108 protein-coding genes (2 of these 108 running past the window's edge) are annotated in these 113,293 nt (G+C 67.9%); 69 read left to right on the plus strand and 39 right to left on the minus strand.

The features are described from left to right. Positions 1-186, plus strand: the 3' end of a protein-coding gene (locus tag VH571_RS10930) for a VanZ family protein (RefSeq protein ID WP_423264594.1). The gene continues 270 nt to the left of window position 1, outside the view; the window shows 186 of its 456 coding nt (coding positions 271-456); its start codon lies off the left edge, out of view; it ends in the stop codon at positions 184-186. Positions 187-325: 139 nt separating this feature from the next. Next, positions 326-673 (plus strand): hypothetical protein, encoded by a 348-nt coding sequence (locus VH571_RS10935; RefSeq protein WP_423264595.1) that lies wholly within the window; start codon positions 326-328, stop codon positions 671-673. A 21-nt stretch (positions 674-694) separates the two neighbouring features. Here the strand turns inward: VH571_RS10935 and VH571_RS10940 are convergent, their stop codons facing one another. After that, positions 695-2,143, minus strand: a complete 1,449-nt coding sequence (locus VH571_RS10940) for an LCP family protein (protein WP_423264596.1) — start codon at positions 2,141-2,143, stop codon at positions 695-697. Between the two features lie 173 nt (positions 2,144-2,316). Between VH571_RS10940 and VH571_RS10945 the strand changes: the two genes are divergently transcribed. Then, positions 2,317-3,735: an MFS transporter gene (locus VH571_RS10945; protein WP_423264597.1), complete on the plus strand. Its 1,419-nt coding sequence runs from the start codon at positions 2,317-2,319 to the stop codon at positions 3,733-3,735. Positions 3,736-3,892: 157 nt separating this feature from the next. Here the strand turns inward: VH571_RS10945 and VH571_RS10950 are convergent, their stop codons facing one another. Next, positions 3,893-4,747, minus strand: a complete 855-nt coding sequence (locus VH571_RS10950; RefSeq protein WP_423264598.1) for an SDR family oxidoreductase — start codon at positions 4,745-4,747, stop codon at positions 3,893-3,895. A gap of 94 nt (positions 4,748-4,841) precedes the next feature. On the opposite strand from VH571_RS10950, the gene VH571_RS10955 reads away from it, so the two are divergent. Beyond that, positions 4,842-5,216, plus strand: a complete 375-nt coding sequence (locus VH571_RS10955; protein ID WP_423264599.1) for a winged helix-turn-helix transcriptional regulator — start codon at positions 4,842-4,844, stop codon at positions 5,214-5,216. A 12-nt stretch (positions 5,217-5,228) separates the two neighbouring features. On the opposite strand, the gene VH571_RS10960 is transcribed toward VH571_RS10955, so the two are convergent. Together VH571_RS10960 and VH571_RS10965 are read right to left on the minus strand one after the other, a co-directional pair. Then, positions 5,229-5,684, minus strand: a complete 456-nt coding sequence (locus VH571_RS10960; protein ID WP_123942566.1) for a MaoC/PaaZ C-terminal domain-containing protein — start codon at positions 5,682-5,684, stop codon at positions 5,229-5,231. 9 nt (positions 5,685-5,693) lie between these two features. Beyond that, positions 5,694-6,278, minus strand: coding sequence for a phosphatase PAP2 family protein (locus VH571_RS10965; protein WP_423264600.1), 585 nt, complete (start codon positions 6,276-6,278; stop codon positions 5,694-5,696). A 63-nt stretch (positions 6,279-6,341) separates the two neighbouring features. On the opposite strand from VH571_RS10965, the gene VH571_RS10970 reads away from it, so the two are divergent. After that, a complete protein-coding gene (locus VH571_RS10970) occupies positions 6,342-7,484 on the plus strand; it encodes a TIGR03364 family FAD-dependent oxidoreductase (protein ID WP_423264601.1) in 1,143 nt (380 codons plus the stop codon). A gap of 229 nt (positions 7,485-7,713) precedes the next feature. On the opposite strand, the gene VH571_RS10975 is transcribed toward VH571_RS10970, so the two are convergent. Continuing rightward, positions 7,714-9,264 (minus strand): MFS transporter, encoded by a 1,551-nt coding sequence (locus VH571_RS10975; protein ID WP_423264602.1) that lies wholly within the window; start codon positions 9,262-9,264, stop codon positions 7,714-7,716. A 97-nt stretch (positions 9,265-9,361) separates the two neighbouring features. Here VH571_RS10975 and VH571_RS10980 point away from each other — a divergent pair, with 97 nt between their 5' ends. After that, positions 9,362-10,036: a TetR/AcrR family transcriptional regulator gene (locus VH571_RS10980; RefSeq protein ID WP_123942562.1), complete on the plus strand. Its 675-nt coding sequence runs from the start codon at positions 9,362-9,364 to the stop codon at positions 10,034-10,036. A gap of 38 nt (positions 10,037-10,074) precedes the next feature. Here VH571_RS10980 and VH571_RS10985 read toward each other — a convergent pair whose 3' ends face one another. Then, the gene (locus VH571_RS10985; RefSeq protein WP_423264603.1) at positions 10,075-10,395 is read right to left on the minus strand and encodes a hypothetical protein; all 321 of its coding nucleotides are present in this window, start codon (positions 10,393-10,395) and stop codon (positions 10,075-10,077) included. Between the two features lie 161 nt (positions 10,396-10,556). Here VH571_RS10985 and VH571_RS10990 point away from each other — a divergent pair, with 161 nt between their 5' ends. Beyond that, entirely contained in the window at positions 10,557-10,694 is a 138-nt protein-coding gene (locus VH571_RS10990) for a hypothetical protein (RefSeq protein ID WP_157510156.1), read from the plus strand. A 162-nt stretch (positions 10,695-10,856) separates the two neighbouring features. Here the strand turns inward: VH571_RS10990 and VH571_RS10995 are convergent, their stop codons facing one another. The 7 genes from VH571_RS10995 to VH571_RS11025 all read right to left on the minus strand — a co-directional run bounded on the left by VH571_RS10995 (position 10,857) and on the right by VH571_RS11025 (position 18,994). Further along, on the minus strand, positions 10,857-12,251 hold the full coding sequence (locus VH571_RS10995; protein WP_423264604.1) for an MFS transporter: 1,395 nt from the start codon (positions 12,249-12,251) through the stop codon (positions 10,857-10,859). A gap of 140 nt (positions 12,252-12,391) precedes the next feature. Continuing rightward, on the minus strand, positions 12,392-14,875 hold the full coding sequence (locus VH571_RS11000) for an ATP-dependent DNA ligase (RefSeq protein ID WP_423264605.1): 2,484 nt from the start codon (positions 14,873-14,875) through the stop codon (positions 12,392-12,394). Positions 14,876-14,888: 13 nt separating this feature from the next. Continuing rightward, positions 14,889-15,776 (minus strand): SDR family oxidoreductase, encoded by an 888-nt coding sequence (locus tag VH571_RS11005; protein WP_423264606.1) that lies wholly within the window; start codon positions 15,774-15,776, stop codon positions 14,889-14,891. A gap of 156 nt (positions 15,777-15,932) precedes the next feature. Continuing rightward, positions 15,933-16,376 carry a hypothetical protein gene (locus VH571_RS11010; RefSeq protein WP_423264607.1) on the minus strand — a complete coding sequence of 148 codons (444 nt, stop codon included), beginning with the start codon at positions 16,374-16,376 and terminating at the stop codon, positions 15,933-15,935. 472 nt (positions 16,377-16,848) lie between these two features. Further along, on the minus strand, positions 16,849-17,814 hold the full coding sequence (locus tag VH571_RS11015; protein WP_423264608.1) for a sporulation-delaying protein SdpB family protein: 966 nt from the start codon (positions 17,812-17,814) through the stop codon (positions 16,849-16,851). Continuing rightward, a complete protein-coding gene (locus VH571_RS11020) occupies positions 17,808-18,404 on the minus strand; it encodes an SdpA family antimicrobial peptide system protein (RefSeq protein WP_423264609.1) in 597 nt (198 codons plus the stop codon). The genes VH571_RS11015 and VH571_RS11020 overlap by 7 nt, the downstream gene beginning before the upstream one ends. Beyond that, positions 18,368-18,994 (minus strand): hypothetical protein, encoded by a 627-nt coding sequence (locus tag VH571_RS11025; RefSeq protein ID WP_423264610.1) that lies wholly within the window; start codon positions 18,992-18,994, stop codon positions 18,368-18,370. The genes VH571_RS11020 and VH571_RS11025 overlap by 37 nt, the downstream gene beginning before the upstream one ends. 145 nt (positions 18,995-19,139) lie before the next feature. Between VH571_RS11025 and VH571_RS11030 the strand changes: the two genes are divergently transcribed. Together VH571_RS11030 and VH571_RS11035 are read left to right on the plus strand one after the other, a co-directional pair. Continuing rightward, entirely contained in the window at positions 19,140-20,072 is a 933-nt protein-coding gene (locus tag VH571_RS11030; protein ID WP_423264611.1) for a Ku protein, read from the plus strand. 35 nt (positions 20,073-20,107) lie between these two features. Beyond that, on the plus strand, positions 20,108-21,355 hold the full coding sequence (locus VH571_RS11035) for an amidohydrolase (RefSeq protein WP_423264612.1): 1,248 nt from the start codon (positions 20,108-20,110) through the stop codon (positions 21,353-21,355). Positions 21,356-21,506: 151 nt separating this feature from the next. Here VH571_RS11035 and VH571_RS11040 read toward each other — a convergent pair whose 3' ends face one another. Next, complete coding sequence (locus VH571_RS11040) at positions 21,507-23,363, minus strand: glycoside hydrolase family 15 protein (protein ID WP_423264613.1); 1,857 nt, start codon at positions 23,361-23,363, stop codon at positions 21,507-21,509. 88 nt (positions 23,364-23,451) lie between these two features. On the opposite strand from VH571_RS11040, the gene VH571_RS11045 reads away from it, so the two are divergent. Further along, positions 23,452-24,306, plus strand: coding sequence for an SMP-30/gluconolactonase/LRE family protein (locus VH571_RS11045; RefSeq protein ID WP_423264614.1), 855 nt, complete (start codon positions 23,452-23,454; stop codon positions 24,304-24,306). Positions 24,307-24,317: 11 nt separating this feature from the next. On the opposite strand, the gene VH571_RS11050 is transcribed toward VH571_RS11045, so the two are convergent. Together VH571_RS11050 and VH571_RS11055 are read right to left on the minus strand one after the other, a co-directional pair. Next, on the minus strand, positions 24,318-25,505 hold the full coding sequence (locus VH571_RS11050; RefSeq protein ID WP_423264615.1) for an NAD(P)/FAD-dependent oxidoreductase: 1,188 nt from the start codon (positions 25,503-25,505) through the stop codon (positions 24,318-24,320). A gap of 50 nt (positions 25,506-25,555) precedes the next feature. Next, on the minus strand, positions 25,556-26,095 hold the full coding sequence (locus tag VH571_RS11055; RefSeq protein ID WP_123942540.1) for a Dps family protein: 540 nt from the start codon (positions 26,093-26,095) through the stop codon (positions 25,556-25,558). 119 nt (positions 26,096-26,214) lie between these two features. On the opposite strand from VH571_RS11055, the gene VH571_RS11060 reads away from it, so the two are divergent. Both VH571_RS11060 and VH571_RS11065 read left to right on the plus strand, forming a co-directional pair. Then, on the plus strand, positions 26,215-26,625 hold the full coding sequence (locus VH571_RS11060; RefSeq protein WP_423264616.1) for a hypothetical protein: 411 nt from the start codon (positions 26,215-26,217) through the stop codon (positions 26,623-26,625). A 49-nt stretch (positions 26,626-26,674) separates the two neighbouring features. After that, complete coding sequence (locus VH571_RS11065; RefSeq protein WP_423264617.1) at positions 26,675-27,415, plus strand: esterase/lipase family protein; 741 nt, start codon at positions 26,675-26,677, stop codon at positions 27,413-27,415. 60 nt (positions 27,416-27,475) lie between these two features. Here VH571_RS11065 and VH571_RS11070 read toward each other — a convergent pair whose 3' ends face one another. Continuing rightward, entirely contained in the window at positions 27,476-28,543 is a 1,068-nt protein-coding gene (locus tag VH571_RS11070) for an FUSC family protein (protein ID WP_423264618.1), read from the minus strand. 92 nt (positions 28,544-28,635) lie between these two features. Between VH571_RS11070 and VH571_RS11075 the strand changes: the two genes are divergently transcribed. From VH571_RS11075 to VH571_RS11085, 3 genes are all read left to right on the plus strand, one after another. Then, complete coding sequence (locus VH571_RS11075; protein ID WP_423264619.1) at positions 28,636-29,907, plus strand: phosphotransferase family protein; 1,272 nt, start codon at positions 28,636-28,638, stop codon at positions 29,905-29,907. Between the two features lie 16 nt (positions 29,908-29,923). Further along, entirely contained in the window at positions 29,924-31,405 is a 1,482-nt protein-coding gene (locus VH571_RS11080) for an FAD-dependent oxidoreductase (RefSeq protein ID WP_423264620.1), read from the plus strand. 323 nt (positions 31,406-31,728) lie between these two features. Beyond that, a complete protein-coding gene (locus VH571_RS11085; RefSeq protein ID WP_423264621.1) occupies positions 31,729-33,903 on the plus strand; it encodes a DEAD/DEAH box helicase in 2,175 nt (724 codons plus the stop codon). A 60-nt stretch (positions 33,904-33,963) separates the two neighbouring features. On the opposite strand, the gene VH571_RS11090 is transcribed toward VH571_RS11085, so the two are convergent. Then, positions 33,964-34,902, minus strand: coding sequence for a hypothetical protein (locus VH571_RS11090; protein ID WP_423264622.1), 939 nt, complete (start codon positions 34,900-34,902; stop codon positions 33,964-33,966). Positions 34,903-35,030: 128 nt separating this feature from the next. Between VH571_RS11090 and VH571_RS11095 the strand changes: the two genes are divergently transcribed. Then, a complete protein-coding gene (locus VH571_RS11095; RefSeq protein WP_194605343.1) occupies positions 35,031-35,426 on the plus strand; it encodes a VOC family protein in 396 nt (131 codons plus the stop codon). 2 nt (positions 35,427-35,428) lie between these two features. After that, positions 35,429-36,121 carry a hypothetical protein gene (locus tag VH571_RS11100; protein WP_423264623.1) on the plus strand — a complete coding sequence of 231 codons (693 nt, stop codon included), beginning with the start codon at positions 35,429-35,431 and terminating at the stop codon, positions 36,119-36,121. Between the two features lie 22 nt (positions 36,122-36,143). Here the strand turns inward: VH571_RS11100 and VH571_RS11105 are convergent, their stop codons facing one another. After that, positions 36,144-36,410 carry a mycoredoxin gene (locus VH571_RS11105; RefSeq protein ID WP_055963893.1) on the minus strand — a complete coding sequence of 89 codons (267 nt, stop codon included), beginning with the start codon at positions 36,408-36,410 and terminating at the stop codon, positions 36,144-36,146. A 106-nt stretch (positions 36,411-36,516) separates the two neighbouring features. Between VH571_RS11105 and VH571_RS11110 the strand changes: the two genes are divergently transcribed. Continuing rightward, the gene (locus VH571_RS11110) at positions 36,517-38,274 is read left to right on the plus strand and encodes a pyruvate dehydrogenase (protein WP_423264624.1); all 1,758 of its coding nucleotides are present in this window, start codon (positions 36,517-36,519) and stop codon (positions 38,272-38,274) included. A gap of 145 nt (positions 38,275-38,419) precedes the next feature. Here the strand turns inward: VH571_RS11110 and VH571_RS11115 are convergent, their stop codons facing one another. Next, positions 38,420-39,775 carry a maltokinase N-terminal cap-like domain-containing protein gene (locus VH571_RS11115; protein WP_423264625.1) on the minus strand — a complete coding sequence of 452 codons (1,356 nt, stop codon included), beginning with the start codon at positions 39,773-39,775 and terminating at the stop codon, positions 38,420-38,422. 60 nt (positions 39,776-39,835) lie between these two features. On the opposite strand from VH571_RS11115, the gene VH571_RS11120 reads away from it, so the two are divergent. Continuing rightward, complete coding sequence (locus VH571_RS11120; RefSeq protein WP_423264626.1) at positions 39,836-41,392, plus strand: CHAD domain-containing protein; 1,557 nt, start codon at positions 39,836-39,838, stop codon at positions 41,390-41,392. Between the two features lie 85 nt (positions 41,393-41,477). On the opposite strand, the gene VH571_RS11125 is transcribed toward VH571_RS11120, so the two are convergent. The 3 genes from VH571_RS11125 to VH571_RS11135 are packed head-to-tail and all read right to left on the minus strand — an operon-like array spanning position 41,478 to position 44,545. Continuing rightward, a complete protein-coding gene (locus tag VH571_RS11125; RefSeq protein WP_423264627.1) occupies positions 41,478-42,008 on the minus strand; it encodes a DUF1697 domain-containing protein in 531 nt (176 codons plus the stop codon). Then, complete coding sequence (locus tag VH571_RS11130) at positions 42,008-44,191, minus strand: S9 family peptidase (RefSeq protein ID WP_423264628.1); 2,184 nt, start codon at positions 44,189-44,191, stop codon at positions 42,008-42,010. The genes VH571_RS11125 and VH571_RS11130 overlap by 1 nt, the downstream gene beginning before the upstream one ends. Positions 44,192-44,200: 9 nt before the next feature. Beyond that, positions 44,201-44,545, minus strand: coding sequence for a hypothetical protein (locus VH571_RS11135; RefSeq protein WP_423264629.1), 345 nt, complete (start codon positions 44,543-44,545; stop codon positions 44,201-44,203). A gap of 56 nt (positions 44,546-44,601) precedes the next feature. Here VH571_RS11135 and VH571_RS11140 point away from each other — a divergent pair, with 56 nt between their 5' ends. Both VH571_RS11140 and VH571_RS11145 read left to right on the plus strand, forming a co-directional pair. Next, positions 44,602-45,117, plus strand: a complete 516-nt coding sequence (locus VH571_RS11140; RefSeq protein WP_423264630.1) for an 8-oxo-dGTP diphosphatase — start codon at positions 44,602-44,604, stop codon at positions 45,115-45,117. A gap of 123 nt (positions 45,118-45,240) precedes the next feature. Further along, entirely contained in the window at positions 45,241-45,546 is a 306-nt protein-coding gene (locus VH571_RS11145; RefSeq protein WP_423264631.1) for a hypothetical protein, read from the plus strand. A 421-nt stretch (positions 45,547-45,967) separates the two neighbouring features. On the opposite strand, the gene VH571_RS11150 is transcribed toward VH571_RS11145, so the two are convergent. From VH571_RS11150 to VH571_RS11160, 3 genes are all read right to left on the minus strand, one after another. Further along, complete coding sequence (locus VH571_RS11150; protein ID WP_055962622.1) at positions 45,968-46,219, minus strand: hypothetical protein; 252 nt, start codon at positions 46,217-46,219, stop codon at positions 45,968-45,970. 4 nt (positions 46,220-46,223) lie between these two features. Beyond that, positions 46,224-47,588, minus strand: a complete 1,365-nt coding sequence (locus tag VH571_RS11155) for an ABC transporter permease (protein ID WP_423264632.1) — start codon at positions 47,586-47,588, stop codon at positions 46,224-46,226. A 150-nt stretch (positions 47,589-47,738) separates the two neighbouring features. Further along, positions 47,739-49,547 carry a cation:proton antiporter gene (locus VH571_RS11160; protein WP_423264633.1) on the minus strand — a complete coding sequence of 603 codons (1,809 nt, stop codon included), beginning with the start codon at positions 49,545-49,547 and terminating at the stop codon, positions 47,739-47,741. 108 nt (positions 49,548-49,655) lie between these two features. On the opposite strand from VH571_RS11160, the gene VH571_RS11165 reads away from it, so the two are divergent. The 3 genes from VH571_RS11165 (at position 49,656) to VH571_RS11175 (ending at position 52,718) form a co-directional block, all read left to right on the plus strand. Next, complete coding sequence (locus tag VH571_RS11165) at positions 49,656-51,176, plus strand: carboxylesterase/lipase family protein (RefSeq protein WP_423264675.1); 1,521 nt, start codon at positions 49,656-49,658, stop codon at positions 51,174-51,176. 82 nt (positions 51,177-51,258) lie between these two features. Next, entirely contained in the window at positions 51,259-52,509 is a 1,251-nt protein-coding gene (locus tag VH571_RS11170) for an inorganic phosphate transporter (RefSeq protein WP_084816190.1), read from the plus strand. Continuing rightward, positions 52,506-52,718 carry a hypothetical protein gene (locus VH571_RS11175; RefSeq protein ID WP_055962610.1) on the plus strand — a complete coding sequence of 71 codons (213 nt, stop codon included), beginning with the start codon at positions 52,506-52,508 and terminating at the stop codon, positions 52,716-52,718. Before VH571_RS11170 ends, VH571_RS11175 begins: the two co-directional genes overlap by 4 nt. A gap of 10 nt (positions 52,719-52,728) precedes the next feature. Here the strand turns inward: VH571_RS11175 and VH571_RS11180 are convergent, their stop codons facing one another. Then, on the minus strand, positions 52,729-53,502 hold the full coding sequence (locus VH571_RS11180; protein ID WP_423264634.1) for a hypothetical protein: 774 nt from the start codon (positions 53,500-53,502) through the stop codon (positions 52,729-52,731). A 9-nt stretch (positions 53,503-53,511) separates the two neighbouring features. On the opposite strand from VH571_RS11180, the gene VH571_RS11185 reads away from it, so the two are divergent. Next, complete coding sequence (locus VH571_RS11185; RefSeq protein WP_423264635.1) at positions 53,512-54,432, plus strand: diacylglycerol/lipid kinase family protein; 921 nt, start codon at positions 53,512-53,514, stop codon at positions 54,430-54,432. A 16-nt stretch (positions 54,433-54,448) separates the two neighbouring features. Here VH571_RS11185 and VH571_RS11190 read toward each other — a convergent pair whose 3' ends face one another. Further along, complete coding sequence (locus VH571_RS11190; RefSeq protein WP_423264636.1) at positions 54,449-55,384, minus strand: phospholipase; 936 nt, start codon at positions 55,382-55,384, stop codon at positions 54,449-54,451. A 448-nt stretch (positions 55,385-55,832) separates the two neighbouring features. On the opposite strand from VH571_RS11190, the gene VH571_RS11195 reads away from it, so the two are divergent. Then, positions 55,833-57,353, plus strand: coding sequence for an aspartate ammonia-lyase (locus VH571_RS11195; protein WP_423264637.1), 1,521 nt, complete (start codon positions 55,833-55,835; stop codon positions 57,351-57,353). Positions 57,354-57,653: 300 nt separating this feature from the next. On the opposite strand, the gene VH571_RS11200 is transcribed toward VH571_RS11195, so the two are convergent. Next, positions 57,654-58,988 (minus strand): YihY/virulence factor BrkB family protein, encoded by a 1,335-nt coding sequence (locus VH571_RS11200; protein WP_423264638.1) that lies wholly within the window; start codon positions 58,986-58,988, stop codon positions 57,654-57,656. Between the two features lie 57 nt (positions 58,989-59,045). Between VH571_RS11200 and VH571_RS11205 the strand changes: the two genes are divergently transcribed. Further along, on the plus strand, positions 59,046-60,332 hold the full coding sequence (locus tag VH571_RS11205; RefSeq protein ID WP_423264640.1) for a PrsW family intramembrane metalloprotease: 1,287 nt from the start codon (positions 59,046-59,048) through the stop codon (positions 60,330-60,332). Between the two features lie 329 nt (positions 60,333-60,661). Here the strand turns inward: VH571_RS11205 and VH571_RS11210 are convergent, their stop codons facing one another. Then, on the minus strand, positions 60,662-61,999 hold the full coding sequence (locus VH571_RS11210; protein WP_423264641.1) for an MFS transporter: 1,338 nt from the start codon (positions 61,997-61,999) through the stop codon (positions 60,662-60,664). A 234-nt stretch (positions 62,000-62,233) separates the two neighbouring features. On the opposite strand from VH571_RS11210, the gene VH571_RS11215 reads away from it, so the two are divergent. The 3 genes from VH571_RS11215 to VH571_RS11225 all read left to right on the plus strand — a co-directional run bounded on the left by VH571_RS11215 (position 62,234) and on the right by VH571_RS11225 (position 65,941). Next, positions 62,234-62,608, plus strand: a complete 375-nt coding sequence (locus VH571_RS11215; RefSeq protein WP_055962579.1) for an FKBP-type peptidyl-prolyl cis-trans isomerase — start codon at positions 62,234-62,236, stop codon at positions 62,606-62,608. Beyond that, the gene (locus VH571_RS11220; RefSeq protein ID WP_055962577.1) at positions 62,608-63,450 is read left to right on the plus strand and encodes an aldo/keto reductase; all 843 of its coding nucleotides are present in this window, start codon (positions 62,608-62,610) and stop codon (positions 63,448-63,450) included. The genes VH571_RS11215 and VH571_RS11220 overlap by 1 nt, the downstream gene beginning before the upstream one ends. Positions 63,451-63,607: 157 nt before the next feature. After that, positions 63,608-65,941: a UvrD-helicase domain-containing protein gene (locus VH571_RS11225; protein ID WP_423264676.1), complete on the plus strand. Its 2,334-nt coding sequence runs from the start codon at positions 63,608-63,610 to the stop codon at positions 65,939-65,941. Positions 65,942-65,958: 17 nt separating this feature from the next. Here VH571_RS11225 and VH571_RS11230 read toward each other — a convergent pair whose 3' ends face one another. Then, positions 65,959-66,957 (minus strand): glycoside hydrolase family 6 protein, encoded by a 999-nt coding sequence (locus tag VH571_RS11230; RefSeq protein ID WP_423264642.1) that lies wholly within the window; start codon positions 66,955-66,957, stop codon positions 65,959-65,961. 208 nt (positions 66,958-67,165) lie between these two features. Here VH571_RS11230 and VH571_RS11235 point away from each other — a divergent pair, with 208 nt between their 5' ends. Further along, entirely contained in the window at positions 67,166-67,705 is a 540-nt protein-coding gene (locus VH571_RS11235; protein ID WP_055962568.1) for an adenine phosphoribosyltransferase, read from the plus strand. A gap of 26 nt (positions 67,706-67,731) precedes the next feature. Here the strand turns inward: VH571_RS11235 and VH571_RS11240 are convergent, their stop codons facing one another. Next, positions 67,732-68,454: a M50 family metallopeptidase gene (locus VH571_RS11240; RefSeq protein ID WP_055962565.1), complete on the minus strand. Its 723-nt coding sequence runs from the start codon at positions 68,452-68,454 to the stop codon at positions 67,732-67,734. Positions 68,455-68,622: 168 nt separating this feature from the next. On the opposite strand from VH571_RS11240, the gene VH571_RS11245 reads away from it, so the two are divergent. Both VH571_RS11245 and rpsO read left to right on the plus strand, forming a co-directional pair. Then, positions 68,623-69,102 carry a VanZ family protein gene (locus tag VH571_RS11245; RefSeq protein WP_123942479.1) on the plus strand — a complete coding sequence of 160 codons (480 nt, stop codon included), beginning with the start codon at positions 68,623-68,625 and terminating at the stop codon, positions 69,100-69,102. 86 nt (positions 69,103-69,188) lie between these two features. Further along, complete coding sequence (gene rpsO, locus VH571_RS11250) at positions 69,189-69,458, plus strand: 30S ribosomal protein S15 (protein ID WP_055962559.1); 270 nt, start codon at positions 69,189-69,191, stop codon at positions 69,456-69,458. Positions 69,459-69,613: 155 nt separating this feature from the next. Here rpsO and VH571_RS11255 read toward each other — a convergent pair whose 3' ends face one another. Next, positions 69,614-70,915 carry a coiled-coil domain-containing protein gene (locus VH571_RS11255; RefSeq protein WP_423264643.1) on the minus strand — a complete coding sequence of 434 codons (1,302 nt, stop codon included), beginning with the start codon at positions 70,913-70,915 and terminating at the stop codon, positions 69,614-69,616. A gap of 338 nt (positions 70,916-71,253) precedes the next feature. On the opposite strand from VH571_RS11255, the gene VH571_RS11260 reads away from it, so the two are divergent. Together VH571_RS11260 and VH571_RS11265 are read left to right on the plus strand one after the other, a co-directional pair. After that, positions 71,254-73,527, plus strand: a complete 2,274-nt coding sequence (locus tag VH571_RS11260) for a polyribonucleotide nucleotidyltransferase (RefSeq protein ID WP_055962554.1) — start codon at positions 71,254-71,256, stop codon at positions 73,525-73,527. A gap of 542 nt (positions 73,528-74,069) precedes the next feature. Then, complete coding sequence (locus VH571_RS11265) at positions 74,070-75,143, plus strand: aldo/keto reductase (RefSeq protein ID WP_423264644.1); 1,074 nt, start codon at positions 74,070-74,072, stop codon at positions 75,141-75,143. Between the two features lie 124 nt (positions 75,144-75,267). On the opposite strand, the gene VH571_RS11270 is transcribed toward VH571_RS11265, so the two are convergent. Further along, positions 75,268-75,900 carry a TetR/AcrR family transcriptional regulator gene (locus VH571_RS11270; RefSeq protein WP_423264646.1) on the minus strand — a complete coding sequence of 211 codons (633 nt, stop codon included), beginning with the start codon at positions 75,898-75,900 and terminating at the stop codon, positions 75,268-75,270. Positions 75,901-76,158: 258 nt separating this feature from the next. Between VH571_RS11270 and VH571_RS11275 the strand changes: the two genes are divergently transcribed. Further along, positions 76,159-77,529 (plus strand): M16 family metallopeptidase, encoded by a 1,371-nt coding sequence (locus tag VH571_RS11275; protein WP_194605424.1) that lies wholly within the window; start codon positions 76,159-76,161, stop codon positions 77,527-77,529. Between the two features lie 11 nt (positions 77,530-77,540). After that, positions 77,541-78,143 carry a histidine phosphatase family protein gene (locus VH571_RS11280; protein ID WP_055963877.1) on the plus strand — a complete coding sequence of 201 codons (603 nt, stop codon included), beginning with the start codon at positions 77,541-77,543 and terminating at the stop codon, positions 78,141-78,143. A gap of 204 nt (positions 78,144-78,347) precedes the next feature. On the opposite strand, the gene VH571_RS11285 is transcribed toward VH571_RS11280, so the two are convergent. Next, entirely contained in the window at positions 78,348-78,827 is a 480-nt protein-coding gene (locus tag VH571_RS11285; RefSeq protein WP_423264647.1) for a GNAT family N-acetyltransferase, read from the minus strand. 36 nt (positions 78,828-78,863) lie between these two features. On the opposite strand from VH571_RS11285, the gene dapB reads away from it, so the two are divergent. Together dapB and VH571_RS11295 are read left to right on the plus strand one after the other, a co-directional pair. Continuing rightward, a complete protein-coding gene (gene dapB, locus VH571_RS11290; RefSeq protein ID WP_423264648.1) occupies positions 78,864-79,607 on the plus strand; it encodes a 4-hydroxy-tetrahydrodipicolinate reductase in 744 nt (247 codons plus the stop codon). 37 nt (positions 79,608-79,644) lie between these two features. Next, positions 79,645-80,091 (plus strand): hypothetical protein, encoded by a 447-nt coding sequence (locus VH571_RS11295; RefSeq protein WP_423264649.1) that lies wholly within the window; start codon positions 79,645-79,647, stop codon positions 80,089-80,091. A gap of 54 nt (positions 80,092-80,145) precedes the next feature. Here the strand turns inward: VH571_RS11295 and VH571_RS11300 are convergent, their stop codons facing one another. Then, complete coding sequence (locus VH571_RS11300; protein WP_055962546.1) at positions 80,146-81,054, minus strand: TIGR01777 family oxidoreductase; 909 nt, start codon at positions 81,052-81,054, stop codon at positions 80,146-80,148. Between the two features lie 80 nt (positions 81,055-81,134). Here VH571_RS11300 and thyX point away from each other — a divergent pair, with 80 nt between their 5' ends. From thyX to dapF, 13 genes are all read left to right on the plus strand, one after another. Beyond that, positions 81,135-81,887 (plus strand): FAD-dependent thymidylate synthase, encoded by a 753-nt coding sequence (gene thyX / locus VH571_RS11305; protein ID WP_055962544.1) that lies wholly within the window; start codon positions 81,135-81,137, stop codon positions 81,885-81,887. A gap of 25 nt (positions 81,888-81,912) precedes the next feature. Continuing rightward, entirely contained in the window at positions 81,913-82,890 is a 978-nt protein-coding gene (gene dapA, locus VH571_RS11310; RefSeq protein WP_055962541.1) for a 4-hydroxy-tetrahydrodipicolinate synthase, read from the plus strand. Between the two features lie 73 nt (positions 82,891-82,963). Next, entirely contained in the window at positions 82,964-84,640 is a 1,677-nt protein-coding gene (locus VH571_RS11315; RefSeq protein WP_055962538.1) for a ribonuclease J, read from the plus strand. 192 nt (positions 84,641-84,832) lie between these two features. Beyond that, complete coding sequence (locus VH571_RS11320) at positions 84,833-87,751, plus strand: DNA translocase FtsK 4TM domain-containing protein (protein WP_423264650.1); 2,919 nt, start codon at positions 84,833-84,835, stop codon at positions 87,749-87,751. A gap of 4 nt (positions 87,752-87,755) precedes the next feature. After that, complete coding sequence (gene pgsA, locus VH571_RS11325; protein ID WP_423264651.1) at positions 87,756-88,397, plus strand: CDP-diacylglycerol--glycerol-3-phosphate 3-phosphatidyltransferase; 642 nt, start codon at positions 87,756-87,758, stop codon at positions 88,395-88,397. Continuing rightward, positions 88,394-88,885: a CinA family protein gene (locus VH571_RS11330; RefSeq protein ID WP_423264652.1), complete on the plus strand. Its 492-nt coding sequence runs from the start codon at positions 88,394-88,396 to the stop codon at positions 88,883-88,885. The genes pgsA and VH571_RS11330 overlap by 4 nt, the downstream gene beginning before the upstream one ends. A 147-nt stretch (positions 88,886-89,032) precedes the next feature. Next, on the plus strand, positions 89,033-89,341 hold the full coding sequence (locus VH571_RS11335) for a helix-turn-helix domain-containing protein (RefSeq protein WP_055962525.1): 309 nt from the start codon (positions 89,033-89,035) through the stop codon (positions 89,339-89,341). A gap of 157 nt (positions 89,342-89,498) precedes the next feature. Beyond that, on the plus strand, positions 89,499-89,723 hold the full coding sequence (locus VH571_RS11340) for a DUF3046 domain-containing protein (protein ID WP_055962522.1): 225 nt from the start codon (positions 89,499-89,501) through the stop codon (positions 89,721-89,723). 380 nt (positions 89,724-90,103) lie between these two features. Continuing rightward, positions 90,104-91,213, plus strand: coding sequence for a recombinase RecA (gene recA, locus VH571_RS11345; protein ID WP_055963868.1), 1,110 nt, complete (start codon positions 90,104-90,106; stop codon positions 91,211-91,213). Then, positions 91,210-92,088 carry a regulatory protein RecX gene (locus VH571_RS11350; protein ID WP_423264653.1) on the plus strand — a complete coding sequence of 293 codons (879 nt, stop codon included), beginning with the start codon at positions 91,210-91,212 and terminating at the stop codon, positions 92,086-92,088. The genes recA and VH571_RS11350 overlap by 4 nt, the downstream gene beginning before the upstream one ends. Before the next feature lie 72 nt (positions 92,089-92,160). Further along, positions 92,161-93,726 carry a tRNA (N6-isopentenyl adenosine(37)-C2)-methylthiotransferase MiaB gene (gene miaB / locus VH571_RS11355; RefSeq protein ID WP_423264654.1) on the plus strand — a complete coding sequence of 522 codons (1,566 nt, stop codon included), beginning with the start codon at positions 92,161-92,163 and terminating at the stop codon, positions 93,724-93,726. Between the two features lie 11 nt (positions 93,727-93,737). Continuing rightward, positions 93,738-94,670 (plus strand): tRNA (adenosine(37)-N6)-dimethylallyltransferase MiaA, encoded by a 933-nt coding sequence (miaA, locus tag VH571_RS11360; protein ID WP_423264655.1) that lies wholly within the window; start codon positions 93,738-93,740, stop codon positions 94,668-94,670. Next, positions 94,667-95,542, plus strand: a complete 876-nt coding sequence (gene dapF / locus VH571_RS11365) for a diaminopimelate epimerase (protein WP_055962512.1) — start codon at positions 94,667-94,669, stop codon at positions 95,540-95,542. Before miaA ends, dapF begins: the two co-directional genes overlap by 4 nt. A gap of 84 nt (positions 95,543-95,626) precedes the next feature. Here dapF and VH571_RS11370 read toward each other — a convergent pair whose 3' ends face one another. Next, entirely contained in the window at positions 95,627-96,235 is a 609-nt protein-coding gene (locus tag VH571_RS11370) for a class I SAM-dependent methyltransferase (RefSeq protein WP_423264656.1), read from the minus strand. A 41-nt stretch (positions 96,236-96,276) separates the two neighbouring features. On the opposite strand from VH571_RS11370, the gene hflX reads away from it, so the two are divergent. Continuing rightward, on the plus strand, positions 96,277-97,812 hold the full coding sequence (gene hflX / locus VH571_RS11375; protein WP_194605457.1) for a GTPase HflX: 1,536 nt from the start codon (positions 96,277-96,279) through the stop codon (positions 97,810-97,812). 79 nt (positions 97,813-97,891) lie between these two features. Here hflX and lexA read toward each other — a convergent pair whose 3' ends face one another. Further along, entirely contained in the window at positions 97,892-98,599 is a 708-nt protein-coding gene (gene lexA / locus VH571_RS11380) for a transcriptional repressor LexA (protein ID WP_423264657.1), read from the minus strand. 226 nt (positions 98,600-98,825) lie between these two features. Between lexA and VH571_RS11385 the strand changes: the two genes are divergently transcribed. The 6 genes from VH571_RS11385 (at position 98,826) to VH571_RS11410 (ending at position 103,385) form a co-directional block, all read left to right on the plus strand. Further along, a complete protein-coding gene (locus VH571_RS11385) occupies positions 98,826-99,224 on the plus strand; it encodes a LysM peptidoglycan-binding domain-containing protein (RefSeq protein ID WP_423264658.1) in 399 nt (132 codons plus the stop codon). Positions 99,225-99,415: 191 nt separating this feature from the next. Then, complete coding sequence (locus VH571_RS11390; RefSeq protein WP_423264659.1) at positions 99,416-100,519, plus strand: histidinol-phosphate transaminase; 1,104 nt, start codon at positions 99,416-99,418, stop codon at positions 100,517-100,519. After that, positions 100,516-101,139, plus strand: coding sequence for an imidazoleglycerol-phosphate dehydratase HisB (gene hisB, locus VH571_RS11395; protein ID WP_194605469.1), 624 nt, complete (start codon positions 100,516-100,518; stop codon positions 101,137-101,139). The genes VH571_RS11390 and hisB overlap by 4 nt, the downstream gene beginning before the upstream one ends. Beyond that, positions 101,136-101,780 (plus strand): imidazole glycerol phosphate synthase subunit HisH, encoded by a 645-nt coding sequence (hisH, locus tag VH571_RS11400; protein WP_423264660.1) that lies wholly within the window; start codon positions 101,136-101,138, stop codon positions 101,778-101,780. The genes hisB and hisH overlap by 4 nt, the downstream gene beginning before the upstream one ends. 64 nt (positions 101,781-101,844) lie before the next feature. Further along, positions 101,845-102,591, plus strand: a complete 747-nt coding sequence (priA, locus tag VH571_RS11405) for a bifunctional 1-(5-phosphoribosyl)-5-((5-phosphoribosylamino)methylideneamino)imidazole-4-carboxamide isomerase/phosphoribosylanthranilate isomerase PriA (protein ID WP_423264661.1) — start codon at positions 101,845-101,847, stop codon at positions 102,589-102,591. Continuing rightward, a complete protein-coding gene (locus VH571_RS11410; RefSeq protein ID WP_423264662.1) occupies positions 102,591-103,385 on the plus strand; it encodes an SseB family protein in 795 nt (264 codons plus the stop codon). Before priA ends, VH571_RS11410 begins: the two co-directional genes overlap by 1 nt. Before the next feature lie 51 nt (positions 103,386-103,436). On the opposite strand, the gene VH571_RS11415 is transcribed toward VH571_RS11410, so the two are convergent. Then, the gene (locus VH571_RS11415) at positions 103,437-103,796 is read right to left on the minus strand and encodes a DUF1844 domain-containing protein (RefSeq protein ID WP_423264678.1); all 360 of its coding nucleotides are present in this window, start codon (positions 103,794-103,796) and stop codon (positions 103,437-103,439) included. A 271-nt stretch (positions 103,797-104,067) separates the two neighbouring features. Between VH571_RS11415 and infC the strand changes: the two genes are divergently transcribed. The 10 genes from infC to VH571_RS11465 all read left to right on the plus strand — a co-directional run. Continuing rightward, positions 104,068-104,700 (plus strand): translation initiation factor IF-3, encoded by a 633-nt coding sequence (infC, locus tag VH571_RS11420; protein ID WP_084816184.1) that lies wholly within the window; start codon positions 104,068-104,070, stop codon positions 104,698-104,700. 50 nt (positions 104,701-104,750) lie between these two features. Then, complete coding sequence (rpmI, locus tag VH571_RS11425; protein ID WP_055962484.1) at positions 104,751-104,945, plus strand: 50S ribosomal protein L35; 195 nt, start codon at positions 104,751-104,753, stop codon at positions 104,943-104,945. Positions 104,946-104,986: 41 nt separating this feature from the next. Beyond that, positions 104,987-105,376, plus strand: a complete 390-nt coding sequence (rplT, locus tag VH571_RS11430; RefSeq protein WP_055962480.1) for a 50S ribosomal protein L20 — start codon at positions 104,987-104,989, stop codon at positions 105,374-105,376. A gap of 76 nt (positions 105,377-105,452) precedes the next feature. Next, on the plus strand, positions 105,453-106,256 hold the full coding sequence (locus VH571_RS11435; protein ID WP_423264679.1) for a TrmH family RNA methyltransferase: 804 nt from the start codon (positions 105,453-105,455) through the stop codon (positions 106,254-106,256). Next, complete coding sequence (gene pheS / locus VH571_RS11440) at positions 106,256-107,329, plus strand: phenylalanine--tRNA ligase subunit alpha (RefSeq protein WP_423264663.1); 1,074 nt, start codon at positions 106,256-106,258, stop codon at positions 107,327-107,329. The genes VH571_RS11435 and pheS overlap by 1 nt, the downstream gene beginning before the upstream one ends. Further along, complete coding sequence (pheT, locus tag VH571_RS11445; RefSeq protein ID WP_423264664.1) at positions 107,329-109,887, plus strand: phenylalanine--tRNA ligase subunit beta; 2,559 nt, start codon at positions 107,329-107,331, stop codon at positions 109,885-109,887. Before pheS ends, pheT begins: the two co-directional genes overlap by 1 nt. 55 nt (positions 109,888-109,942) lie before the next feature. Next, positions 109,943-110,989 (plus strand): N-acetyl-gamma-glutamyl-phosphate reductase, encoded by a 1,047-nt coding sequence (gene argC / locus VH571_RS11450; protein ID WP_423264665.1) that lies wholly within the window; start codon positions 109,943-109,945, stop codon positions 110,987-110,989. Further along, on the plus strand, positions 110,986-112,143 hold the full coding sequence (gene argJ, locus VH571_RS11455) for a bifunctional glutamate N-acetyltransferase/amino-acid acetyltransferase ArgJ (protein ID WP_423264666.1): 1,158 nt from the start codon (positions 110,986-110,988) through the stop codon (positions 112,141-112,143). The genes argC and argJ overlap by 4 nt, the downstream gene beginning before the upstream one ends. 10 nt (positions 112,144-112,153) lie before the next feature. Continuing rightward, on the plus strand, positions 112,154-113,104 hold the full coding sequence (argB, locus tag VH571_RS11460) for an acetylglutamate kinase (RefSeq protein ID WP_423264667.1): 951 nt from the start codon (positions 112,154-112,156) through the stop codon (positions 113,102-113,104). Next, on the plus strand, positions 113,101-113,293 hold the 5' end (the start) of the coding sequence (locus VH571_RS11465; RefSeq protein WP_423264668.1) for an acetylornithine transaminase. 1,016 nt of this gene lie beyond the right edge of the window; the window shows 193 of its 1,209 coding nt (coding positions 1-193); its start codon is at positions 113,101-113,103; its stop codon lies off the right edge, out of view. Before argB ends, VH571_RS11465 begins: the two co-directional genes overlap by 4 nt.

Below are 113,293 nucleotides of genomic sequence, written 5' to 3' on the forward strand. Positions count from 1 at the left end.
GGCTTGGCGCTGTCTCTCGTGGTGGAGGGGAGTCAGGCCCTCTTTCTGCCCGATCGTGTGGCGTCTGCCGGTGATCTCGCCGCGAACACGGCCGGGGCCCTCATCGGGGCCGCTGTCGTCGCGGTGGTGCGGCGAGTTCGGTCCCGGCGCCGAGAGTGCCCGAACGGCCCTCCAGCCGACCTGTAGGCGAGCATCTGGCCACTCTGGGCCGGGAGAGAGCCACTGCGCACCAGCGCGAACGGGCGCAGGTGTCATGCCGCCCCAGATGTGTCAAGGGGACTCCTCGAAGAGGGCGCTCCCCAGCGTCACCGGGTACGACCGAGGGATGGAACGAATCCACTACGTCGACGGCTCGGTTGTGACCGGAACCGCCATTGCCCAATCGCTCCTCCGGTTCGGCGAGGCATTGGCTCGCAGGCAGTCGTCTGCGACCGTCCGGATTCCCACACGCCAGGCCGACGGGGCAGTCGGATCGGCGACCTTCCTGCTGGGGCCGGCTAGCCAGATGGTCACCGAATCCGAATCGAGCCCCTACGACGAGTTGATCGATGAGGCCCTCGTGGCCTCATTCGAGCGCGAGGCGAGTCTGATCGGGGTGCCGCGGGTGCAGATCGACGACCAACCCACGGCCGCCGCCGAGCTGAGCGTCAGCCTCGACGTCGACGAGAGCTGAGCCGACGCCGAGGCTGCTGCCTCAGTTGATGCAGGGGATCGAACTGTCGGCTGCGCTGGTGGTCTGGTCGCTGGATCCTTCGGTCTTCGATGTTCCCGACGAACCCGAACCGGAAGACGAGGATCCGGCCGACCCCGTTGAACCCGGCGTCGCGGTCGATTTCGCCGCTGCCCCGTCGGTGCCCAGCACGACCGTGACGTTCGCGACACCCGTGACGGCCTCGAGGGTCGCTCCGGGCACGTACTTCGCGACCAGCTTGGCCTCAGCCGCCATCGACGCCGGGTACTGGATCGTCGTGGCCTCCCGAGTCGACACCGACGAGACCGCCGTCGTCGAGAAGCCCGCGGTCGACAGGGCCGACGAACTCGACAACGCGGCGCCGTCGACACCGCTGCCGTTCAGCACGCTGACCGTGACCTCGCCGGGCTTCACGGCCGTGGCCGCAGAGGTGGTGCTGCTGGTCGACTCTTTCGTCTTGTCGAGCGACGCGATGAACGAGGGCATCTTGGCGGTATCGACCTGCACGATCGAGACGGCCGTGCCGCCGACGGTGATGGTCGGGGTTCCCGAGGTGGGAATGCTCGTCGATTCGAGATCGCCGCCCGCGAGCCCCTTGAGCTGCGTCGCGAGGGTCAGCCAGTTGAGGTCGGGGTCGGTCTGAATGGCCGAGCTCGCCGCGGTGAGCGCGGAGTTGAGCTTGCCGGGGTTGAGGATCGTGCCGGCGGAGAGGAAGTTCTTCGCCTCGCGGCTGAGGAAGTAGCGCTGCCGCGCCTGTCGATCGAAGTCGCCGTTGGGGAGTCCGTGGCGCTGGCGGACGAACGCCAGGGCCTGCTTGGCATCGAGGGTCGACACGCCCGCGGGGGCCTTGAAGGTCGAATAATTGTCGTCGACTGCGTCGTTGAGGCAGACCTTGATCGGCCCGAGCGATTTCGCGACGTCGTAGAAGCCGAGCATCGAGATGCGGACGAAGTGGTCGATGTGCAGTCCGCTGACGTTCTCGATCGTCTTCACCAGGAGTTGCGCACCCCCGGCGTCGCCGCCCTTCTGGCTGCCGTAGACGAAGGCGGCGTTGAGTTTCCCTTCGCCGTAGCCGGGGATGTCGACCCACGAGTCGCGGGGGAATGAGATGAGCGAGGCCTTCGCCCCGCCGTCCGGGATGTGGAGCACGAGCATCGTGTCGGTATTCGTGCCGCCGCCGTCAGCGGTGGTGCCCAGTTCGGCGAGCTCGGCCGCGGAAGCATTGGCGGGCCGGTGATCATCGCCGACGAGCAGGATGTTCTCGCCCGACGACGAGGCGACCGAGGTCGTCGAGGGGATCGCGTCGATGTGCGTCACGCCTCCGACAAAGTGGTTGTAGTTGTAGACCGCGTAGCCGACGGTCGCCACGAGCAGGGCGACGACGACCACGGCGACCCATCGGACGACGTGTCGCGGGCGGACGCGGAGTCGCGTGCGAGGTGAATCGGACATTCCGGAACCCAATCATCGGTTGCAGTGACGGAACCGAAGACTAACCGAGAGCATCGGGGCGTTCCGTGGAAAAGGGGTCTCTGACGCACAAAGTCAGCCCTGCGAAGGGGTTCGGGCGGTACCAGCGGGGGAGGAGCGGGGCGCCGTTCGCGTCACGGGCCATACTGGAGCGGATGACGTCGTCGAAGAGCCGGAGCACGAGCTCGAACGCGCTTGCCCTGCTCGTGGCCGGGTGCTTCTTCATGGAGAACCTCGACTCGACCATCGTCACCACGGCGGTGCCGAGCATCGCACGCGACCTGCACGTCGACGCGACCAGCGTCGGCGTGACCATCACCGCCTATGTGCTCACCGTCGCCGTGCTGATCCCGGTGACGGGCTGGCTCGCGGATCGCTTCGGAAGCCGAAGGATCCTGCTGACCGCGATCGCCCTTTTCACGCTCGCCTCCATCGCCTGTGCCGCCAGTACGTCTCTGCCGCTGCTCGTCGTCGCGCGGGTCGTTCAAGGTATCGGCGGGGCGATGATGGTGCCTGTCGGTCGCATGACCGTCTTACGCGTGACCGAGAAGAAAGACGTGATCCGCGCGGTGGCCTGGCTCACGTGGCCGGCCCTCGTGGCGCCGATCCTCGCCCCGTTCGTCGGAGGACTCCTGACCACGTACGCGTCGTGGCACTGGATCTTCGTCGTGAACGTGCCGCTCGGGATCCTCGGGTTCGTCGTCGCGCTGCGGGTGGTCCCCGGGCGTTCGGCGATCCCCGCGGGCGAGTTCGAGCCGACACCGCCCGATTGGCTCGGCCTCGCGCTGACGAGCGTCGGCATCGGTTGCCTGGTCTGGGGGACGACGCTCGTCGCCAGCACGCCGGTCGATGTGGCTCAGGCCCTGGTGTTCCTAGTCGCCGGCGCTATCGGGGTGACGCTTGCCCTGCGGCACCTGCGACGCACCCCGCAGCCGTTCGTCGACCTGCGTCTGCTGCGGATCCACACCTACGCTGTCGCGCTCGGGGGAGGATCCGCCTACCGGTTCGTCATCAGCGCGATTCCGTTCGTGCTGCCGCTGCTCTACCAGGGTGCGTTCGGCTGGACGCCGCTGCAGGCGGGGAGTGCGATCCTCTTCCTCTTCGCCGGGAACCTCGGCGTGAAGCCCGCCACCACCTGGATGATCCGCACGTTCGGGTTCCGGCGGCTGCTGCTCGTCGCGCATCTCATGGGGGTCGTCTGCCTGCTCGCCATGGCGGCCTTCCGCCCCGCGACACCGTTCGGCCTCATGATCGTGGTGCTCGTGCTTTCGGGGGCGGCCAGGTCGGTCGGCTTCACGGCGTACAACACGCTCACCTACGCCGACGTCGAGAAGCGGCAGATGACCGGGGCCACCGTGCTCGACTCGACGATCCAGCAGATCGCCATCGGCGCCGGAATCGCCCTGGGCGCCGTGGCGATCTCGGCCGGTCGGTTGATCGGCGCTCCGACGAACGCGTCGCCCGTGTTCGCCTACGACTTCGCGCTGGCAGTGATCGCCGTCGTGATGCTCGCCGCACTGATTCCGGCGTGGCGACTGCCGGTGTCGGCCGGTGCGTCGCTGATGGCGCGCTGACGGCGCGCACGCGCAAGCGGCTCAGACCTGCACGGGTGGCCTAGAAATCCGCCCTAGGGCAGGTGTCTGTGCCGGTTTTGCGGGTCTGAGCCGACTGTGCGGGGCTGCGCCGACTGTGCGGGGCTAAGCCGAATACGCGGGTCTGATGCGGTGCCGCCTACTGCGCGGCGGCGAGGCCCTCGGCGAGCGGCGTCGTGGGGCGGCCGATGAGCCGGGCGAGGTCGCCGCTCGTCTCGGCGAGCAGGCCGTCGCGGATGTTGCCGTCGAGCGCGACCACGAATCCGACCGTGCCCTCGTCGAGCCCGAACCCCGTGAGCTGCTCGGCGTGCTCCTCGGGGGTGAGCGCACGATACGAGACGGGCGATCCGATGATGCCGGCGATGGCCTCGGCGAGCTCGGAGAAGTTCCAGGCGTAGTCGCCCGAGAGTTCGAAGGTCTCGCCCGCGGTCGTGTCGTCGAGGAGTGCGACGGCGGCCGCCTCGGCATAGTCTTTGCGGCTCGCACTGGCGACCCGTCCCTCGCCGACGCTCGCCGTGACCTCGCCGGACTGGCGGGCCTTGCCCACCTCGCCGGTGTAGTTCTCGGTGTACCAGCCGTTGCGGAGGATCGTGAAGGGCACTCCCGAGGCACGCAGGTGCTCTTCGGTGGCCTTGTGCTCCGGAGCGAGAATGAGCGTGGTGTCGTCGGCGTGCGGGGCGCTCGTGTAGACGATTCGTGCCACGCCCGCGGCCTTCGCGGCGTCGATCACGGCAGTGTGCTGCGGAACGCGCTGCCCGACGGCGTCGCTCGACACCAGCACGACGACGTCGCCGGCACCGAGAGCGGCCGCGATCGTCTCGGGCTTCGAGTAGTCGAGCGTCGCGGTCGTGACGCCACGGTCGGCGAGGCTGGCGATCTTGGTCGTGTCGCGGGCCGTCGCGACGATGCTCGACGGCTCGGCGCCGCGCGCGAGGAGGGCGTCGACGATGAGGGCTCCGAGCTGGCCGGAGGCGGCGGTGACGATGTACGACATGAGTGGTTCCTTTCGAGAGGTGTGACTGCCTCAACCCTTTCTATCGCGCGATTCTTCCCCACGCGCAGTACGCACCTTTTGGTAAGTTAGTGGAATGGACGTCAGTTTCGCGGTGAACCGGGAGCGACCGGGCTTCGCCGGTGGCAAATACCCTGCCGATTGCTCGAGCCGCATCGTGCTCAATCACATCACCAGTCGCTGGGGCGTGCTCGTGCTGCTGGCGCTCGAGCGGGGCACCCTGCGCTGGGGTGAACTGCGGCGCGAGGTCGAGGGGATCAGCGAGAAGATGCTCGCGTCGACGCTGAAGACGTTCGAGGCCGACGGGATCCTGCACCGCGAAGCGCAGCCGACTGTGCCGCCACGGGTCGATTACACCCTCACGGAGCGCGGGCGCGAGGTCGCGATGCGACTCATGCCGCTGATGGACTGGATCGCCGACAACGCCGACGACATCGTCGGAGAGCGCTGACGACTCTCGCGGTCAGGAGATCGCGGCCGCCCGGGTCAGCACCATGATGTCCATTCGGCCGGTCTGGACGACCTCGCCGTGCTGATTCGCGAGCGTCACGGTGCGCTCGACGATGCCGGTCGTGCCGGACGACGTCAGGCGGGTCGACAGCACCTCGACCGTGCAGGTCACCGTGTCGCCGATGAACAGCGGGGCCACGAACCTCCACCCGTCGATGCCGAGCAGGGCGACGGCGGAACCGTCGAAGACGCCGGTGCGCGAGATGAGCCCGAGGCACAGCGAGGTGCCCAGCACGCCGTGCACGATCCGCTGACCGAACCGAGTCGACTTCGCGAACTCGGCATCGGTGTGCACCTGGTTGTTGTCGTTCGTCCAGCTGGCGAACGACATGACGTCGGCTTCGGTGATGGTGCGACCGGGGGTGACGAACGTCTGCCCGGCCGACAGGTCTTCGAGATAGTGCGGCACGCGGTCAGTCTACGAGCGGGCCCGCCCGGAGCGGACGAGGATCCGACCCACCGCCGCCACACCGACCCCGATCAGTGCCCCGCCGACCACGTCCGACAGCCAGTGCGCTCCGACGTGCAGACGCGAGTAGCCCACGGCCGCGGCGATCGGGACGACAGCGACAGCCAGAGCCGGACTCTCGATCGCGACGCCCGATGCGAAGGCGGCGGCGCTCGCCGTGTGGCCCGAAGGGAACGACGCCGACTGCGGGAACACCTTCAGCTGACGCGCGACGGGAACGTCGGCGGCGACCGGACGGTGCCCGCCGAAGATCGGCTTCGCGACGAGGTTCGCCACCGCGCTCGACCCGGCGAGCGACAGGAGCCCGCGCACCGCCGCTCGGCGGCCGGTCCGCCCGGTCAGGGCGAGCCCGGCAGCGACGGAATACCAGAGCAGCCCGTTGTTGGCGCTGGTCGACAGGCCGAGCAGGGCGCGATCCGCTCGGGCTCTCGGCGTGGAGCCGTTGATGCGGCGACCGACCTGCTGGTCGAAAGCGAGGATCGACCGGGGAAGGATGCTGGGGGTGTCAGAGGAGGAAGGCGGGCGAAGGGGCACCGCAACACCTAACCACGGTTCGTTGTTCACCCGCCGTCAACCGCTCCGACGTAGCGTCGCGCCATGGCAAAGGAACTTGACCAGATCGTCGACGTCGCGATCGTCGGCGCCGGAATCGTCGGCCTCGGGCACGCTCTCGCAGCTGTCGACCGCGGCCTCTCCGTGCTGGTCATCGACCGGACGAGTCGGCAGAACGGATCGACGATCCGCAACTTCGGCCACGCCTGCATCACCGTGCAGGCGGGGGCCGCGCAGGTGCACGCCGATCGGAGTCGCGAACTCTGGTTGCGGCTCCGCGACGAGGCCGGACTCTGGATGCGCGACACCGGCGGTTACGTCGTGGCCCGCGCGGAGGACGAGCTGGCCGCACTCCGCGAATTCGCCGCGCGGAGGCCGGGGAGTGCGCGGATCCTCGATGCCTCTTCGACGGCCGCCGCCACCGGTGCCGACCCCGCCGTCATCGTCGGAGGGGCACACCTCCTCGACGACCTCCAGGTCAACCCCCGCGAGGCCGCGGCCCAGATCACCGCCTACCTCGAGTCACGCGGGGTGCAGTTCCAGTTCTCGACCGCGGTGCGCACGATTCGCTCGGGGCGCCTGCACACCACCCGTGGCCGCGTCGGCGCCGACCAGATCATCGTCGCCGTGAACTACGACGTCGATCAGCTGTTTCCTGAGCTCGGAGCCGCGTACGAGGTCGAACGCTGCGGACTCGACATGATGCGCGTGCGGATCCCCGAGCTGCGCGCGCCGCTCTCGGGCCCCGTGCTCACCGGATGGTCGATGCTGCGCTACTCCGGCTTCGCGACATCGCCGTCGCTCGCCGCTGTCCGATCGCGTCTCTTCGCATCGGCACCGGCGCTCGCGGCCCGCGACGTCAACCAGATGTACACGCAGTTCGCCGACGGAACGGTCGTCGTCGGCGACACCCACTACCGCGACGACACCGTGACGCCGTTTCAGGAGGAGGCGGCGTTCGACGCGCTGCTCGACGAGACGGCCGGATTCTTCGGCGTCGCGCGGGCCGGCATCGAGGTCGTCGAGCGGTGGCAGGGCGTCTATGCGTCGGCGCCGGCGGAGTTCTTGGTCGACGAGCCTCTCGACGGGGTGCGCGTCGTGTCGGTCACCACCGGGATCGGCATGACGACGGGCCTCGGGCTCGCTGACCGGGTGATGTCGGAGATCTACGAGCCCGTCGGGGCGTAGCGCGGGGTGCGCCCAGTGCGCCGCAGGGTGCGCCCCGGGCGCCGAGATCGCACTTGGGGTCGGGTGGGGGCGATCTCGGCGCGACGTGGCCTGATCTACGGCTGGCGCGGGGCGCTGAGCGTAGATCGGGCCATCTCGCGCGGGCGGGTGCGGGCGGGGTGACGGGCGGCCGGTCGCGACGACGCCCCCGCACGCGAGCGTGCGAGGGCGTCGGGGTGGAGCTCAGTGGCTAGTGAGCCACCACGGGCTCGGGTGTGGTCGACGTCGGGGCGGATCCTTCGGATTTGTCGGCTTTGTCTGCCGCCGCTGCCGCAGCCTCGGCGCGAGCTCGCGTGTCGGCGCGAGTGCGGAACAGGCTCACGGCAAGAACTGCGCCGATCGCGAAGAAGCCGGCACCCCAGAAGTAGGCCGTCGAGTAGCTGTGCACCGCCGCTTCGGCCGCCGTCTGAGCCGTCGCCGGCAGGTGCGAGGCCACGTAGCTCGTCGCGGCGCTCGCGGCCAGCGTGTTGAGCAGCGCGGTACCGATCGAACCACCGACCTGCTGGCTCGTGTTGACCATGGCGGAGGCGACTCCGGCATGGCCGCGGTCGATGCCGAGCGTCGCCGTTTGAATCGACGCCGGCATGATCGAGCCCATACCGAACCCGAGCACCATCAGGGCCGGAAGAACGTCGCGGGCATAGGTGCTGTCGAGACCGAGGCGCGTCAGGTAGAGCATGCCGAGGGCGCCCAGCACCATGCCGAAGGGCACCATGATCTTCGGGCCGAACCGCGGCACGAAGATGTTGGTCGAGAGCTGCGCCGCGAGGATCAGCATGCCGATCATCGGGAGGAACGAGACGCCGGTCTGAATCGGCGTGTAGTTCAGAGACGTCTGCAGGTAGTAGGTGACGAAGAGGAAGATGCCGAACATGCCGGCACCCGCGATCATCACCGACAGGTAGGCGGCACCGCGGTTGCGGTCGAGGATCACGCTGAGGGGCAGGAGCGCGTGGGTCGCGCGACGCTGCCAGAGCACGAACGCGACGAGCAGGATCCCGGCACCCGCCAGGAAGCCCCAGGTCAGGGCCGACGACCAGCCCTCGGTCTCGGCGTTCGAGAAGCCGTAGACGAGGGAGAAGAGAGCGGCCGAGACGAGGATCGTGCCGGGCACGTCGAGCTTCGGGCGGGGGCCCTGGCGCGGAACGGTCGTGACGAAGAGCACGGCGCCGATGACGGCGATGATCGCGATGACGACGTTGATGTAGAGGTTCCAGCGCCAGTTGAAGTTCTCGGTGAGAACGCCACCGAGGAGAAGGCCGATCGCGCCCCCGGCACCGGCGATGGCGCCGAAGACACCGAACGCCCGAGCGCGCTCCTTCGGAATCGTGAAGGTCGTGGTGAGCACCGCCAGGGCCGTGGGGGCGAGGAGTGCGCCGAAGGCCCCCTGAAGCGCGCGGGCGAAGACGAGCATGCCGAAGCTGCCCGCGGCACCGCCCAGGGCGGAGGCCAGCGCGAAGCCGATGAGGCCGATGATGAACGTGCGCTTACGGCCGATGAGGTCGGAGAGGCGGCCGCCGAGCAGCAGCAGGCTGCCGAAGGCGAGTGAGTAGGAGGTGACGATCCATTGCCGATCGCCGTTGGAGAAGCCGAGGTCGGTCTGAGCGCTCGGGAGAGCGATGTTCACGACGGTCGAGTCGAGCACGACCATGAGTTGCGCCAAAGCGACGGTGGTGAGGGTCCACCATCGACGCGAAGCCACGGCGGGAGTACCGGTCGCAGCGGAAGAAATCGAAGACATGTCGAGGACTCTATACGGTTCTGACCAGTTTCGGAACTATAGAGTTTCGCAATCGAAAGTCGTACACTGGGGCGACCAAAGAAAGGGGTCTGCCGCGATGACGCACGTCGATCCCGCACCGGTCAAACTCGGCCGCAAGCGCGACCATTCCCGTGATCCCGAGATCCTCCAGGCCGCGATCGACGTCTTGGCCGAGACGGGCTACGACCGCATGACCATCGAGATGGTCGCGACGAGGGCGAAGGCCGGTAAGGCCACGCTGTACCGACGATGGTCGTCGAAGAGCGAGCTCGTCATCGACGCCATCGCGTGCATGAAGCGCGGCACGACCCCTGACGTCCTGCCCGACACCGGCACCCTCCGGGGTGATCTCGTGGCGATGATCAAGCCGCACTCCATCGAAGACAACGAGAAGAAGCTCAAGGTCATGGCGGGCATCGTCGCTCTGCTGGCCCACAGTCCCGAGATGTCGGCGGCGGTCAACAGCGCCATCGTCGAGCCGCGGGTCGAGATCAACCGACGTCTGCTGCAGCGCGCGGTCGACCGGGGCGAGATCTCGGGCGACTGCAACATCGACGAGCTGGCCCTTATCTCGCCCTCGATGGTCGCCTATCGCACGCTGATCTTGAAGCAGCCGGTCGATCGCGACTTCCTCGTCGGCCTGATCGACGGCGTCGTGCTGCCCGCCGTCGGGTTGCGCCTCCCCGAGAGCGAGCCGGAGGCCGTTGTTCGGGTCGCGCTCGCGACCAGCCAGACACAGCAGCACGACTAAGCGGGCTACTGAGGGCGCGCACCCGCGGTAGTGCAGGCTTAGGCGGCGGCGCCCGGCGTGGGCCGCCCACGATCGCGGCGTTTCCGAGCGCGGCGCACGACGACCGTCACACCGGTGATGACCACGAGCACGACGAGCAGGGCCACGAGCGCGAGTGCGACCAACGAGACATCCGACGCCTGGTTCATCAGCTCGAAGGGGTCGGCCAGGGGCTGCGTGCTGTATCGCGCAGGTTGGCCCGGCACCCCGAAAGCAGCGTCGACGCGCGCTCGGAGAACCAGTGCGAGGCTGACCGAGACAGCGGCGGCGAGAGCTACGAGCACGAGGGTGGCGGGCCAGATGAGGCGGCGGCGGGGCATGGTTCCGATGCTAGCGGGGGGAGACGACCCACCCGCTCTCTGTCCCGTCTGGAGCGCATTCGAGGGGGAGCGGACCGGTCTGCCCCCGTTCGAGCGCTCCCCGAAAGCGGGCTCGTGCGCCCTCGTTGCGGTGGCCTACCTTCATTTCAGGAGGTCACACCATGGACGACGCACAGCTCCACGACGAGGGAGTGTCACAGCTCGCGCTCGGCGCTCAGGGCGATTACGGCGACTACGGCCGCGTCTCGGTGAGTGACGACTGGCTCGAAGAGCGCATTCGTCTGTACGGCTCCGACTGACTCCCGGCGAGAGGCAAAGTCTCGCTCGGAGACGTCGTGCGGCGGGCCACCCCTACTGGCTCGTCGCACGGCCACATCCTCTCCAACCCGAACCGCTCAGGATCCGGCCACCCCGCTCGCCCCCCCCGAATTGGAAGGAAAAACCTCGTTCGGCAGGCACGATCATGGCGATCCGGGCGCAGTCGCGGCGGGTTTCTCCTTCAAATTCGGAAGCGCACGAAGCCCGATCGCCGATACGGCCGACCCGAGCACCAGCAGCACGGCGACGACGACGAGCACACGGTGGAATCCCGCGACGTCGAGCATGCCGCCGGTGATCACGCCGACGAATGCGATGGCCACCAGCCCGGCCACCCGCGAGATCGCGTTGTTGACGGCCGACGCGATGCCGGCCTCGGCGGGTCGGATCTCGCCGAGCACGGTCGAGGTGAGCGGCGTCACCGTGACGGTCATGCCAAGTCCGAACAGCACGACCCCGGGCAGGATCTGCCACCACACGTCGAGCGGTTCGCGCACGGTGAGCATCCAGAAAAATCCCGCTGCGCTGATCAGCGGCCCGAAGGTCATGAAGGGCCGGGGACCGATCCGGCCGGCCAGGGCCCCGATACGACTCGACAGGGCGAGTGAGATGAGCGTCGTCGGCAGGGTGACGAGCCCGGAGAGGGTCGCCGGCAGATGGCCGATCTCTTGGACGACGAGCGGGATCATGAGTGTTCCTAGGCTGACCGACGCGTAGATGCCGACGGTCGCGAGGTTGCCGACCGCGAACGCCCGCACGCGGAACAGGCGCAGCGGCATCATCGGATGCGCCGCGCGACGCTCCCAGAGCACGAAGACCACCAGGCAGGCGAGGCCGCCGACGAGCGCCGCGATCACGAGGGGCTCGTCGAACCCGATCCGCTGGCCCTCGATCAGAGCGAACACCGGCCCGGCCAGTCCCAGCACTCCGAGGATGGCTCCCGGCACGTCGATGTGGGCGTCGCCGTCGACGCCGCGATGGGCATCACGGGGAAGACGGGTGACGAGTACGAGAGTCACGGCCGCCGGAATCACCACGATGCCGAACACCCAGCGCCAGCCGAGCGTGTCGACCAGGCCGCCGCCGACGAGCGGGCCGATCAAGAAGGCCACCCCCGTCCAGGCCGTCCAGGTGCCGATCGCCTTGGCCATGGCCGCGCCGGTGAAGGTCGCCGTGATGAGCGCCAGACTCGAGGGCACCAGTAGCGCCCCGGCTATGCCCTGCAGGGCGCGCGCGGCGATGAGCAGTTCGGCGTTCGGTGCGAATGCCGCCAGCAGCGACGTCGCCCCGAAGCCGATCAGTCCCGCCGTCAGAATGCGCAGTCGGCCGAACGTGTCGGAGAGCGAGCCGGCAAGAAGCATCAAGGATCCGAGCGTCAAGAGATACGCATCGACCACCCACTGCTGCAGAGTGACGCCGCCGCCGAGCTCTCGCGCGAGGGCGGGCAGGGCGACGGTGACGATGGAGCCGTCGAGGAAGGCGACGAACGACGCCAGGATCGCGACGACCAGCACCGTGCGCGAGCGATCAACCGTCATGGGCTCACCCTACGACTCGAGATCGCCCGTGCCGCCTGCAAATTCGAAGGAGAAACGCGAGCCAGGCGACGAAGACATGCCGCTCCGGGGCCCCCGCACCGCAATTTCTCCTTCAAATTCGGCAGGGGGAGGAGGCGCGCTCATCGGGGAGGCGCCTCGAGAACGACGTCGCCCGGATCCTTGTCGGGCCGCCAGCCGCGCCAGCTCGGCTGCCGAAGCCGGCCGGTCGACGTCCACTCGGCGAATTCGACCTCACCGACCCGCGACGGAGTGATCCAGTGCGCGTCGCGGGCGTCCGCCGCGGGGACGCCCACGAGAGGCGAGGTCTTCCGGGCAGCCCGCTCGAACACCGGCAGGAGTTCGTCAAGGTCACGGTCGCGAAAACCCGTTCCGACCCGACCGACGTAGCGGAGCCCGTCATCGCCGGGAATGCCGAGCAGCAGCGATCCGACGCCGTTCGCGCGCCGCCCCGCACCCGGGCGCCAGCCAGCGACCACGACCTCCTGGGTGAGATGGTGCTTGAGCTTGATCCAGGCACGACTGCGACGACCGGCCGAGTAGGTGCCGTCGCGGCGTTTCGCGACGACTCCCTCGAGCCGCAGCTTCTTCGAGAACTCCATCGCCTCGTCGAGGTCGCCCTCGAAGGCCGGCGGCACGTCGATGGCGCGCGTCACCTCCACGAGTTCTTCGAGAGCCGACCGGCGGGTGTCGTAGTCATCGCTCTTCAGAGAGCGATCGCCCAAACGGAGCAGATCGAAGAGAAGGATCCGAACCGGCGCCGTCGACCGCACCCGTTCGATGTCACGGGCCCGCGTCAGCTTCATCCGCGTCTGAAGCAACCCGAAATCGGGCCGCCCCTTGTCGTCGACCGCGACGATCTCCCCGTCGAGAACGGCGTCGGTGACCGGTGCGCCGTCAGCGTCGCGCAACTGCTCGGCCAGGTCCGCGAACTCCGGATACGAGGGCGTCAGGTCGTGACCGTTCCGGCTCGTGAGCGTCACCCGTCCGTCGTCGACGGTGACGATCGCGCGGATGCCGTCCCACTTGAGCTCGTAGGCCCACTCGTCGGAGGTGCCGATGTCGCCCGGAGTGCCCACGGACGCGAGCATGGGTTCGATCGGGCCAGAGGTGGAGCGGGTGCGCGGCGCGGCTCGGCGAGGGGGTGAGCGCGGCGGGGCCGGATCCTTCGGTTCATCCATCATTCGGTGGATCAACCAATTGGCGTCGGCCTTGCCGCCGCCGTGGCCGGTGTGGATGAGGGCGACCTTCCGAGAGCCGCGCTGCTCGCCGTGGAGCACGACGATCACCTCCTTGCCGTCGCGCCACTTCTCGAGCTCGTAGGTGCCCGAATCCCAGATCGTGACCTCGCCCGCCCCGTACTCGCCCTTCGCGATGGTGCCCTCGAAGGTGCCGTATTCGAGCGGGTGGTCTTCGGTCTGCACGGCCAAGTGGTTCTGTTTCGGATCGGTCGGCTCGCCCTTCGGCAGCGCCCAACTGACGAGGACGCCGTCGTGCTCGAGCCGGAAGTCCCAGTGCAGTCGGGAGGCGTGGTGCTCCTGGATCACGAAGCTGGTGCCGTCGGTGCTCTCGGGCGCGCTCGCCGGGACCGGCTCGCTCGTCTTGGACGCGTCGCGCATGGAGCGGTATTTGGCCAGGCGATCCTGCCGATCCCCGGAATCCTGAGGCGCGACGGCGTGCTCGCTGTTGGTGAAATCGTCGGTCAGCTCGCCCGGGGGTACCGGTGTGCCCGACGACATCTCGGCGAGCGGGTCGCCCCGTCTCTTCAGTGCCTTGAGCACGTCGCCGTACTCAAGCTGCCGGAGGCTCTTCGAGGCGAGCTCGCGCCAGGTCCGCGGCATGGCGACCGTGGGGCGGTCTCGCCCGCGCAACGAGTAGGGTGCGACGGTCGTCTTGTTGCCGTTGTTCTGCGACCAGTCGAGCAGCACCTTGCCGCGGCGATCCTGCTTGCCCATCGTGCTCAGCACCAGGTCGGGATGATCGGCCTCCATCGCGCGCGCGAGCTCATGGGCGACATCGCTGACCTGCGCCGCGGTCTGCTTGCCGTCGAGAGTGGCGTAGAGGTGGATGCCCTTGCTGCCACTGGTGACGGGCATCAGGTCGAGGCCCATGCCGTCGACGATTTTCTTCAGCTCTTGGGCGACGACCACGCACTCGGCAAGGCCGACGCCCTCACCAGGATCCAGATCGATCACCAAGCGGTCGGGGTTGCGTTGCGCTCCCCTCGGCCCGAACTTCCACTGCGGCACATGGATCTCGAGCGCAGCGACCTGGCCGAGCCACGTGAGGGTCGCGATGTCGTCGACCATCGGATAGACGCTGGCGTGATCCTTGTGCTCGATGGCATGCCGCGGGACCCAGCTCGGAGCCGAGTCGGGCAGATTCTTCTCGAAGAACACGGGGCCCTCGACCCCGTCGACCCAGCGTTTGCGGGTGGCCGGGCGCCCTTCCGTGTGCGGCAGGAGAAACTCCGCCACCGCGGCGTAGTAGCCGATCACGTCGGCCTTGGTCGTACCGGTGGCGGGGTAGAGCACCTTGTCGAGGTTCGTGAGCTGGAGCGTGTGCCCGCCGACACTGACTCGATCGCTGCGGCCTTTGCCTGCCATGGTGCCCTCCGGCCTAGTAAGCCGGAGTCGCGCCGGCGATCGTGATGGTCGTGCCCGAGGTGTAGCTCGACTCGGGGCTGATGAGGTGCACGTACGCTGCGCCGAGCTCGGCGGGCTGCCCGGGTCGGCCGTACGGGGCCTGCGACCCGAACTGGCTCACGGTCTCGCCATCCGACGAGGCCGGCTGCAGCGGAGTCCAGACGGGGCCGGGAGCGACCGAGTTGACGCGGATCCCCTTCGGTGCGAGCTGCTGCGCGAGCGCTGCCGTGAAGACACCGATCGCCCCCTTCGAGACGGCGTAGTCGAGCTTGTTGGGGGAGGGCTGCGCGCCCTGGATCGACCCGGTGGTGACGATCGAGGATCCCGGCTCCAGATGCGGGATCGCCGCCTGGCTGAGCCAGAAGAGCGAGTAGACGTTCGTTTTGAACGTCGCCTCGAGGCTCTCGGTCCTCATGTCGAGGATGTCTTCGCTGACCTCCTGGTGGGCCGCGACCATGACGAGGGCGTCGAGCCCGCCGAGGGCCTCGACCGCGCGTCCGACGAGGTGGAAGCAGAACTGCTCGTCCGAGATGTCGCCCGGCATGAGGACGGCCTTGCGTCCCTCCGACTCGAGGAGGTCGCGTACTTCCTCGGCGTCCGACTGCTCGTCGGGAAGGTAGTTGAGCACCAGGTCGGCACCCTCGCGCGACATCGAGATCGCGGCGGCACGGCCGATGCCGGAGTCGGCGCCGGTGACGAGACCGCGGAACCCCTTCAAACGGCCGCTGCCGACATAGCTCGTCTCGCCGTGGTCGGGTTTGGGCTCCATGGCACTGGCGAGGCCAGGGATCGACTGCTCCTGTTTCGGGAACGGCGGCTTCGGGTAGAGGCTGATCGGGTCTTTTTTGTCGAGCTGGCTCATGAGCACCAGTCAACTCGCGTGGGGCCCGCCTGTCCCCTCAGCTGTCGTCTGGCCGCCCCGCCCCGCCCCGCGAAGTGACGCGGATCGGCCACACCGACGCGGCGCGCCACGTCGCTTTGGCCGATCCGCGTCACTTTCCGCGCCTGTTGGCTCGCCTCACGGCTCGACCCTTACCCCGGCGCCCTCGGCCGCGGCAAGCAGATCGTCAGCGTGGCGAGACGATAGGTCGAACGCGCGCCCGCTCCGAAGGTGTAATTCGATGCCGGGGCCCGACCTGAGAATGATCCCGGAGCGACCTGCGACGAGCCGATACCCCCAACCTCCCCAGTGGAGGGGACGGAGGTGTACGGGCAGAGCCAGCTCGACGTCGTCCCAGTCGATCGACTTCCAGCGGATCCTGAAGAGGGTCGAGTGCACGGTGAGCCGCTCGTCCGTCACGGTCACGGTGACCCAGGCGTTCGCCGCCAGGAGGGCAGCGCAGAGCGCGAGCAGCCCAGCCGTCACGAGGTAGCTCCGATCGCCACCGAATACAGCGATGGCTGCGCTGGCGATAAAGGCAGCACCTACTGCGAGGGAAGCGACTGCGAGAACGACGGACATCTCGCGAACTTCCGGCCTTGCTGTTTTCATGCTCTTGCCTTCCTCTCGTTACTTTCAAAAGTGGTACCCCCAAGGGAGAAGTAACTAGCCAGTCCGTACAAGATGCCGGCTGGCGACAAGAGTGTGAGGCCCGGTAGATCTTCGGATTCGAAGGTCAAAGCAGACCAAAACACAGCCACCGTTCCTGAAAGCGCCCCTGACACGAAGGCCACCTTTCGGATGAAATTGCGGTCGTCTGCTCCCTGAGCGAGAACGACCAGGAAAAGGACTGATGCGCCGAGTGCGATGGTGCCGAATTCGATCGCTAGCAGCCACACGGGTTCCCACGAATCTGGACGCCCGTTGCGCCAATGCACAGGAACGTCGCGACCGCCGCCTCGCAGAAGTGCGGCGCAGGTGCCGATGTACAGAACTGGCGCCATGGCGATTGCCACTACACAAATCTTGCGAGGCGCGCGAGCCCTCCTGGTCGTCATTCCGGGCACTCCGCAGCTCGGCTAATCGACACGTGTCTGATCGAACCCATGCGAGCTCGAGGCCGTCGCATGAACGCCCTGGTGTAGCTAGAAAGATCGGTTGGTGGGACCAGCAGGAGTATCAAAGCGCCGACCATGACCGCGCCAAACCCCCAGAGACCCATGCAGACCGCAATTGCTAGGTGCAAGCCCAGGCCTGCGAGCAACAGTGGCCGCCGCGCCGTACCTGGCAGGAGCAGGGAAACGCCAAGAAAGAACTCAACCACCAGGACGCCCCAGGTGGCCAAAGCAACAGCCGGGCCGAGAACGAAAAGAGCGTCAGTAAGGGGTCTCAGCCATCGGGCGGGGCCGAACAGTGGATCCCTCAACCAGTAGTAGATCGCTGTTCCGTCAATCCATTCGGGAACGGCGAGCTTGCTTAGACACGCGTTCAAGTAGATGAAAGCCACCTGAAGTCGAAGGGTGATGAGGGAGAGGCCGAGGACGACGTCTCGAAGGCGAGGTTCACGGTATGAGACGTCGCAGCACTTGGCTAGCCAATGCCACTTGCGACTGTCGGACATCGAGACCGGGATCAGTAGAAGGGCAAGCACGGATGCGATTTGGTCCCCACCTTCGACCGTCGTCAGCGCTGCCTGGTTGCTGAAGAGCACCCACCAAAGAGGAATAGCCGTGAAACGAGGGCGGTAGCCCGCCGCAGTAAGAGTGAGAAAAGCGACCGTAGCCCACCTCACTACCTCGAAAGATACAGGCGGGGCGATGCACCACAATGAGACGGTTGCGATGCCCGTGCACGCGTGGTCCAGGTTGGTGCCGGAAGGCTGGGCAAGAAAATTCATCGGCGTGAACGCGAGGCAGATGAAGCCTCCAAGGGCCACAAAACTTCGAGCGAACGCGATGCAGGCGGAGAAGCGATATGCGCGTGCGAAGTCATCGAGCCAAATTGCCCATCGATTTAGCATTGAACGGTCACCCGCGCTATCGACTGCTGACCGTGTGCCTGCCCGATGGCAGCGAAGGCCCAGGGTGCCGGTGAGGTCTGGGCCAACCAGAGTGGGCCGCAAATTGTGGGCTCCGGTGCTGTGTTGTCTGCGACACGTCGCGGGGTGGTGCGCTTGGCGGCGACACAATCCTTGAGGCTCGCAGCCGGACGGCAAGCCGACCAGTCGTCTGGCTTAATCCGTGACGCGATAGCGCCCAACTCGATTGCCTGACCTCGTGCTGATCTCGAAATTCCGAACATGGCGGCGGCGGATGAATTGGGCCAAACGGTCGCAGGGTCAAGCTCTCCGCTGGACTTCAACCGAAACGACGTCAGGCTGTCCTCGCGCGGGCTTTTAGTGAAAAATGCCCACTGTTCAGGAACGACTGTCTGGATCGGCCTCTGAATACCCTGCAACCAAGGGGTCGTTAGCGCGGTGTCAGGCTGATTCGCGAGCAGAACCAACGCGGTCATGCCGACCCACCCCGTAGCAAGTGATGCGATCCCGAGATGTCTGAGCTTCACCGAACTGGCTAAGCGGCGTAGGAGGTCGTGATTACAGACACCCATCGTTCGTAGGAAAGGCCTCCGCCTGCCGTCGATGAATCTCTCCCGTACATTTTTACCTTCGTGGAGACCGCAGCCGTAATCAGGACGGCCACCGTCCCTACGACAAGGGCAGAGACGGCGAACAGAACGAGTGCGATGGCGGCGTAGCGAGTCGATCCTGGAGCTGCTGCGTCTCGATCGAGACCTAGATCTTCAATCGCTACGTCGAGCTTTTCTGAAGCGAGTCGTAGAACGGAATCAACGCGAGTAGCGCTCCCACTCGTGATCTCTTTGGCAAACCTTGAGTAGAAATCGCCTTCATTCAGGCGATGCATGATCGACGCGGCAATCTTGCGGCTTTCCGTGGTCTGTTCAAGGTCGGGGGTATAAGCCTGCATCGCCAAGGGGAGCTCGCCCTGGCCGAAGATGATCTGCCGGAACAATTCTTGCCCGGACTCTGCGGGGTCGCTCTTGTGTGTAACTGATGTCGTAGCCACGGCCGACTGGGGCACCTGGGTACTTGCGCCCATCACGATTGGAGTGACGCACCCAACGGCGACAGCAACGGCAAGGGCGCGGGCGGCCCGGTGGCGAGTGATGCTAAGCGACATGACTGGACCCCTTTGATCAGCGGAAGTGATGTTCTTGTTTAGCATTAACATTCGAAAAAAGGCAACCCCGGCTCCTCCGTCGCACCCGGCGAGAACAGGGAGCACGACCGATCACGATCGCGAGCACCGGGGCACAATGGCCCGCATGCGAAGCATCTGGAAAGGCGCCATCACCTTCGGCCTCGTCAACGTGCCGGTGAAGGTCTATAGCGCGACCGAAGACCATGACATCTCGCTGCACCAGGTGCACGACAGAGACGGGGGCAGGATCCGATACCAGCGGCGCTGCGAGGTCTGCGGCAAGGTGGTCGACTACGAGCACATCGACAAGGCGTACGACGACGGCGACCAGACAGTGGTGCTGTCGAGCGACGACCTGAAGTCGCTGCCCGAAGAGAAGAGCCGCGAAATCGACGTGCTCGAGTTTGTGCCAAGCGATCAGCTCGATCCGATCATGTTCGATCGGTCGTACTTCCTCGAGCCGGATGGTTCTTCCGCCAAAGCGTACGTGCTGCTTCGGCGCACCCTCGAGGAGACCGACCGCACCGCGATCGTGCATTTCTCGCTCCGGCAGAAGACGCGGCTCGGCGCGCTTCGCGTGCGGGGCAAGACGCTCATGCTGCAGTCGTTGCTCTGGGACGACGAAGTGCGGGAGGCCGATTTCCCGGCGCTATCGAAAGCGATCCGCATCACCGACAAGGAACTCGACATGTCGGCGAGCCTCGTCGACAGCCTGAGCGACGACTTCGAGCCGGCCGACTTCAGCGACGACTACCAGCGCGAACTGCAGCAGCTGATCGACGCCAAGCTCAAGGAGGGGGAGTCGCTCGACACCGATGCGACCTTCGGCGAGACGGAGGACGACGAGAGTGACGACGCGAAGAAGGGCGGAGAGGTCATCGACCTGATGGACGCCCTGCGCGCGAGCGTCGAGAAGAACCGTGCCGCCAAGCAGGGCAAGCCGGCGAGCAAGAAGCCTGCGGCCAAGAAGCCTGCAGCCAAGAAGCCGGCCGCGAAGAAGACACTCGCCGCCAAGAAGCCCGCCGCCAAAAAGCCCGAGGCGAAAAAAGCCGGCTGACCGCGGAGCCTCGCGCGGCGTCGTACGGTGGAGGGATGACCACTTCTCTTCTGCACGTTCCGTCTGTCGTCGCCATCACCGGAGGCCACGTGGTCCCCGTGGCCTCCGCCCCGATCGACGGGGGCACGGTCCTCATCGAGGACGGACTCATCACAGCCGTCGGGCCGGCGGCTGACGTCACGGTGCCCGAGGGCGCCACCGTCATCGATGCGGGCGGCCGGTGGGTCGTTCCCGGCTTCGTCGAGGCGCACGGGCACGTCGGCATTCACGAGGAGGCCAACGGATCCGCCGGAAACGACACGAACGAACTCACCGATCCGAACACTGCGGGTGTCCGGGCCGTCGACGCCATCGACATCGACGACGAGGGCTTCCGGGACGCGTTGTCGGGTGGCATCACGAGCATCCTCGTCAAGCCCGGCAGCGGAAACGTCATCGGTGGTCTCAGTGTCGCGATCAAGACGTGGGGTGGACGAACCATCGACGAGCAGATCATCTCCGACTCGGTGAGCGTCAAGTCCGCCCTGGGGGAGAACCCCAAGCGCGTCTACGGCGGGAAGGACGCCATGCCGTCGACCCGACTCGGTGTTGCCTACGTCCTCCGTCAGGCGTTCGAGGACGCGCGGTTCTACGTGGCCCAGCGCCAGGCCGCCGCCGAGAAGGGCGAGCCCTTCCGGCGCGACCTCCGCCTCGAGACCCTGGGTCGTGTGCTCGACGGCGAACTCGCCTGGGATCAGCACACCCACCGCCACGACGACATCGCGACGGCCATCCGCCTCGCCGAGGAGTTCGGCTACCGACTCATCGTCAACCACGGGACGGAAGGCCACAAGCTCGCCGACGTGCTCGCCGAGAAGAACATCCCCGTGATCTATGGGCCGCTCTTCACCTCGAGGTCGAAGGTGGAGCTCCGGGATCGCGCGATTTCAAACCTCGCCGCCCTTCACCGGGCTGGCGTGACCGTGGCGATCACCACGGATGCACCCGTCGTGCCGATCAACTACCTCGTGCACCAGGCGTCATTGGCGGTGAAGGAGGGTCTGCCGAAGGAGGTCGCTCTAGCCGCACTGACGAGCAACCCGGCCGCGATTCTCGGGCTCGACTCGCGGATCGGGTCGCTCAAGCCGGGTCTGGACGGGGATGTCGTCATCTGGTCGGGTGACCCCCTCGACGTGCAGTCGCGCGCAGAGCGCGTGCTCATCTCGGGGGCGACGGTCTACGAGTGGGACGACGCCGCTCGTGTCGGCCGGACCGTCGAGCGTCTCACTCGCTTCGCTGGCTGACGACCGGTCGCGGGCTAAAGAGAACTGAAGCCTGCAGAGATCTGAAGCCTGCACAGACACGAAGCCTGCAGAAACACGAAGCGGACTAATCGCCCTGCCGCGGCAGGTCGGCTAGTCCGCAAGACGTCTCACGGCCGCAGCCGCCAGGCCGCTACTTCGTCGAGAGCTCGTGAATCGTGATCGCGGCGTTGACGAGCGCGAGGTGGCTGAGACCCTGCGGCAGATTTCCGAGGAAGCTGCCGTCCTCGGCGATCATCTCGGCCAGCATGCCGACGTCGTTGACCTGCTCGACGAGCTCGTCCATGAGCGCGGTCGCCTCGTCGAGACGCCCGACGCAGGCGAGCGCCGACACCACCCAGAAGGCGCAGGCCACGAAGGTGCCCTCTTCGTCGTCCATGCCGGAGTAACGGTAGAGCAACGGACCGACGCCGAGGTCACGGCGCAGGGTGTCGATCGTCGACGACATACGCTCGCCGCGGTCGAAGCCGGTGGGAGCGTGCAGCAGAACCGACGCATCGATTTTCGAGGATCCCGGGTACATCACGTAGGAGCCGAGCTCTTCCGACCAGCCGTGCTCGTCGACCCACTCCTCGATCATCTTCTTGTTCTTCACCCAGTGCGCGAGGTCGTCGGGCTCGGGGTGGAGCTGTCCGATGTCGGCGAGGTGGCAGGCCGCGTCGATCGCCTGCCAACAGCCCATCTTGCTCGAGGTGTAGTGCTGGAGCTCCTCGAGCTCCCACATGCCCGAGTCCTTCTTCTGCCACTGCTGGCAGGCGTCGTCGGCGAAAGCGCAGAGCAGTTTGTCGGTGCCGGCATCGATGATGTTGCCGCCTGAGGCGTACTGGCTCATGATCGCGAGGATGTCGGCGTAGACGCCGAGCTGCAGCTGACCGGAAGCCGGGTTGCCCGAGTAGACCGGGCCGATGCCGTGCCATCCCTCTGAGCCGGTCTCGGTGGGATCCTCGGGAAGGCTTCCGTCGAGCGAGAAGAAGATGTTGATGTCGGGGCCGTGTTCTTTGAGCGACTTCAGGATCCATGACACCGCGGCATGCGGCTCTTCTCGAAGCCCGAAATTGAGCAGCGCCTCGACGGTGTACGCCAGGTCGCGCACCCAGGCGAAGCGGTAGTCCCAGTTCTTGTTGCCGTTGAGGTTCTCAGGGAGCCCCGCGGTCGAGGCTGCGGCGATGGCGCCGGTGGGGCTGTAGATGAGGAGTTTGAGGGCGAGAGTCGAGCGGGTGACCGCCTCCGACCAGGCGCCGTCCCAGGAGAAGTTCTTCGACCACAGCGCCCAGTTGTCGATGGTGCGGTCGATACCCTGATCGACGACGTCGGCGTTCGGGATGTGGATCGGTTCGTCTTTCGTGCCGCACAGGCAGAGGATCGTGCGCGAGCCGGGCGTCGTCGTGAACGCACCGCGGAACTCCAGGGGTCCGTCGGAGACGCCGTCGCCCTCGTCGGTCGGGTCGGTCCGGCCGTGCTCGGAGCCGATCAGGATCAGGTTGATGTCGCCGGCCCGAAGCAGGGGGCCGTGGACGGTGTCGATGCGCTCGATGGGGTTCGTGCCGAAGGTGTTGCCCGGAATGACCGCCCAGGCGAGATCGACCGATCCCTCGACGCCCTCGATACGGCGCACCAGCTCCGACCAGGGCAGGCGCCCGGCGACACCGGTGACGAGCGCGTCGGTGATCTCGACGACTCCGGTCGGCGTACGGAACCGGGTGGTCAGCACGTTGCTGCCGGGGATGTACGAGCGGTCGACCTCGAAATCGTCGGTGACCGGGCGCAACTCGAAGCGACCGCCCTTGCCCGAATCGACGATGCCGGCGATCACCGGGTCGGTGTCCATTTCGGGCATGGGAAGCCAGTCGATTTGACCGTCGTCGGCGATCAGGGCGACGGTGCGTCCGTCGCCGATGACCCCGTAGGAGCGGAGCGGCACGTAGCCGTCTTCACGAATCGACGGCGTTCGCCAGTTGCGGACGGTGGTGGGCTCGAGCGTGTCAGTCACCCCTCTAGCCTGCTCCCTGCGGCTGGGCGAACGGGGCGGCGTCCCCCGTGATCCCCGCAGTTCGGCGCCGGTCTGATAGACCGGAGGCATGCCCGAACCCACACTTCTGCTCGACGCCCGCGCGATCCTCATGGAGAGCCCCGTCTGGGACGCAGCCAGCAACGAGCTGCTCTGGTGCGACATCACGCTCGGCCTGCTGCATCGCACCTCGGAAGACGGCTCGGCCGACCGCCAGAGCGAATTGCCTCCGCCCCTCGCGTCGTTCCAGCCGAGGCGGGGCGGAGGGCTGATCGCGGCCCTGGGGGATCGCGTCGTCGAGACAGACGACGAGGGCCGGATCCTTGGGGATCTCGCATCGATCGGCCACCGCCACCCGGGAATGCGGCTCAACGAGGGCAAGTGCGACCCGTTCGGCAACTTCGTGGTCGGAGCAATGGAGGTCACGACCGAGGATCCCGACGCGGGGCTCTATCGCGTCACGCCGGCGGGCGACGTTACGGTGCTCAAGGGAGGCTTCGGCACGACCAACGGCATCGAGTTCACCGATGACGGGTCGACGATGTGGGTGACCGACACGGCAGTGCAGACGATCTTCCGCGGCTCGTACGGGGCCGACGGCCTGCTGGGCGAGCTGGAGCCGTTCGCGGTCGGACGTGCCTTCGACGGTCTGGTGCGTGACGCCCGCGGCGAGTTCTGGACTGCGGTCTACGGAGCCGGCCTCGTCGTGCACCTGTCGGCCGAGGGCGAGGAACTCGAGACGATCGAGGTTCCGGCGCCGAACGTCACCGGGATCACGATCGGAGGATCCGATCTGTCGACCCTCTACGTCGGCTCGGCTCGCGAGAACGCCACCGAGGAGCAGCTGAGGGAGTTCCCGCTCTCCGGTGGCGTCTTCGCGATCGAGCTCGATCGGCCGGGGCTGCCGCCGCGACTGTTCGGCTGAGTCGAAGGCCGCTAGATGAGACCGACGAGGTTGTCGGCGCCGAGCGCACGCGCTTCGGCCAGCACCTGCCGCGCCTTGTCAGTGGAGCCGGCGATGTTCCAGAGCAGCACTCCCACCGGCACTCCGCCGTCGAGGTAGTAGACGACCGCCGAATCGTCGTCTTTCCAGTCTTCTACCGTCTGGAGCGACGAGTCGAGAGTGCCGACGGCCTCGTAGGCGAGATCGAAGACCTTCGAGTAGTACATCGGGGTGTGCGTGTACTTCTCGTCTGAGCCCGCCATGATGCGTCCGGCAGCAGCGCCCTGTTCTTTGGCGTTGTCGACGTGCTCGACCCGACGACGACCGAGGATCACGTCGGGGTACGAGGCCACGTCGCCCGCGGCGGAAATGAAGGGGTCGTCGGTCGCCAGGCGGAGGTCGATGACGATTCCGTCGTCGACTGCCAGCCCGGACGCCTCCGCCAACGCCACCGAGGGCTCGATGCCGAGGCCGACGACCACTCCATCGACCTCGAGGGTCGAGCCGTCGTCGAGGGTGAGGAGGAAGCCCTCCGCCGCGGTCACGCCCTTGTCAAGACGTCGACCGGCGGCGAGCGTCACTCCGTGGTCGCGGTAGCGGGCCTCGAATGCGGACTGCGCCGACTCGGGAAAGACCGAGCCGCCGAGGTGGTCGTCGGGAAAGACGATGGTGACCCGGGTGTCGTTCTGCACGAGAGCGGCGGCGATTTCGGAGCCGATGTACCCACCGCCGACGACGGCCACGTGCTTGCCCGAACCGGAGAGGGCGCGCAGGTGGCGGTAGTCCTCGGCGGTCCGGAAGTAGATGACCCGCTCGTCGTCGTTCGGCAGGTCGAGGGTCGTCGGCTGCCCGCCGGTGGCAAGCAGCAGTCGGCCGTAGCCGATGCTCTCGCCACCGGTCGTGACGACGCGTCGGTCGATCCGATCGAGCCGGTCCACCCTCGTCGACAAGCGGACCTCGGCAGAGGTCTCGTCGACCGTGCCGAGGTCATTGTCGTCGGGGGTGTAATCCGGGTCGATCCAGAGCTTCTTGGAGAGCGCAGGCCGCGTGTACGGCGCATCGACATCGTCGCTGAGGATCAGGATCGAGCCGTCGCCGTCGACCTCTCTGATGCCTTTGGCGGCGGCGTCGGCGGTCATGCCTCCGCCAATGATGACGTAGTCGTAGGTCTGGTCAGCCATGGGCTGTGCTCCTCAGGTCGCTCCGGTGAATCTGATCTCGTGGCGCAGGGTCAGTTGGCGACGGCTCCGACGCGGTCGAGTCCGGCCTCGTTGGCCTTGTCGTCGCGCTCGCGCGACGCCTTCGAGCGCTGGTCTTTCTCGGGGTGGCGGTTCTCGGCGCCGGTCATCCAGGCGAGCTGCTCGAGGCGCTCGAGAACGGAGTGCAGCACGTCGGCCGTCGTGGGGTCTTCGTCGTCGACGTCGTCGTGCACGGTGCGCATGGTGTCGGTGACGGCATACATGCGATCGACGATGAGGTCGACGACATCGGTGGTCTCGACCGGGCCGGCCGGGAACTCGGCCAGGCTCGTGCTCTTGGTGACGGTGCTCGTGCGACCGTCGGGCACCAGGTAGACGGCGCGCATGCGCTCGGCCACCTCGTCGGAGAAGCCGCGGGCGGCGTCAACGATCTCATCGAGCTGCAGGTGCAGGTCGCGGAAGTTGGAACCCAGCAGGTTCCAGTGAGCCTGCTTGCCCTGGACGTGCAGTTCGATCAGGTCGACCAGAACCTTCTGAAGGTTGTCGTGAAGTTTTTCGGATCCTTGGAACATGGTTCCTCCTCGTGAGTTGAACGGTGTTGTGAACGGTAGTCCCCGTCCTTCGTTGCGGCCTCAGTAGCTGTACCCCTCGGGGTGTATTCTTTGACCACCTGATTGCCTGAGGGGGCACCATGATGGGAAGAACACCCGGGGAGTGCGGTGCGGTCGCCACCGCTGCCGCACAGACGTCGACGGCCTCGCGCGCCAGACCACCGGTGGTCGCGTCATCGGCGTGGGGAGCCGTGCTGCCGCCGACCGTGCGAACACTCGAGCAGAGCCTCGTCTCGGCCTTTCACGCCTTCGACCTGATCGACCTCATGACGATGTCGCACCGCATCCGCGTGGTCGACGAGGTCACGGGAGCCGTGGTCGAGGCCGCCTTCGCCGCAACGCGAGCCGGGCATGCGCGCTGGGCCTGCATGGTCCTTCGCGCGGCCGCCGATAGGCCGCCGACCTGGTCGTCGCTGTGCACGCGCTGGGACCAGATGATCGCCGAGGGCTTGGACGGGGTGAATACGGTCGACTGGGCCGATCGGCCCTGACCCCGGCGGCACGAGCCGACGCGACGCAGGGTCGCCTACGCTGAACGGCGTGGAACGAGACGACCGGAATCGAAGGCGCCGCGGCGGGATCCTGCACTATCTTCGCTTTCTGCCGCGCGACTACGAATTCGTCACCCGAAGCCATCTCCGCTCGCTGCTGACCGACGCGTCCGTGCCGAAGCGTTATCGCGAAGGCCACCTCGCCCCGATTCTGCTGCTGCCCGGCGTCTACGAATCGTGGCGGCTGCTGCGCTGGTTCGCCGACACTCTCAACGACGCCGGACACCCGGTCGTCATCGTGCCCGGGCTCGCGCACAATCGTCGTCCGATCGCCGACACGGCGCTCACGGCGCAGGCGATCCTCGACGCGCACGACCTCCGGGGCGTGGTGATACTGGCCCACAGCAAGGGCGGCATCATCGGCAAGACGATGATGCTTGACACCGATCGGGGTGGTCGCATCGATCGCATGGTCGCCGTGAACAGCCCGTTCTCAGGGTCCCGGATGGCGCGCTTCGTACCCACCTCGGGCTTTCGTCCCTTTCTCCCGTCAGACCCCGCGCTCGCCCGGCTCAGCGGCCTCGTCGACGTCAACGCCCGCATCACCTCCGTCTATGCCGACTTCGACGGGCACGTGCCCGAGGGCAGCCACCTGCCGGGGGCGCGCAACGTCCGCGTGCCGATCGATGGGCACTTCCAGCTGCTCGGGCACGCGGCGGGGCGGGCGGCGGTGCTCGCAGCGCTGGCCACGGCGGGCCCGGCGGACCCTCAGCCGACGAATTCGGCGTAACCCGGGGCCTTTCGACACGGAGTGGCCCAGCTCGTAGGCTGACGGCCCGCCCGCACGCCGCTACTTGTCGCCGACGAGCTCCTCGCGCACCCGCCGCAGGTCTTCGAGCAGAGACCCGATCAGGATCCAGTGCTCGGGGCCGGGTGCCAGAACCCGGAGCGGGGCGGTCAGCGCCGGCGGCTCATTCGCGGGCGCCGTGCCGCCGGATCCTGAGGCCGCGTTCTCTTCTCGGTCGTGCACCAGCAGTCGCACGTCATGGGCCGCCCGCCTCAGCTCATCGGCGATCCCGGCCACCACGTCGTCGTCGACGAGGTCGGGGTCGTAGTTGTCGCGCAGCGACCGGGTCATGGCGACCACCCGGTGCACCAGGTTCGAGAGGGTGCCGAGCAGCGCGCGATCGGCCTCGAGGATCCGCCGCTGCCGCTTCGCCCGCGGGTTGAGAGTGAGGCTCTCCTCGCCCGTGGTGACCCCCGCTGCCGCCCGAGCCTGCAGGTCACGCAGCGCACGGGCGCGGGTCAGTGCCGCATCGAGGTCGACGCGGGAGGTCGGCGTCTCGAGAGCCGAGGCCAGCGAGTCGAGAGCCGCTCCCAGGTCGCGAGCGAGCCGCCCGAGCGCGAGGTGCGCGGGGCCGAGCAGCACCGGCGGCACGATGAGTGCGTTGACTAAGAGCGCAATCACCGCGCCGATCACCGTCTCGATGATGCGATCGAACGCATAGCCCGGAGTGACGACGCCGACCGACAGCACGAGCATCGCCGAGATGGGCACCTGGGTCGACGACGTCGGCGTGAGCCGCACCACCCAGGCCACCAGCAGTGCCAGGATCACCGCGACCAGCACGATCCAGGTCTGGTCGTGACCGAAGAGGGCACCGACCCCGTAGGCGAGCGCGACGCCCATCACGACGCCCGCGCTCCGTTCGAGGCCACGGCCGAACGACTGGTTGATGCTCGGCTGCACGACCAGCAGCGCGGCGATCGCGCCGAAGATCGGCAGCGCCTGGTCGAGGATCACAAAGCAGAGGATCCAGGAGACCACCACGGCGAGAGACGTCTTGACCACCTGCAGCAGCGGCAGTCTCGACGGCTGGCGGAGCCGCGCGACGAGTCTGCTCGGGGTGGGGGCCACGGGGTCAAGGGTACGGCCGGTCGGTATGGCCGCGGCGCGCCGCATCCGCCCGTATCCGTGACGAACTGTCGGGAAACTAGTTGACTGACGGTGTGTGGCCCAATTCCGCCGAAATTCTGCCCGCGGCCTTCCGCGGCAGCGGGGCGCGAGTGCTGTCGTTCCGTCCGCACTCGGTCGAGCCCTCGGGCGACGGTTATCTCTTCGGGTACGAGGTCGACACGCTCGATGCCGACGGCACGTCGTCGACCGTCCTGACCTTTATCGACACCGACCCCGCCTCCGTCGAAGCCGGCGCGCGCGAGGGAGGCAGCGTCGTGAGCGACCCCGCGACCGGCTCGCCGGTGCGTGTGTGGGCCTACCCGTCGGATCCTGCGCTCCCCGCTCTCGCGAGCGTCACCTACCCCGACCGGGTCGTCGATCTCCTGGCCCGGATCGGGGTCCCCATCAGCTCACCGACACTGACCGTCGCCGCCTACCGCCCGGGTAAGCGCGCCGTGATCAAAGTCGAGAGCCCCGAGACGACCCTGTTCATCAAGGTGGTGCGGCCGACACGGGCCGAGCCGATCGCCGCGCAGCACCGGGCTTTCGCGCGAGCGGGGCTGCCGGTGCCGATCGTGATCGCCGCCCAGGCCGACGGACTGCTCGTGCTGCAGAGGGTCGCGGGTGTTCCCGCCGGCACTCGCGTGCTGGGCCTCGCCGCGAGCACCGGCTTCGTGTCGGGGGTCGTGGCGCTCGCCGAAGCCGTCGCGCGGGTGGGTCTGACCCAGCACGCGCAGGCGGATGCCCTCGAGAACGGCTCCTGGCACCGGCGCAGCCTGACCGAGTCGCTCCCCGACCGGGCGCCGATGATCCACGGCATCTACGACGAGATCGAGGCGCGCGTCAGTCGCTGGCCGAAGGGAGAGCTGCGTGTCGTTCACGGCGACCTGCATCTCGAGCAGCTCTTCGTCGACGCGATCGAGGTCGGCGTCGTCACCGGCCTCCTCGACATCGACACGGCGGGGCTCGGGCATCCGGCGCGCGATGCCGGCGCCCTCGTCGCGCATCTCGTCGTCACCGCCCAGTGGCACCGGGGCAACGGCGATCAGGCCGAGGCCCGCGCGTGCGAGAAGATCGCCGACGCCGTCGCCGACGAGTGGGTCGCCCTTCACCCGGAGTGGGCCGATCGGCTCCCGCCGACCATCGCGTCGCAGCTTCTGGCCCACGCCGGCGGCCAGGCGACCCTCGGAACGCCGGTCGGCCGCGGGAAAGCGCTGCAGCTGATCGACGCGGCCGAGGGGGCGCTCTGGCCCCGTCCGGCCGAACACGCCGAACCAGCCGCTCTCGACGGGCCTAGCGTGGGCACGGTGCACCTGCACCCCTGACCCTCTCGGAGGACCAATGACCCCGCCCCGGCTCGACACGGTCCGCTCCATCCCCACCGACGAGTTCGAGCCGCTGGCCACATACGACGACGTGATCGTGGGCGGCGGGTTGACGGGGTTGGTAACGGCCCTGCTGTTCGCCCGTCGTGGGCACACCGTCGCCGTGCTGGAGGCGGGGCACATCGGAGGGCTCGTCGCGGGCAGCTCGGCCGCCATGGTGAGCCTGCTGCAGGGGGCGCAGCTGCAGAAGATCCACCGGCGCACCTATCAGGGCGTCGTCGACGCGTCCGTGCAAGGCAATCGCGAGGCCTTCGACTGGCTCATCGACTACGCCGACGAAGCCGGAGTCGATCTGGAGCGCCGCGACGCCTTTACTTTCGCGACGACGCGACGCGGGCTCGCCCGGGTCGACGGGGAGTACCTCGTCGGTCGCGCGGCCGGCCTCGACCTCGTCAAGACAGTGGATCTCGACGTGCCGTTCGCGACCATCGGGGCGGTCCGGCTTCGCGACCAGGCGCAGGTCGACCCGCTCGAGCTTCTCGCCGCCCTCACCGCCGATGTGCGGGCGCTCGGGGGAGTGGTGGTCGAGAACGTGCGCGTGACGGGAGTCCACGCGGGCGACCCGGCGACGACGCACACGGAGCTCGGCGAGGTCCGCTCCGAGCGAGTGCACCTCACGACGGGGGCGCCGATCCTCGATCGTGGCCTCTACTTCGCCAAGCTCTCGCCGCGCCGGTCGCTCGGGCTCGTCCTCTCCGACGTGCCCGAGAGCGATCTGCCCGAGGCCATGTACACCTCGGTCGACGACCCCGGGCGGTCGGTGCGGAGCCACCGCGGTCAGCTGCTCGTGGCCGGCAACGAGCACGGGGTGGGGCGAGCAGCCTCGGAGGCCGTCCTCGCCCGCGACCTCCACGACTGGGCGGGCATGCACTGGCCCACCGCGCGCATCCGACGCGTGTGGAGCGGGCAGGACTACGCCACCCCACACGGCGTGCCCTTCGTCGGCTACCTGCCGCGAGGCCGTGGCCGCATCTATCTCGCGACCGGCTACGACTCGTGGGGCATGACGAACGCGATCTCGGCGGCACGCATGCTTGTCTCCGATGTCGTCGGAGACAACTCCGACTGGATGAAGACCATCCATCACCGCGTCACCACCCCCGTCGCGATCGGTGCCGGCCTCGGCGAGAATCTTGCGGTCGCCTGGTGGTTGGCCCGCGGCTGGACGAGGGCTCTCACCAATCCTCTGCAGCCGGGCGAGACACCGCCCGAGGGGCGCGGTCGCGTAGGATCCGAGGCGCTCGCGCCCGTCGCTCGCTCCACCGTCGATGGAGAGACGTGCTCGCTCTCGGCAGTGTGCCCGCACCTCGGCGGGGTGGTCGCCTGGAACGACCAGGAGCTCACCTGGGACTGCCCGTTGCACGGGTCGAGGTTCCGCCCGGACGGCACCGTCATCGAGGGGCCGACGACTCGGGGCCTGCGGCGCCGCGACGCCTGACACGCCCGAGGAGGGCCGTGGTGGCAACCGGCGGCGTCGCGGGCGTAAACTGTGCCCTGCACCGAGTCGCGAGGGGCCGCTATCAGCGCCGTCGTTCGTCTGATGCAGTGCAAGCGGGTCGCGACGCAAGCGTCGCGTGGTCACCGCATCCGATCCGGATGCGAGTCCGACGGGGGTCTCCTTCTCCTGTCCTCCGCACACCCGGGGTCGTCACCGAATGCCGGTCCCGAAGCAGTCCCTCGACATCGTCCGCATCGGCGTTTCTGCCGTCTGCCGACACCACACCCCGGCCACTGAACCGCGGGTTGCCATTAGGAGGAGCCTTGGCTCGACCAGGCCAGCGCCAGTCCGGCGGTACACGAACCGCCTCCCGTTCGAACCACCGTCGCGTCCGCGATCTCGACAACGACGGCATCATCCCGGTGCTGGCGAAGGCCGTGCGCGAGGTCGAGGCCGCCGCCCAGCGCGGCCCCGTCAAGCCCTCGGTCCGCACGAAGTTCCAGGTGGTCGCGCTGCTCATGCGCGAGGAGCGCGCCCGCGTCAAAGCCGACAAGACGGTCACCGACGCCGACCGAGCCGAGCAGCTCAAGCGGCTCGACGGCGTCGCGACGATCCTCGCCAAGGCCGCGGCCCGCGACACGTCGCTCATCGCCCTTCTCGCCGAGGAAGCCGTGGTCTCCGACACGGCCAAGTCGCTCAAGCGCGACATGCTCATCGCCGCCGGCGTCGAGCTCAGCCCCGACGACCTGATCATCACCACCGAGGCACCGGTCGCGCGCGTCGCCACCGAGCGCCAGGTCGTGCCGCAGTCGATCGTCTCCCGGCAGCTCGCCAACCCCTTCCTCGCGCCCGACTTCGCGCTCGCCGAGGTCAAAGAGGTGCACCCGCGCCGCCTGGCCAACTGGGAGCTCTTCGGTCCGCTCTTCAAGTCGTTCGAGTACGGCGCCGGCGGGGCCTCCGCGTGCATGGAGCTCCCCGAGCCCTCCACCCTCCGCGCCCCCGGCGGTACCGAGATGATGCGTCACCAGGCGCAGGTCGTGCAGGCCGCGGCCGAGGGCCACCGCACGTTCCTCCTCGCCGACGAGCCCGGCCTCGGCAAGACCGCGCAGTCGCTGCTCGCCGCGCAGGCCGCCGACGCGTACCCCCTGCTCGTCGTGGTGCCCAACGTCGTCAAGACGAACTGGGCCCGCGAGGTCGGGCTGTGGACGCCACATCGCACCGCCACTGTCATCCACGGCGACGGCGACACCATCGACGGTTTCGCCGACATCGTCATCGTCAACTACGAGGTGCTCGACCGCCACGTCGGCTGGCTCGGCGACCTCGGGTTCCGCGGCATGGTCGTCGACGAGGCGCACTTCATCAAAAACAAAGACTCGCAGCGTTCGCGCAACGTGCTCCAGCTCGCCTCGAGGATCCGCGCCCGCACCGCTCATCCTCTCCTGATGGCGCTGACCGGCACGCCCCTCATCAACGACATCGAAGACTTCCGCGCGATCTGGCAGTTCCTCGGCTGGATCGACGACAAAAAGCCCGGGCCCGAACTGATGGAGGCCCTCGAAGAGACCGGCCTCACTCCGGCCGAGCCCGGATTCTTCGCTTCGGCGCGCTCCTCGGTGATCGATCTCGGTATCGTCCGCCGCCGCAAGGTCGACGTCGCGGCCGACATCCCCGCCCGCCGTATCGCCGACCTCCCCGTCGAGCTCGACGACGAGGTGGGCCGCTCCATCCGCGAGGCCGAGCGCGAGCTCGCCAAGAAGCTCGTCACCCGCTACCAGACGGCTCTGGCCACTCGCACCTCCGGAGTGCGCGTCGAGGGCATCGACCACGACCTGGTGCGCCAGGTCGCCAAGTGGGAGCTCGAAGACGGCGACGGTGCCAAGACCGGCGAGAACGTGTTCAGCATGGTCCGCCGCATCGGCCAGGCCAAGGCCGGCCTCGCCGCCGACTACACGGCGCAGCTGGCCCGCAACGTCGGCAAGGTGGTGTTCTTCGCGAAGCACATCGACGTGATGGACACCGCCTCCGAGACGTTCGCCAAGCGCGACATCAAGTTCGCGTCGATCCGCGGCGACCAGACGCCGAGCGTCCGCCAGAAAAACATCGACGCGTTCGTCAACGATCCCTCCGTCTCGATCGTCGTCTGCTCGCTCACCGCGGCGGGCGTCGGCCTGAACCTCCAGGTCGCCTCCAACGTGGTGCTCGCCGAGCTCTCCTGGACCGACGCCGAGCAGACTCAGGCCATCGACCGCGTGCACCGCATCGGCCAGGAGGAGCCCGTCACCGCCTGGCGCGTCATCGCCGCCCAGACGATCGACACCAAGATCGCCGAGCTCATCGACTCGAAGGCCGGCCTCGCGGCCCGAGCCCTCGACGGCGACGACTCCGAGATCGTGGCTTCGTCCGACATCCAGCTCGGCGCCCTCGTCGCGCTGCTGACCGAGGCGCTCTCGGCGTCTCCGTCGGCGCGGAAGGCTGCGCCGCAGCGTCGTCGCTAGCGCTCCGCGCCCTGCTCGGGTCTAGTCGCGTTTCGCAGGTTTAGTCGCGTTATTCCGCGACTAAACCCGCGAAACGCGACTACGAACCTGCGGCACCCCCGCCTCCAGCAACAGACGCGCGAGGGCACCCGGCGTCACTACGGTCCGCCAGTCCCAGCGCACCACACCGTTCACTCCCGGCTGACGAGCAAGCCAGTTTTCTCGGTTCTTCTCGTCGATCACGACCTGCTCCGGTGACCTTCCCGATCTCATGCGCGCATCGCGGTACTTCACCTCGCCGTCGAACTCGCCGACTCGGCGGCACCCTCGCCACCAGAAATCGCCGTAGGCGTCGGGACCGGTCGGGTTAGGGAAGTGCTTCTGCAGGTCGGGCTCTTCGAAGCCTCCTTCGTGGATCACGACGCGGCTGAGCGACTCGCCGGGTCGATCGGCTCGCGCGTCGGCAAATTCGATGGCCCGCTTGGCCCGAACCACCCCTCGAACTGCTGACCGATCGCTGCTGAGATCGAGAAGCTCATTCTGATCGAAGAGTCCGACGTGCAGGCCGTGGTCGAGTGCCACGACCGACTGGCGAAACGACGAGACCAGGGCGAGATCGACTCCTGTGCGTGCGGGTGACGTGACTCGGAACCCCGCGAACTCAAGGGTCTCGTCGTCCGAGAGCCTGCTTGCATGCTTATAGGCCCAGCGATTCGCGGTCGAGGTCGTGGCGGCGGGAACCGTCACCTGGGCACGCGACGGCCACGCACCCAAGCGAGGCAGGCCCCAGAACGCTGCCGCGCTTGCGTGAGAGAGCACGGCGTCGCAGCGCAGGGCTGACAGTGCCGCGAACGAGAGCATGAGGTAGCGTTCGCGATCGTCGAACACGCGCCAGTGCTGGGCCCGGACGTAGCGGCCCGGAACGAGTCGCACGAGTTCGCCTCTGGCGCGCGCAAGCCGCTCGTCGGATTCTGATGAAGACGAGTGCACGAGAAGCTCGGGGCCAGGAGCAAGAGACATCGCACCAGACTGCCGACGGCCGCCGCCGAGCAGGGGGCGAGGGGGACAGCTGTGCAGAACTCGCCCAGCACCCGGGGTGTTAGCTCGGGCCAGACAACGATCGTCGCACGGAAGCGAGCAACCCGAACATGCCCGAATTCAACGGATACGCCCACGTCGCCCTGACGGTGACCGACCTCGAGAAGAGCCTGCCGTTCTTCACCTCGGTGTTCGAGACCGAGCCCGCAGGTGAACTGGTGACCGACGATTTCGTCCGCAAGATCTTCCCGGTCGGCGAAGGCCAGGTGTTCGGAGTGACCGAGTACACCGTGAAGGGCGACGCCGACCGCTTCGACCCCCGACACCCGGGGCTCGACCACGTGAGCTTCGCCGTGCCGAGCCGGGGCCGCGTCGTGGCCCTGAAGAACCGCCTCGCGGATGCCGGAATCGACGGCGACCTCGTCGAAGCCCCCTACGGAACAGTCTTGAACGTCAAGGATCCCGACGGTAACGCCATCGAGTTTTTCGCCCCTTCCGCAGGCTGACGATGGCCCTCGGGCACGATCTCCGCGAGGGGTGGCGGCTTTTCGCCCCGTACGCGCGCGAGGTTGTCACGCCACGGCGACGCCGAACCCTCGTCATGACGGTGGTGGTGCTCGGGGTGGGTGGGGCGGCGCTGTTCCACGCGCTCGTGCCCGGATTCGAGACCGAGGGGGCGCGGATCCTCGTGTCTTTCGCCGTCGGCTTAGCCGCCGCTGCGATCGCGGCGTGGATCGAGCTGTTCCGCTGGCGGCCAGCGATCACCGAGAGTCAGAAGTTCGGGGGCTCACCGAGTTTCACGCCGGAGGCCGATAAAGAGATCCTCGCGGCCTACCGGGCCAGCCGCGAGCCGAACGTCTCGGTCAACGACCGCATAGCTGCCGCGAAGAGAGCAGAGGGCTCTCGCGTCGGTCTCTGTCGAGGGCTTCTGACTCTGTGGCCTGCACCGCTGCTCTTCGTGTCATTTGTCGGCGCCGGGCTGGGGCTCCTCATCGATTCCGGCGGCAGGCTCATCGGTGGCTTCGGGGGCGTCTTTGGAGCGCTCGTGCTGATCGTCAACCTGCCCACGATGCTGGCACTGCTCGGCCGGACGACAGCACCTATTGCAACGAGGCCCGAGGGCGAACCGGAGCCCGAACTCAAGAAGTCGAGCAAGCCGTACCGCACCCTCGGCACCGACCACCCCGACGACTACAGCTAGCTCGTCGCCGGGGCGAGAACGCTTACAGGCGCGACTTGACCTCGGCCAGCGACGGGTTGGTCGCCGACGACCCGTCGGGGAAGATCACGGTCGGCACGGTCTGGTTGCCGTTGTTGACCTGCTCGACGATCTCGGCGGTGCCGGGCGTCTCTTCGATGTTGATGTCGGTGTACGCGATGCCGTCTTTGGTCAGCTGCTGCTTGAGCCGTGCGCAGTAGCCGCACCAGCCGGTCGAGAACATCGTGATGGTGCCCGCCTCGGGCACATAGGTCGCGTCGATGGTGGTCATGTCGAGAAGAATACGCCGGGCATCTGACAACGCGAGGATCGACAGCAAAGGATCCGAGGAGTTGAGTGGACGAGACACCACCGACTTCCGACGAAAGGGCACATCCATGCCGCAGACCATCGCCGACCAGCTCATCGCGCAACTCGTCGAGGCGGGTGTGCGTCGAATCTACGGGATCGTCGGCGACAGCTTGAACCCGGTGGTCGACGCGGTGCGCCGGACGGGTGGGTCGGCAAAGGGTGGGATCGACTGGATCCACGTGCGGCACGAGGAGGCCGCCGCGTTCATGGCGTCGGCGGAGGCCCAGCTCACGGGGCAGCTCGCGGTGTGTGCCGGATCCTGCGGTCCGGGCAATCTGCATCTCATCAACGGGCTGTACGACGCCCACCGCTCGGGCGGACCGGTGCTCGCGATCGCGAGCCACATTCCGGCGAACCAGATCGGCATGTCGTACTTCCAGGAGACGCACCCGGACCGCCTGTTCACCGAGTGCTCGGGCTACTCCGAAATGATCTCGACGGCCGAGCAGGCGCCCCGTGTGGTCGCGAGTGCGATCCGGCACACGCTGGCCGGTAACGGCGTCAGCGTGATCACACTGCCGGGCGATATCGCCGAGTTCGAGGCGGCGGGCCACGTGCCCGCGTACGTCGCGACGAAACCGCCGACGCTCGAGCCCAATCGCGACGACCTGCAGAACCTCGCCGACGCACTCAACGAGGCGAAGACCGTTGCGCTGTTCGTGGGCGCCGGGGCGATCGGCGAGCACGACACCGTGATCCGACTCGCCGACGTGCTCAAGGCGCCGGTCGGGCACTCGATGCGCGGTAAAGACGTCATCCAGTACGACAACCCGTTCGACGTCGGCATGACCGGCCTGCTGGGCTACGGAGCCGCTCACGCCGGAATCCACGATGCCGACGTGATGGTGATGCTCGGCACCGATTTTCCGTACGACCAGTTCTTGCCCGACGGTGACAAGGTCAAGGTCGCCCAGGTCGATGCCGATGCGGCGAACATCGGTCGCCGAGTCGACGTTCACCTGCCCGTTCACGCCGAGGTCGGGCCGACGATCCGCGCGCTGCTGCCGCTTCTCAAGCCGAAGAAGAACCGGAAGTTCTTGGACGGGCTGCTGAAGAAGCACGAACGCCTGATGAACGGCGTCGTCGGCTCGTACACGAAAGACGCGACGAAGATCGTGCCGATCCACCCCGAATACGCCGCGAGCGTCCTCGACGAGATCGCCTCCGACGACGCGATCTTCACCGCCGACACCGGCATGTCGAACGTGTGGAGCGCCCGCTACATCACGCCCAATGGCCGCCGTCGGATCATCGGCTCGTACCTGCACGGCTCCATGGCCAACGCCCTCCCGCAGGCGGTCGGCGCGTCGTTCGCCTACCCGGGCCGGCAGATCGTCTCAATGTCGGGTGACGGCGGGTTATCGATGCTGCTGGGGGAGCTCGTCACCGTCGCCGCCTACAAGGTCCCTGTCAAGATCGTCGTCTTCAACAACTCGACACTCGGGCTCGTCAAGGTCGAGATGCTCGTCGCGGGCTTCCCCGACTTCGGCGTCGACGTGCCATCGACCGACTACGCGGCCGTCGCCCGGGCTCTCGGCATCCACGCTGTCCGGGTCGAGGATCCCCGTGACCTCCACGATGCACTCGAGGCCGCTTTCGAGCACGACGGCCCCGCGCTCGTCGACATCGTCACCGACCCGCGGGCGCTGTCTCTGCCGCCGACGATCACCGGAGCGCAGGTGAAGGGCTTCGCCCTGGCGATGTCGAAGATCGTGATGAACGGTGGGGCGGGCGAAGCCGTGGCGATGGCCCGGTCGAACCTGCGGAACGTGCCCCGGCCGTAGGTCGGGCCGTCCGGCGGGCGGGCGGGCGAGCGCTTGCAAATTTGAAGGAAAAACCGGCGCCGCGCGACGTGTTCATGCGGATCCGGGCCCCAGCAGCCGCCGGATCTCCTTCAAATTTGCAAACGCCGCTACAGGAGCGAGGCCGCTACTGAACGGCTGGCGCGCTCCGAGAGACGAGCCGCCCGACCGCACCGAGCGGGATCCCGATCCAGCCCGGGCGGTTGCGCGATTCGTAGATGGCCTCGTACACGGCTTTGTCGATCTCGAACGCGTCGAGGAGGGTGCGCTGCGCGCGCACGTCGATGCCCGAAGCGGCGACGTAGCCGTCGATGAAGGCCCGGCGTGCCGCGTGCGACCATTCCGATGCGTCGACCGCGGGCTGCTCCTGCGCCAAGGATCCAGCGACGTAGTCGAACGACCGCAGCATCCCGGCCACATCGCGCAGGGTCACATCGGGCCTCGACCGCTCGGGCATCGGCCGGAGCGGCTCGCCCTCGAAGTCGAGCAGCACCCAGCCGCGCGTCGGCGACTGCAGGGCCTGCCCGAGGTGGAGGTCGCCGTGGATGCGCTGGAGCGACGGCCAGTCGCGCGCCCCCACCGCGTCGTACACGGCGTTGATCGCACCCTCGTATTCGGCGATCGCCGGTACCTCGCGCGCCGCGGTCGTGATGCGGCGGCGCATGCTGACGAGTGCCGCGTCGACCTCGTCGGGGCCGGCGTCAACCGTGCCGAGCTCGGAGGCGAGAGTGGCGTGGACCTCGGCGACTGCCTCGCCGAGGGCGCGCGCCGAGTCGGTGAAGTCGACGCCGCTGCGGGCCGCGTCGAGAGCGACGCGCCAGGCGTCCTCGGATCCTGAGAGGAACTCCTGAGCGAAGGCGAGGTGCCCGCTCGCCTCGCCGCCCTCGCGACCCGGGTCGGGCCAGCTCGCCGTGAGGTAGCCGAGTGACTCCGGCACCCGCGACGAGCCGCCGTGCGTCAATGCCGCCTGTGAGGTCACATCGGGGTTGTCACCGTGGTGCAGCACGCGGAAGACCTTCGTGATGACCCGGTCGACCGGACCGTCTTGGACGTCGTAGATGATCGACGTGTTCGACTGCTCGCCCTCGAGCACCTTGGTGCGGACGACGCGACCAGGATCCGTGACGAGATGACCCTCGGCGTGAAGGTCGGAGCCGTCAACCCGGCGCCGCTCGACCAGGGTGCGAAGCAACTCGTGAGTGTAGGCGGGGTCGTGCGGACCGTCGTAGAGATAGAGGCCGTCGCTCGACCCGATAAAGGCGTGGTCGCCTCCCGAGAGCGGGGTCGGCCTTGCGACGACGGGCACCTGATACAGCACCGGAACGTCGGGAGCTTCGTCGATCACGAGGAGCGTCATCACGAGAGCGTCGTCGACCGTCGACTCCATGCTGCCGATGACTCTGATCTTGGGCAGGCGGCCTTTCGTGGCGTACCAGCGCTGGCGCGCCATCCATCCGGCAAGTGAGGGGGCGACAGCGTCCATTTCAGCAGACTACGCCGGGTGCCTCGACGTTTGTCACCCGCATCCGATAGACAGGGGGGCATGAAGCGGCAGTTGGAGATCGAGCGCAAGTACGACGTCGACCGCGAGACCCGGGTGCCGGAGCTTACGGGCGTCGGCCCGGTGGTGACCACGACCACCGAGGAGGCCTTCACGCTGCGGGCGGTCTACTTCGACACGGCGGAGTACCTCCTGCTGGCGAATCGCATCACACTGCGCCGCCGCGAGGGGGGTCACGACGCCGGATGGCACGTGAAGCTGCCCGCCTCACGAGACGCCGAGCCGACAGCCACCCCGGCACGGCACGAACTGCACGCTCCCCTCGGCGCGGCCGCCGACGAGCCGCTGCCCGCGGCGCTCCGGTCTGCGGTCGAGGTGATCCTGCGGGGACGGCCTCTCCACCCGGTGCTGGTGCTCGAGACGCGTCGCACCGTGACGACCCTGCTCGACATCGACGGCGACCCGCTCGGCGAGGTCGCCGACGACGAGGTGACGGCCACGAACCCCGACACGGCCGCAATCCGCTCCTGGCGCGAATGGGAGGTCGAGCTCGCGCCCGGCGTCGGCCGGTCCGACGGCGAAGCGGTGCTCGACTCGGTCGGCGGCGTGCTCGAGAGCGCCGGGGCGAGCGTGTCGGCGTCGAAGTCGAAGCTGGCGCGCGGCCTCGGCGACTCCCTGCCCGGCACGAAGGCGATCGCCCTGCCGGGTGACGACGGCGCTGTTCTGGCCCCGTCGTCGGCCGGTGAGTTTCTTCTCGTCCAGATGGCGGCTCTCGTCGACGACCTCGAGCGACTCGACCCTCCGGCGCGCGATGGCGCCGACGATGCGGTGCATCGCTTCCGGGTGACCGTGCGTCGGCTCCGGGGCCTCCTCCGGGTCTATTCAGGAGTCATCGACCCCGAGACCGCGTCCGCCCTCGACGCGGCCCTCGCCCCCGTCAGTGCGGCAGCCGGGGTCGCCCGCGACATCGAGGTGGCCGAGCAGCAACTGGCCCTCGACCTCGCTGATGCGCCGGAGGGACTGGTGACGCACGACACGCTCGCTCGATTGCGGGCATCCCTCGGCGAACTCGGGGCGGAGGCCGGGCGTGACCTGAGCCGGATCCTGAACGATGTCTCGTACTTCGAGACGCTCGATCGGCTCGACGCGCTGATCGGGCCGGGAGGCATCGAGTCGATCACGGGCGACTCGGCCGACAAGTCGGCGTCGAAGTTCGCCGCCCTCAAGATCGCGAAAGAATCGAAGCGGGCCCGCCGCCGAGCGGTCGCGGTCGCCGATGCCTACGGAGAGAGCGGTGAGTTCGACGCGGAGCTCCTGCACCGGGCACGGAAGGCCGCCCGGCGGTTGCGCTACGCGATCGATGCTCAGCGCGGGGCGACGCTGAAGGGGAGTGTCAGCCCCAAAGCCGCGCATGCCCTGCAGGATGCCCTGGGCGACGCGCTCGACGCGCACGCGGCTTCTGAGCGCTACCGAGCGGCGGCTGATGTCGCCCGGTGGGCGGGCGAAGACACGTTCGGGTACGGCGTGCTGACGGCTCTGGCCCTCGCCCGCCGCGATCGCTCCCTGCGCCGCCTGCCCAAGCTCGCCGAGAAGTTGTAGTTTGCGGGTTGCACCGCCGAAACCTCAGAATTGACGCCTCCAGCGCCAGCAAACCGGTCGATTCTGAGGTCTCGACGAGCGCGGCTCAGGCGCGACCGTCGAGCAGCGCCACGATCTTCTCCACGGTGGCGTCGTTGCGAGCCGTCACGGCCACCCCGAGCGAACGCCACCAGGCGGCTGGCACCTTCGTCGCGAGCACGCCGTCCGGGAGCCACTGGTAGACGGCAGACGCGCTGACGACGAGCTCCTCGGGCGCCAGCTCGCTCGCAGCGGGACGCCCGACCGAGACGTCGATCACCCCGGCCGGAAACGACACCGCGATCCGATTGCCGGGCCGGCCCTCGGCGCGCAACGGGTTCGCCTCGGCGACCGCGCGGAACGCCCTGGCCGACACGACCATCAGCTCGCAGTCGACACCGGTGGCCTCTCGCACACCCCGTCGGAGAAGCGCAGGATCCGGGTCTCCCGCAGCCCGAAAAACCACATTCCCGCTGTTCAGGAGTGTCGCGACCTCCGCATGCCCCGCATCGACGAACACCTGGCGCAGGGCCGCCATCGGCACGCGCTTCGCGGTGCCGACGTTGATGCCCCGGAGGAGGGCGACCCAGTCGGGCATCAGCTCCCCGACGAGGCGGACGCGGCAGACACCGCCGCGTCAGTGGCAGACACGTCGCCCGCCAGTCCCAGCACCTCGAGCAGCCACGCGATCTCGAACGCCCGCTCGCGCCACGACTCGTACCGCCCCGAGACGCCGCCGTGCCCGGCCTGCATCTCGATCTTCATCGACGCGGGCGCTCCTGCGTCGCGCAGTCGCGCGACCCACTTCGCGGGCTCCACATAGAGCACGCGGGTGTCGTTGAGGCTCGTCACCGCCAGGATCTTCGGGTAGCCGGAGGCATCGTCGGCGACGTTCTCGTAGGGCGTGTACGTCGCCATGTAGTCGTAGACCTCGGGGTCGTGGAGCGGGTCGCCCCATTCGTCCCACTCGATCACGGTCAGCGGCAGGTCGGGGTCGAGGATCGACGTCAGGGCGTCGACGAAAGGAACAGCGGCGAGGATCGCGGCGAAGCGGCCCGGCGCCAGGTTCGCCACCGCGCCCATGAGCAGGCCGCCGGCGCTTCCGCCCTCGGCGACGAGCTGGGCCGGTGTGGTCCGCCCCTCGGCGATGAGGTGGTCGGCGACCGCGACGAAGTCGGTGAAGGTGTTGCGCTTGGTCAGCGTCTTGCCGTTCTCGTACCATTCGCGACCCATCTCGCCGCCACCGCGCACGTGCGCGACTGCGAACACGACGCCGCGGTCGAGCAGCGACAGGCGCGCGACGCTGAAGGCGGGGTCGATGCTGTGCTCGTACGAGCCGTAGCCGTAGAGATGCACCGGCGACGGAGTGCCGAGCGTCACCGCATCGCGCTTCCACACCAGCGAGATCGGCACGCGGGTGCCGTCGACGGCTGTCGCCCACTCGCGGCTCTGCTCGTAGTCGTCGGCGTCGTAGTCGCCGAGCACCACCTGCTGCTTCAGGATCCGACGCTCGCCCGTCGCGACCTCGAGGTCGGCGATCGTCGTCGGGGTGACGAACGACGACAGGACGTAGCGCGCGGTCGCCTGGGTGAACTCCGGGTTGCCCGCCCAACCGGCCGTGAAGAGGGCCTCGTCGAATTCGAGCACCTCCAGGGCACCGAATCCGCTGTTATCGCCCGGGAGCGGCACGATGCCGATCTGGGAGAGTCCGTCGGCGCGGAAGTCGATCAGGAGGTGACCGGCGAAGGCGTCGACCGATTCGAGCCGACGATCGGCCCGGTGGGGGAGCACCACGCGGCGGTCGGTCGTCGAGGCGGGGTCGTCGGCCGGAACGTCGACCAGCTCGAAGCCGACTGCGCCCTCGTTGTGCAAGACGAGCAGTCGGTCGCTGCCGTCGACGATGGCGTGGTCGACCTCGTACTCGATTCCCTCGCGGCGCGGCCACACGACGCGGAACTCGCCGGTCGGGTCGGAGGCGTCGAGGATCCACGTCTCGCTCGTGATCTTCGAGCCCGCCTCGATCACCAGGTACTGACGGCTGCGGGTCAGGCCGATGCCGATCCAGTAGCGGTCGTCGGTCTCGTGGAAGATGCTGACGTCGTCGCCGGTGCTGCCGACCTCGTGGCGCCAGATCGTGTCGGGCCGCCACGACTCGTCGACCGTCGGGTAGAAGAGATAGCGGCCCGACGCGTCGAAAGTGGCGCCGGGTGCGGTCTCGCGGATCTCGTCTCGAAGGTCGGTTCCGGTGACGAGGTCGCGGATCCTGAGGGTGTAGCGCTCGTCGCCCTCGAGATCGACACCGAACGCGAGGAGGCGGCCGTCGGGGGAGACGTCGAAGCTGCCGAGCGAGAAGAAGTCGTGGCCCTCGGCCTCGATGTTGCCGTCGAAGATGACCTGCTCACCTTCGGCCGGAACCCCGGCTTCGATCGTGGGCGGGGTCCAGTCGTCGGGCCCGTCGATCGGCAGCCGGCACTGGATGCCGTACTGCTTGCCCTCGGCCGTGCGTGAGTAGTACCAGTACGACCCCTCGCGGGTGGCGACACCGAGGTCGGTCTCTTGCACGCGCCCCTTAATCTCGTCGAAGATCGTCTGTCGGAGCCCCTCCAGGTGTCGCGTCGTCAACTCGGTGAACGCGTTCTCGGCCTCGAGGTGCGCGATGACCTCGGGGCTTTCTTTCTCGCGGAGCCACTCGTAGTCGTCGACGAAGTCGCGGCCGTGGTGACTGCGTGTGACGGGCTTCTTCGGTGCGCGGGGGGCTTCGGGCAGATCAGCAATGGCCATGCGACAAGCCTAGTGACGGGGTGCTGTCTCGAGTCTGTAGGAGAGCGACCAGACGGCACGGCTGAGCGGGGGATGCCACAGGGCGATCTCGCGCAGAAACTCCAATTCGGCGTCGAGCCCGAGCCCGGTCGGGGATCCTGATCCGGCATGCCCGAACGCATCGGCCCGGAGCGAGATCACGACGTGCTCGTCGACGCTCGGCAGGTCGGGGATGACCTCCCACGGGTCTTCTCCCTGTCGGCAGCGGAGCTCGATCAGAGTCGCCAGCTCGTCGTGGGCCTCGGCACGGAGTACCTCGAGGCTGCGCCCCGCCCCGGCGAATCGGGGACGCTCGGGGGTGCTGCCCTCAGCCATCGATGCGGACGTCTCTCTCGACCATCCGTCGATGCTACGCCTGGCACGATGGGTGGATGACTGCCGCCACCCAGGTGCCCGACGACCTCCTCCGCGTCTGCGTCGCCTACCTCTGCCGCGAGGTCGGCGGGCGTCGTCAGGTTCTCCTCGGTCGCAAGAAGCGCGGCCTCGGCAAGGGTCTCTTCGTCGGCCTCGGCGGCAAGTTCGAGGCGGGGGAGACCGAGCTCGACGCGATCGTCCGTGAGATCGAGGAGGAGTCGGGCGTCATCGTCGAGAAGAGCGACCTCGATCGACGCGGAGACCTGCGCTATCTCTTTCCGCACCGACCGACCTGGAGTCAGCGTTCGACGGTCTTCGTCGCGACGCGCTGGACCGGTGATCCGTCCCCCAGTGACGAGCTCGACCCCGAGTGGTTCGACGTGTCCGATCTGCCTCTCGATCAGATGTGGGACGACGCTCGCCGGTGGCTCCCCGAAGTGCTCGATGGGGGACACGTCTCGCGCGAGTTCGTCTTCGGCCCCGACCTGGCAACTGTCTCTACGCACCGCCCGATTCGGTTCGGACCCGCGTAAGTTGAGGGTTGTTCCCCCGAATGGGTGCCACCTTGAAAGGGGGACGCGCCCGATCTGATCAGTCAGTAGATTCGGTGTATTGCCACCCGTCGGGTGACAAATCAGCACAGCTGAGGGAGCATCATGACCGTTTTCGATAGCCGGGTGACACGCCGTGTCCGCCGTCCGGGCGACAACCGCCGTACCCCTCAGAACAACAACGGCGACTCTCGCCCCGTCGGCTGGGTAGCAGCCCTCGTGTGGCCCGCCGTCTGGACTGCCGTCATCGCCGGAGCCCTCCTGGGTGCCGAAGGGCGCCTCATCTTCTGGGCGGGAGTCGCGGGCGTGCTTGCGATGTTCGCCCGTCAGGCCGTCAAGGTCGCCGCGCGCAACGTCCGCGGTGCCAACCTCATCATCGACAGCGCCCCCTACCCCGAGCGCGACGTCTGACTTTTCCGGCATCTTTGTAGGCATCCGGAGGTTTTCGCTCCCCGGCCCATGCTCAATTGAGAGCGATTTGGCGACCGACTCACACCAGTTACTGCCGTGTGGGGTCTGGTAGTCGCGATCGCTCGCATATTGGCGACGAGGATCCGCGGATCCTGGCCGATTTGCTCGACTCGCGAGCGCACTTCTCCGCGATCGGCAGGGCTCGGCCCCGAGGGCGGGTATCTCCTCGATCGTGATCGCCGCCGTCGGCGTCGTGGTCATTTTGCGAGCGATTTGCAGTCCGAGTCACACGAGCTGCTGCCGTGCGGGTCGTTCAGCCGGGATCGCTCTCAAATTGGCGGCCAGCCCCGACCGCCGAGCCCCGAGCCCCGAGCCCCGACCGCCGAGCCCCGACCGCCGAGCCCCGTCCAGACAGTGACAGCTACCCGTTGAGCGGAGTGTCGACGTCGCGCGAGCCGTCGGCCGTGGCGTGCATCACCGGGCGCACGAAAAAGTCGATAATGCCGAAGAGCACGGCGCCCATGAAGGCGAAGATCGCGTAGCTGTCGAAATGGCGCGCTGTGTCTCCGCCGCGGGAGGCGAGCACGATCGACAATACGTAGAGCACGACAGCGCCCACGATGAACAGGACGACGAGCCCCAAGAAGAGGCGGTGGAGCTGAAGGCGAGTCACCGCTTCAGGATACGCCGCCGCCCGACGAGCCCCCGTCGCCGGTGGGTGGAGCGGGCGGTTCGCGCCGAGCGCCGGCGGGCACCTGCACGGGCCGCGTGCGGGGCGCCTCGGCCTCGAGCCCCGTGACAGACCCGAGGAAAGGGTCGGACGTCGATGGGTCGTCGAACCCGTGAGCGGAATCGAAGTCGTCGGGGCCCCGGAAGTCGGCGCGTTCGTCGACCGGAATGGTCGCGATGGTGCCGGTATCGCTGCGCGACAGGCCGTGGCGGGCCAGCACCTCGTCGCGTTCACTGATCAAGAACTCGCGGTTCGCCGCCTGAGCGTCTTGGAACATCGTGGTGCTCCCCGTCAGGATGGCGCGGATGCGCCGTCGCTCCCAGAACTGCTTTCCGGTGATCATCAGGACGACGCCGCCGACGGCGTACGCCGCCATCATCGTGAGCCCGCGGCCGAACCCGGGCCCGACGTCGTAGAGCTCGCGCTTGAGCATCTCGGTGATGCCGGAGCCGACGACCACGTGATTGAGCCAGGCGAACGGCTGCGGCATGAACCACGACGGGTAGGCCGCACCCGACGAGGGCATCGACAAGAAGATGAACACGACCATCGCGGGCAGCGCGATGAACCGGCCCGCGAAGTAGCTGAAGCCGTTGACCGCGAGGCCGATCGCGACGATCCAGCCCCAGCCGATGAGGAAGAGCATGCCGAAGTGCCCGTGGACTGCGCCGATGACGGGCCCCGCGAGCGTGTTGGTGATCGCCGAGATCAGCACACCGCCGCTCAGAATGACGACGACGCGAGTGCGGTGGCGGAGCGGAGCGCCCATGAGACCGATGAACATCGCGACCATGTAGCCGCCGATGCACCACGAGAGCATGAGGTAGAGCGAGACCGTGCCGTATTCGTCCCACCCCGGAAGCGGCGCGAGGTCGGTCGAGGTGACGGTGATGCCCTGGGCTGTGAAGATCGGCTCGAGTGTCGCCGGAATGAGCGCGGCGACCTGGTACTGGTGGGCGGTGGCGCGATAGACGGTGTCGGTCGACCCATCGAACGCGATGGCGACATGACCATGGAGGACGGCCTGCCGGGCGCTGTCGAGTGACGCGTACGTCTGCAGGTCGAGTACGCCGGGAAGCGCCTTCTCGATGGCGGCCCGAAGCCCGGCCGGAGCATCGACGAGGGCGACCGGCACCTCGTGCGGGTGTGGCGCGTGAAAGGCGGCCACGTAGCAGAGGCAGAACATCACGATGAAGAAGAGAGGGAGCCACAGTTGCAGCCCGATCAACTGGAGCGACGGATGCAAGGATCCGTACCACCGTCGAAAGGCCGACGGGCCGCGAAGCGCCAGGCTGGTTGCACGATTAGCCACTGATCCGCCTCTCTGAGTGCCTCCGACCACGATAACCCCGACCGCCGACACCCGCCGCGGCCATCCACAGGCGACCCGGCGTGACGCCGTCGACCTCGTTGACGACGCCTACGACCTCGCGGACGACGCCTACGACCTCGCGGACGACGCCTACGACCTCGTGCGCGACACCGCCGACGTGTCCATGGCGAGCTCTTCGGCGTCGAGTCCGAGCAGCACTCGGCGCATGACCTCCTCGTCGAGGTTGCCGTTGTCTCGCTCGCGCAGCACGACCTCGCGCCGTTTCTGCAGCAGCTCCCGCCGGATACTGGCGAGGGCGCGGGCGTTATTGCGGGCGGGTCGGGCCAGCGTCGGATCGGGCGTGATGTCGGGGATCACGACGTGCGGTGTGGATCGCATGTCGGCCCCGCGCTCGGGCGAAGCGGGCTCGATCGACTCGGCCGCGGGATCCTGCTCGTCCGATTCGGCGTCGCTGTCTTCGCGGAGGCCCTGCCGAAAGGCGGCGTCCTGCCGCTGCAGGCGCTCCTTCAAGATGGTGATGCCCCGGTCGATCGACTCGTCGCCCCACTCTTTGGCCCAGGCGTCGCGTCGGGTGTCAAGGTAGTCGACGGCCTCCTGAGTGCTGTTGGAGACCAGCTTGAGCTCGGCCTGGACGTCGCGTTCGGCCTGCGTGAGGTCTTGAACACCGAGTCGGCGGATCACCCAGGGCAGGGTGAGCCCCTGCAGCAGCAGTGTGCCCACGGTCACGACGAACGCGATGAGGAACATCACGTCACGGGCGGGCACCTCGACACGGCTCTCGGTGATGACGGGGATCGAGACGGCCGCCGCGAGGGTCACCACGCCGCGCATGCCTGTCCACGAGAGCACGAGCAGCTGCTGCCACGACAGCTTCGGATCTCGCCTCCCCCAGATCATGCGCCGGACGCGGGCTCGTCGGAACCGCCGGAAGCGCGCGTGCACGATCAACTTGATGCCGCGCGACCAGTAGTAGGTGACGAAGATGAAGATGGGTCTCGCCACGATCACCACCCCGAGCACGATGAAGGCGACTCCCACGCTCTGGCCCAGACTGCGGCCGCTCTCGGTGACGTCGGTCACGACCGTGCTGAGCTGCAGTCCGATCAGCGCGAAGACGAAGCCCTCGAGTGTGACGTCGGCCGCGGCCCAGATGGGTCGCTCTTGGAGACGCGAGGCGTAGCCCGATTTCGGCGAGTTGTAGCCCACGTAGAGCCCGGCGGCGACGACCGCGAGCACGCCGGAGCCCTGCAACTGCTCTGCCGAGATGTAGGCGAGGAACGGCAGGATCAGGCCGATCACGATCTCGACCACCGGGTCTTTGACGTGCATGCGGAGGTAGTGGGCGACGATGCCGAGCACGAGGCCGACCGCGACGCCGACGCCGATCGCCAGCCCGAAGATGCCGAGGTCTTGCCAGATGGTGAGCGCCGCGCCGCCGACGATGGCGAGGAACACCTTGACCAGGGTGAGCGAGGCGGCGTCGTTGATGAGGCTCTCGCCCGAGATGACGGCCATCATCTTGCGGGGCAGGCCGAGCTTGCGGCCGATCGAGGCGGCTGAGACGGCGTCGGGCGGGGCGACGACGGCCCCCACGAGGATCGCCGCGGGCAGAGTCATGTCGGGGATCAGCACGTAGGCGATCCAGCCGACGACGAGCGCGGTCACGATGACCAGGAAGATGCCGAGACGGCGGATCTGCACGAGACTCTGGCGGAAGTTCTGGAACGACACGTCGAGCGAAGCCGAGTAGAGGAGCGGGGGAAGGATGATCGTCAGGATCACCTCGGAGTCGATCTCGATGTCCGGAAGCCCGGGGATGAACGAGACGAGTAGTGCGACGGCGACCACGAGCAGGGGAGCGGGCAGACCGCGCCAGCGCGCGAACGCCGTGATCGTCAGAGACCCCGCGAGGATGAGAAGGAGTTCGAGAAGTTCCACGTGGGTTCCGTCCATCGTGCAGTGAGCGCAGGAGTTCCATTCTGCCAGGTGGCACCCAGGCTCCGCCTGTGCTCGGGGTTCATCCGGGTTTCGTAGCATGCGGGGGTGATGCGAAGGCGGACGACCTCAGGCGAGGTGCTCGGTGTGGCCGAGCGCGGAATCAGGGCGTGGCGGGGAATCCCGTACGCGGCGGCACCCGTGGGCTCCCTGCGGTACCGGGCCCCGTCGGATCCTCCGCCCTGGCGCGGCGTGCGGAACGCGCGGCACTTCGGGCCGGCGTGCCCGCAGGATCGCGACCGGTTCGTGGGAATCGACGCGACGACCCCGCAAGACGAAGACTGCCTGTCGATCAACGTGATCGCCCCCGAAGGATCCGAGGCGGGCGCCTCCCTGCCCGTCCTGGTGTTCATCCACGGTGGCGCGTATGCCGTGGGATCGTCGCGCGAGTTTCCGCGGCAGGGCGAGCAGCTCGTGCGCGAGGGCGGAATCGTCTACGTCTCGTTCAACTACCGGCTCGGCGGATTCGGCTACGTCGATCTCACGGCCTGGTCGACCGAGGAGCGACCGATCGACTCCAACCTCGGGCTCCGCGACCAGGTGAAGGCCCTCGAGTGGGTCCGCGACAACATCCGCGAGTTCGGGGGAGACCCCGATCGCGTGACGATCTCGGGTGAATCGTCGGGCGGAAACGCGGTGACGACGCTCATGACGGTGCCGAGCGCGAAGGGTCTCTTCGCCGGAGCCATCGCCCAGTCGTCGCCGACCAACGCCATCTACCCCCGCCAAGTGACCGAGAAGTGGGCGGGCGAGCTGCTCGAGCTGCTCAGCCGCGAGGTGCGCGACGACGACCTCGAGTCGACCTCGCACGAAGACGCGGTCGCCCTGCTCGAGAAGGCCGGCGCGCACCACATCGTCCGGGCGACGTCGAAGCTGTTCCTCCGGGCTCCCGACGATCAGCCCGGCTCGATCTTCCTGTCGCCCGTGATCGACGGCGACTTCTTGCCCGAGCGCCCCCTCGACGCTTTCAAGGCCGGGCGTGCGCACCCGGTGCCGTTGATCATCGGCACCAACGACCGAGAGGGCTCGGTCTTCACGGGGCGGCGCGACATCCTGGCGACGACACCGCTCAGGATCCGCGCGATCTTTGCCAACACGACCAAGAAGGCGCGCAAGGCCATCACCAAGCAGTACCCGGGCCTGCCGGCGCGGCGTCCCGCCCTCGACTTCGGGGGCGACTTCTCGTTCTGGTTCCCGTCGGTGAAGGTGGCGGAGAGGCACGCCCGGTTCGCCCGCGTCTACTTCTACCGTTTCGACGCGGCGCCCCGGATCCTGCGTCTCGCGGGGGTTGACGCGTTCCACGGTCTGGAGTTGTGGGCGCTCTTCGGTCGGATGAACTCGGCCTTTGGCGCGGCGATGAGCCTGCTCGGGGGCCGGCGGGCCTTCCTCGCGACGGCGGCCCGGATGCGGCGGCGGTGGCTGGAGTTCGTCGTCACGGGAGGGGTCGCCGACTGGCCGTCGTACGACCCGTTCCGCAGGCGGACGCTGATCATCGACCGCGTCGATCGGGTGGAGTTCGACCCGCGCGGAGAGCGGCGGCGCGTGTGGCAGGACTTCGTGCCGCATATCTGACGGCGACGCCCGTCGGGCGGTTGTTCACACGCCGTCCACCGCGCGTTTGCAATCCGTTCAGCCGACTGGAAGAGTCAGGCCGGTGGATCTCACCCTCATAGTCGTTCTGGTCATTCTTCTGGCCGTCTTCTTCGACTTCACGAACGGCTTTCACGACACCGCCAATGCCATGGCGACACCGATCGCGACCGGGGCGATGCGGCCCAGGGTCGCCGTAACGGTGGCCGCCCTGTTGAACCTGGTGGGTGCCTTCCTCTCGACCGAGGTCGCGAAGACCATCTCGGGCGGCATCATCCGCGAGGGCCCGGGCGGTGTCGAGATCACCCCGACGATGATCTTCGCCGGCCTCATCGGCGCCGTGATCTGGAACATGATCACCTGGCTGCGCGGTCTGCCGTCGTCGTCGTCGCACGCGCTCTTCGGTGGCCTGATCGGCGCGGCACTCGTCGGTGCGGGCACCAACTCGGTCGACTTCGGAGTCGTGCTGTCGAAGGTCGTCCTCCCGGCGCTGCTCGCACCCCTCGTCGCCGGGCTCGTCGGCTTCCTCGCCACCCGCCTCGCGTACCGGATCACCCGTCGCCCGGTTGGCAAGAACCAGCGCGGCGGATTCCGCGTCGGGCAGATCTTCACCTCGTCGCTCGTGGCGCTGGCTCACGGCACCAACGACGCCCAGAAGACGATGGGCGTGATCACCCTCGCTCTGATCGCGGGCGGGTTCCTCGGCTCGGGCGCGAACCCACCGTTCTGGGTGATCCTCGTCTGCGCTCTGGCCATCGCGCTCGGCACCTACACCGGAGGCTGGCGAATCATCCAGACCATGGGCGGCGGTCTCACCGACATCAAGGCGACCCAGGGCTTCTCGGCCGAAGCATCGACCGCGGCCACCGTGCTCGCCTCCAGTCACCTCGGCTTCGCGCTCTCGACGACGCAGGTGTCGTCGGGCTCGATCATCGGTGCCGGCCTCGGCCGTCGCGGCTCGACGATCCAGTGGGGCACCGCGGGCAAGATCGTCATCGCCTGGTTCATCACGCTTCCCGCCGCCGGGCTCGTCGGCGCAGCGTGCGAGCTCATCGCCCGTATCGGCGTCGTCGGGCTCGTCATCGACGCGGTGCTCGGGGCAGGGGTCATCGTCGGCATCTTCGTCGCCTCGCGCCGCAAACCGCACGAGCAGTCCAACGCCCTCGAGGTCGACGTCGCCATGAACTCCGTCTTGACGCGGAGCGAGCGCCGCAGCCTGCTCAAGAAACGCGGTGACGAGCTCCTCGCTGAGCGACGCCGTATGAGCGACGAGTCGTCGCTGTTCGAACTGGGTGCCGAGGAGGAAGTCCGATGATCAACTGGGGAGCATTTCTGCTGGTGGCCCTTGTCTCGCTGGTCTCGGCGGGTGCGCTGGTGACGATCTATGCGTCCGGGCTGCGACTGCTGGCCGTCGACGGGCGGCCTCGTGCCGCGGTCGTCGGTGCCTACGCCTGCTTCACCGTGTGCGCGCTCGGTGTGCTGTTCGGCATCTACCTCATCGTCCCGGCGCTGCACGCGAGCTGACCGCTCCGGGTCAGTCGACCTGCACGGCGATCGCGCCACCGTTCGCGAGCATCTCGAACCGTCGGCCGGGCAGCGTCGAGACCAGCACCACGCGGTCGACCAGGGCCCGCTGCTTCGGCACGCACGAGACGGCGTCGCCGACGTTGTCGTATGTCGCCACGAAGCACACCTGGGCCGAGTCGACGCCGTACCCGACCCAGAGCCGCCAGCGGTCTGCGGTGGCCGACAACGAGGGATCCTCGTCGTAGATCACGCGGCTCGACCCCAGATCGACCTCGCCTCGAATCGCCACGGGCAGAGCGTCGGTCGGCACCTCGGCGCGGTCGAGCGCCCTCGACAGCACCGACGGCAGGGGCGAGGTCGGCGAAGGATCCGACGGGGACGGCTTCGTCTCGACACTCGCCTGATTCGCGTCGGTCACGCCGTGGATCGTCGCGGCGAGGGCGATCGCTGCGGCGAGCGCGACCCCGGCCACGAGCCACGCGCGGCGTTTCGGTCGGGCCGGCTCGGCCTCCTCCGGTGCGTCGGGTGCCGGGGGAGTAGGGTCTGCTGCGCTCGCGGGTGACGGTGAGGCGGCCTCGCGCTGCCGTCGTTGCTCGGCGTCGTACTCGCGCAGGGCCGCGGCGGCCTCGGCGGCGACCTGTGGGTCCGCGCCGGGGGCGAACGCGAGTTCGGTGAGGGCCAGGCGGCGGCGGTCGGGATCCTCGGCGGAGCCTTCCTGCTCGGCGGTCATGGCGTGATCGTACCGCCGGAGGGCCGACCCGAGCCGCCGGGGTTCTGCCATGATCGGTCTATGCCGACGTCGCCGTGCCTTCGCATCCTGGTCGCGATCAATCCGTCGGCCTCGTTCGGCAGACATCGTCCCGTCGGCCCCGCCGTGACCGCGGCACTGGAGAAGGCCGGGCACGACGTCGTCCCGCTCCAGCGCGAATCGCAGGAGGCTCTCGAGACGGCGGTTCGATCCGAGCTCGAGACCACGACGGTCGACGCGCTCGTCGTGGTCGGCGGCGACGGGATGGTCAGCTTCGGTGTGGGGCTCGTCGCCGAGACGGGTGTGCCTCTCGGCCTGGTGCCCTCGGGGACGGGCAACGACATGGCGCGGGCGCTCGGGCTGCCCTTCGACGACCCCGCCCGCGCGATCGAGAGACTGGTCGAGTTGCTTCGCGAGGCGCCGCGCCCCGTCGATCTGCTACGGGTGACGCGCGACGGCGCCGAGCCCACCTGGGTGGCCGGGGGAGTCTCGGCCGGTTTCGACGCCTTCGTCAACGAGCGGGCCAATAGGATCCGACGCCCCCGCGGCCGGGCACGGTACGACCTCGCGCTCGTGCTGGAGCTTCTGCGGTTGCGGCAGGTCGAGTACGACGTCGTCGTCGACGGGGTCGCCTCCCGCGTCGCCGGCACGCTCGTCTCCGTCGGCAACGCCCGCTCGGTCGGGGGCGGCATCACTCTCTTGCCCGACGCCGTGATCGACGACGGTCTCCTCGACGTGCTGATCGTCGAGCGGCTGTCGCGCGTCGGGTTCTTGCGCTTGTTCCCGCGGGTCGCGAAGGGCACGCACGGCGACGACCCCCGGGTGCGGTTGTCACGGGCCCGGCGGGTGTCGATCGCGGCGCGTGACGTCGTGGCGTATGGCGACGGGGAGCGGATCGGCGCCCTGCCGGTGACGATCGAGGTCGTGCCGGCTGCTCTGCGCGTCTTCGCTCCCGCGCCTTAGCCCCTCTCAAGACGATTCAGTACCAGTTATTGGCCTGCGAGTGAGCCCAGGCAGCACAAGGCGTCCCGTACGACGCCGAGATGTAGCCGAGCCCCCAGATCACCTGGGTGGTGGCGTTGGTCGCCCAGTCCGACGACACGCTGGCCATCTTGCTGCCGGGGAGCGCCTGCGGGATCCCGGTGGCACCGGAGGCGTTGTACGCCTGGTAGTTCCACCCCGACTCCTTGGTCCAGAGCGACACGAGGCAGGAGAACTGGTCGGAGCCCCACCCGTACTGGCTCGACATGAGTGCTTGGGCGGTTGCTTTCGCCCCGGCCGGGGTGTTCTCGGCGGCTTGGCGGACGGCGTCGGCCTTGTCCTGTTTCGCCTTCGCTGCGGCCGCCTGCGCCGCCTTTCGAGCGGCGGCGGCCTTGGCGGCCGCCCGCTTCTCGACCTTCTCCGTCGCGGTCGTGACGTCGGCGGCGGCATCCTGCGTGGCGTCGGCCCGGGCGAGCACCGTGTCGGCGTCGAGCTTCTGATAACCGGCGAGCGACGCGAGCGACGTCTTGAGCTCGGACGCGTTGACTTTGCCGCTCGCCTCGGCTGCGGCGTGTTTGCCGGAGGCCAGTGCGATGGTGGCGACGGTGTTCGCGGTGGACCGGCTCACGGCCGACCCCGCGTGCACCGAGACGCGGTCACCCGACGAGTCGGTGACGGTGAAGTCGGACTTCGCGGTCGCCGTCTGACCGGGAGCGACGACGTCCAGGGCCGTGGTGAGGGCGCTCGGCGTGCCCGCGGCGGTCGGCAGGCCGAAGGCGGATCCTGATGCCACTCCCGTGACGAGGCCGGTGCAGAGCACGGCGGCGGTCGCGACGGTTCCGGTGAGGCCGGCGAGACGGATGCGGCGAACTCGGCGGCGCTTGGCCCCGAGGGAGTGTCGGGTTTCGGGCAGGGGTGTGGTGCTGACGGGCAAATCGGTCCAATGGCTCGACCGGCTCTCGCCATCTCGACGAAGGCAGGGCGACGTCGGGCTCTGCGGCGCGGCGGGGGGACGGGCGGCAGGGCCGTGCCCTCTCGGCTCGAGCTGCGGCTCGGTGCACGGGTCGGGCGGATGGCGGTCCGGTGACGGAATGCTCGCCCGGCGTCGAATCGGATCGGCCGCGGGCGAAGCGGCGAGTATGCGGACCATTTCTGGGGTAGTCCGCCGAAACGCCTGGAAGAACCCTCTGTCCACCCATGCATGCGCATAGACCATCGCGTGAGATTCGGCCCCGCCAATTCGAGAGCGATCCTGCCCCGCAGTCACACCAGTTACTGCCGCACGGGGTGTGCTCCGCCGGATCGCTCTCAAATTGGCGGCCGGGCCCGACTAGCCTCAGTTCAACCCTCGACGAAACCGACGCGAAAGCTAGGCTTGGCGCATGACCGACGACGACGTCCGAGTAGCCACCAGCGAGCCCACCATGCGACGTGAGACCGACTCGCTCGGCTCGCGCGACGTGCCGACCGATGCCTACTGGGGCATCCACACGCTGCGTGCGGTCGAGAACTTCCCGGTCGCGAACCGGCCGATCTCGGTGTACCCGGAGCTGGTCGTGGCGCTCGCGGTCGTCAAGCAGGCGGCGGCCCGCGCCAACGTCGAGATCGGCGTGCTCGACCCCGTCAAAGCCCGCGCCATCGAGCAGGCCTGCGACGAGATCCGCGGCGGAGCACTGCACGACGAGTTCCGCGTCGGTGTGATGCAGGGCGGTGCGGGCACCAGCACCAACATGAACAGCAACGAGGTCATCGCGAACCGTGCCCTCGAGATCCTGGGGCACGCGCGCGGCGAGTACGAATTCCTGCACCCGATCGACGACGTCAACCGCAGCCAGTCGACCAACGACACGTACCCGACCGCGATCAAGCTCGCGATGATCCTCGCCCTCGGCCCGTTCGTCGACGAGCTGGGCCGGACGGCCGACGCCTTCGCGGCCAAGGGCACCGAGTTCCGCAACGTGCTCAAGGTCGGCCGCACGCAGCTGCAAGACGCCGTGCCGATGACCCTCGGCCAAGAGTTCACCGGCTTCGCGCACACCCTCGGCGAAGACCAGGAGCGCCTCCGCGACACCCTGCCGCTTCTCGCCGAGATCAACCTCGGCGCGACGGCCATCGGCACCGGCATCACCGCCGACCCGAAGTACGCCGAGGCGGTGCGTCGCCACCTTTCCGAGCTGACGGGCATCGAGATGGTCACGGCCCCCGACCTGATCGAGGCCACCAGCGACGCGGGCGTCTACATGACCGTGTCGGGAGCGCTCAAGCGGAGCGCGATCAAGCTGTCGAAAATCTGCAACGACCTGCGGCTCCTGTCGTCCGGGCCTCAGGCCGGCCTCGGAGAGATCACGCTCCCACCACGTCAGGCCGGATCCTCGATCATGCCCGGCAAGGTCAACCCCGTGATCCCCGAGGTCGTCAACCAGGTGGCCTTCGCGGTCGCCGGCGCCGACGTGACGGTCACGATGGCGGCCGAGGCCGGTCAACTCCAGCTCAACGCGTTCGAGCCCGTCATTGCCAACTCGATCCTGCAGAGCGTCTCGTGGCTCTCTCGGGCCTGCCGCACGCTGCGCGTCAACTGCATCGACGGGATCCAGGCCAACACGTCGCGGCTGGCACAGCAGGTCGAGACCAACATCGGCGTCGTCACGGCCCTCACCCCGTACATCGGCTACGCGGCTGCGGCGTCGATCGCGCACACGGCCCTCGCCACCGAGACGCCGATCGCGACCCTCGTGGTCGCCGCCGGACTGATGACGGCCGAGCAGGTCGAGCACGTCCTGTCGCCCGCGCGCCTGTCGGGTCTCGAGGCGATCACGTCGTCGATCCCGGTCGTCACCGCCGAGCAGATCACGAAGCACCTGGCGTCGCTCGATGCGGCTCACGCCGACGAGACAACGGGCTGATCCTCCCTTTTCTTCACCTCTGGGCCGCGAGACTCCAGTAATGGCCTATGTCGAGCTGCCCGCATGGGCAACTTCTGGAGTCTCGCCGCGCCAGCGCCCAGCGGGCGGGAGAGAAGGATCCTGCATCTCGTCTCCCGGCACGGCGCGGCGGTGGCCGCAGCGCCGGACGACCGAGGCACGGCGCGACCGGGCCGCAGCGCCGGATGGCCGAGGCTTGTCCGAGGTCCGGCGCGGCGGCTCTCGTTGCGCACGAAGGATCCAGTCGAGGCCCGGCGCCGCGGCCACCGCCGCGCCCAAAAGTTACTGCCCCGCGCGGTCGTCCTCGTCGCTGAGCCCCGGCCGCGCACTGCCCGACATCGTCTGGAATCGCGGCCGAATGTGCGGCTGCCCGTGCTCGTCGAGGGTCGGCTCGCCGTAGAGGCGGACGGCCTTGAGGCGCATCGTCCGGCCGTCGACGAGGTCGAGCGACTGGTGCCGTGCGAGGGCGAGGTTGCGTTTGCTGTCGCGCAGAGGCAGCGGGATCAGCCCTTCCGCCTCGACGCCCGATTGCAGGTAGCGAACCCGGATGATCTGCGAGTCGAGTTCGCCGCCGAGCACCAGCACGAAGTTCGAGATGAAGGCGTAGACCAGCACCACGACGGCTCCGCCGAGGAACCCGTACACCCGGTCGTAGTTCGAGAACGTCGTGACGTAGATCGCGAAGCCGACCGTTGCCAGGGCCCAGCCGCCGATCGCGAACAGGGCACCGTACGACACCCAGCGCACGCGGGGGTGCTTCACGTTGGGCGAGAAGTAGTAGAGCAGCGCGATGGTGAGCACCACGATGCCGACCAGCACCGGCCATTTGAGGTAGTTCCAGAGCAGCACGAGCAGCCCCCCGAACCGGAACTGCGCCCCGATGGCTTCGGCGATCGACGGGGTGATGAGCAAGATCGCGGCGATCGCGGCGAACAGCACCATCATCACGGCCGACAGCAGCAGCATCTCGAGCCGGAACTTCGCGAACCGGCGCCCCTCTTGCACGCCGTAGATCATGTTCAGCGCGCGACCGAAGGCCGACGCGTAGCCGGAGAGCGACCAGAGCGTCAAGAAGAGCCCAACCCCGAGCGACACCCCCGGCACCGAGAGGCTCAGCAGCGAGATCAACGGCGGTCGGAGGGCGTCCGCGGCCGACTGGCCAATGCCGAGCCGGGCGATGTTCAGGATGTCATCGACCGCGTCGCCGTCGCTCTGCCCGAGGGCCACCGCCGATACGACGCTGAGCGCACCCGGGAAGATGGCGAGGGTCGAGAAGAAGGCGAGGGCGGCGCCGGCGTCGACCGTCCGGTGCCGGAGGAACCCGTGGTAGGTGCGCCGGAGCGCATACCGCCACGGAATGGGATCCTTCGCCCCGACCACGAGCCACTTCTGCCAGCCGACGACGAAGGGTGCGGCTGTCGCGTGGCCGATGGGCCGGAGGATCGGCCAGGTGAGTCGGGCCACGACGAGCGCCACGGCACGCGCGAGACGGCCGATTGCGCGCAGCACGGCCCAGATCGGCGACCAGATCGCGACGAGGATCCGAGACACCCGGTTCCCGAGACGAAGCGCGCCCTCTCGAGAGGGTTGCGCCGGTCGCAGCGCTCGTCCCGTCATTGCCTCAGGATACCGGGGCCGGGTGTCGGTGTCGGAGGCCGCGGGTACTCTCGACCCATGACCTGGGGGAACAGCCCGCATCCGCCGCCCGCCCTCCGACGGAGGAGCCCCGCGACGAGCTTCGCCGCGCTCGCGGTCGGGTTCGTCGTGATCGCCTGCTTCGCGGCGGCGGTCGTCGTCTACTTCGTGTCCGTGCTGCCCACCGAGGTGCTCACGATCGGCATTCTCTTGGCCGTCGTCCCGCTCGTCATCGTCCTGTTCGGTATCTGGCTGGTCGACCGATGGGAGCCCGAGCCCCGGGTGGCCCTGATCTTCGCCTTCTTCTGGGGTGCCGGCGTCTCGGTCGGGGCCGCCCTCCTCTTCGACTTCGCCGTCCAGACCGTGCAGAGTGCGCTCGGTGCCTCCGGCGAGAGCGAGACAGCCGACATCGTCGGCGCCGTGGTCCAGGCGCCCGTCGTCGAAGAGACGGCGAAGGGCGTCGGGGTACTTCTCGTGCTCTGGATCTTCCGCCGCACCTTCGACGGCCCGATCGACGGCATCGTCTACGCGGCGACCGTCGCCGCGGGGTTCGCGTTCGTCGAGAACATCCAGTACTTCTCGGTGCAGGTCGTCCACCAGGCGTTCGGCGGCGAGAGCGTGGCCGGTGTCTTTCTCGTGCGGGCGCTTATGGCGCCGTTCGGGCACATCATCTACACCGCGTGCGTCGGCTTCGCGCTCGGGGTGGCCTCGCGGCGCACCGGGCCTCTCGGCGCCCTCGGGTATTTCGCGGTGGGGCTCGTGCCGGCGATGTTGCTCCACGCCCTGTGGAACGGCGCACTCGTCGTCGTCGGCGACCGGTTCCTCGCCTATTACGTGCTGGTTCAGGTGCCGATCTTCGTGGCGTGTGTCGTGCTCGTGGTCGTACTCCGCTACCTCGAGCGACGCGTGACGAGGTTGCGTCTCGCCGACTACGCGGGCGCGGGCTGGTTCGACCAGACCGAGGTGGCGATGCTCTCGTCGGGAGCATCACGACGCCGCGCCCAACGATGGGCGAAATACAACGGGCTCGGGCCGGTCATGGCCGGGTTCATCTCCGATGCGACGCGGCTGGCGTCGACGCGCCAGAAGATCGTGTCGATGCGGCACTCGGCGGCGGGAAGGGCGGCCGCTCAAAGCGACGAGCAGGAATTGCTCGCGGCGATTGCCTCGGCCCGGCCGTACCTGCAGGCACCGGGTGTCGCGGCCGCGGGCGGTCCGGGGATGGGCGGGCCAGGAATGGGCCAGTGGGCGAGCCGTCCGTCGGGCATGCCGGCGTGGGCCGAGCCGAACCCGGGTGCCGGGCGCTCGGGCGTCGACCCCGGCTAGGGGCTGCCGGATCCTGCGGGTGCTGGCCCGGCCGCTAGTCAAGCGACGCGTTTCGGCCAATCCGTCGTGGCTCGCCGCGTCACTTCGGCCGATCAGCGTCGCATTGCCCGACCTCGCGCGAATCGGCTGATGTCACACCGCCGCGGCGCGCGACCTCGGCCGATCCCCGTCGCCTCGCCGCACCGGTCCACGCCCGCCTCCGAATTTGAAGGAGAAACTGCAGCGCCGGCACGCGTCCATGCCGATCGGGCGGGGTCGGGGTGACGGATCTCCTTCAAATTTGCAAGCAGCCCGACCGACCTCGGCACACCAGACCACGGCGCACGCCACTACGGCGTCGGGTTCAGCGAGTCGTACCGGCGGAACGACGGCTGCACCCGCGCGAGCAGCCCGATCAGCGCGATGATGAGCGCGCCTCCGAGCAGCGGCGGCCACACCGTTCCGGCCAGCGCCAGCAGCCCGACGAAGAGGTCGCCGAGGCGCGGCCCGCCGGTCACCACGACGATGAAGATGCCCTGCAGGCGTCCTCGCATCGCGTCGGGCGCCGCCGACTGCAAGATGGTCGACCGGAAGATCGACGAGACGTTGTCGGCCGCGCCCGCACCGGCGAGGGCGAGCGCCGCGAACGCGATGGCACCGAGGTTCGCCGACCAGAAGTCGTCGGTGAGCCCGCCGGTTCCGTGCTCGCCGCCGAGTTGTGCGACGAGGAGGACGACCCCGAATGCGAGGATGCACGCCCCGTACGCGGTGATGGCCCAGTTCACCGCGGATCCTTGTCGCCGCACCTGCCCGAGCCGCCCCGAGAAGACGCTGCAGACGAGCGCCCCGACCGCGTACGACGCCGTGAGCACGCCGACAGTGACCGCTCCGCCCCCGATGAGGATGGCGCCCACCACCGGGTAGAGCACTCGCGGTTGCCCGAACGTCATGGCGATGATGTCGACGATGAAGGTCATGCGGATGTTGGGGGAGCGGCGCAAGAACCGGATGCCGAACAGGAGCGATTCGAGCCCTGGTCGCTGGGTCGCCCCCTCGGGTCGGATCGCAGGCAGGGCGAGGATCCCGAGGAACGCCGTCGTGAAGAGCACCACGTCGACCGTGTAGGTGAGCGGGAAACCGACGGAGGCGACGAGGATCCCGGCCAGCGCCGGTCCGAGTGTCAGTTGCACGCCGGTGCCGATGCCGTTCAGCGCCGACGCCGCGGGCAGCAGGCGTGCGGGGAGGAGCCGAGGCACGATGGCGGCCCGCGACGTGCCGATCACCGTGGCCGCGACGGCGTCGACCGTGGTGAGCGCGTAGAGCAGGGCGACGTTGTCGAGACCGAGCCAGGCGTGCAGGGCGATGCATCCTGTCGTGACCCAGGCGACGACGGCGGCGATGATGGCGACGATCCGGCGGTCGAAGGCGTCGGCGAGCATGCCGCCGTAGAGGCCGGCGATGATCATCGGCACGAGAGAGATGACGCCCACCAGCGCGACGGCGAAGGTCGACTTGGTGATGTCGTAGATCTCGAGACCGACGGCGACGAGGGTGAGCTGCGCCCCGATGCCGGAGATGGAGGAGCCGATCCAGAGCCGTGCGAATGCCGGGCTCTCGCGGAGCGGGCTCAGGTCGACGAAGAGGCGCTTGCGGGCGGGGGCCTCGGCCCCGGGGGCGTGATTGGACAAGGCTCTAGTCTGCCCGTTAACGCACCGGTTTGCAGACCGTGCAAGAACCGGCGTAGCCTGCATGCGTTCGCATTGATGACTCGATTCTCGGTGTGAACGGCATCACCGGTTTGTCGATGGGCTGCCCACTCGATTCCTTCGCAGGGAGGACGCGAGCGAGCAGCCCATCGCGCTCCCACGGGGTTCATCACCGGCATGCGACGCCCCACCGGGCTCTCATGCTTGACTGGGGGCATGACTCACGACGCATCTACCAAGCCCGAAATCGACGCTCCCGAGGGCCCGGCTCCCGCGCAGCTCGAGATCACCGACATCACCGTCGGCGACGGAGCCGAGGCCCAGTCCGGCTCGACCGTCAACGTCCACTACGTGGGCGTCGAGTACGACTCCGGCGAAGAGTTCGACTCCTCGTGGGGTCGCGGCGAATCCATCAACTTCCCCCTCGCGGCACTCGTGCGCGGCTGGCAGGAGGGCATCCCCGGCATGAAGGTGGGCGGCCGTCGCAAGCTCGTCCTGCCCCCGCACCTCGCCTACGGCCCCGCCGGCAGCGGCCACCAGCTCAGCGGCAAGACCCTGATCTTCATCATCGACCTCCTGGGCGTGAGCTGATGGCCGAGCCCATCAGCGTCCCCACCACCCCGCTGAACGACGGGACGGCCTTCCCGAAGGTCGGCCTCGGCACGTACAAGCTGAACGGCGCCGAGGGCACCGACGCGGTGAAGTCGGCGCTCGAGACCGGGTACCGGATCCTCGACACCGCTCTCAACTACGAGAACGAAGACGCCGTGGGTCGCGCCGTGCGCGAGACCGACGTGCCGCGCGACGAGATCATCGTCACGTCGAAGCTGCCCGGTCGTCACCACGGTTACGACGAGACGCTCGCGAGCTTTGAGGAGACCCGCACGAACCTCGGGCTCGACCACGTCGACCTGTATCTGATCCACTGGCCGCTGCCGCGCATCGACAAGTACGTCGAGTCGTTCCGGGCCTTCAAGAAGCTGCAGGACGACGGGCTCATCACCTCGATCGGAGTCTCGAACTTCACCGAGGCCCACCTGCGCCGGGTCATCGACGAGGTCGGCGTGGTTCCCGCGGTCAACCAGGTCGAGTTGCACCCGTACTTCCCGCAGGCGGCCCTTCGCGCAGTCCACACTGAGCTCGGCATCGTGACCGAGAGCTGGAGCCCCATCGGCAAGCAGTCCGAACTGCTGACCGAGCAGGTCATCGTCGACATCGCGGCCGCCCACGGCGTCACCCCGACCCAGGTCGTGGTGCGCTGGCACGTGCAGCTCGGCGCCGTGCCGCTGCCGAAGTCGGCCGACACCGGGCGTCAGCGCGAGAACCTCGACGTCTTCGGCTTCGAGCTGAGTGACGACGAGGTGGTGCGCATCTCCGGCCTCGAGCGCGGACGCCTCTGGGACGGCGACCCCGAGACGCACGAGGAGTTCTAGCTCCCACTGCGACTCAGACCCGCACGACCGGTGAGAACACCCCTCCAAGGGGAGCGTTCACACCGGTCGTGCGGGTCTTCGCGGTTAAACGGGGTGTCCGGAGGGCCCGGTCACGGGTGGGTAGAATTAAGGCCGACTTTTCCCGAGGAGTGCACGCCTGTTGCCATCTGAACTCGACCGCGAACGCGACTACGTGTCGACGCTCTACGAACGCCTCGACCTGCTTAAAGCGGAAGCGCGAGAACGACTGGTCGCCACCCGCCGCGACATGGTCGGTGGCAATCATCAGAGCCGAAGCGAGCGCGACGCGTATGCGCGGCTCTACGAAGACACCCTCGCCCAGCTGAGCGAGGTCGACGACCGGCTCGCGTTCGGGCGCCTCGAGCTCGAGCAGCCCGACGAGACGACGAGCCCCTTGCGTAAGGGCGACCGCCCCGACAACACCGTCAGCAGTGGCAGCACTGACGGCCCCGACGGCACTGACGTCACTGACGGCAGCGATGGCGGCGGCAGTACCGGCGCTTACCGCTACATCGGCCGGGTCGGGCTCCGCGACACCGAGCATCACCCGATCCTCCTCGACTGGCGTGTTCCGGGTGCGAGCGCCTTCTACCAGGCGACCGCCGCGACCCCGATGGGCGCCCGCGCTCGCCGGCACCTGACGCTCGAGGGGCGCACGGTCACCCGTATCGAAGACGAGGTCTTCGACCCGACCCTGCTCGATCGCGGCGACGCGCAGCTGCAGGGCGAGGGCGCGCTGATGGCCGCCCTGACGGCGCAGCGCACCGGGCGCATGACCGACATCGTCGCGACGATCCAGGGCGAACAGGATCGCATCATCCGCTCCGGCCTCGACGGAGTCCTCGTGGTCCAGGGTGGGCCGGGCACCGGTAAGACGGCTGTCGCCCTGCACCGGGCCGCGTTCCTGCTCTACTCGCACCGCGAGCGCCTCCGCGGTTCCGGGGTGCTCGTCGTCGGCCCGAGCCGGTCGTTCCTCCGCTACATCGAGCAGGTGCTGCCGTCACTCGGCGAGTCCGGCGTCGTGCTGTCCAGCCTCGGCGGCCTCTATCCCGGCGTCGAGGCGACGGTCGACGATGCACCCGACGTCGCCGCAGCCAAGGGGTCGGCTCGCATGGCCGACCTGCTGAAGCGTGCCGTCCGCTCGCGGCAGATCGTTCCGACCGAGCCCGCCGTGGTCGACATCGACGGTGAGCGGATGACGGTGCAGCCGCAGCTGGTGGCCGAGGCGATGCGTCGTGCTCAGGAGCGCGGCAAGCCGCACAACGAGGGTCGCGTCACGTTCAACAAGCACGCGCTCGCCGCCCTGTCGAAGCAGCTCGTCGCCCAGCTCAAGGCCCGCGGCACGACGATCGACGACTCCGACGAACTCGTGCTCCGCGACGACATCCGCCAGTCGTACGACGTGCGCGTGCTCCTCAACACGGCCTGGTTGCCGCTGACGCCGCAGAAGCTCCTCGACGACCTCTACGCCCGGCCCAACTGGCTCGCCTCGCTGACCCCCCAGTGGACCCCCGAGCAGCGGGCGCTCCTCCGGCGACCCCGCGGCGAGGCGCTGACGATCAGCGACGTTCCGCTGCTCGACGAGGCCGCCGAGCTGCTCGGCGAATTCGACGCGGTGGTCGACGCCGAGAAGCGCGCCCGCAAGCAGCAGCAGAAGCGCGACATCGAGAACGCCGAGCGCGCGATCGAGAACATGCAGGTCGAGGGGATGGTCACGGCGTCCGACATCGCGGGCAACTTCGCCGAGCGGGCCGCCTCCATGACGACCGCCGAGCGGGCGGGCGGCGACCGCACCTGGGCCTTCGGTCACGTCGTGGTCGACGAGGCGCAAGAGCTCTCGCCCATGCAGTGGCGCCTCCTCGCCCGTCGCTGCCCACTGCGGTCGTTCACCGTCGTGGGCGACATCGCCCAGGCGTCGTCGCCGGCATCCGCCGATTCGTGGGAGCGCGCCCTTCAGAGCCTCCTCGGCCGCCGCCGCCGCGAGGGCGCCTGGCGTCTCGAAGAGCTCACCGTCAACTACCGCACCCCGAGCCAGATCGTCGAGTACGCCGAGGGCGTCGCCCGGGCGAGCGGACTGGCGATCACCCCGAGCCGGTCGGTGCGCGCCAGCGAGTGGCCGGTCCGAGAGACGGCTTCGCAGGATCCTGCGGCAGCCACGCTCGAGGCCGTCGTCGTCGACCGCGACATCGACGATTCCGGCACCCTCGCCGTGATCGCCCCGCCCGAGCTCGTCACGACTCTCGTCGAGACGCTCGACGCCCGGTTCCCGGGCCAGGTCGCGCCCGGCACAGCCTCGCTCACCCGGCCCATCAGCGTGCTGAGCCCGGCGACGTCGAAGGGTCTCGAGTTCGATTCGGTCGTCGTGGTCTCGCCGTCTCGGATCCTTGCGCTGTCGTCGCGGGGCAATGCCTCGCTCTACGTGGCGATGACTCGGCCGACGCAGCGGCTGACCGTGGTCGACGTCCCCTAGAGAAGACGGCTCGGGGGCTACTTCGTCGCGGTGCGGTTCTTCACCAGGGCGAGGGCGTAGTCCTCCCACCAGGTGCCGGCGGTCGGCCCGCCGTTGCAGGTGCCGTCACTGGCGCCCGGCGTCTTGACCCACAGCAGGGCATCCACCTTCGTGGAACCGGATCCAACGCGCGGGTTCACGCCGAGGCCCGCGCCCGTGGCATTACACCAGGTGCCCTTCCAGCCGGTTCCGTTTCGCGACACGTCGATGACGAAGTGCGATCCGCCGGTGAGCTTCGACACCTTCGTGCCGTAGGCGCGTTCGTCGGCGGTGGGGTAGTAGTTCGAGACGTTGGTTGCGAAACCCCGGGCCTTGGCGATGCCGGCGGCTCGGAGGCGGGAAGCCATGACGGCTGGGTCGACCCAGTGCGAGTTGCCCGCGTCGAGGTAGGTGGTGACGCCGGCACCGGCGAGCGTCGACACCGCCGCCTTAATCAGCGGCACGCGGGTCTTCTCGACCGAGGGGCAGTTGCTGATCATCGCCAGCGCGTCCGGCTCGACGATCACGGCGGCGCGGTGCCCTTTCAGCGCTGCCGCGACGACCTTGTTCCACGGCCCGTACTGCGCCGCGGTGAGCCCACCCGCCGAATAGTCGCCGCAGTCGCGTTCGGGAATCGCATAGGTCACGAAGGTCGCCGTGCGGTGTTGCGCCTCCGCATTGGAGAGGGACTTCGCGATGACCGACTTGAGCTGGGCCGTGGTGTACCAGTCGCCGAGCCAGACCGCGACGGGCTGCGACGAGATCTGCGCGATGGCTCTCGCATCGGCGGTGCGCTTCGCCTTCTTCAGGTCGGCGACGACGGAAGCCGCCTTCGTGTCGGGCTGCGTCGCGAGACCGCCCGGAAAGAGCGTCTTCGGTTTCGCCTTCTGCACCTGCGCCACGGTCAGCACCTTCGCCGGCGCGGCGTGCACGTCCATCCCCTGCAGTAGGCCGACTCCGACGACGGCCGCGGCGCCCGTCATCGCGACGACGCGCACGATCCATCGAAGACGCTGGCCTGACTTCGCGATGAGACACCCCTGAAATCGGCCCCGCGAGCACCCCGTGCACTCGGCGTCGGCCGTCGTCCAAGTCCATCAGTCGGGCACGCAAACAACGAGCGCCCGTTCGGGGGAGGGAGTCACCCCAGTCCGGGGCACAGGGGCGAGGCGAAGGATCCGCAGTCGGTTCTCTAGGCTGGAGGGTATGTCTGCTTCCAGCGCCTCCGAGCTCATCGACCGCCTCACGGCGGTCATCCCCGACTTTCCCAAGCCCGGAATCCTGTTCCGCGACATCACCCCCGTGTTCGCCGATGCGGAGGCGTTCGGCGTCGTGTGCGCCGCCCTCGCCGAGCCCTTCGAGGGGGGCTTCACCGCGGTCGCCGGCATCGAGGCGAGGGGCTTCGCGCTCGCCGGAGGAATCGCCGCGCAGACCGGCACCGGCGTGCTCACGGTGCGGAAGGCCGGCAAGCTCCCCGGCGAGGTTCTCAGCGAGACGTATGCGCTGGAATACGGCGAGGCGTCGATCGAGTTGCGCCCCGGCCAGTTGCCCGCGGGCTCGAGGGTGCTCGTCGTCGACGACGTGCTGGCGACGGGCGGAACGGCCGAGGCCTCGATGACTTTGCTGGAACGCGCCGGCTACGAGGTCGTCGGCATCGCCGTGCTGCTGGAGCTCGACGGGCTCGATGGTCGCGGGCGCCTCGATTCACGCGTGCCCGTGCACGCGCTCGCCTCCGCCCCGGCCTGACGCCGGGGGGCCGCCCGTTCGGCGGCTCAGACGGTCAGCAGCCCCTGTGGCACGAGCATCCACACGTCGGCAACAGCGGCAACCAGAGCTACCAGGACGAACACGAACACCCAGAACAGCCCGGGCAGGTGGGTGAGCCGGGCGAGCTGATCGGCGTCGGACTGCTGCGTGCGGCTGCGGGTGCGGCTGGCCTGGAGCTCGATGCTGGCGCGAAGTGCGCCGAGTGCGAGCACGACGGCGAGCACGTGCCCGAAGACGAGTTGCCACTCGGGGGTGGCGAACCACGTCACGGCGAACACGATGGCTGCCCCGACGAGGATCACCCAGAGCCCGAACCAGTTGCGGATCTGGATCAGCATTAGAGCCAGCACGAGCAGGAGTGCCCAGAGGAGCCCCGCCGAATACCCACGGCTCAGCATCCAGGAGGCGCCGAGCGCGGCGAGGGCGGGTGCCGTGTAGCCGGCGAGCAGGGTGATCACCATTCCCGGGCCGGTGCGCGGACCCTTCGACACGGTGAGGCCGGAGGTGTCGGAGTGCAGTCGGATGCCGGTCAGGCGGCGCCCCGTGACGACGGCCGCGAGACCGTGCCCGCCCTCGTGCACAACCGTCACGGCGTGCCGGACCGTGTGCCAGGTGCCCGGGAGGACGACGAGGAGTGCCCCGACCACGAGAGCCCCGGCGAGCATCGCGAACTCGAGGGGCGGAGAAGTCTGGGTTGCCCGTGACCAGAGCGAGGCGAGGATGTCCACGCCGCAAGCCTAGAGAGAGCCGCTGACAGTCCCGGTCGCCCGCTGGCGGACCCCCTCTCACCCGGAAGGATGACCGGCCGTCGTCCTCCAGACCCGAATACCGATCCCATCAGCGGATAGACCGGGTGCACACAGGCTCACCCGGTGCCCGTGCCGCACACTGTTCGGATGCGCTTTCGTCCCTGGCTCCTCGTCGTGACCGTCCTGTACCTGATGGCCGTCGCGTGGATGACCCTGCGCCCTTCCGTCTACGGGCACACGACGGGGGAGTACCTCTACCGAGCTCTCGGCTTCTTCGAACGCCACGACGCCACGAATTGGCTCACCTTCTCCGTCGTCGAGTCGATCGCGAACGCCCTCATGTTCGTGCCGCTCGGCTTCTTCCTGGCCCTGTTCTTTCCGAAGCGGCTCTTCTTCGTGGCCGTGGGGCTCTGCGTTCTCCTCTCCGCGGGCATCGAGGCCTTCCAGGGCTCGTTCCTCTCCTCCCGTGTGAGCGACGCCGCCGACATCCAGCACAACGGCATCGGCGGCTTCATCGGCGTGATGATCGCCCTCGTGCTGCGGCTGATGTTCCTGCCGTTCGCGTCGGCGGGCCGCAAGCCCGTTTCGACGCCGGCTCGTCGGGAGCCTGCCGGGCTGGTACGCTAGGCAGGTTGCCGTCCAACGGCCGCGGAGAAAGAGAGCTCGCGCATCCGGCGCCGAGCACCGCGCAACGACTGAAAGGGGATCCAGCTATGGCACTTGCACCCGAAGTGAAGACTGCGATCATCGAAGAATACGCGACCCACCCCGGCGACACGGGATCCCCCGAGGTTCAGGTGGCTGTGATGACTCAGCGCATCAAAGACCTCACCGAGCACCTCAAAGAGCACAAGCACGACCACCACTCGCGTCGCGGCCTGCTTCTGCTCGTGGGCCAGCGTCGTCGCCTCCTGGGCTACCTCAGCGATGTCGACATCACGCGGTACCGCGCTCTCATCGAGCGTCTCGGACTGCGTCGATAACGACCATTCTCGATAACTGAAGCAAAGCCGCTCGCGGCTTACACTCTTCACTCGAACAGCCCGCCCTCTTCGGAAGGCGGGCTGTTCTCGTTGTGGTCGGCAGACCCGGATCCTCGAGTCTTTCCGGTGTGCTGGGCGTCGACTGTCGCGACAGATCAGTACCAGTTGTGGGCGACCTCGTGCGACCAGGCGCCACAGGGGGAGCCGTAGGCTGCGGCGATGTAGCCGAGGCCCCAGTTGATCTGCGTGCGGTAGTTGGTCTGCCAGTCGAGTCCGGCCGTCGCGAGCTTCGTCGCCGGGAGCGCCTGCGGAATGCCGTACGCCTGGCTCGACGGGTTGAGGGCGCTGGTGCGCCAGCCCGACTCCTGGTTCCAGAGCAGCACGAGGCACGACATCTGCGACGAGTCCCAGCCGTGCGAGGGGAGGGCGCCGCGGGCGTAGGCCTGGGCTCCGGCGGGATCGTCGACGACGCCCGACCCGAGCGAGCCTCCGGCGGATCCTGAGCCGCCCGACGAAGCGGAACCACCCGACGACCCGGAACCCGAGGATCCGCCCGACCCGCTCGATCCTGACGAACCCGACGAGACCGGCGCCGCTGCAACCGGCGCCGCAGCCGCCTTCGCTGCCGCAGCCTGCTGGGCGGCCAGCGCGTCGGCGGCCTCGGCTGCCCGCTTCTGCTGCGCGGCGTAGGCGGCTTTGGCGGCCTCGCCCTGGCGGTACTTCTTCTCGAGGGTGGCCGACGTGCTGTTCAGCGCGGCGAGCTGTGAGTAGAGGGTCGACTGCGTGCGGGTGGCGGTCGCCACCTCGTCGTCAGCTGATTGCTGGGCCGACTGCGCGGTCGAGAGGGCCGTCTTCGCGGTGGCGGCGAGACGGTCGCGCTCATCGGCGGCGACCTTTGCCTGGTCACTCAGCGACGAGACCGAACGACTCGCGACGGTGGCCTGGTCGAGCACAGTCTGCCACTGCGTCGTCAACTGCGAGAGGGCGCCAAGCTTGTACAGCGTCTTGTCGGCATTCTCGCCGGTGAGAAGCTGACCCTCCATCGACGAGCCGCCGATACGGAACAGGTGCGCCGCGAGCTGACCGGCCTCCTGGTGGGCTTCGGCCGCTTTGGTCTTCTGCTTCGCCACCTCGGCGTCGAGGGCATCGGCCTGGCTGCTCGCGGCCTGGTACTTCTGCTGAGCCTCGGAGTTCGCGGCGTCGGCTTGCAGCGCCGCCTGGCTCTTCGTGGCAGCGGCCTGCTCGAGGCCGTCGAGGGCCGACGTGATCTTGGCGACCTGCTTCTTCGTGGCGCTGGCATTGCCCTTGGCCGCTTCGACCTGGCTCCACGACGGGTACGCCGACGCCGGCAGAGGAGAGACGAGGATCCCACAGGTCACGGTGACCACGGCCACCGCGCTCACGACGGTCAGCGAACGGTGGCGCAGCGTGCGCGGGCGCACTCGGGCGAATGGCATGGTCCCGACCATAACGCCGATCACACGAGTAACACCAGTCACATGAGCCACATTCGGCGCGTGCCAGGAGGAAAAATATCGCCTGGTGCTACTCTCGACCACATAGGACCAGGCTGGCAGCAGCTGGTCACCGGTGGTGATCTTCGGGCCTCGACGTCGTTTTCGAGTCGGGCCCGAGCGTTTCTACTGTTGACCAGGCATACGCCACCGCAGGCGCCACTCTCGGCGCTCCGGGTTCGTATGCGCACCTCTCGTGCCTCGAAGCCTCCTGCTCCTACTGAGTGACATCGCCTCCCACACGGGGAGACGATTCAAAACAAAGAGGAGAAAACCCCCATATGGAGGGTCCAGAAATCAAGTTCGCCGAAGCCGTCATCGACAACGGCAAGTTCGGCACCCGCACGGTCCGGTTCGAAACCGGCCGTCTCGCGCAGCAGGCTCAGGGAGCCGTCGCCGCGTACCTCGACGAAGACACCATGCTTCTGTCTGCCACCAGCGCCTCGAAGAACCCGAAAGACAACTTCGACTTCTTCCCGCTGACCGTCGACGTCGAAGAGCGCTCGTACGCCGCGGGCAAGATCCCCGGCTCGTTCTTCCGTCGTGAGGGTCGCCCCTCCACCGAGGCGATCCTGGTCTGCCGTCTGATCGACCGGCCGCTGCGTCCGTCGTTCGTCGACGGTCTCCGCAACGAGGTCCAGATCGTGATCACCGTCCTGAGCATCGCTCCCGACGAGTTCTACGACGCTCTGGCCATCAACGCCGCCAGCGCCTCGACCCAGATCTCCGGTCTGCCCTTCTCCGGCCCCGTCGCCGGTGTGCGCCTCGCGCTCATCAAGGGCCAGTGGGTCGCGTTCCCGAAGGCGTCGCAGCTCGAAGACGCCGTCTTCGACCTCACCGTCGCCGGCCGTGTCGTCACCGATGCCGCGGGCAACGAAGACGTCGCGATCATGATGGTCGAAGCCGAGGCCACCGAGCACGCCTGGGGCCTCATCCAGGGCGGCGACGTCAAGCCCGACGAGGCCGTCGTCGCACAGGGTCTCGAGGCGGCGAAGCCGTTCCTCAAGGTCCTCGTCGAGGCTCAGTCGAAGCTCGCCGCGCAGAGCGCGAAAGAGATCGCCGACTATCCCGTCTTCCCGCCGTACACCGACGAGGTCTACTCGGCCGTCGCCGCTGTCGCCGAAGAAGAGCTGAAGGCTGTCTACAAGATCGCCGCCAAGGTCGAGCGCCAGAACGCCGACGACGAGCTCAAGGGCCGTGTCAAGGCGGCTGTCGCCGCCAAGGTCGAGGCCGGCGAACTGCCCGCCACGGCCAACGGCCAGGTCTCGGGTGCGTACAAGTCGGTCACCAAGAAGGTCGTCCGCACGCGCATCCTCACCGAGCAGATCCGCATGGACGGTCGTGGCCTCGCCGACATCCGTCCGCTCGACGCCGAGGTGCAGGTCATTCCTCGCGTCCACGGTTCCGCCATCTTCCAGCGCGGCGAGACCCAGATCCTGGGCGTCACCACGCTGAACATGCTCAAGATGGAGCAGCAGATCGACTCGCTGAGCCCGATCACGAAGAAGCGCTACCTGCACCACTACAACTTCCCGCCCTACTCGACCGGTGAGACCGGCCGTGTCGGTTCGCCGAAGCGTCGCGAGATCGGCCACGGCTTCCTCGCCGAGCGCGCCCTCGTCCCCGTCCTGCCGAGCCGCGAAGAGTTCCCCTACGCGATCCGTCAGGTCTCTGAGGCGCTCTCCTCGAACGGCTCCACCTCGATGGGCTCCGTCTGCGCCTCGACGCTGTCGCTGCTCAACGCCGGTGTGCCGCTCAAGGCTCCGGTTGCCGGTATCGCCATGGGTCTCGTCTCCGACGAGGTCGACGGCCAGACCCGCTACGCGGCTCTCACCGACATCCTCGGCGCCGAAGACGCCCTCGGCGACATGGACTTCAAGGTCGCCGGTACCTCCGAGTTCGTCACCGCGATCCAGCTCGACACGAAGCTCGACGGCATCCCCTCGGCTGTGCTCGACGCCGCTCTCAAGCAGGCGAAGGAGGCCCGGACGGCCATCCTGAACGTGCTGAACAGCGCCATCGACACCCCCGACGAGATGGCTCCGACCGCTCCTCGCGTCATCAGCGTCCAGATCCCGCAAGACAAGATCGGCGAGCTGATCGGCCCGAAGGGCAAGACGATCAACGCCATCCAGGACGAGACCGGCGCCGACATCTCCATCGAAGAAGACGGCACCGTGTACATCGGCGCTGTCGACGGTCCGTCCGCCGAGGCCGCGCGTGCGCAGGTCAACGCGATCGCGAACCCGACCAACCCCGAGATCGGCGAGCAGTTCCTCGGTACGGTCGTCAAGATCGCGACCTTCGGTGCGTTCGTGTCGCTTCTCCCCGGCAAGGACGGCCTGCTGCACATCAGCGAGGTTCGTAAGCTCGCCGGTGGCAAGCGCGTCGAGAACGTCGAAGACGTGCTCGGAGTCGGCCAGAAGATCCTCGTCGAGATCACCAAGATCGATGACCGCGGCAAGCTCTCGCTCGCCCCGGTCGTGGCCGACGAGGCCGACACCGACGGTTCCGGCGCGACCGAGGAGTCGACTGACGCCTCTGTCGAGGTCTGACCCTCGAGCTGACTGATCGACGAACGCCCGCTCCTGCTTCGGCAGGGGCGGGCGTTCTCGTTGTGCCTGATCAGTGTGCCGAGTGCCGCCGAATGCCGGGCGGCCCCCGCCGTAGACGGCATAAGGCGGCACTCGGGACGTGGCACTAGGCGCGTGGCACCCGCCACGCGGCACAGGGTGCCCGAACCGAGAATTGGCGAAGGGCCGGAACCGCGATCCCCACCGCGGCCCGGCCCTTCTGGCATCGATCATGCGTACCGATGCAATAGTGACGACACCGCTCCCCACCACGAAGAACGATGCCCCGGAACCCTCCCAGGAACCGCACGAGAAGAACATTACGGACGGCCCCTGAGGGGAGCACTTGCGCTGACTCTGCGTCTGCTGAACGGTCACGATGAGGTGGCTGTGGAGCGTGCCCCGTGGGATCCTTCGTTTTTCCCGAATTGGGGTGGCGAATTTGGTAACGAGTTGGTGCGGCGCGCTGTTGACTGGACGAGGAGACCGTATTGTCGTCTCAACCCAGGGATCAGGAGACGCAGGTGACGGAGTCGCCCTCGAGCATCGAGACTCCTAGCACCGTGCCATCCGACGTCGTTGCTCCGGCAACCGAGGCGCCGAGCCAGCGCCACGGGCGTCGGGCCGCACTCACGTCGCCCATCTCCACGGTGCCCGTCGACCTCGGCATCATCCAGCCTCGGCGCCGCCTCGGCACGTCTGACCTGCGGGTGTTCCCTATGGCGCTGAGCGGAAACGTCTTCGGCTGGACGGCCGACGACAAATCGAGCCTCGACGTGCTCGACACCTACTTCAAGGTCGGCGGCAACTTCGTCGACACGGCCGACTCGTACGGCGACGGCCGCAGCGAAGAGCTCATCGGCGAGTGGATGCATTCGCGCCGCATGCGCGAAGACGTGGTCCTCGCGACGAAGATCGGCAAGAGCCTCGACAACCCGGGTCTCACGCCGCTCTCCATCGAACGCGCCGTCGAGGCCTCGCTCCGGCGCCTCGGCACGGACCACATCGATCTGCTGTACCTGCACGTCGACGACACCGACGTGGCCTTCGAGCGAACGCTGCTGGGGGTCGACCGGTTGATCCGTGCCGGCAAGGTGCGCTGGTTCGGCGGCTCAGACCACTCCGGTAACCGTCTCTATGAGGCGCGAATCACCGCCGGAATGCTGGGCGTCGCACCGATGGTCGCGCTGCAGAACCGCTACAACCTCGTCGAGCGCTCCGAGTACGAGCGCGACCTCGCGCAGGTCGCCTCGCAGCAGCGCTTGGCCGTCATGCCGCGATTCGCCCTGGCGAGCGGGTTCCTCTCGGGCAAGTACCGCCGCCGCGCCGATGTCAAAGGGCACCGGAGGGGCAGCGAGGTCGCCAAGCTGCTCACCAAGAAGAACCTCAGGATCCTGGCCGAGGTCGATCGGATCGCCTCTCTGCATGCCGCCCCGGCTTCGGCAGTCGCCCTCGCCTGGCTTCTGACGAAGCCCAACGTCGTGGCGCCTGTCGTCAGCGCGACCTCTCCGTCGCAGGTGATCGAGCTCGTCGAGGCTGCCCGGGTGCAGTTGACGCGCCATGACGTGGCCGAGCTCGATCGGGTGAGCGCCCACTAGAAGCAGAGTTCACGGGGCGCCGTGTTCGCGAGAGGCAGTGTTCGCGAGGAGCAGTGCTCGCTGGGTGCCGTGCCCGACAGTCGCCGTGCCCCACTCGCCGCCGTGCGGGCGCGCTGAGCGGGGGTCAGACGCAGTCGGCGAGGAGTCGTTCGGCCACCCGGGACAGCGCGGCGGTGGCGGCGATGGGGTCGCCGGCGTAGCCGCCGACCATCGCGCCATCGCGGGCGAGCAGGAACTCGTCGGCGGCGTCGCCCGAGAGCGGGTGGCCCGCGTCTCGGAAGAGCTCCACGAGGGTGTCGGTGAACCACTCGCGGTGCTGGAGAACGACCTGGCGAACCGGGTGTGACGAATTCGCAAACTCGGCAGCTGCGTTGACGAACGGGCACCCGCGGAATTCGGGCCGTTGGATGTCGGCGGTGATCGACGCGATCACGCCGCGAATCACGCCGGTGGCGTCGGGCTCACGGGCTGCGATGGCCTCGACCTCGGCGACGGCGGACGCGTGCCGTCGACCGATGTAGTCGACCACGAGGTTGTCTTTGGCACCGAAGTGCTTGTAGAACGTCGCTTTCGTCACGCTCGACTCGGAGATGAGGCGATCGACACCCACCGTGCGGATGCCCTCGTCGTAGAAGAGACGGTCGGACGTGGTCAACACGCGCTGTTTGGCGCCGGGACCGGGCTGGTGGGCCCGGGTCTCGGCTGGCTCGACGAGGAGGGAACGCTGGACGGCCGATGGGGGGAATTCGACCGTCACAGCGTGGCTCCTTTGGGACATTCGGCAGGGCCGTCGAAAGGGGGGAAACGACGGTGCCGACATCGAACGTCCGGCTAGCCGCCGATCGAGTCGGCCTCAAGCGGACCCGGTCGGTGAAACCAGAGTATCACACAGGAGGACAAACAGACGAGTCTGTCTGTCCACTAATTGCGTACCCCAGTTCGGGTGTCACCCATCCCGTAGGCTCGACGCGATGAACGAAGCAGTGCTGAATCGACTCGTGCGCGGGGGTGCCCGATGAACGGTGCCGTCCCTCTTCCCCTCGATGTCGCCGACCTCTCCTTCCGCGCTTCCGGAGGTGAACTGGTCCGGCGCAGCGTCCTGTCGACGGGGGCACGTGTACTGACCGAGAGCATGCCGGGTTCCCGCAGCGCCACGGTCGGATTCTGGGTCGCCGTCGGCTCCCGAGACGAAACCGGTCACGAACGCGGTTCGACGCACTTCCTCGAGCATCTCCTGTTCAAGGGCACCCCGTCTCGAAGTGCCTTCGAGATCTCGGTGAGCTTCGAGTCGGTCGGAGGGGAGCACAATGCCGCCACCGCCAAGGAGTACACCTGCTACTACGCCAAGGTGCGTGACGTCGACCTCGACATGGCCGTCGACGTCCTGGCCGACATGGTCACCTCGTCAACGATCGACCCCGACGAATTCGAGGTAGAGCGCGGGGTGATCCTCGACGAGCTCGCAATGGCCGACGATGACGCCGCCGATGTCGGGAGCGAACGCCTCTTCGAATCGGTCTTCGGCGAGCACCCGCTCGGTCGACCCATCGGTGGCTCGCCCGACAGCATCCGCGCAGCACGCCGCGACGACGTCGTCGACCACTACAGAGCCAACTACCGGCCGCAAGACCTCGTCGTGACCGTGGCGGGAGCCGTCGACCACGAGGCCCTCGTCGGTCGGATCGAGGCCGCCCTGAGTCTCGCTGGCTGGCCTGATGCACCGGGGGCACCCGTCGAGCGCCGCAGCACCCTCGTCAGCCCCCTGTCGCAGGGCGTTCCGACCCAGGTCATACCGAGGCCGCTCGAGCAGGCGACCGTGCTGCTCGGCGTGCCCGGGCTGTCACTCACCGACGCCCGACGACCGGTCCTCAGCATTCTGAACGCCGTCCTCGGTGGAGGCATGTCGTCACGTCTCTTCCAGGAGATCCGCGAAAAGCGCGGTCTCGCGTACTCGGTCTACTCATTTGCGGCCAGCTACTCCGATGCGGGCCTCTTCGGGCTGTACGCCGGGTGCGCGCCCAGAAACGCGCGCGAGGTAACCACTCTCCTGCTCGAGGAGTTCGATCGGCTGGCCGCTGACGGCATCACCGACGAGGAGCACTCGCGATCCCTCGGCATGCTGGGCGGTGCCGCCGCCCTCGCTCTCGAAGACAGCGACACGCGAATGAACCGCCTCGGTCGGGCGGAGATCTCCATGGGTGAATTCATCGATCTCGATGAATCGCTCGCCCGCCTGGCGAAAGTGACCCCGAACGACGTCGCCGCTCTCGCCGGTGAACTCCGCTCGGGCGTACTGTCCACCGTGGTCGTCGGCGACATCGAGCCCGAGCTCTTCGGCGCCTCGACCGTTTCCGGCGCGGCAACGACGCCGCCCGAAATCCGATGAAGGAGGCGACAGTGTCGCACTACCTCTACCTCGTCCGACACGGCGAGCAGCAGGACGCCGAATACGGTCTGCCCGACGGGCCGCTCTCGGAACGCGGTAAGCGACAGGCCCGCGCCATCGCCGCACGACTCGGCGGCGTCCCCTTCGACGCGGCCTGGCACTCGCCGCTCGAGAGGGCTGCCGAGACGGCGACCATCATGACCGAGATGATGCCGGCCCTCACCCCCGAGCCCTCGACCCTCCTCTTCGACTGCATTCCATCGGGGCCGACCCCCGATATGCCGCAGGCCTACAAGCCGTTCTTCGGCGGGGTCACCGGAGAAGAGATCGAGGCCGGCGAGGCACAGATGTCCGATGCGGTCGCCGAGTGGCTGACCCCGGCGCGCGAAGACCGTCACGACCTCCTCATCACCCACAACTTCGTGATCGGCTGGTTCGTGCGCGAGGTGTTCGGGGCGCCGTCGTGGCGCTGGATGGGCGTCAACCAGGCCAACTGCGGGCTGACGATCATCCGGGTGCGCTCCGCCAAGCCGCCCGAGCTCGTGACCCACAACGACCTCGGTCACCTTCCGGTCGAGCTGCGGACGGGCCTCCCCGTGGAGCAACCGCTGTAGCTGTATCGTCTGGGCGGCAGACGGCCGCCCACCGGATCTCCGACAGGCTCCGATCGTCCGGTGAGCGGCTGCCTTCCGCGAAAAGCGCTGAAGACTTCTGGGCGGAGGGCGGCCACCCCCCGGATCTCCGACAGGCTCCGATCGTCCGGTGAGCGGCTGCCTTCCGCGAAAAGCGCTGAAGACTTCTGGGCGACAGGCGGCGAACTAGGCCAGAGGCTTGGCGTACCAGTGGGTCGCATTGGGGTTGTCGTTGTACGGCTCGATCGTCGCGTAGCCGGACGCACGGTAGAGGCCGCCCGCGGCCGTCAGGCTGTCGTTCGTGTCGAGCACGGCCTCCGTCGCGCCGAACGCGCGCGCCCGACGCTCGAGCTCGCTAAGCAGAGCCTTGCCGAGCCCCCGACCCCGGCCCGACGGCGCCACGAAGAGGTGCTTGATCTCGTACCGGACCTCGCCGTCCGCACCGTCTCGGATCCTGCGTACCCCGCCGCAGGCGACGCCCCGCTCGTCGTCTGATAGGTCGACGACCACGAAGACCCCCTGCGGGGGAGTGAAGAGCGAAGCGTCCGGGAACGTCGTCTTGTAGCCGACCGGATCGGGAAAGGTGGCTATGCGCTCGGTGAAATAGGCGTCCAGGAGGGCGTGCGCCTCGGGCGCGTCGACGGGAACTTCTCGGTAGTGCACCACGAGCACCGATGCTACCGAGCCCGGTAGGTTGGAGGTATGTCCATACGAGTCGCTGTCGTCGGAGCCACCGGGCGGATGGGCCAGCTGTTCCTCCGCCTCATCGATGAGACCGACGGCTTCGAACTGCATGCCGGGCTGTCGTCGCGCGACTCGCTCGACGAGCTGCTCGGGGCCGACCTCGTCGTCGACGTCACGGTGCCGGCGGTGAGCCCCGGTATCGTCGAGAAGGCCGTGCGCGCCGGGATTCCGGTGCTGGTGGGCACCTCCGGCTGGTCGGAGCCCCGGCTCGCCGATCTCCGTCGCGTGGTGGCCGAGGTCGACGGCCCCGGCGTCCTGGTGATCCCCAACTTCTCGATCGGGTCGGTCCTCGCGACGACCTTCGCGACCATGGCCGCTCGGTTCTTCGACTCCGTCGAGATCATCGAGACCCATCACCCCGGCAAGGTCGACTCGCCCTCGGGCACGGCCATTCGCACGGCCGAGCTCATCGCAGACGCCCGTCGCGACCTCGGCCCCGTGCGCGCCCCGCACGTCGACCAGCGCGCCCGCGGGCAGCAGATCGCCAGCGTGCCCGTGCACAGCCTCCGCCTCCCCGGCATCGAGGCCCGACAGGAGGTCGTCTTCGGCGGCTCGGGCGAGACGCTCTCGCTGACCCACGACACCACCTCGCAGGCCGCGTACGAGAAGGGCATCCTGGTCGCTCTCGCCGCCGCGCCCGCCACCGTGGGCGTCGTCGTGGGGCTCGATCGAGTGCTTCCGCTCGGCTCTCCCGCCGCATGAGCGACTCGGTCGCACTAACCGACGTCAGGATCCGACGGTGAAAGGCCGCATCGCAGCTCTCGTCATGTGCGCCCTGCTGGTGCTCTACCTCGTGCTGGTGGGGCAGCGGGCCGTGCTCTTCATGGCCGCGGGCGAGCCCATCGCGGTAGTGATCGGCGTCGCCCTGCTCGTCTTGCCGATCATCGGGGTCGCGGTGCTGCTGTTCGAGATCCGCTTCGGCATTCTTACCGAGCGCATGGTCAAGCAGCTGGAGGCCGAAGGCGCCCTGCCCGTCGACGACCTGCCACGTCGCCCATCGGGCCGCTACGAGCGCGAATCCGCCGACGCGGCCTTCCCCGCATACGCCGCGGCGGCTCGAGCAGCCCCGGACGACTGGCGCGCGTGGTTCCGGCTGGGGCTCGCATACGACGCCTGCGGCGACCGACGCCGGGCCCGTGGGGCGATCCGGAGGTCGTTCGGGCTCAGGCGCCGCGCGTCGGCCTGATTCGAGGGCGAGCCGGCGGGATCCTTCGGTGTGATCACCCCGCCGGGCCCAGCCCTACTTGATGAGGTCGTCCAGCGCGTCTTCGACGGTCTCGAAGCGGAAATCGAACCCGTCGTCGATGAGTCGCTGCGGGGTGACCTTCTGGCTGGAGAGGAGCATCTCCTGACCGGCGTCGCCGAGCAGGGTGCGGATGGCGAACTCGGGCACCGCGAGCTTGTAGGGGCGCCCGAGATCAGCTGCCGTGCGAGCCGTGATGCGGTCGCTCGTTGCTGCGACCGGGCCGGTCAGGTTGACCGGGCCGGAGACGTCGCTGGTGAGCAGGTGAACGATGGCGGCGGCCTCGTCGTGGAGGCTGATCCAGGGCCAGATCTGCGTGCCGGTGCCGAGACGGGAGCCGAGGAAGGCCTTCGTGAGGGCGAGAAGCGGCTTCATGGCGCCTCCGGGGGCGATGACGATGCCCGTTCGGAGCAGGACGACGCGCGTCGCCTCGGGGGCGGCTTTCGCCTCGTCTTCCCATTCCGCGACCACGTCGGCGAGGAAGCCTTCGCCGCGGGGGGAGTCCTCGGTGAGGATGTCGAGCGGACGGTCGCCGTAGATTCCGACGGCGGAGCCGCTTAAGAAAGTTGCAGGCGGGTGTTCGGCGTGCTGCATGGCGTCTACCAGCGTGCGCGTAGCCGTCACTCTCGACTCGAGGATCTCGTGCTTGTACGCCGAGGTCCATGGGAGCTTCGTTAGCGACGCACCCGACAGGTTGATCACCGCATCGGCGCGATCGAGCAGGTTGTAGTCGATGATGCCGGCGGACGGCGACCAGGTGAATTCGTCCGGTTTCGTCGTGGGTCGCCTCACCAGCTTCAGCACCTCGTGGCCCTGCGCCTTTGCCTGCCGGGTCACCTCCGTGCCGATCGAACCCGATGCTCCCGCGATCAACACGGTGAGACCCGTCTCGTTCTGTCCCGTCATTGCCTGCCCTTCGTCGAGTCCTCACACTAGACGGGGGTGCTGGCGGTGTCCGGGGGTGCTCGGAGGGTAGTCTCGGAGCCGTGCCTGAAGAGACCCCCGCCACCCCCGAAATCGAATTCCGCAGCGACGTGACGGTCGAGCTCGTCCGCTCGAGCGCCCACGACTCCGACGTGCTGTTCGCTGCGCGTGTCTCGACGATGGGCGAGCTCACCCTCGACGGTGCGCAGGCCTCCGCCGACGGCGAGCAGGCGACCAAGGGCGCCGGCCTCATCAACTACCTCATGCGCGACCGACACGGCTCGCCGTTCGAGCACAACTCGATGACTTTCTACGTGCAGGCGCCGATCTTCGTGTTCCGCGAATTCATGCGGCACCGCATGGCGTCCTACAACGAAGAGTCGGGCCGCTACCGCGAGCTCAACCCGGTGTTCTACGTGCCCGGCGAGACCCGTAACCTCGTGCAGGTCGGCAAGCCCGGCGCCTACGACTTCCTGCCCGGCAGCCCGGAGCAGTACGAGCTCGTCTCCGAGGCGACGAAGGCCTCCTCGACGCTCGCCTACGACGCGTACCAGAAGATGCTCGAGGCGGGTGTCGCCCGCGAGGTCGCGCGCATCGTCCTGCCGCTCAACATCTACTCGTCGATGTACGTCACCGTGAACGCCCGCTCGCTCATGAACTTCCTGTCGCTCCGCACCAAGCGCGAGGGCACGCACTTCCCGTCGTTCCCGCAGCGCGAGATCGAGATGTGCGCCGAAAAGATGGAAGACATCTGGGCCGAGCTCATGCCGCTGACCTACGCCGCCTTCGGCAAGAACGGCCGCGTCGCCCCCTAGGGGCAGGTGCCGATACTCTAGGGGGGTGTCGAACATCGCAAACCCCTTCGGGCAGGTCCTCGTCGCACTCGTCACCCCCTTCACCGCAGACGGTGAAGTGGATTGGCCGGGCGTCGAGAAGCACATCGACGACTGCATCACCTCGGGTGCCGACGGCATCGTCGTCACGGGCACAACGGGCGAGACCTCGACTCTCACCGACCCCGAGAAGCTGAAGCTCGTCGAGGTCGGCAAAGACGTCGCCTCGGGTCGCGCCAAGATCATCACCGGGGGCGGCTCGAACGAGACCGCCCACGCGATCCAGCTCTACAAGGCCAGCGAGAAGGCGGGCGCCGACGGCGTCATGATCGTCACGCCGTACTACAACAAGCCGACGCAGGCTGGCGTGCTGACGCACTTCCGCATGATCGCCGACGCGACCGACCTGCCCGTCATCCTCTACGACATCCCCGGCCGCACCGGCATCCCGATCAAGTACGAGACGATCCTCCGCGCGGCGAAGCACCCCAACATCGTGGCGGTGAAAGACGCCAAGGGTGACTTCGCCGAGGTCAGTCGGGTGTTGAACCAGACCGATCTGATGTATTTCTCCGGCGACGACGCGAACGTGCTGCCGCACCTCGCGATCGGAGCGACCGGCCTCATCGGCGTCACCGCCAATATCGCCGCCGCGCCCTACCGCACCATCATCGACGCGGTGAACGCGGGCGACCTGCACACCGCGACCCTCGCGCACCAGCAGCTCGAGCCCCTCGTGCGCGCCGTCATGACCCACGTGCCCGGCACTGTCGCCGCGAAGTACATCCTGCACGGCCTGGGGCGCATCTCGAGCCCTCGCGTGCGCCTGCCCCTCGTCGGCCCCGAAGACACCGAGGCTGCCCTCATCGAAGACGAGCTGTCGCACGTGGGCGAGATTCCCGGCGTCGACCTCTCGCGATTCCGCCCCGACCGCAACGCGGCCGCGGGCGGCGCCCTGCCGAAGATCCACGGCACCACGCGCTAGCGTTCGCCGGCTCCGTCCGGCACCAGACCTACACCGGAGGTTCACGACCTCGACTTCGACACCCAAGGAACATATGCCTACGACAATCCAGACTCCCCGCGCCCTCGAGAAGGGCACTCTGCGAGTGATCCCGATCGGCGGTCTCGGCGAGATCGGCCGCAACATGACCGCCTACGAGCTCGATGGCAAGATCCTCATCGTCGACGCCGGCGTGCTCTTCCCCGAAGAGCACCAGCCCGGGGTCGATCTGATTCTGCCCGACTTCGGTCCCATCAAAGACCGCCTGAAAGACGTGCTCGGCGTCGTGCTCACGCACGGCCACGAAGACCACATCGGCGCCGTTCCGTATCTCCTCCGTCTCCGCAAAGACATTCCGCTGATCGGGTCGACCCTGACGCTTGCGCTGGTGGAGGCGAAGCTCAAAGAGCACCGCATCCAGCCGTACTCGCTGGCCGTCAAAGAGGGGCAGATCGAGAAACTCGGCCCGTTCGAGCTCGAGTTCATCGCGGTCAACCACTCGATCCCCGACGCTCTCGCAGTCGCGATCCGCACCAGCGCCGGCCTCGTGCTGCACACCGGCGACTTCAAGATGGACCAGCTCCCGCTCGACGACCGCATCACCGACCTCCGTGCGTTCGCGCGTCTCGGCGAGGAGGGCGTCGACCTGTTCCTGCCCGACTCCACCAACGCCGACGTGCCCGGATTCACCGCCCCCGAGCGCGACATCGGGCCCGTTCTCGACGACATCATGTCGCGCGCGCCTCGTCGCGTCGTCGTCGCGAGCTTCTCGAGCCACGTGCACCGTGTGCAGCAGGTGCTCGACGCCGCGCACCTGAACGGCCGCCGCGTCGCCTTCATGGGTCGCTCCATGATCCGCAACATGACGATCGCGGCCGACCTCGGCTACCTCAAGGTGCCCGAGAACGTCCTCATCGACTCGAAGAAGGCCAAAGATCTCCCCGACGACCGGATCGTCTACATGTCGACCGGGTCGCAGGGTGAGCCGATGGCCGTCCTCGCCCGCATGGCGAACCTCGAGCACCAGATCGAGATCGGCGAGGGCGACACGGTCATCCTCGCCTCGAGCCTGATCCCCGGCAACGAGAACGCCGTCTACCGAGTGATCGACGGGCTCACGAAGCTGGGCGCGAACGTCGTCCACAAGGGCAACGCCAAGGTGCACGTCTCCGGCCACGCGTCGGCCGGCGAGCTGCTCTACTGCTACAACATCCTGCGTCCGAAGAACGTGCTCCCGGTTCACGGCGAGCACCGCCACCTCTACGCGTCGGCCGCGCTGGCCGAGAAGACGGGTGTGCCGCGCAAGAACATCATCCTGGGCCAGGACGGCATCGTCGTCGACCTCAAAGACGGTGTCGCGACCGTGGCCGGGCAGCTCGACCTCAGCTACGTCTACGTCGACGGCTCCACCGTGGGTGAGATCACCGAGGCCGACCTCAAGGATCGCCGCGTGCTGTCCGAAGAGGGCTTCATCAGCATCTTCCTCGCGATCGACCCGACCACCGGTCGCGTCGTCGTGGGCCCCGAGATCCAGTCGCGCGGGTTCGCCGAAGACGAGCGCGTCTTCGACGACGTCCGTCCAAAGATCCTCGCGGCGCTCACCGAGGCGGCCGAGAACGGCACCCGCGACGCGAATGCCTTCAGCCAGGTCGTCCGTCGCACCGTCGGCCGCTGGGTGAACAGCCAGCACCGTCGTCGTCCGATGATCGTTCCGGTCGTCATCTCAGCTTGATTCCGCGGCGGGTCGCCGCGGCGCCGGACCTCCGACAAGCTCCGGTCGTCCGGCGACGCAGCGACTCGCCACCCCCTCACGTCATTCCTGCAGGCCCTCCGGCCCCCACCAATGTGACTCCTGTGGCTCCTGTGAACTGACACGCGCGCCCCAGATGCACCTTCAACCAGTGGTGCAAGGTAGCTTTGCGGCATGCCTACGAGCACTAAGCCCTCGCCGCGCGCCCGCACCACGGGTCGCGCTGCCCCGCGCGCGGGCGGCTCCGGCGCTTCCAAGTCGCCCGCCAAGACCGCCGCAAATAAGACCGCGGCGACCAGAGCCACGCCGACCAAGAAGCTCCCCGCTTCCAAGTCGCCCGTCGTCATCGACCATGGGCCCGGCATCGGCACTCGGGCCTGGCTCGGCTTGGCCCACGTGGTGGGCGCGGGCTTCCGCGTTCTCGGTCGCGAGTCGCTCGACCCCGACGAGCGCCGCGACGGCGTGCCCTTCTTCCTCGTTCTCCTGGCCATCGCCGGAGCGGTCGTCGAGTGGCTCAACCCGACCGATCCGATCGCGATGGCACTCGACCACTACACGTTCGGCGGCCTGTTCGGACGCGTCGCGTACGCCCTCCCGGTCATCATGGTCGTCTTCGCGGGGTGGCTCTTCCGGCACCCGGCATCCGTGCACGACAACACCCGCATCGGCATCGGCCTGGGGCTCATGGTGGTCTCGATCTCGGGTCTCTGTCACATCTTCGGCGGGCGACCGGAAGCCGCCGGCGGGATGGTCGGTCTGGCGTCGGCCGGCGGGATCCTGGGCTGGGTCGTCGCCTCGTGGATGGTGAGCCTGCTCACCGCGTGGGTCGCCGTTCCTATCGTCTGCATCGTGTTGGCGCTCTCGCTGCTCATCATTACGAAGACCCCGCCGAATCACATCGGCCACAGGCTCCACGAGCTTTACTCCTACCTCTTCGGCGCACCACAGCCCGGCTCGGTCGAGGCGCAACGTAGCGAGGCCGCCGAGTTCGACGACGCGACCGACGATGACGCCGAGCAGATGCCGTGGTGGCGCCGCAACAAGAGCGGCCGCGAAGAAGACCCCGCCTACGATTCCCCGGTCGTCGCCGAGACGGCCCCGACCGACGCGCTGGGTCGTCAGCCTCGCGGTCGCAAGACCAAGGCCGAGCCTGCCGAGGCGTCGTTCACCGAGGTGATCACCGGCTCGCCGTCCGACGACGCGCCCGACACTCGCACCGACCTTCTCAGCGACCTCGGTTTCGCCGAGCAGGCAGTCGCGAAGGCGTCCGCTGCGACGGCGGCAACCGCAGGATCCGACGGACTCACCAGGGCGTTCACCGCACCCTCCGCGCCCGTCCCCACGCCTGCTCCCGTCGTTCCGGCGATGAACCTCGGGCCGTCCGACGCGGCCGCCGACTTCTTCGAGCCCGGAGACGAGGAGGCTCCGCCGAGCCTCGAGATCGTCGACGACCAGGCCACCGACACGCCCTACCGGCTGCCGGCCGTCTCGACGCTCAGCGCCGGCGACCCGGCCAAGACGCGCAGCGAGGCGAACGACATCATCGTCGCGGCGATCACCGAGGTGCTCACCCAGTTCAACGTCGACGCTCGCGTGATCGGCTTCAGCCGCGGACCGACCGTGACTCGCTACGAGATCGAGCTCGGGCCGGGCGTCAAGGTCGAGAAGGTCACCGCCCTCTCGAAGAACCTCAGCTATGCGGTCGCCTCGAACGAGGTGCGGATCCTCTCGCCGATCCCCGGCAAGAGTGCGATCGGCGTCGAGATCCCGAACACCGACCGCGAGATCGTGTCGCTCGGCGACGTGCTCCGTTCGTCGGTCGCTACGAAGAGCAGCCACCCGATGACGATCGGCGTCGGCAAAGACGTCGAGGGCGGGTACGTCGTCGCCAACCTCGCGAAGATGCCCCACCTCCTGGTGGCCGGTTCGACCGGCTCGGGTAAGTCGAGCTTCGTCAACTCGATGATCACCTCGCTGTTGATGCGCGCCAAGCCGAGCGACGTGCGCATGGTGCTGATCGACCCGAAGCGCGTGGAGCTCTCCATCTACGCCGGCGTGCCGCACCTCATCACTCCCATCATCACGAACGCTAAGAAGGCCGCCGAGGCGCTCCAGTGGGTCGTCAAGGAGATGGACATGCGGTACGACGACCTCGCGTCGTTCGGGTTCCGCCACATCGACGACTTCAACAAGGCGGTCGTGAACAACGAGATCGTCTTGCCGCAGGGGAGCGAGCGGAAGCTCAAGCCGTACCCGTACCTCCTGGTCGTCGTCGACGAGCTCGCCGACCTCATGATGGTCGCGCCCCGAGACGTCGAAGACTCGATCGTCCGCATCACGCAGCTCGCTCGCGCGTCGGGAATCCACCTCGTCCTCGCGACGCAGCGTCCGTCGGTCGACGTCGTCACCGGACTCATCAAGGCCAACGTCCCGTCGCGGCTCGCGTTCGCCGTGACGAGCGTCACCGACTCGCGGGTCATCCTCGACCAGCCCGGCGCCGACAAGCTCATCGGTCAGGGTGACGGCCTGTTCCTCCCCATGGGCGCCTCGAAGGCCATGCGTGTGCAGGGCGCCTGGGTGCAGGAGAGCGAGATCAACGAGGTCGTCCAGCACGTCACCCGTCAGGCTCGACCCGACTACCGCTCCGACGTGGCCCAGGTCACCGAGAAGAAAGAGATCGACGGCGACATCGGCGACGACCTCGAACTCCTCCTCGCCGCGGCCGAGCTCGTGGTCTCGACCCAGTTCGGTTCGACGTCGATGCTGCAGCGCAAGCTCCGTGTCGGCTTCGCCAAGGCCGGACGCCTGATGGACCTCATGGAGTCACGCGACATCGTCGGGCCCTCGGAGGGGTCGAAGGCGCGAGACGTGCTCGTCACGGTGGAGCAGCTGCCGGGGGTGCTCGCACGGTTGCGCGGGCAGGATGCGCCGGCCTCGAGCCAGGGTTCCCCGGATCCTTCGGTCTCCCGCCCCGACGACGGCGCCGACATCTATAGCGCCGACCCCGTGGGCGACATGACCCGCGGATATCGCGAGGTGGACGGCGACGACGAGCAGTCGGAAGACGCCTGGGGCCTGACGGGACGAGACTAGAGCCATGAGTCACGATCCCGCCGGCAGCCCCCGCGCCAAGGCCTTCCCGTTCACCGGCCGCATCGTCCGCCGCGGTGACGGCCCGGCTTCGACGGCCAACATCGCCAACATCATCACGGTGGTGCGGATCCTCATGGCGCCGCTGTTCTTCGTGCTGCTCCTCGTCGACGACGGCGAGATGGGGTCGTTGCGCATCTGGGCCGCGGTCATCTTCGTGGTGGCGATCCTGACCGACAGCCTCGACGGGTTCCTGGCCCGACGACAGAATCTGGTCTCGGACTTCGGCAAGATCGTCGATCCGCTCGCCGACAAGGTTCTGACCGGTGGCGCGTTCATCGTCCTCAGCGTGCTGGGCGAACTGCCGTGGTGGGTGACCATCGTGATCCTCATCCGCGAGGTCGGCATCACGGTCTACCGGTTCGTGGCGCTCAGCGACCGGGTCATCCCGGCCTCGCGCGGCGGCAAGCTCAAGACCCTACTGCAGGGCGTCGCTCTCACGCTGGCGCTCTTCCCGTTCACGACCTGGCTGGGCGACTGGTTCACCTGGGTCAACATCGTCGTCATGTCAGCTGCCTTCGTCGCGACGGTGCTCTCCGGCCTCGACTACATGCGGGTCGCCCTCCGCCATTCGCGAGCCCGCGCATGACCCTCGTCGTCGACGTCGTCGCCTCGCTCCGTGCACGGGGCCTCACCATCGCCGTCGCGGAGTCGCTCACCGGCGGACTGCTCGTCGCCGAGCTCGTCTCCGTTCCCGGCGCCTCCGCGGTCGTCGCCGGGGGAGTCGTGGCCTATCAGACCGAGGTCAAGCACTCCCTGCTCGGAGTATCGGCGTCGCTCCTGGCCCAGCACGGTGCCGTCCACCCCGACGTCGCGGTCGCGATGGCGCGAGGCGTCCGCGAGCGTCTGACGCTCGGGCACCGTCAGGCCGACATCGGCATCGCCACCACGGGCGTCGCCGGGCCGGAGGCGCAAGACGGCCAGCCTGTCGGCACTGTCTACGTCGGGATCGTCTGGCAAGACCACTCCGAGGTCGTACCCCTCGCACTGGAGGGTGACCGAACAGCAATCCGATCGGCTACCGTCGACGAATCACTCGCAGCACTTCAGCGACTGCTCGAACGGCCTCGGGAATAGACGGGGTTTCGGTCTCGTTACATCTCGCAGGTACACACGGCGCATTCAAAGCCTGCTGGCTACAGTTACACCAGCGACGACAGTTAGTGTTACTCACCCACAGAAGTACTTCGACTTCGGTGGGTCGTCCTCAGAAGGAGGGTCCCTATGGTTCTCGTACGTCAAGAAATCGGCGACGTCCTTCGTGACTTCCGCTTGCAAAAGGGTCGCACGCTTCGTCAGGTCGCATCGAAGGCCAGCGTCGCGCTCGGGTACCTCAGCGAGGTGGAGCGTGGCCAGAAAGAGGCCAGCTCCGAGATCCTCGCGTCTGTGGCGGATGCTCTCGAGACGCCTATCTCCACCATCATGCGTGAAGTCGGTGACCGCATGGCGGTCATCGAGGGGTTGAACCGCATCCCCGACACGCTCCCCGACGACCTCGTCGCCGAGTTCGACGCCGACCTCGCGGTCCGCTAGTCGCACTCCGCTTCGAGCTTTGGACGCCCCGGCCTTGTGGTCGGGGCGTTCTTTCGTGTGGGGCTTGATCGGTGAGTCACGCTCGCGGGTTCGCCCGCGCGGAGTCGAACTTCAGGATCCGACGGCCCACTTCCCACAGGGCGGGTAGCCTCGACCGGTGCGCAAGAGTGAATTCGCCCGGGCTGTGATCGACGAGTTCGGAGAGGGCTACGGCCGGGTCGTGACCCGCGACGCCGTGCTCCCGGCGCTCGGCAATGTGTCGGCCGACGCGGCCATCGCCCGCGGAGATGAGCCGCGCGACGTCTGGCTAGCGCTCTGCGACGCCGAAGACGTGCCGGTGGAGCGTCGTCACGGCGTGGGTCTGCCGAAGCCGCGGAGCTGATCGGGCCGCCGACGTTCTCCCGTCCGAATTTGAAGGAGATCTGGCGCCGCGCAGCCCCGGATCCGCATGCCCACGGTCGCCCGTGCCGGTTTTTCCTTCGAATTCGGGCCGCGCATGAGCGACACGCCGCCCCTGGGCCACTCGAACATGTGTTCGGTTGGGTGTTAGCCTCGTCTTCACAGGGGCTCGCTGGAGCCCGGTTCTCCACGGAAGACCTGCTGCCGCTCCGAGTGTCGGTGGTTCTCCGTAGCGTTCTTTTCACCAGCGCTTCCCCTGAGCCTTGTCGAAGAACATCCGGCCTTGCACCATCGGCCGGTCGGGGCACGACAGCCTATAGGCGCACCGCCCATCCGCACCGGATGTCATCCAAGGAGAACACCATGCCCTCAGTTGCTGACCGCGAGAAAGCCCTCGAGACCGCACTCGCCCAGATCGACCGCCAGTTCGGTAAGGGCGCCGTCATGAGGCTCGGGAGCGACGAGCGCGCTCCCGTCGCCATCATCCCCACGGGCTCGATCGCCTTGGATGTCGCGCTCGGCATTGGCGGGCTTCCGCGGGGTCGAATCGTCGAGATCTACGGGCCCGAGTCGTCGGGTAAGACGACTCTCACCCTTCACGCGATCGCGAACGCTCAGAAGTCCGGAGGCATCGCCGCCTTCATCGACGCCGAGCACGCCCTCGACCCGGAGTACGCCAAGAAGCTCGGCGTCGACATCGACGCCCTTCTCGTGTCGCAGCCCGACACCGGTGAGCAGGCGCTCGAGATCGCCGACATGCTGGTCCGTTCCGGTTCGATCGACCTCGTCGTCATCGACTCCGTCGCAGCCCTCGTGCCGCGCGCCGAGATCGAGGGCGAGATGGGTGACTCTCACGTCGGCCTCCAAGCTCGACTCATGTCGCAGGCGCTTCGCAAGCTCACCGGTGGTCTCAGCCAGACCGGCACAACGATGATCTTCATCAACCAGCTGCGCGAAAAGATCGGTGTCTTCTTCGGAAGCCCGGAGACGACCGCCGGTGGAAAGGCCCTTAAGTTCTACGCGTCTGTCCGCCTCGACATCCGCCGCATCGAGACTCTCAAAGACGGCACCGATGCCGTGGGTAACCGCACCCGCGTCAAGGTCGTCAAAAACAAGATGGCACCGCCGTTCAAGCAGGCCGAATTCGACATCCTCTACGGTGTCGGCATCTCGCGTGAGGGCAGCCTGATCGACTTCGGCGTCGAGCACGGCATCGTGCGCAAATCGGGCGCGTGGTACACCTACGAGGGCGACCAGCTCGGGCAGGGCAAAGAGAACTCCCGCAACTTCCTGCTGTCCAACAAGTCGATCGCTCTCGAGATCGAGCAGAAGATTCTGGCCAAGCTCGGCGTCGGCGCCGACGGTGCGGCGGCGAAGGCCGCAAACGACGCGGCCGCAGCAGCCGCGGCACCGGCAGCCGCTCCGTCGGTCGCACCCATCCAGCGCAAGCTGGCAGAGCGTAAGGGCGCATGAGCGACAACGACGATCGCCTCGCGCCGGTAACCCCGCTCTTCGGGGCCGGGTGGGCAAAGCCGGGCACCAGGGCACCTGACGAGCCGGAGTGGGCTGACCCCGACGAGTCCGCGTCGTTCGAGGCGCGGGCCACTCGGGGCGACGCCGAGGCAGCCGATGGTGGGATCGCCGACATCGGTGGGCATTCCTCACACGGGCCTGCGTCGCAGCGGGGCCGTGCCGCGGCTGAGCCTGACGGTGCCGTGGTCTCGGCCCTGCCGACCTACGCCGCGTTTGCGGCCCGGTCTGAAGGCCCCGAAGCCGGCCCGGACGTCCAGCCCGACCCCGAAGCAGAGCCCGAAACAGAGCCCGAACCCCAAGAGACGTACGACGCGGCCAAGGCGCGAGCGGAGAACATCAGCCTGCATGCGCTCTCCCGCCGGGGTGTCTCATCGGCCGAAATGACCAAGACCCTTCGGTCGCGTGATCTCCCTGACGAGGTCGTCGCCGAAGAGATCGAGCGTCTCGAGCGAGTCGGGCTGCTCAACGACGATGAGCTCGCCGAAAACCTGGTCCGCAGCAAGCAAGATCGCAAGGGCCTGGGCAAGGGCGCTATCACGGCCGAACTCCGTCAGCGCGGTGTCGCACAGGAGTCGATCGAGGCGGCCATCGCCGAGATCGACGACGACGAGGAGCAGGCACGCGCCGACGATTGGGCGACCAAGCGTGCCGGGCAGCTCCGTGGTCTCGACCAGGCGACGGCCGAGAGGCGACTCAACGGCTACCTGATGCGGCGGGGTTACCGGTCGGAGGTCATCCGACGAGCGGTCGAGAAGGCTCTGCCCCGGGGTGGGTCCCGCGGCGGAGGATCGCGCGGGGGCGTTCGATTCGAGTGAGGGGTCGCGGATCCTCGGCTCCGACATCGTCGGGTACGAGGCGCGGCCCGCAAAGATTTACACTGGAGCACTATGTCGACGGTCCTCGAAACCAGCGCACCCGTTCCTACGGATGCCCGCGCACGCACCTATGAGGTGCGCACCTTCGGGTGCCAGATGAACGTCCACGACTCCGAGCGGCTCAGCGGATCGCTCGAAGCTGCCGGCTACGTACCCGCCGACGGGGCCGAGGCCGACATCGTCGTCATCAACACGTGTGCGGTGCGAGAGAACGCCGACAACAAGCTCTATGGCACGCTCGGGCACCTGGCTCAGACGAAGCGCAACCACGAGGGCATGCAGATCGCTGTCGGGGGATGCCTCGCCCAGAAAGACAAGTCGGTCATCCTCGACCGAGCGCCGTGGGTCGACGTCGTCTTCGGCACGCACAACATGGGCGCTCTGCCGACTCTGCTGGAGCGTGCGCGTCACAACGACGAGGCGCAGCTCGAGATCCTCGAGTCGCTCGACGTCTTCCCTTCGACGCTGCCGACGAAGCGCGACTCGACCTACAGCGGATGGGTCTCGATCTCGGTCGGCTGCAACAACACCTGCACTTTCTGCATCGTGCCCGCGCTCCGGGGCAAGGAGAAAGACCGCCGTCCCGGCGAGATTCTGGCCGAGATCCAGGCCCTCGTCGACGATGGCGCCGTCGAGGTGACGCTCCTCGGGCAGAACGTCAACTCGTATGGCGTCGAGTTCGGAGACCGGGGCGCCTTCGCGAAGCTGCTTCGTGCCGCCGGTCAGATCGACGGTCTCGAGCGCATTCGGTTCACCAGCCCCCACCCCGCCGCCTTTACCGACGATGTCATCGACGCGATGGCCGACACACCCTCGGTCATGCCGCAGCTTCACATGCCCCTGCAGTCGGGGAGCGACCGGATCCTCAAGGCCATGCGCCGCAGCTATCGCAGCGAGAAGTTCCTTGGCATCCTCGATCGTGTCCGCGCGCAGATGCCCGATGCGGCTATCAGCACAGACATCATCGTGGGTTTCCCCGGCGAGACCGAAGACGACTTCCAAGAGACGCTCCGAGTCGTCGAGCAGTCGAGGTTCGCTACCGCCTTCACATTCCAGTACTCCGTCCGCCCGGGCACACCCGCCGCCGACTACGCTGATCAGATTCCCAAGGCGGTCGTCCAGGAGCGCTTCGAGCGTCTCGCCGCTCTGCAAGACCGCATCTCGTACGAAGAAAACCAGAAGCAGGTCGGGCGCGTGGTCGAGCTCCTGGTGGCAACCAACGAGGGGCGCAAAGACGAGGCTACACACCGGCTCTCGGGTCGCGCGCAAGACTCGCGTCTCGTGCACTTCGAATTGCCCGCGGGCATCGAGGCGCCCCGTCCCGGAGACATGGTCACGGTCGAGATCACCGAGGCGAAGCCGTTCTACCTGCTTGCCGATCAGACGGCGACGACCCCGTTCTCCGTTCGGCGTACCCGAGCGGGCGACGCGTGGGATCTCGCCCAGGCGGCCTCCTGCGGAGTGCCCAGCGGCTCGACGGGTGTGACGTCGGCCACGAAGCCGCGGGTGTCGCTCGGCCTGCCCACGCTTCGGGTGTCGACGACGCCGATTTACGATTCGTCCGACTCCGAACGGTAGGCGCGTCGCCAGTGAGCGCGTTGCCGCGCCTCGATTTCGCCGTCGTCGTGGGGGCGACCGGCACCGGTAAATCGACTTTCTCGCTCGACCTCGCCGACGAACTCGCCACTCGCGGGCGCACCGCCGAGGTAGTCAATGCCGACGCGATGCAGCTGTACCGGGGCATGGACGTCGGCACCGCGAAGCTTCCGCTTGCTGAACGCCGGGGTATCCCGCATCACCTGTTCGACGAACTCGACGTCACTGACGAGGCCAGCGTCGAGTGGTACCAGCGACGGGCACGCGAGGTTGCGAGCAGCATCTTCGAGCGGGGGGCCGTCCCGATCCTGGTCGGCGGCTCAGGTCTCTACGTGTCGGGGGCCGTCTTCGACTTCGCCTTTCCCGGCACAGACGAGGTCGTCCGCCACAAATACGAGTCGCAGTTGACGGCAGAGGGCGTCGGCGCTGTCTACCGCCTTCTCCTCGAGCGTGATCCGGATGCGGCACGGGCGATCGGCCCGCATAACGGCCGACGCATCGTCCGGGCCCTTGAGGTGGGCGAGCTCACGGGAAGGCCGTTTGCGGTGGGCCTGCCCGACGACGCCCCGACGTGGCATTCGCCCGCGTTTTTCGGGCTCGAAGAGACGCGTGACATCCTCGTCGAGCGACTCGACGACCGAGTGGACGGCATGTGGCGTGACGGGCTCCTCTCCGAGGTCGAGAGATTGCGAGAGCAGGGGATCGAACGGGGCGTGACCGCGAGCCGAGCCATCGGCTACTCACAGGCCCTGCAGCAGCTTCGCGGCGAGGTCTCCGAGGGCGAGGCGAAAGACTCGACCAAGCTGCTCACACGGAGGTACGCCCGCCGACAGGTGAGCTGGTTCCGGCGGTATCCGAGGGTCGCCTGGTCGAGGGCAGGGAGCGCAGGATCCGTGTCAGCCGCCGCCGATACACTCGTGGGGTGACCACCACCGTCCGCTTCACCAAGGGCCAGGGCACGGGTAACGACTTCGTGCTGTTCTCCGACCCCGATGGCTCGTTCGATCTCACACCGGATCGCATCCGCGCGCTGGCCGATCGCCGATTCGGTGTCGGCGGCGACGGCGTGATCCGAGCGGTGCGCAGCGACAGCCACCCCGAGGGTGCGTCGAGTCTGGCCGAAGACGACGGTGCCGAGTGGTTCATGGATTATCACAACGCCGACGGCAGTGTGGCCGAGATGTGCGGCAATGGCATTCGCGTCTTCACGAAGTACCTCCTCGAGCAGGGCCTGGTCACGCTCGAGCCGGGTGAGACCCTGGCGATCGGCACGAGGGCTGGCGTGCGCGACGTTCAGATCAACCGGTCGGGGTTCCAGGTCGACCTGGGGCGATGGGGGCTGACCGACGAGGCCCAGGTGCGGGCTCGAAATCTGCATGCGGCGAGGCCCGGCCTCGGTCTTACCGTCGGCAACCCCCACGTCGTCGTCGCTCTCGCCTCGGCCGATGAGCTCGCCGACGTCGATCTCACGGTGGTGCCGATCCTCGAGCCGAATCCCGTCGACGGGGCCAACGTCGAGTTCGTCGTCCCCGCCGACCCGCTGGTCGCCGACGGTATCGGGCGCATCAGCATGAGAGTGCACGAGCGCGGTTCCGGTGAGACTCTCTCGTGTGGCACGGGTGCGGCGGCTGCGGCACTGGCCGTTCGCTACTGGGCGGGGCCTTCGGCTCCCGATCAGTGGCGGGTCGACGTTCCCGGTGGCACCGTCGGCGTGCGAATGTTCGCGACGGAAGACGGCGAGCACGTCTCGTTGAGTGGCCCCGCAGAGCTCGTCTTCACTGGAGACCTGGTTCTCTAGCGCCTCGGGGGGTTAGTCTTCTCGCATGAAGACCATCTGACGCAGTCGCTCGCCGGATTCGACGTACCTTTCAACGAAGCGCCACTACTGCCGAACTGCGCGGAGTACGCGATACCCCTTCGACGTAGTTTCTCGTTCGACCTCGACGATCTCGGCCATCGTCTCGTTCATCCATCGCTGGAGCGAGTCGGCGCCGAGGTTCTTCGCCACGACGAGGTACGCCTCCATGTCGATGCCAAGGCGAGGCAGCCACTGGCTGAGAATGCCGTGAAGAGCCTCTTTACCGACTCGGATGGGCGGGTTCGACCAGATTCCGTCGAAGACGAGATCATCGGGAACGTCTTGGGGCAGCACGGCGTTGACGTTCGTGAGGCCGACGCGAGCGGCGTTCTCTCGAAGGAGTTCGAGGACGCGCTCGTTGACGTCGACCGCCCACACGGTTGCCTCGGGCGCCCGAAGGGCGAGAGTGAGCGCGATCGGCCCCCATCCACACCCCACATCCAAGAAAGTGCCGTCGCTCGGTGGCGTCGGCATTGATCCAAGAAGTACCGCGGTACCCGGATCGATCCGCCCCGGGCTGAAGACGCCCGCGGCGGTTGCCAGCGTGAGCTCACGCCCGGCGAGCTCGACCGTGATCTCTCTCGGTCGGAGCTCGCTCGAGGGGGAGCTCGAGAAGTAGTGATCGCTGGTCATCACCCCAGATTACTGAACACGAAAGGTCTAATGTGACTCGAATGACAGAGCACAGCACCACAGAGGAGAAGGGCGCCGAGCGCGACGACGTCGTCGACCGGATCCTGAGCAATGCCTCGTCGCGAGCCGGCCTGTCCGTCTTCTCGCCGGCCCAGGCCATCCAGACCCAGGGTCTCGGCACGAGAGGCGACGGTACCGGAGACGATCACCACGACGGCGATCAGTTCGACCGCGAAGACCGGCAGGCGCTTCGGCGCGTGGCCGGCCTCTCCACCGAGCTGCAAGACGTCACCGAGGTCGAGTACCGACAGCTTCGGCTGGAGAACGTGGTGCTCATCGGCGTGTACTCGCAGGGGTCGCTCGGCGACGCCGAGAATTCGTTGCGCGAGTTGGCGGCGTTGGCTGAGACCGCGGGCGCGGTGGTCCTCGATGGGCTCCTGCAGCGTCGCCCCAACCCCGACCCCAGCACGTACCTCGGGTCGGGCAAGGCGCTCGAGCTGAAGAACACCGTCTTGGCCCTCGGCGCTGACACCGTGATCGCCGACACCGAGCTGGCTCCGAGCCAGCGGCGCGCGCTTGAAGACGTGGTGAAGGTCAAGGTAATCGACCGCACGGCCGTGATCCTCGACATCTTCAGCCAGCACGCCACGAGCCGCGAGGGCAAGGCGCAGGTCGAACTGGCCCAGCTGGAATACCTCCTCCCGCGACTGCGCGGTTGGGGTGACTCGATGTCGCGCCAGGCCGGTGGCCAGGTCGGTGGCGCGGGCGCCGGAATGGGCTCCCGTGGGCCGGGTGAGACGAAGATCGAACTCGACCGTCGCCGCATCCACACCCGCATGGCGATTCTTCGCAAGAAGATCAAAGAGATGAAGCCGGCTCGAGTCGCGAAGCGGGCCAACCGGGTGCGCAACACGGTTCCGAGCGTGGCGATCGCCGGCTACACCAACGCCGGCAAGTCGAGCCTGCTGAACCGTCTGACCCGCGCCGGGGTTCTCGTCGAGAACGCCCTGTTCGCGACGCTAGACGCGACCGTCCGCAAGTCGTCGACCGACGATGGCCGGCCGTTCACCTACTCCGACACCGTCGGATTCGTGCGCAACCTGCCGCATCAGCTCGTCGAGGCCTTCCGGTCGACTCTCGAAGAAGTGCAAGACAGCGACATCATCGTTCACGTCGTCGACGGATCGCACCCCGATCCGGCTGCTCAGCTGGCGACGGTTCGAGAGGTGATCTCGGAGGTCGACGGGCGTGACATTCCCGAGGTGGTCGTCTTCAACAAGAGCGACCTGATCGACGAGAGCCAGCGGCTGGTACTCCAGGGCATGGTGCCCGACGCGATCTTCGTGTCGGCCCGCACGGGCGCGGGTATCGACGAGTTGCGCGCGCGGATCGCCGAGTTGCTGCCCCGGCCCGAGGTCGAGCTCGATCTGCTTGTGCCGTTCGATCGCGGTGATGTCGTGTCTCGAATTCACGAGATCGGACGCGTCGTCGACGTCGAATACGTCGCTGAGGGCACTCGGGTGACAGCCCGGGTCTATCCGCAGGACGCCCCGACACTGCAGGAGTTCGCGCACTAGAGGCGGACACTTCTGCCGAGTGCACCAAAACCGCCCCCGAGCTTCGGCTCGAGGGCGGTTTTCGTACTTCCGAGGGCTACTAGAGCGACCGCAGCACAGCGACGACCTTGCCGAGGATCTGCGCGTGATCGCCGACGATCGGCTCGAAGTTCGAGTTGCGGGGGAGCAGCCAGGTGTGCCCGTCGCGCTGACGGAAGACCTTGACGGTCGCCTCGTCGTCGAGCATCGCGGCCACGATCTCGCCGTTCTCCGCGTTGCCCTGCTGGCGGACGACCACCCAGTCGCCGTCGCAGATCGCAGCGTCGATCATCGAGTCGCCGACGACCTTGAGCATGAACAGCTCGCCCTTGCCGACGAGCGTGCGGGGCAGCGGCATGACATCTTCGACCTGCTGCTCCGCTGTGATCGGAATACCCGCGGCGATTCGGCCGACCAGGGGCACCCGGGCGGTGATGTTGTCGTCGTCGTCATAACGGACGATCGAGGGCTCAGGATCCGACTTGGCCGGGTCTTCGAGAAGAACCTCGAGAGCGCGTGGCCGGTTCGGGTCTCGGCGAATCGCTCCCGCCAGCTCGAGTTGATTGAGCTGGTGCGTCACGCTGGAGAGAGAGGCCAACCCGACCGCATCGCCGATCTCGCGCATACTCGGCGGGTAACCGCGGCTGCCTATCGAGTCGCGGATCGCCGTGAGAATCAGCGTCTGCTTCGCGGTGAGGGCCTTCTTTAGAGACGTCACGTCGGCGCCTTGATCGCCCTGGGTTTCGCGTCGTGCGGTCTCGCGTGCCATCTCGCCCTCTCGAATGTCGGTGGTCGCTGGTCTACTGATCCCACCGATCGAAACTGTATCCGGTCAGATATGGCAGAACAAACACATGTTCGAGTGTGTCGCGTGTTTTTTGTCGAATTTCTGGTACCGAGCTCTTGAAATCGGCTGTAATCGAAGATATGTTCGGAACACGCCTTCGAGTCCGCAGTCTTACGGGCCGATCGCATTCGATAAGAGAGGCAACAGCATGAGCGCTACGATCACCGCACTGGTTCCTTCTACCTCCCGCGCCGCGACGGTTTCGACCTCGGGTCCGGTCCCCACTAACGTGCCGACCCACCTCCGCATCACGCGCCGTGGTCGCCTGGTTCTGACGCTCGCCGTCGCCGTTGCCGCACTCGCCCTTATTGCCGGCTTCCTGCTCACCGGTGGCAGCGCCGTCGCGACGAGTTCCGCGGGTAACGTCCATTTCGACCACGTCACCGTCGCGGCGGGCGAGACCCTGTGGCAGGTGGCAGAGGGCGTCGCCCCCGGCTCCGACCCGCGCGACGTCATCTCCGACATCGTCAAGTTGAACGACCTCTCTTCGACGCAGGTCATGCCGGGCCAGTCGCTCGCCATCCCGGTGCAGTACAGCCAGAGCTGATCAGGTTTCTGACCGTCCCTCGGCGCCGCGCTCACGCGTGGCGCCGTTCGCGTCTCCGGTGGGGTGCAGACAATGGGCCACATCCGGTGCCGCCTGCAGTCGCCGTTTGCAGTTGCGGCCCGGAGTCGCCAACAGCGGAGAGCCTGTGGACAACGCAGTCGCGGCGCGAGACCGCCCCATAAAATGGTGCTGTGGCTATCACTCTCGACGACCTTCCCATTCGCGACGACCTCCGAGGTCAGTCGCCCTACGGCGCACCTCAGAAAAAGGTGCCTGTCGCGCTGAACGTCAACGAAAACACCCATCCGATTCCCGAAGACGTGGCTCGCGACATCGTCGAATCCGTCGCCGCCGCTGTACTCGAGGTCAACCGCTACCCCGACCGAGAGTTCACGCCCCTTCGCGAGGCTTTGGCTCGCTATCTCAGTGCTGCCCTGGAGCCCGATAAGGCGATCGAGCCGGGGCAGATCTGGGCGGCGAACGGCTCCAACGAGGTCATTCAGCAGATCCTGCAGGCGTTCGGCGGGCCGGGCCGAACCGCTCTCGGGTTTCCCCCCACCTACTCGATGCACTCCATCATCACCAGGGGCACGGGTACCGAGTGGGTCGAAGCGCCTCGAGACGAGGGTTTCGAGATCTCGCCCGAGACGGTCGCCCGCGAGATCCGCCGGGTCGATCCCGACATCGTGTTCCTGTGCGCGCCCAACAACCCCACGGGCACGCCGGTCGAGCTGGCGACCATCGAGGCGGCCTACGAGGCTGCCCGGGGCATCGTCCTGGTCGACGAGGCGTACGCCGAATTCATGCCCGCCGATCGACCCTCGGCGGTCACGCTCCTCGAAGGGCGACCCCGTCTGCTCGTCTCCCGCACTATGAGCAAGGCGTTCGCGTTCGCGGGTGCCCGAGTCGGCTACCTCGCCGCCGACCCTGCGGTGATCGACGCGCTCCGACTCGTGCGGCTTCCATACCACCTGTCGTCGTTGACGCAGGCCGCCGCCGTCGCCGCCCTCCGGCACGCCAACGAGATGCTCGCCATGGTCGACGACATCAAGGCGCAGCGTGACCGTATCGTCGAGACGCTCACCGAGCTCGGCTATCACCCGTGGCCGACGTGGTCGAACTTCGTCCTCTTCGGCGGCGTCGACGATCCCGAGGCGGTCTTCGAGCAGCTCCTCGCTCGCGGCATCATCGTGCGCGATCTCGCGATCCCGGGGCACCTGCGCGTGAGCGCCGGCACGGCTGCTGAGACCACGGCGTTCCTCGAGGCCATGAGCGACATTAGGCTCGGAGCATGAGCACAGCGTCCCAGGCGTTCCGCGATCGCACCGCGTCGGTCAGTCGATCCACGAGTGAGTCGAGCATCGACCTGTCTCTCGACCTCGACGGGACGGGCTCGGCGAGCATCGACTCGTCGGTGCCGTTCTTCGATCACCTCCTCACCGCGCTCTCGAAGCACTCGCTCATCGACCTCAGTGTCAAGGCCACCGGCGATACCCACATCGACGTGCACCACACGGTCGAAGACATCGGCATCACCTTCGGCACCGCGCTGAAGCAGGCGCTCGGAGACAAGGCGGGCATCCGTCGCTACGGTGACGCGCTCGTGCCGCTCGACGAGGCGCTGGTGCAGGCGGTCGTCGACGTCTCCGGTCGTCCCTATCTCGTGCACACGGGCGAGCCGGCCGGGTTCGAGATGCACCTGATCGGTGGCCACTTCACGGGGTCGATGGTTCGCCACGTCTTCGAGGCGATCGCGTTCCACGCGGGGCTCACCGTGCACATCACCGTGCTCGGCGGTCGTGATCCGCACCACATCGCCGAGGCAGAATTCAAGGCTTTCGCTCGGGCACTTCGGGCTGCCGTCGAGCCCGATCCTCGCGTCGAGGGTATTCCCTCGACGAAGGGTGCTCTGTGACGGCCGCCGGTGCCCGCCCGAGGGTCGTCGTGCTCGACTACGGCAGCGGCAACGTGCACTCGGCCATCAAAGCGCTCGAGCTCGCCGGCGCCGATGTCGAGCTCACTGCCGAGAGCGACCGCGTGGCCAAAGCCGACGGGTTGTTCGTTCCCGGTGTCGGTGCGTTCTCCGCGGTGATGAGCCAGCTCGAGTCCGTCCGCGGCGCCGAAAAGATCGATCGGCGTCTGGCGGGCGGCCGACCAGTCCTCGGCGTCTGTGTCGGAATGCAGGTGCTCTTCGACCGGAGCGTCGAGCGTGGCTCCGAGGTCGACGGCCTCGGCGAATGGCCCGGCGTCATCGACGAGTTGAAGGCGGAGGTTCTGCCGCACATGGGCTGGAACACCGTCGACGCGCCGACCGAGTCGCTTCTCTTCGACGGCGTCCGCGACGAGCGCTTCTACTTCGTCCACTCCTTCGCGGCCCAGTCCTGGAGCCTCAAGGGGCACGGGGCCCGCAAGGGCCCGCTCGTCACCTGGGGCGATCACGGCGGTCCGTTCGTCGCCGCGGTCGAGAACGGCCCCCTCTGGGCCACCCAGTTCCACCCTGAGAAGTCGGGCCAACCCGGCATCCGCCTGCTGACTAACTGGCTGCAGACGCTGTAGTCCGTTGACGAAGCCGGCCGTGCCGGATCCTTCATCTCTCCGCCCTTCCTCCCCAGAAAGCACCATGAGCGAGATCACCTCCACCCCCGCCCTCACCCTTCTTCCGGCTGTCGACGTCGCCGACGGCAAGGCGGTCCGCCTCACCCAGGGGGAGGCCGGCACCGAGACGAACTACGGCGACCCGGTCGATGCAGCAGCCGACTGGAAAGACCAGGGTGCGGAATGGCTGCACCTCGTCGACCTCGACGCCGCCTTCGGTCGAGGGCACAACCGGGAGGTCATCCGCCGAGTGATCAAGCAGGTCACCGGCATCCACGTCGAGTTGTCGGGCGGTATCCGCGACGACGCATCCCTCGAGGCCGCACTCGAGACGGGCGTCAAACGCATCAACCTCGGCACGGCCGCGCTCGAAAACCCGGAGTGGGCGGCGTCGGTCATCGCACGCTACGGCGACGCCATCGCGGTCGGGCTCGATGTGCGCGGCACCACGCTGGCCGCACGGGGCTGGACCAAAGAGGGCGGCGACCTGTTCGAGGTGCTGGCTCGGCTCGAAGACGCCGGCTGCGCTCGATACGTGGTGACCGACGTCACGAAAGACGGCACCCTCCAGGGTCCGAACGTCGAGCTGCTGAAGCAGGTCATGGAGAAGACCGATCGCCCCGTCGTCGCGTCCGGCGGTATCTCGAGCCTCGACGACCTGATCGCTCTTCGCGAATTGGTGCCGCACGGCCTCGAGGGCGCAATCGTGGGCAAGGCGCTGTACGCCGGTGCGTTCACTCTTGCGGCTGCCCTCGACGTCGCCGGGCGCTGATGGCGGCGAGTTCCCACCACGGCGATCACGGCGATTCCGATCGAGACAGTGCAGGCACACCCTGGGCCGGCCGAACTTTTCAGGCGCACGACACGGCCTACGCCGCCGACGACGGAACAGCCGATGCAGGGCTTCTCGATGCGCTGAAGCGTTTCCGCGCCCAGGAGGTCGGCGAATCGGCAGTGGTCGACGCGCTGCGCTCGGCCCGTCTGCTGATCCCGCTGATCGCCCACGCGGGCGACGAGGGCGTCAACGAGCACGGCGTGACCGTCGACAAGACTCAAGAACTCGCGATCGTCACCGTCGAGGGCCCCGACGGGCGGAGCGTGCTACCGGCGTTCACCTCGGTCGCGGCCCTCTCGACCTGGAACCCCACGGCTCGGCCTGTGCCGGCCGAAGCTCGTCGCGTGGCCATCGCGGCGGCGGGGGAGTCGACCGAGCTCCTGGTGCTCGACCCCGGCTCCGAGACCGAGTTCGGCATTCGGCGACCTGCACTGTGGGCGCTCGCCCAAGACCTGCCGTGGGTGGCGTCCTACGCCGACGACGAGGTGGCAGAGGCTTTCCTGCGTCCCACCTCCGACGAGCAGTCCGTCGCCAGCGTCACGGTCGCCGCTTCGTCGGCGAGTGCACGACTGAGCGGCCCCGAGCTCGTCGTCGAGCTGGGGCTGCGGCCGGGCCTTGATCGCGACGCGCTGGCAGCACTGCTCGCGAGACTGCAGTCCGCCTGGGCGTCCGATGAGGTCATCGCGAAGCGCGTCGACAGCATGGCCGTGCGCGTCGTGGCTGCGGTCTGACGACAGAGCGCGCTCGACAAGGATCCGGGTGCGGCGCCGCGGACCGTCCCGTCAGTTGACCGGGCCGGTGTACTTCTCGCCCGGCCCCTTGCCCACCGGATCGGCGATGGGCGACGCCTCGCGGAACGCCAGCTGCACGGTACGGAGCCCGTCGCGAAGGGCGCGGGCGTGGGTGTCGCCGATCTCGGGCGCCGCGGCAGTAACCAGCCCGGCCAGAGCCGTGATGAGTTTGCGGGCCTCGTCGAGGTCGATCTGGGTCTCGGGTGCGTCGGCGAGCCCGAGCTTGACGGCGCTCGCACTGAGCAGGTGAACCGCGACCGTGTTGATGACCTCGACCGCCGGAACGTCGGCGATATCGCGCTCGGCCCCGATCTCTTCGACCCCGTCGCCCACCGCGTCGTAGGGGGAGATGTGGTCGTCGGCTGGCGGGTTGTGGCTCACAAGCGATCTCTCTGCTAGGCTTCATGCGGCTACGGGGCTTTACGCCCTGTTCGAAAGAGGAGTTTCTCCCACCCGCGACTTCAACGTTACCGGGTAGTTACACCCCGCACGGCATCGAGACGAAGGTTTTGAGGCCAGCAGCTTTAAGGGTGTCGTGTTGGCGTCAGCCGGCATGTGACTTCCTCTTTTTCGCCCGCCCGACCACCCGTCGAGTGTTGATCAAGAATTAGAGGAGTCCCGCATCAGCGATCCCCGTACCAACGACCGCATCCGCGTCCCTGAGGTCCGACTTGTCGGGCCCGCCGGCGAGCAGGTGGGCGTTGTCCCCATCGCCATGGCCCTGCGTCTCGCGCAAGAGGCCGACCTGGATCTGGTCGAAGTTGCACCGAACTCGAAGCCGCCCGTGGCAAAGATCATGGATTACGGCAAGTTCAAGTACGAGGCTGCGCAGAAGGCCAAAGAGGCTCGGCGCAACCAGGCGAACACGATTCTTAAAGAGGTCCGTTTTCGCCTGAAGATCGACAAGCACGACTACGAGACCAAGCTCAAGCGCGCTGAGGGCTTCCTCCAGTCGGGCGACAAGGTCAAGGCCATGATCTTGTTCCGAGGCCGCGAGCAGTCGCGACCCGAGCAGGGCGTGCGTCTGCTTCAGCGCTTCGCCGAAGATGTCGCCGAGTGGGGCACCGTCGAGAACAACCCCACGATCGATGGCCGCAACATGGTCATGGTGATCGGCCCGCTGAAGAACAAGGCCGAGGCGAAGGCCGAATCCGAGGCTCGCAAGCAGGCCAACAAGCCCCCCAAGCACCCCGCCCCCGCGGCAGCCGACGCTGCCGTCGCCGAGACCACGACCACCGAGGCATCGGCCGAGTAGGCACCACCTACTCGTTCCGCCCCGAGGTTCCAGAGAAGAAAGCAACGACTATGCCCAAGATGAAGACCCACTCCGGCTCGAAGAAGCGGTTCAAGGTCACCGGCACCGGCAAGCTGATGAAGCAGCAGGCCGGCATGCGTCACAACCTCGAGGTCAAGAGCGCGAAGCGCAAGGCCCGCCTGAACCAAGACCAGGTGCTGGCCCCGGCCGACGCCAAGGTCATCAAGAAGCTTCTCGGCCGCTGACCCCTGGTCGGCATCCGTCTAATCGTTAGGAACTAAGAACAATGGCAAGAGTCAAGAGAGCGGTCAACGCCGCCAAGAAGCGTCGCGTCGTCCTCGAACGCGCCGAGGGCTACCGCGGTCAGCGTTCGCGCCTGTACCGCAAGGCCAAGGAGCAGGTCACCCACTCCCTCGTCTACTCGTACCGCGACCGCCGTGCCAAGAAGGGCGAGTTCCGTCGCCTGTGGATCCAGCGCATTAACGCTGCGTCGCGCGCGAACGGCCTCACCTACAACCGCCTCATCCAGGGTCTCGCCCTGGCTGGCGTCGAGGTCGACCGCCGCATCCTCGCCGACCTCGCTGTCAACGAGCCCGCCACGTTCGCTGGCCTCGTCGCAACCGCCAAGGCTGCGCTTCCCGCCGACACGTCGGCCCCCAAGGTCGAGGCCGCGTAGGTTTCGTTCCCCTGGTCGTGTCTCGTGGCTGGGCACGCCGCTCTCCCCGTAGGGTGGGGGCGTGCCCAGCAACCAGATGATCGACAACCCCCGTTCGCCGCGAGTGCGGGCGGTGGCCAAACTGGCCAAGAGAGACGCCCGGTCTGAGACCGGGCTTTTTCTGTTAGAAGGCCCGCAGGCGGTCACCGAGGCCCTGACGTTCCGCCCCGAGCTGGTGGTCGAGCTGTTCGCGACGCCGACAGCCCTCGAGCGGTACACCGAGCTGGCTCAGGCTGCCGTCGATGCGGGCGTCGAGATCGAGTTCGTCACCGAGCAGGTGCTCACGTCCATGGCTGACACGGTCACGCCGCAGGGTCTCGTCGCGGTCTGCCGTCAGTTCCCGACCGCGATCAAAGACATCTTCGCCGACGACGGCCCGCGACTCATCGCGATCCTCGAAGAGGTACGCGACCCCGGCAACGCGGGCACCATCATCCGCGCCGCCGATGCGGCGGGCGCCGACGCCGTCATCATGACGGGGCGCAGCGTCGATCTCTTCAACCCCAAGGTCGTGCGGGCGACGACAGGTTCGCTGTTCCACGTTCCGGTCGCGGTCGGCCTCGAACTCTCCGCCGTCCTCTCTCGGTGCACCGAGGCAGGGGTCCGAGTGCTTGCCGCCGACGTGAAGGGCGACGATCTCCTCGCCGCGCGCAAGGAGGGCATTCTCGCCGACCCCACCGCGTGGCTCTTCGGCAACGAGGCTCGTGGGCTCACCGACGAAGACCTCGCCCGCGCCGATCGCGCCGTCGTCGTGCCGATCTACGGCCACGCCGAGAGCATGAACCTCGCCACCGCTGCGTCGGTCTGCCTGTACGAGAGTGCGTTCGCTCAGCGCTCCTGATGCCTGGCGAGCATTCGGTAGGCTTGCTTCTCGTGTCAGACACGCCAGCAATCTCCGAAGACTCCGTCGCGAGTGCCGTCGATTCCGCCCTAGAAGCGGTTCAGGCGGCCTCCACCGTCGCCGAGCTGAAGGCGGTGCGGTCCGACCATGTCGGCGAGGCGTCGATGCTGGCTCGCATGAACGCCGGTCTCCGCTCGCTGCCGAACGATCAGAAGGCCGCCGCTGGCAAACTGATGGGGGCAGCCCGGGGCCGTGTGGCTCAGGCTGTCGCGGCTCGAGAGGCCGAGCTGGCCGTCGCCGAAGAGGCCGCGCGACTCGAGTCCGAGCGCATCGACGTGACAGCGTTGCCGGTCCGGCGCCGTCAGGGCAGCCGCCACCCGCTGAGCCTCCTGCAGGAGAAGATGGCCGACATTTTCGTGAGCATGGGGTGGGAGCTCTCCGAGGGGCCCGAGCTCGAGCATGAGTGGTTCAACTTCGATGCACTGAACTTCGATGCCGACCACCCGGCCCGAGCGATGCAAGACACTTTCTTCGTCGAGCCTGTCGACCGTCACCTGCTGCTGCGCACGCACACTTCGCCGGTGCAGATCCGCACGCTCCTGTCGAAAGAGCTGCCCGTCTACAACGTCGCCACGGGGCGGGTCTTCCGCACCGACGAGCTCGACGCCACGCACACACCCGTCTTCACGCAGATCGAGGGCATCGCCATCGACAAGGGCCTCACGATGGCTCACCTGCGTGGCACGCTCGAGCACCTGGCCCGCCAGATGTTCGGCGACGAGGCGCAGATCCGCCTTCGCCCCAACTACTTCCCGTTCACCGAGCCCAGCGCCGAGATGGACGTCTGGCAGCCGAACGCCAAGGGTGGCGCGCGGTGGGTCGAGTGGGGTGGTTGCGGCATGGTCAACCCGAACGTCCTTCGTGCGGCGGGTATCGACCCCGACGAATACCAGGGCTTCGCCTTCGGAATGGGAATCGAGCGAACCCTGCAGTTCCGCAACGATCTCAACGACATGCGCGACATGGTCGAGGGCGATGTTCGTTTCAGTGAGCAGTTCGGAATGGTGGTCTGATGCGCGTCCCTCTCTCGTGGCTCGGCGAATACGTCGACCTTCCCGAAGACGTCACGCTCGAGCACGTCCATGCGGCGCTGGTGAGCGTCGGCTTCGAAGAAGAAGACGTTCATCTCTCTGACGTGACGGGCCCACTCGTCGTGGGGCAGGTACTCGAGTTCACGCCCGAGCCCCAAAAGAACGGCAAGACCATCAACTGGTGCCGCATCGCGGTCGGCCCGAACCCCGAGACCGACGACGCCGACGTGCGCGGTATCGTCTGCGGCGCGCACAACTTCGCCGTGGGCGACAAGGTCGTGGTGAGCCTGCCGGGTGCGGTGCTTCCCGGGCCGTTCCCGATCGCGGCGCGCAAGACCTACGGGCATGTGTCCGACGGCATGATGGCCTCGACGCGCGAGCTCGGTCTCGGCGATGAGCACGACGGCATCCTGCTGCTCAAAGACCTCGGCCTCGATCCCGAGGTCGGCGCCGACGCGATCTCGCTGCTCGGGCTCGACGACGCAGCAGTCGAGATTAACGTGACACCGGATCGTGGTTACGCCTTCAGCATCCGCGGTGTCGCCCGCGAGTATTCACACGCCACAGGGGCCGCCTTCAAGGATCCCGCAGCCGCACTCACGCCGACGACTCGCAGCGACTTCTCCGTCACCGTGGCCGACGCCGCTCCGGTCCGCGGTCGAGTCGGGGTCAGCACCTTCACGACGGCCGTCGTCCGAGGCATCGACGCCACGCGTCCGACTCCGCCGTGGATGCGCTCCCGCCTCCGGCTCGTCGGCGTCCGCTCGATCTCGCTGCCCGTCGACATCACGAACTACGTGATGCTCGAGACGGGTCAGCCGTTGCACGCCTACGACCTCGACAAGCTCGTCGGCGGTCTCACCGTTCGTCGTGCGGCACCGGGGGAGCACCTCACCACTCTCGACGGGCGCGACCGTGCCCTCGACGTCCAAGACCTCCTGATCACCGACGACGAGGGCCCCGTCGGCCTCGCCGGCGTCATGGGCGGAGAGCGCACCGAGGTCTCGGCGACGACGACGGACGTAGTGATCGAGGCCGCGACCTTCGAGCCGATCAGCATCGCGCGCACTGCGCGCCGCCACAAGCTGCCGAGCGAGGCGTCGCGACGCTTCGAGCGCGGGGTCGACCCGGCCGTGGCGGCGCCAGCTGCAGAGCGCGCTGTCGAACTGCTGGTGGAGTTGGCAGGCGGAACGAGCGACGTCCTCGGATCCTCGTTCGACGAATCCGTCACCCCTGCCTCCGTCTTCCTCGCCGAAGACCGCGCCTCTCGCCTGATCGGCGTCGACTACACCGCGGCCGAGGTCGAAGAATCCCTGCTGGCGATCGGTGCCGACGTCGCTGTCGTCGACGGTGGCTTCGCCGTCACGCCGCCGACGTGGCGTCCCGACCTGACCACCGATGCCGACCTCGTCGAAGAGGTGGCTCGAATCACGGGCTACGACCGCATTCCTTCGGTCCTGCCCGTCGCGCCTCCCGGTCGCGGTCTCACTCGCGAGCAGGTTCTGCGCCGTGCTGTGTCGACCGGGCTCGCTGCGGCTGGCTTGACCGAGGTGTTCGCGTATCCGTTCCTGTCGCCCGAGAAGAACGGGGCGTTCGCGCCGGTCCGTGATCGGGCCGCTGGCGTCACCCCGGTGACGCTGGCAAATCCGCTCGACACCGCCGCTGGCGAGATGCGGATGTCGCTGATTCCGGGGCTTCTCGAGACGGCCCGCCGCAACATCTCGCGTGGTCTGCTCGACCTTGCGCTGTTCGAGTCAGGTTCGGTGTTCTTCGTCGCCTCGACGGATGCTTCGACGACAGCCTCGACGGATGCTTCCACCGAAGCCGCTTCACCGGGAACGGACTTCATCCCGGTCGGTGCCGCCAAGCCCTCCGACGAAGTCCTCGCCGAGCTGAACGCCAGCCTTCCCGAGCAGCCGCGTCACCTCGCACTGCTGCGCACGGGTTCGACGATCGAGCGTCAGCCGGGGCAGCCCGCCGTGCAGGCCGACCTCGCCGACGTTCTCGACGACGTGCGGGTGGCTCTTCGCGCGATCGGTGCCGAGTTGACGGTTCGTCAGGGTCGTCACCCGTCTCTGCACCCCGGCCGCACGGCCGAGCTGGTGGTCGCGGGCGAACTCCTCGGTGCCGCCGGCGAGTTGCTTCCCGCTCTGGCTGCCGAGCTCGGTCTGCCCCGCGGGCTCGTCGTCGCCGAGTTCGATCTCGAGCGTGCCATGGAGCTCGCCCGGGTCGAATTGCAGCCCGAGCCGATCTCGGCGTTCCCGATCGCGACTCAAGATCTGTCTCTGGTCGTCGGCGCAGATGCGCCCGCCGGCGAGGTGCTCGAATCGGTCGTGCTCGGTGCGGGTGCGCTTCTCGAGTATGCTCGCCTCGTGGACGACTACCGTGGCGAAGGCATCGATGAGGGCTCGAAGTCCCTCACGTTCGCGCTGCGGTTCCGCGCGACCGATCGCACCCTGACCGCCGCCGAGGCCTCCGAGGCCAAGGCTGGCGCCGTCCGTCTGGCTGGCGAGCGATTCGGGGCGACTCTCCGCGACTGACCGTCGCGAGGCGTCGCCGCCCCGATCCCGTCCAGTCGAACATTAGGGTAGAAGCATGCCTTTATCCGTCGCCGTTGCAGGCGCAAGCGGTTACGCAGGTGGGGAGCTCCTCCGGCTCCTCGCTCAGCATCCAGAATTCGAAGTGACCACCGTCACGGCGTTCAAGAACGCCGGCCAGCCGCTCATCGCGGCCCAGCCGCACCTCCGTTCTCTCGCCCACCTGACACTCGTCGAGACGACTCCAGAGAACCTCGTCGGCCACGACGTGGTGTTCCTCGCTCTGCCACATGGCAAGTCCGGTGAGATCACCGCCCAGCTGCCGAGCGAGACCCTCGTCGTCGATTGCGGCGCCGACCACCGGCTCACCAGCGAAGACGACTGGGCTGCTTTCTACGGCGGCGAGTTCTACGGTGCGTGGACGTACGGCATGCCCGAGTTGCTCCGCGCCGGCGGCAGCAAGCAGCGCGACGAGATCGTCGGGGCGACCCGCATCGCGGTGCCGGGCTGCAACGTGACCGCCATGACCCTCGGGCTCGCTCCGGGCGTCGAGGCCGGGTTGGTGTCGGCTAACGACATCGTCGCGGTTCTCGCCGTGGGCCCGTCGGGCGCCGGCAAAGCGCTCAAGCCGCACCTTCTCGCCAGCGAGATGCTCGGTTCGGCCTCCGCGTACGGTGTGGGCGGAACCCACCGGCACATCCCCGAGACCCAGCAAAATCTCCGGGTCGCCGGCGCCACCGACGTGACGCTCTCGTTCACCCCGATGCTCGTGCCGATGGCGCGGGGCATTCTCGCAACGACCACCGCGAAGCTCGCTCCCGGCGTGAGCGAGGCCGACATCCGCCGCGCGTGGGAGGCCGCCTACGCCGACGAGCCGTTCGTCCATGTGCTGCCCGCGGGGGAGTACCCGCGGGTCGCCGACACTCTCGGCGCGAATGTCTGCCTCATCGGGCTCTCGGTCGACGAGGCGGCCGGCCGCGTCATCGTCGTCAGCGCCCTCGACAACCTCGCAAAGGGCACGGCCGGTGCCGCCGTCCAGTCGACGAACATCGCCCTCGGATTCCCCGAGACCCTTGGTCTCACCACGAACGGAGTCGCCCCGTGAGCGTCACAGCAGCACAGGGCTTCGAGGCCTCCGGCGTCGTCGCCGGCCTCAAGTCGACCGGTAAACCCGACGTTGCGCTGGTGGTCAACCGCGGTCGCAGGGCCGCGGTCGCCGGTGTCTTCACGAGCAACCGTGCCAAGGCGCACCCCGTCATCTGGTCGCAGCAGGTGGTGGCCGACGGCGACGCCCGGGCGGTCGTGCTCAACTCGGGCGGGGCCAACTGCTTCACCGGGCCGTTCGGCTTCCAGACCACGCACCTCACGGCTGAGACAGTCGCCGAGGCGCTCGATATCGGCGCGGGCGACGTGGTCGTTTGCTCGACCGGTCTTATCGGAGTGGGCGACCAGACCTTCCGCGACAAGGTGATCGCAGGATCCCAGTCCGCGGTCGTCGAACTGAGCCCGACGGGCGGCACAGCTGCGGCGACTGCCATCATGACGACCGACACGCACGCCAAAGAGGCGGTCGTCCAGGGCGACGGCTGGGTCGTCGGCGGTATGGCGAAGGGTGCCGGCATGCTCGCACCCGGTCTCGCCACCATGCTGGTGGTTCTGACGACGGACGCCGACGTGCCGGCAGCGAAGTTGCATTCCGCACTCCGGAGCGCCACGCACGTCACCTTCGACCGCCTCGATTCCGACGGCTGCATGTCGACGAACGACACCGTCGTCCTGCTCGCCAGCGGCGAGTCGGGCATCACTCCCGACGACGACGCATTCACCCGGGCCGTGACCGCCCTCTGCGCCGACCTCGCCGAGCAGCTCCAGGGTGACGCCGAGGGCGCGTCGCACGACATCACGATCGAGGTCGTGGGTGCGGTCAGCGAAGACGAGGCCGTCGAGGTGGGCCGGTCGCTCGCCCGCAGCAACCTCCTCATGGCCGCGGTGTTCGGCAACGACCCCAACTGGGGCCGCGTTCTCGCCGCCATCGGTACGACGAGCGCGCAGTTCGACCCGTACGACGTCGACGTCTCGTTCAACGGGGTGCGACTCTGTGCCAAGGGCGCACCCGACCGCCCCGTGACCGACTGCGATATGAGTCCGCGAGCACTGCGGATCCTTCTCGATCTGCATGCCGGCCCCGCGACGGCGACCATCCTGACGAACGATCTCACGCACGACTACGTGCATGAGAACAGCGCGTACTCGAGCTGAGGGCGTGAGCATGGATACCGAGCACGCCACACAGTCCGAGCAGGCCCTGGCCGCGGTCAAGGCCGCAACGCTCATCGAATCGCTGCCGTGGCTGCTGAACTACCGCGACCGGGTGGTCGTCGTGAAGTTCGGTGGCAACGCCATGATCAACGACGATCTCAAGCGCGCCTTCGCCGAAGACATGGTGTACCTCCGCACGGTCGGGCTGCACCCGGTCGTCGTGCACGGGGGAGGGCCGCAGATCTCGGCCGCGCTCAAGGCGGCAGGCATCGAGTCGGAGTTCCGTGGCGGCTATCGGGTCACGACGACCGAGGCGATCTCGGTCGTGCGCGACGTGCTGGCAGGCGAGGTCAACCGCGAGATCGTCGACATGATGAACGAGCACGGCGACCTAGCGCGCGGTGTCTTCAGCGACGGCACCGACGAGGCCAAGCTCTTCGAAGGGCACGTCCGCGGCGTCGAGGTCGACGGTGAGACCTTCGATCTGGGCCACGTCGGTGACATCACCGACGTCGATCCGTCGCGCGTCCTCGCCGAGATCGCGGCCGGCCGGATCCCGGTCGTCTCCTCCATCGCCGTGAACGACATGGATCCCGATTCGGCGCTCAACGTGAACGCCGATGCCGCGGCGGCCGCGCTGGCGATCGCCCTGCAGGCGTCCAAGTTGATCGTGCTGACCGACGTGCCCGGTCTGTACTCCGACTGGCCGAACCGCGACTCGCTCGTGGCGCTGATCACCGTCGACGAACTCACCGGCCTCCTGCCGAGCCTCGAGAGCGGCATGATCCCCAAGATGACCGCCTGCCTCGACGCCGTCGTCGCGGGCGTCGGCGGGGCGACCATCATCGACGGTCGCATTCCGCATTCCATCCTCCTTGAGATCTTCACCCAGCGCGGTGCGGGCACCGAGGTCATCCCCAACAGCAGACGATCGCACGAGCAGAAGAGAGGACAGTCATGACCACGACCACCCCGACCACCGAAGGCACGTGGCAGCGCCGATTCGGTGACTCCATCATGAAGAGCCTTTCGACCCCCAAGGTCATGCTCGAGCGCGGCGAAGGCTGCCAGGTCTGGGACGTCGAGGGTAAGCGCTACCTCGACTTCCTCGCCGGTATTGCCGTCAACGCCCTGGGCCACGCCCACCCGG

This window comes from Frondihabitans sp. 4ASC-45 (genome assembly GCF_049472575.1).
Taxonomy (GTDB): Bacteria; Actinomycetota; Actinomycetes; order Actinomycetales; family Microbacteriaceae; genus Frondihabitans.

What these genes read in the sequence shown, in the direction of transcription:
- VH571_RS11315 (WP_055962538.1), top strand. Translation starts at nt 82,964, where the DNA reads ATGCCTACGACAATCCAGACTCCCCGCGCCCTCGAGAAGGGCACTCTG.
- VH571_RS10975 (WP_423264602.1), bottom strand. Translation starts at nt 9,264, where the DNA reads ATGTCTTCGATTTCTTCCGCTGCGACCGGTACTCCCGCCGTGGCTTCG.
- VH571_RS10970 (WP_423264601.1), top strand. Translation starts at nt 6,342, where the DNA reads ATGGCAAAGGAACTTGACCAGATCGTCGACGTCGCGATCGTCGGCGCC.
- argB (WP_423264667.1), top strand. Translation starts at nt 112,154, where the DNA reads ATGGATACCGAGCACGCCACACAGTCCGAGCAGGCCCTGGCCGCGGTC.
- VH571_RS11215 (WP_055962579.1), top strand. Translation starts at nt 62,234, where the DNA reads ATGACTCACGACGCATCTACCAAGCCCGAAATCGACGCTCCCGAGGGC.
- VH571_RS11045 (WP_423264614.1), top strand. Translation starts at nt 23,452, where the DNA reads ATGCCCGAACCCACACTTCTGCTCGACGCCCGCGCGATCCTCATGGAG.
- rpmI (WP_055962484.1), top strand. Translation starts at nt 104,751, where the DNA reads ATGCCCAAGATGAAGACCCACTCCGGCTCGAAGAAGCGGTTCAAGGTC.
- VH571_RS11125 (WP_423264627.1), bottom strand. Translation starts at nt 42,008, where the DNA reads ATGCCCGACTGGGTCGCCCTCCTCCGGGGCATCAACGTCGGCACCGCG.
- VH571_RS10995 (WP_423264604.1), bottom strand. Translation starts at nt 12,251, where the DNA reads ATGACGGTTGATCGCTCGCGCACGGTGCTGGTCGTCGCGATCCTGGCG.
- VH571_RS11140 (WP_423264630.1), top strand. Translation starts at nt 44,602, where the DNA reads ATGACTGCCGCCACCCAGGTGCCCGACGACCTCCTCCGCGTCTGCGTC.
- VH571_RS11370 (WP_423264656.1), bottom strand. Translation starts at nt 96,235, where the DNA reads ATGACCAGCGATCACTACTTCTCGAGCTCCCCCTCGAGCGAGCTCCGA.
- VH571_RS11220 (WP_055962577.1), top strand. Translation starts at nt 62,608, where the DNA reads ATGGCCGAGCCCATCAGCGTCCCCACCACCCCGCTGAACGACGGGACG.
- VH571_RS11050 (WP_423264615.1), bottom strand. Translation starts at nt 25,505, where the DNA reads ATGGCTGACCAGACCTACGACTACGTCATCATTGGCGGAGGCATGACC.
- VH571_RS11080 (WP_423264620.1), top strand. Translation starts at nt 29,924, where the DNA reads ATGACCCCGCCCCGGCTCGACACGGTCCGCTCCATCCCCACCGACGAG.
- hflX (WP_194605457.1), top strand. Translation starts at nt 96,277, where the DNA reads ATGACAGAGCACAGCACCACAGAGGAGAAGGGCGCCGAGCGCGACGAC.
- VH571_RS11275 (WP_194605424.1), top strand. Translation starts at nt 76,159, where the DNA reads ATGAACGGTGCCGTCCCTCTTCCCCTCGATGTCGCCGACCTCTCCTTC.
- pheS (WP_423264663.1), top strand. Translation starts at nt 106,256, where the DNA reads ATGCCTGGCGAGCATTCGGTAGGCTTGCTTCTCGTGTCAGACACGCCA.
- VH571_RS11195 (WP_423264637.1), top strand. Translation starts at nt 55,833, where the DNA reads ATGACCGACGACGACGTCCGAGTAGCCACCAGCGAGCCCACCATGCGA.
- VH571_RS11110 (WP_423264624.1), top strand. Translation starts at nt 36,517, where the DNA reads ATGCCGCAGACCATCGCCGACCAGCTCATCGCGCAACTCGTCGAGGCG.
- lexA (WP_423264657.1), bottom strand. Translation starts at nt 98,599, where the DNA reads ATGGCACGCGAGACCGCACGACGCGAAACCCAGGGCGATCAAGGCGCC.
- VH571_RS10950 (WP_423264598.1), bottom strand. Translation starts at nt 4,747, where the DNA reads ATGTCGTACATCGTCACCGCCGCCTCCGGCCAGCTCGGAGCCCTCATC.
- VH571_RS11255 (WP_423264643.1), bottom strand. Translation starts at nt 70,915, where the DNA reads ATGCCATTCGCCCGAGTGCGCCCGCGCACGCTGCGCCACCGTTCGCTG.
- dapB (WP_423264648.1), top strand. Translation starts at nt 78,864, where the DNA reads ATGTCCATACGAGTCGCTGTCGTCGGAGCCACCGGGCGGATGGGCCAG.
- VH571_RS10945 (WP_423264597.1), top strand. Translation starts at nt 2,317, where the DNA reads ATGACGTCGTCGAAGAGCCGGAGCACGAGCTCGAACGCGCTTGCCCTG.
- VH571_RS11000 (WP_423264605.1), bottom strand. Translation starts at nt 14,875, where the DNA reads ATGGCAGGCAAAGGCCGCAGCGATCGAGTCAGTGTCGGCGGGCACACG.
- VH571_RS10955 (WP_423264599.1), top strand. Translation starts at nt 4,842, where the DNA reads ATGGACGTCAGTTTCGCGGTGAACCGGGAGCGACCGGGCTTCGCCGGT.
- miaB (WP_423264654.1), top strand. Translation starts at nt 92,161, where the DNA reads ATGTCGACGGTCCTCGAAACCAGCGCACCCGTTCCTACGGATGCCCGC.
- VH571_RS11175 (WP_055962610.1), top strand. Translation starts at nt 52,506, where the DNA reads ATGATCAACTGGGGAGCATTTCTGCTGGTGGCCCTTGTCTCGCTGGTC.
- VH571_RS11090 (WP_423264622.1), bottom strand. Translation starts at nt 34,902, where the DNA reads ATGTCTCTTGCTCCTGGCCCCGAGCTTCTCGTGCACTCGTCTTCATCA.
- VH571_RS11035 (WP_423264612.1), top strand. Translation starts at nt 20,108, where the DNA reads ATGACCACTTCTCTTCTGCACGTTCCGTCTGTCGTCGCCATCACCGGA.
- VH571_RS11335 (WP_055962525.1), top strand. Translation starts at nt 89,033, where the DNA reads ATGGTTCTCGTACGTCAAGAAATCGGCGACGTCCTTCGTGACTTCCGC.
- VH571_RS11330 (WP_423264652.1), top strand. Translation starts at nt 88,394, where the DNA reads ATGACCCTCGTCGTCGACGTCGTCGCCTCGCTCCGTGCACGGGGCCTC.
- VH571_RS10980 (WP_123942562.1), top strand. Translation starts at nt 9,362, where the DNA reads ATGACGCACGTCGATCCCGCACCGGTCAAACTCGGCCGCAAGCGCGAC.
- VH571_RS10940 (WP_423264596.1), bottom strand. Translation starts at nt 2,143, where the DNA reads ATGTCCGATTCACCTCGCACGCGACTCCGCGTCCGCCCGCGACACGTC.
- VH571_RS11200 (WP_423264638.1), bottom strand. Translation starts at nt 58,988, where the DNA reads ATGACGGGACGAGCGCTGCGACCGGCGCAACCCTCTCGAGAGGGCGCG.
- VH571_RS11120 (WP_423264626.1), top strand. Translation starts at nt 39,836, where the DNA reads ATGAAGCGGCAGTTGGAGATCGAGCGCAAGTACGACGTCGACCGCGAG.
- VH571_RS11130 (WP_423264628.1), bottom strand. Translation starts at nt 44,191, where the DNA reads ATGGCCATTGCTGATCTGCCCGAAGCCCCCCGCGCACCGAAGAAGCCC.
- VH571_RS11025 (WP_423264610.1), bottom strand. Translation starts at nt 18,994, where the DNA reads ATGTCGCTTAGCATCACTCGCCACCGGGCCGCCCGCGCCCTTGCCGTT.
- VH571_RS11030 (WP_423264611.1), top strand. Translation starts at nt 19,140, where the DNA reads ATGCGAAGCATCTGGAAAGGCGCCATCACCTTCGGCCTCGTCAACGTG.
- VH571_RS11180 (WP_423264634.1), bottom strand. Translation starts at nt 53,502, where the DNA reads ATGGCAGAACCCCGGCGGCTCGGGTCGGCCCTCCGGCGGTACGATCAC.
- VH571_RS11105 (WP_055963893.1), bottom strand. Translation starts at nt 36,410, where the DNA reads ATGACCACCATCGACGCGACCTATGTGCCCGAGGCGGGCACCATCACG.
- VH571_RS11060 (WP_423264616.1), top strand. Translation starts at nt 26,215, where the DNA reads ATGATGGGAAGAACACCCGGGGAGTGCGGTGCGGTCGCCACCGCTGCC.
- priA (WP_423264661.1), top strand. Translation starts at nt 101,845, where the DNA reads ATGAGCGAGATCACCTCCACCCCCGCCCTCACCCTTCTTCCGGCTGTC.
- VH571_RS11010 (WP_423264607.1), bottom strand. Translation starts at nt 16,376, where the DNA reads ATGTCCGTCGTTCTCGCAGTCGCTTCCCTCGCAGTAGGTGCTGCCTTT.
- VH571_RS11015 (WP_423264608.1), bottom strand. Translation starts at nt 17,814, where the DNA reads ATGCTAAATCGATGGGCAATTTGGCTCGATGACTTCGCACGCGCATAT.
- VH571_RS11350 (WP_423264653.1), top strand. Translation starts at nt 91,210, where the DNA reads ATGAGCGACAACGACGATCGCCTCGCGCCGGTAACCCCGCTCTTCGGG.
- VH571_RS11320 (WP_423264650.1), top strand. Translation starts at nt 84,833, where the DNA reads ATGCCTACGAGCACTAAGCCCTCGCCGCGCGCCCGCACCACGGGTCGC.
- VH571_RS11005 (WP_423264606.1), bottom strand. Translation starts at nt 15,776, where the DNA reads ATGAGCCAGCTCGACAAAAAAGACCCGATCAGCCTCTACCCGAAGCCG.
- VH571_RS10990 (WP_157510156.1), top strand. Translation starts at nt 10,557, where the DNA reads ATGGACGACGCACAGCTCCACGACGAGGGAGTGTCACAGCTCGCGCTC.
- recA (WP_055963868.1), top strand. Translation starts at nt 90,104, where the DNA reads ATGCCCTCAGTTGCTGACCGCGAGAAAGCCCTCGAGACCGCACTCGCC.
- VH571_RS11245 (WP_123942479.1), top strand. Translation starts at nt 68,623, where the DNA reads ATGCGCTTTCGTCCCTGGCTCCTCGTCGTGACCGTCCTGTACCTGATG.
- VH571_RS10985 (WP_423264603.1), bottom strand. Translation starts at nt 10,395, where the DNA reads ATGCCCCGCCGCCGCCTCATCTGGCCCGCCACCCTCGTGCTCGTAGCT.
- VH571_RS10935 (WP_423264595.1), top strand. Translation starts at nt 326, where the DNA reads ATGGAACGAATCCACTACGTCGACGGCTCGGTTGTGACCGGAACCGCC.
- VH571_RS11135 (WP_423264629.1), bottom strand. Translation starts at nt 44,545, where the DNA reads ATGGCTGAGGGCAGCACCCCCGAGCGTCCCCGATTCGCCGGGGCGGGG.
- VH571_RS11055 (WP_123942540.1), bottom strand. Translation starts at nt 26,095, where the DNA reads ATGTTCCAAGGATCCGAAAAACTTCACGACAACCTTCAGAAGGTTCTG.
- argC (WP_423264665.1), top strand. Translation starts at nt 109,943, where the DNA reads ATGCCTTTATCCGTCGCCGTTGCAGGCGCAAGCGGTTACGCAGGTGGG.
- rpsO (WP_055962559.1), top strand. Translation starts at nt 69,189, where the DNA reads ATGGCACTTGCACCCGAAGTGAAGACTGCGATCATCGAAGAATACGCG.
- VH571_RS11435 (WP_423264679.1), top strand. Translation starts at nt 105,453, where the DNA reads ATGATCGACAACCCCCGTTCGCCGCGAGTGCGGGCGGTGGCCAAACTG.
- VH571_RS11410 (WP_423264662.1), top strand. Translation starts at nt 102,591, where the DNA reads ATGGCGGCGAGTTCCCACCACGGCGATCACGGCGATTCCGATCGAGAC.
- hisB (WP_194605469.1), top strand. Translation starts at nt 100,516, where the DNA reads ATGAGCACAGCGTCCCAGGCGTTCCGCGATCGCACCGCGTCGGTCAGT.
- VH571_RS11020 (WP_423264609.1), bottom strand. Translation starts at nt 18,404, where the DNA reads ATGGGTGTCTGTAATCACGACCTCCTACGCCGCTTAGCCAGTTCGGTG.
- VH571_RS11205 (WP_423264640.1), top strand. Translation starts at nt 59,046, where the DNA reads ATGACCTGGGGGAACAGCCCGCATCCGCCGCCCGCCCTCCGACGGAGG.
- rplT (WP_055962480.1), top strand. Translation starts at nt 104,987, where the DNA reads ATGGCAAGAGTCAAGAGAGCGGTCAACGCCGCCAAGAAGCGTCGCGTC.
- VH571_RS11235 (WP_055962568.1), top strand. Translation starts at nt 67,166, where the DNA reads ATGTCTGCTTCCAGCGCCTCCGAGCTCATCGACCGCCTCACGGCGGTC.
- VH571_RS11165 (WP_423264675.1), top strand. Translation starts at nt 49,656, where the DNA reads ATGCGAAGGCGGACGACCTCAGGCGAGGTGCTCGGTGTGGCCGAGCGC.
- VH571_RS11260 (WP_055962554.1), top strand. Translation starts at nt 71,254, where the DNA reads ATGGAGGGTCCAGAAATCAAGTTCGCCGAAGCCGTCATCGACAACGGC.
- VH571_RS11385 (WP_423264658.1), top strand. Translation starts at nt 98,826, where the DNA reads ATGAGCGCTACGATCACCGCACTGGTTCCTTCTACCTCCCGCGCCGCG.
- VH571_RS11145 (WP_423264631.1), top strand. Translation starts at nt 45,241, where the DNA reads ATGACCGTTTTCGATAGCCGGGTGACACGCCGTGTCCGCCGTCCGGGC.
- VH571_RS11115 (WP_423264625.1), bottom strand. Translation starts at nt 39,775, where the DNA reads ATGGACGCTGTCGCCCCCTCACTTGCCGGATGGATGGCGCGCCAGCGC.
- pheT (WP_423264664.1), top strand. Translation starts at nt 107,329, where the DNA reads ATGCGCGTCCCTCTCTCGTGGCTCGGCGAATACGTCGACCTTCCCGAA.
- VH571_RS11185 (WP_423264635.1), top strand. Translation starts at nt 53,512, where the DNA reads ATGCCGACGTCGCCGTGCCTTCGCATCCTGGTCGCGATCAATCCGTCG.
- pgsA (WP_423264651.1), top strand. Translation starts at nt 87,756, where the DNA reads ATGAGTCACGATCCCGCCGGCAGCCCCCGCGCCAAGGCCTTCCCGTTC.
- VH571_RS11100 (WP_423264623.1), top strand. Translation starts at nt 35,429, where the DNA reads ATGGCCCTCGGGCACGATCTCCGCGAGGGGTGGCGGCTTTTCGCCCCG.
- VH571_RS11095 (WP_194605343.1), top strand. Translation starts at nt 35,031, where the DNA reads ATGCCCGAATTCAACGGATACGCCCACGTCGCCCTGACGGTGACCGAC.
- VH571_RS11300 (WP_055962546.1), bottom strand. Translation starts at nt 81,054, where the DNA reads ATGACGGGACAGAACGAGACGGGTCTCACCGTGTTGATCGCGGGAGCA.